Genomic DNA, 115,343 nt, shown 5'->3' with positions numbered 1-115,343 from the left:
TTCTTCAAATAAAGAATAAGAACCAATCACAAAACGAGCACGAACATAGCTTGAGAATCCTTTTGTACGAGTATTTGTCATGACTTCTTCTAAATCTTGACCTTCTTCACGCATTCCAAAACGAATACCATCTAAATTTGAATGGTTAGCAGTTGCTTCTGCATTCGCAATTGTTTTATAAACAGGCGCAATCAATTCCATGTATTCTTTTGGCATTTCCACTTCAACAATCTTAGCTCCTTTTTCTTCTAATTTAGAAACTAAGGCATTGAATTGAGCTTTTAATGCTTCATTTTCAACTTCATCTAAAACCGTTTTAAATACACCAATTGTTTTATTTGTAAGATCACTATTCAATAATTTAGAATATTCACCAACTTCTTTATAGCTTGAAGTCATATCATGATCATCACGACCTGCCAAAACTTCTAAAGCTAAAGCTGCATCTTTTACATTTGTCGTAAAATATCCAACGTGATCCAAAGAACTTGCGTAAGGAATAATTCCATAACGTGAGATACGTCCATACGTTGGTTTTACACCAACTACGCCACAATAAGCTGCAGGTTTTCGAACACTATCACCTGTATCCGTACCAATTGCCAATGGAACACATCCTGCCGCAACTAAAGCTGCACATCCTCCACTAGATCCTCCAGGAATTCGGTCTAAATCATAAGGGTTGTGCACAACACCTGTATAGGCATTTTTGTTTGTTCCACCCATACCAAGTTCATCCATACTGGCTTTACATACAAAATCAGCACCAGCCGATCTTAATTTTTTGACAATTGTCGCATCATATACTGGAACATAGTTATCTAAAATACGACTGCTTGCCGTTGTTTTAATTCCACAAGTAGAAATATTGTCTTTCAATACAACGGGTACACCAGAAAGTTTTCCTTCATTTGTGTTCGCATCTTCATCGATCATAGTTACAACCGCATTTAATTTTGGTTGTACGGCATTGATTTTTTCAATGGCCACATTTTTATTTACACAATTTGAAATTTCCATCTTACTTCACCACCTTTGGAACGTGAACATGTCCCATACGAGCATCTTTAACATTCTTTAACGCTTCTTCTTGCGTTAATACATCACTTACAACATCTTCTCTTAAGAATGTTGTAGGTGCTTCAAAAGGATAGACCATAGGTTCTACACCTTCTGTGTCCACTTTTTCAAAAAGGGATACTTGTTCTTCGACGGCGACAAAATCTTTTTTCAATTCTTCGATTTCTTCGTCACTCAAATCAAACTTTAAGTCGTTTGCTAATTTGTGAAAATATTCTGTACTGAATTTTTCCATACTCTCCTCCTATATCTTACTGATCACATTACATTCACTTGAACCAGATTTTCTTTCTATTAACGCATACACTGTATCATCATTTAAAATGGTAATCAAATAGTCACACTTCTTCGTTTCAAATGTGCTCATTTGATCTTGTGCATGTTCAATAATAGCTAAAACTTCTCCAGCTGTTTTTCCATGTGCTGTAATAGTCAAATTTAATTTTCTTAATTTTTTCGATTCGAACTTCGCTTCTCCCGTCACAAACGTATTGTCCGGAAGAACATTCGATATCTCTTCTTTAAAAGTTGTAAATTCATTGGCTGCCGTTGAATCCAATTCTGTAAAACGAGAACTTGGGACTAAAACCCATTCTTGTTTTAAAGATGTGAAATTTCCTTGTCCACCCTTATAATAACCTTCATATACATAGCCACCCTTATCTGTTGTACTTGTCTCATCCAGTTTATAGGCTGCTATATATATAGGAATGTTTTTGTTAATTTCATTAAAACGCTCATGCATATAGGAAGCAAGTTTAGAGAATGTTACTTCCAAATAATTTTGCATCTTTTCATCTGTAATTTCTACACTGGATCCGTCTGATGTATTTAAGTCTCCATTTACGACTAGACCCAATGAAATACCTTTTAATGTATCATTCGTATACCAATCTAATTCATAAATATCCACTAGAACTGTCGCATTGGTCACAATTCCATTACCCGTATCAAATTCTTCATCGGCACTTGGATTTAGACCATTGGGATTGCCATCACGAACCGTACCAAGTAATCCTCTTGATCCGTCTGTCGCATCTAATTCATCGTAATCTAAGAATTGATGTGTCTTATAACCGACAGAAGAAGTGGAAAAATATTTCTTGGAAAGCTCCATTAATCCACTTTCCATTTCAACACGCAAATCTGTATCGTTGATCAAACCTACATGTTTACTTCTTGTATCACTAGCTTCATAAGGCAAAATAGCCTGATACGAATCATCATCTAGGGCATTCGCCTGATTTTTGTTTCCGGTAGAACAAGCGCATAAACTCATTGCCAATAAACCAATCAATAATTTACTCTTTCGCATTTTCTACCTCCTGTACAAACTCTTCTTCACTCATTGTCATAACACCTAAGCTTTGTGCCTTTGTAAGCTTAGATCCTGCAGCCGTACCATAAATGACATAATCTGTCTTCTTAGATACAGAACCTGAAACATTGGCTCCTAATGATTCTAAAATTGCTTTGGCTTCATTACGTGTATAATGTTCTAAAGTTCCCGTTAAAACACATGTTTTATTTGTGAATCGACTCTCTACAACTTGTTTCTTTTCTTGTATAAAATTACATCCTGCTTGTTTTAACACATCAATTAAATGAAGATTCTTTTCTTCTTTAAAGAATGCCACAACACTTGAAGCTGTAATCAAACCAATATCATGAATCAAAACTAATTCATCCACACTCGCATGCATTAGAGTATCAATATCACCGAATTGTTCAGCCAAGATCATAGCGGCTTTTTTACCAACTTGTCGAATGCCTAAACCATATAAAATAACACCTAATGGTTGTTTCTTGCTTTTTTCAATCGATTCTAAAAGCTTATCCACCGACTTTTTTTGATAGCCTGGCTTTTCAATCAATTCATCATAATAGCGATCTAAAAAATAGATATCTTCGATTGAATTTAAATAGCCCCATTCATGAAGCTGTTCAATTTTTTTATCCCCTAAAGTATCGATATTCATCGCATCTCTTGAGGCAAAATGAATCATACTTTCAACAACACGAGCTGGACAATCCTGGTTGATGCAATAGTGTGCTGCCTCATCGGGTAGTCGCACTAAATGAGAACCACAAATTGGACAAGTTGTTGGAAATTGATATGGCATTTGGGTTCCATCTCTTCTTTCAGGTACGCTTGTTACGACTTCAGGTATAATTTCTCCAGCCTTACGAACAACCACAATATCACCAATACGAAGATCTTTATTCGCAATCATATCTTCATTATGTAACTGAGCCGCACTAACTGTAGTTCCTGCAACACGTACCGGTTCTAATACGGCATTGGGTGTAATCTTCCCAGTACGTCCTACTGTGATCACTATGTCTTTTAATCGTGTTAATACTTCTTGTGCGGGAAATTTATAGGCTGTCGCATAACGCGGAACCTTTGCAGTACTTCCAAGTCTTCTTTGATCGGCCAAATTATTTAATTTAATGACCATACCATCGATTTCATATGGTAGATCCTCACGTTGTTCTTGAATTTCTTGGATAAATTGCCAAATCTCATCTACGGTTGTACAAACCTTTCGTAATGGATTGATTCTAAAATGCATCTTAGACATTGCTTCTAATGCTTCTTCTTGTGTTTGTACCGCAAAATCTGAAGCATTCTGGAAATAATACCAATAGGCATCGAGTTTACGACTTGCACATACGCTTGAATCCAATTGTCGAATGCTTCCTGCAGCTGCATTTCTTGGATTCGCAAAAGGAGCCAAGCCTTTTTCTTCTTGTCTTTTATTCAATTGCTCAAAGCTTGCCTTAGGCATATAGACTTCACCACGAACTTCAACATGACGCATTTCAGGAATATGCATTGGTATGGAAAGAATGGTTTTTACATTGTTTGAAACATCTTCTCCTACAATTCCATCGCCTCTTGTCACGGCTCTAGTAAAATTACCATCATCATAAAGTAATGCCATCGCCAGTCCGTCGTATTTGCATTCTACGACAAATTCTGGGGTTGAAACACTTTCTGAGATTCTTTGAACAAATTCTTCAATTTCTTCTTTATTAAACACATTTCCTAAAGAAAGCATCTGCGTATCGTGTGTCACTTTTTCAAAACCCTCAAGTACAGAGCCAATGATTCTTTGGCTTGGACTTGTCGCATCCTGCATTTCTGGATGTTTTTCTTCTAATGCCATTAATTCTTGCATTAAACGATCATATTCTTGATCGGTTACACTTGGATTGTCATATACATAATATTCAATAGAATACTTTTCTAATTCTTTACGTAAATCTAAAATTCTTGCCTTTTCATCCATCATACTCACCTAGGCTTTCTTTAAAGAAGGATGTGCTGCATTTAATTTTTTCACACCAATTGTATGACCAAAGGCAATGGTTGCGACATCACCACGAATTTCAAGTACAACACCCTGACCATAGATTGTATGTTCAATGGCATCTCCTTTACGTAAACGCACTTTCTTTTTGTTCGCACCAAGCTTTGATGGTCTTCCTGTTAAGGATTGTGAAACAACAACTTTTGACTGTTTTGGTGCTTCTTCTTTTTCTTCTTGAACAATATATTCCATTGGGATTTCGGCTCTAAAACGACTTGGTGTTTTAAACGCATCCTGCATATAGCTAAAGCCTGTATTCCATGAGATATATAGTGTTTTTTTAGCACGTGTCATCGCAACATATAGAAGTCGTCTTTCTTCTTCTAACGCTTTCATGCCACCTTCATCACAAGCTCTAGAACTTGGGAACACACCATCATTAAAGTTAACTAAGAATACTGTATCAAACTCTAATCCTTTTGCGGCATGCACTGTCATCAAGCTTACTGTATTTTCACTTGTTTCTTGTGTTTTATCTGTAAATAAGGCAATGTCTTGTAAATAAGATTCTAAAGTCATTTCTGGATCTTCAATCATACTTTGGGCAATGTCTTCTTTTAATTCTTTTAAGTTATCAATGCGGTCTTGACCACTTTCGCGATCTTCTTTCAACATCGAAATATAGCCTGTTGTATCTAATACGTAGTCTAAGAAGTCTTCTAAGGCATAATGTTCTCTATTTTCGCGTAGATCTTCAATTAAGTCTACAAACATTTCACATTTTTTCGTAACCGCTGTACTTAATCCGATTGGATCTTTCATGACATCATATAGATTCATGTGTCTTTCGGCCGCTTGTTGTTGAAGATTTTCAATTGTACGCGCACCAATACCACGGCGTGGCACATTGATCACTCGAAGTACAGCTAGATCTAGTGCCATTTGGTCTGGATCTTCTTCATTGCGGTTTGTACATAATCTTAAATAACATAGGGCATCTTTGATTTCTTGTCTTTCATAGAAACGAATTCCACCATATATTACGTATGGAATGCCTACCGATTTAAAGATACGTTCAAATGCACGTGAAGAATAGTTTGAACGATACAGAATTGCCATATCTTTATATTCCAAACCTTTTTTATGTTTTTCATTGATTTGACGAGCTACAAAGATAGGTTCTTCGCTGTCTTCTTTTCCTTCAAACATTGTGATCTTTTCATCACCAGGAAGTTTTGTATATAAATCTTTATCAATACGTTCCTTATTGTATTTAATAACGGCATTACTTGCGTCTAGAATCGGTTGTGTTGAACGATAGTTCTCATTTAAAATAACGGTTTTACATGGTTCAAAATCCTTATTAAATTTCAAGATAATATCAACACTGGCTCCACGCCAAGTATAAATTGTCTGGTCTGGATCTCCTACAACACATAGGTGTGTGTTTTTACCAGTCAATAATTTAATAATTCCATATTGAATAGGGTCCACGTCCTGGAACTCATCAACATGAATGTAGTCTAAACGATTTTGCCACTTCTCACGAACGGAAGATACGCTATTTAATAAGCGATGTCCTTCTAATAATAAATCATCGAAGTCCATGGCTTTCATTTCATTACGACGTTTTTCATAGCCTGCATAAATTTTAGCTAATGTAATACTTACATCATCCATAGCCATATTACCTGCCATTTGTGGATCAATATAGTTTGTCTTATAAGCACTAATAGCACCTAATGCACGATTATAAGAAATCGTAGTTTTATCCACTTCTAATGTTTTATAAATCGGCTTTAAGATAGCCTTTTGATCTTCTGGATCCATAATTGCGAATGTTTTTGGATACCCAATCAAGTCAGCATCTTCTCTAAGCATTCTTACGCATAAAGAGTGAATTGTTGAAATGCGCACTACACTTGCCATACTGCCTAGTTGAGCAGTTAGTCGTGTTTTCATTTCATTGGCTGCTTTATTTGTGAATGTAATGGCCAAAATGCGGTTTGGTAAAATACCGCAATCTTGGACTAAATAAACAATACGTGCCATTAAGACACGCGTTTTACCACTACCTGCACCCGCAATAATACGAACGTGTTCGTTGATTGTCGTTGCGGCAGTTCTTTGATTTTCATTTAATGTATCTAATATTGAGTTACTCATAATTTTTAATCACCGTATCAATTTTACCATAAAACACAAAAAAAGTGCTCAGAAATATGAGCACTCCATTCCATTATTTATTGATCAAACTTTTCGCAATAGCTTTGACAATTTCTATCTTTTTGTGTTTTGGTGTTAATACGGTAGGAACAAATCCATAATCCATCAACAATTGATTGACAGATGCATAGCCGTTGGCTTTCGCTATCTTTTCTAACACTTTAGCTAGTCTTCCTGTGTCTTTGTGAAACCAGATTCCTTGATGCATTGTTCTAAGAAAGCTAAATCCTTTTCTTTAGCACATACATCATGGAAATATAAGAATTTTTCTTTATAACGAAGTACAGCCTCCAATACATAGATACCATCTTCTTGCCATGAATCCATCCAAATTGTTTTCTTATCATATTGAATTGGATCTTGTTCCATAATGTTATCTAAGTTTGTGACAATACCCGGTTGTTTACTAGCCTGAATCAACCAATCCCATTGTGCTTCATCCGTATATGGAGACATTAAACACAAGGCTTGATTTACTGGATCATAACTTCTTTCAGCAGCACCACTGGCAACCACTCTTGCATCTTCAAACAAGTGATACACTTCACGAATACGATATTGAATGGCTTCCTGCTCCATATTTTTGGCATCAGACAATTTATTATCTCTACCCAATTGTTCGCATAAGTCTGCATATGCATCTAATGGAAGATCTACATTATGATCTTTTTCATAAGCTGCTTCGATATATTCGCAAATATCGTTCGCATGCTTAACGGTATTTTCATTCATTAATGTATACTTTCCAACACCTTCTTTGGCAAGCAAAGTTAATGCACAATTCTTATAGAATTTGGCATCTCTTTCCCAATTATTCCATACATAGAAGGCATCCATTAAGTCACGAGTATTCATATGTTTAAATTCTTTTAAATCCAAATCACCCTGACTTGTAAGAATACGATCTTCTTTTTGTAGAGGCAAGAAATATGTTTCGTCATACATATAATTCTGTTGGCGCATCACTTCATTTTCCAAAAGAACACCACGAATATAATCCATTTCATCCTCATACATAGAACTCAATCGATCAAAATCTTCATCCTTATCAAATTCCATATCATCCATCAATTCATATTCACCAGGAACTTCTTCCTGAATATCTTTAAATATATCTACCACAAACGCATGAAATCCAGGACCTGCATGACGTGTATTGGCACGTAAAACCATATCGCCATCTTCTTCTGTCACAACAATCTTTCCTTGTGGACAAACCAAGATATCAACATGATCATAACGATCTTCAATTTGCACTTCTTCACGTTTTGCGATAAGGCCTAAAACTTCATACAATTCATTCATTTCTTTTTCATTTCGATCTTTACAAATCATTTGAACAAACATGTTAAAACCTCCTTCTAGAGTCACACTCAATTATATCATAGTTGGCAAATCTATGTTATAATTAACTGGCGAAAGCTCCATGTCAGAATATATTCATTTGAAGAAGGTAAAACAATCTATAAAAAAAAGATGTCCAGGCTATTTTCAAAGTCAAGCTAAAAGAAAGTTCAGAATCTATGTTGAAGTGCCAAAATGAAACAATAGAGTATATCCAAATGAATCAGATCAAAGTCATGAATAGTGGAATAAGAGTAAATTAAATAAATGTTTAATTGGGAGATTGACTATGCTTCCATGTAGAGATACAGAAAACAATCGCTAATGTGCTAAATGTAGTGCTTGATTGTAGAGTTCACTGCTCCAACAGAAAGACAGGAATCCAAAGTTTGAAAATAATGTACGATTGCTGCATAATGTTGTCAGTTCAGAACCCTCACTGCTCGCAGTGAGGAGTAGTCAGAATTACTGAGTTAAAGGAGAACTAAGTATGAATCAAATTGCTAAAGAATGGCAAGACTATGAAGTTATTGATACTGGAAATAAAGAAAAACTAGAAAGATGGAATCAAACGATTCTAAGAAGACCGGACCCCGTAGCTATCTGGCCAATCGAAGATGAGCGTGCATGGAATAAGGCGGATGCTGTATATTACCGTTCTAAATCTGGTGGTGGTCATTGGGAAATGAAAAAGCCTGTTAAAGAATTCTGGACAATCGGATATAAGGGATTGCGTTTTAAAATCAGTCCAACTGGATTTAAACATACAGGATTATTCCCAGAACAAGCTAGCAACTGGGATTTTATGGCCAATAAGATCAAAGAATCAAAGCGTGATGATTTAAGAATCTTAAACCTATTTGCCTATACAGGTGGTGCTACAATGGCCTGCTCAAAAGCTGGAGCGAAAGAAGTTGTGCATGTCGATGCCTCAAAAGGTATGATTCAATGGGCAAAAGAAAATATGCAGCTTTCTAATTTACAAGACCATACAATTCGTTTTATTGTGGATGATTGTATTAAATTTGTAAAAAGAGAACAAAGAAGAGGAAGAAAATATGATGGTATCGTTATGGATCCACCGAGTTATGGTAGAGGTCCAAATGGCGAACTTTGGAAACTTGAAGAAGAATTATTCCCATTGATTCAAGAATGCATGAAGATCTTAAGTGATGATGCCCTATTCTTTATTGTGAACTGTTATACAACAGGATTTAGTTGTTCAACACTAAATGAAGCTTTATCTAGATCGATTCAAAAAGAAAAAGGTGGACACATTGAATGTGGTGAAAACCTACTTCCTGTTACGACAAATGATAGTGTATTACCATGTGGAATCTTTGGAAGATGGACAAATGACTAGTCCATCTTTTTTTGTTTAGAAAAAGAAAAAAGGAAGAAAACTCTTCCTAACAAACCATCCACTCTGGATAAAATTGAATTCCATTTTTAATCATACGATGAATCAAAGGTCTTCCCAAAGTCTGGAAATAATGTTCAATCGTTGTGACTTGTAAAACCAAAAGATCGGCCATCTTACCAATTTCAATTGAACCACGATCTGATAAATCAAATTCTTTAGCTGGTAAAGACGTCATACTTTCGAGTAGTTTTCTAGAACACACGCGATGGGTTTGAAACAAGACATAACTCATAGGTGCCATACTATATACATAGGAGTTTGGAAGTCCAAATCCACAACTCATTAAAAAAGTTTCGGGAATTTCATGATTCAATTCACTTAAACGATGTAAAACTGGAAGCTTCGGCTGATTCTTTTTATAAAATACATCCTGCTCTAACTTCATTCTTTGCGAATTTGGATTGTCACAAATCAAAGTTAAGATTCCATTTTGACGCATCGCATACAACGCATTGATATCTTGTCTTAATTGATCCCCCAAACGAACATGCGTAAAACTTTTATATTGACAATCAATAAAAGCTGGCACGACACACTCGCCTTGCGCATCAATGACACGTGTTGCAGGATCTAGCCATTCTTTATAAGAACCTGTATTGATTTCTATGATCTTATCATGGTGACATGCAATAAAGGCATGATGCAAGATTGTAAAATCCTTATCACATGTATATAGATTTTCAATATTTTTAATCAATAAAGTTGCCTTCATATATACAAGTGACCTTCCTTTCATTAGATGTTATAATAATTATACAACGAGGTGATGCGAATGTCTTTATTTAATCGAAGAAAGAAACCTATAATAGTAACAATCCACGGATTTGGAAGAAATCTAAGTCATGAATTTGATCCATTAGCCCGCTATTTAAAGGCTAAAAAATATGAAGTGATTCAATTTGATATGTATGATTTAAACAATCCAAATGATGCCAACTACAAAGATTGGGTACAAAGATGTGAAGCCAAATTAAGTCTTTCCATTAAAGAAAATCCCAATGTGATTCTAATTGGATTTTCCATGGGAGGCGTGATTGCCAGTTATTTGGCAAGCATTTATAAAGTACAATCATTAATTCTTTGTGCTCCTGCCTTTGAATATCTTGACATCAAAAAAGTAACAGGATTATTTAAAAAATCCGACAAAGAAAAGAAGGGTCCAAGCTCAAAGCAGTACCAAACCTTCACAAAAATTGTTTCTCAATATAAAGAATCTATTTCACAAATCGAATGTCCAATTCTTATGTTGCACGGAACAAGCGATGAAGTCATTGCTCCATCAAGTTCTACTCGTGCCTACAAAAAGATTCCAGCGCAAAAGAAACGCCTGATTTATATTGAAGATGCCAAACATAGAATGTTGTATGATGGAAGAATGGAACAGACTGTGTTTACTATCATTGAACAAATGTTGGAGGGTAAAATATTTTAAAAGGCAGTAACGAATAAGAATCTTATAAAACCCATCTCCTTTTATAGAAAGAAAAACTTGATTATATAAAATTTTTGATTATATGAATTAAAGGAGAAATAAGATGAACGTATATAAACAAAAACTAAACATTAAAGATCAAGTGAAGTATTTGGAAGATAAAGGAATATCATTTAATCTTTTTAGCAAATCAAACGCTGAAGATTATTTAACAAACAACAATTATTACTACAAGTTAACATCTTTTCGAAAAAATTTCAGAAAACATCCTGACGGACCAAATACAAACAAGTATTCCAATCTTGATTTTGCATATCTTGTTGATTTAGCCATTATTGATAACTATTTGCGTAGCATTGTCCTTGAAATTGCTCTGGATATAGAACATTATTCAAAGCTTAAATTATTACATTGTTTAGAAAATAATAAATCTGAAGATGGCTATTCGATTGTAAAAGATTTTATGGTAAATCAAGGGCAAAATAAACAAGTTATAGAAAAAAGAATAATTGAAAAGTGTAACAACTGTTATGTAGGTGATATTATTCAGCATTACGATGGTAACTATCCAGCATGGACACTAATAGAAATTATATCTTTCGGAGATTATTTAAAATTCTATAAATTTTGTGCAGACAGGTGGAATGATAAAGATTTACTAAATGACTTTTATCTTATGAAAGACGTAAAAGCGTTAAGAAATGCAGCAGCCCATAACAACTGTATATTGAATGATATTACAATTAAAGATTCTAAACATAAAACAAATCATGCAGTTAAAATTAGTTTAAAAACAATAAAACATCAAAGAAATGATAAGCATCTTTCAAAAGAGAAAACGAGACAAATCGTTACGCTGCTTTATACATCAATTCACATAATTACTAGCGATGGTGTAAAATCAAAAATCAAGAATCAATTAATATTTTTCAAAAAAAGAGTTTATAGAGATTACAATTATGACTTTAATCCAAAATTGAAAGCTATATTTGACTATTTATTCGATACAATTGACATCTATTATTAATTTGTGATAAAATATTTTTGCTAGGAAAAACATACGTTTTGAGGAGGCAGTCTTGTTAGCGACACTGCTTCCTTTTTTTATAGTAAAACCAGTTTAAATCTAAACTGGCCTTTTTATTATCTATAATTTTTAATCAATTCCTTGTAGAATTCAACAGCTAAACTTAATTTATCTATACTAAAGTTTTCATTTTCTGAATGAACAGAAGCATATTGTTGATTATCAATATCAATTGGCGCAAAACGAATCACGGTATCACAAATATAGGTAAAGTGTCTAGCGTCCGTTCCTGCAGGAAGAATAAATGGTACGCTGCTGCATAGTTAAATACTTTTTCTACTGTTTGTTTCACAATGCATAGCCCTTACTTTCTAACGAAGAAGGCTTATAGTATTCATTTTCTTCAACTACAATTTCAACATCATACTTACTCGCAATCTGCTTCAATCAACCAATAGTCATGCCCATTTAACAACTCATCTTCTCACTCTGACAAATAGAAAAAAAAGTATGATTTGATTTAAATCAATACTCAAATGTATATTCAATTATTGCCAATCATATAATATGCTTTATCTAAAGATATTCTAGCACACTTTCTTTTCCATTTGCACCTACAAGGACTTTTTTTACCTTGTGATTTGCACCTACAAGGACTTTTTTTACTCCTTCATTTGCACCTTTAAGGGCTTTTTTTGTCTTGAGATTTGCACCTATAAAGAAAAAAGCCTGTATTTCTACAAGCTTAATCACCAATAATTGAATAGAATTGATCATAAGAAGATTTTAATACTTCATATACATCTGGCTGAATACGATATTGCGTATAATCACGCAATCTTCCATCCTCTTCTTTTTCAATGACCCTTCTTTCAATCATCTTCTTATTCTTTAATAAACCACCCTGTTTGACATCCCCCTTATATTCCAAAGGCTCATTATCATTATCTAATAGTTCTTCAAATAAAGCCTTATCCTTTTTATTTAAAGATGTCATAAAATTCCATAAATCTGGAACATTCATCTTTTTCTCTTTCTTAAAAAACATAATCATCACCTATTCTTAATTCCATTAAAACTTTTCTATTTTGCAACAATGTTCTTTTGTCTTAGGATCATAAGCAATCCCCACTAACAACAAGTTATTCGTATATTCTTGAATCGATTGAGGATATACTTTTTCCTTGATTTGATCTAATGCACTTTGCACATTATGATTCCATTTTAGTTCCACCAATAAGGCTGGATAATAATCTTTATATTCTGGTTTTGGAATATATACAAAATCCGCAAATCCTCTTCCTGTTGGTAATTCACGTATTGGTTTAAAATAATATTTCAAAGTTGATAAATATGCAAGTGTTAAAACACTACTCAAACTATTTTCATTATGATACACAATATTAGAAGCATACGTATTATGAATCTTTTCCATTTGTTTAGCTACAACTTCCGTATCCATATCCCAAGTCGCTTCTAAAATGGTATCTGATTCTTTTTCAAATTGAATCAAATCATTCCATTTATCTTCAGAAACAGAATTCACAAATTCTTGTCGAATCTCTTCATTTGGAATAAATACTGTCTTATATGTTTGGTTGTATCCAAGATATCCTAAATGAACCAATGCCGTTAACACATCATTCTTATTTTTAAATGAAACCATATCATTTTGAAAAGACGTTGTCTGCATCTTCACTTCATTTCCACTTAACATTTCTAAAACAGCTTCTTTTAAACCATCAAAATTCATTTGAATCAAACTATTTATGGATTCGTAACTACTTGTCTGTGCCCAATAACTTTGAAACACACCTAATGTAAACAAACTAACAACAGCTTTCGGATTATATACATGCTGATGATTTAAGTAATATCCATCATACCATTTTTTGATTCGATTAAAATCTATGTTGTATGTATCACTTAATCTTTTGACTTCCTCTTCTGTAAATCCTATGAAAGAAGCCAATGGACCCGGATTCAACATTGTATATTCATCAAAATTATTTAATGCCGATTGCGTCATCGTTCTTTTGATTGGTAAAATCCCCGTTAAATACGCTAATGCGATATAGCGAGAAGGTTGTGATCCTTTAAATAATCCTTTCAAAAAATCAATATATTCTTCTTGAAGTTTTTTATTATTCGCATTATCACGAATCAATACATCCCACTCGTCAATAATTACCACAAAGCGATGTCCCGTTTCATCATTAATTTTAGAAAGTGTTCCAGACAAAGAAATAATTCCAGTATAATCAATATCGGAATATTCATTCTGTAATTCATGCATACAACTCTCTTTGATATAATTGACAATTTCATTTATATTTTCAACTTGGTCTTTACACCACTGTACATCAATATGAATGACATCATATTGATTAAGATACTTTTCAAATGTAGAACATGAAGAAATCGTATATGGCTGAAATAATTCTCTAGAATCACATCCCTTTGAATAATAGGCACAAAGCATATCCGCAGTCATGGATTTTCCAAAACGTCTAGGTCTTGAATTACAAATGAATTTAGCTGTGGTTGAAATCACACTATTTGTATATTCAATCAAGCCTGTTTTATCCACATATATTTTTGAATGGACTGCTTCATTAAAATTCGCATTATTTGGATTTAGAAATATAGCCATACAAAATCCTCCTATGCCCCTATTATATCAGAAAATGGCTGTAGTATTAAAAAAAACGAGATGTTGCTTCATCTCGCCTTACTTCACACCATGACTTTTTAAATAAGAAGGTATGATTTTTATAAAACAAATGGCAGTTACAATACTCGCATAAATATCGGCTATTGGTTGTGCATAGAAAATATTAGAAACCCCTAAAAATGCAGGCAATAAACATGTACAACCTAAATACATCATCTTACGATTTAATGATAAAAACAAAGATAGTTTTACATTCGATAATCCTGTAATTCCATCCACTAAAACATATTGAATAGACATCATTAATATACCTAAACAGAAGATTTTAATGGCTCTATCTGCAATTGGCATAGTCATGACATCACTTGTAAACATAGATACAAATACATTTGAGTAGCACATTGAAATAATGAACATGACAAGACAGAATAAAAACGCAAATGAAATAATGATTTTAAAAGCTTCTTTGATTTTCTTTAAATTTTTCGCACCAAAATGATACGCATATATTGGCTGTGTTCCTGAACTAATACCTAAAAGTGGACCTGTAATCAATAAGAAATAACTTTGGGCTACAGTAATAGCTGAAATATAAACATCACCCATATTTCCACCATACTTTTGAAGCATCATATTCATCACAATTAAAATGACAGAATCCGTCGCAAGAATCAAAAATGGTGAAAATCCAAGTTTTACTATATGCTTCATCTTATCTATAGAAAGTTCTTCTTTTTTCAATTTGATCTTTGTTTTAAATCTTAAAAAACAAAGCACAAACATACAAGATAAAAACTGTGCTACAACCGTACCAATGGCAGCTCCTGCAACACCAATCTTTAGTGTTCGAATCAAAATAAAATCAAAAATAATATTTGTGATGGCACCAATACATACACTTAACATCGCAATCGTAGCATAGCCTTGTCCTGTAATAAAATAGTTCAATCCAATTGACATAAGGGCAAAGAAAGTTCCTAATGTATAGATTGTTAAATAAGTATTGGCATAAGGATATAGGGCATCACTGCCTCCAAACCAATAGATCAGATTGTGTTTTAAAAGAATGAATCCAAGTGTTAAACAAATAGAAAGAACAACCAACATCACAAAACTGTTATATAAAATTTGACTGGCCCTTTTCTCATTCTTTTGACCCAAACACATCGATAGCCAAATGGAACCACCAATTCCAACAAGAGTTCCAAAACTTGATAATAAAGTAACGATTGGCCCACATATTCCAACGGCTGCCAAGCATAAATTTCCTACTTCTTCAATTTGTCCTACAAACATACGATCGACAATGGAATATAAAATATTGACTAATTGAGCAATCATGCTCGGTATAGCTAAACCCATGACCAATTTTATCATGGGTGCATTTTCAAAATCATTTTGACGCATTTTATATCCTGTTCTCTTTAATATAATCTCTAGCTTCCATTAAATCTTTCGCAGTATAAATCGTCTGCTTCTTTTGTACATCTGTAGGTGCAATGATATCTGGCACTTGAATACAATCAATACCTGCTCTATAAGCAGCCTCAACCCCAACTACACTATCCTCTAAGACTAGAGCATTTTTTGCGTCTGTATTCATTTTCTTTAAAACACTCAAATAAATTTCTGGATCTGGCTTACGATTTATGACTTCATCCCCACATAATACATAATCAAAACGATCATATACGCCAACTCGTTTTAATCTTTCTTCAGTAAGCTCTCTTCTTGTCGTTGTTGCGACAGCCTTTTTAATATGATGTGCATCCAAAAAATCTAGTATTTCATTTAAGCCTGGCTTTACTGGCACTTCCTTTTCCAACATACCAAATCCAATACGTTCCCATTCTTTGATCACTAATTCTTGAATGTCTTGAGATAAATATCGATCTAACACTTCTTTTTCATCTCTACCACTTTTACCAATCAATTTTGGAAATAAAGTAGAACCCATATTTTGAATACCATACTTATCTCCTGCCTTGTCAAAAGCTTCTTTCCATACGCTTTCAGTATCTAACATCAACCCATCCACATCAAAAACAACTAACTCTAACATGTGCATCCTCCCCTATATACGAAAAGCCCATCTGGGCTTTCTTTTAATTATACTCTAGTATTCACAAAATCTGTATAGTCATTATTCGCATCACGATTTGGATCCAAACCATGCAGTTCAGGTACAAATACAGATATAATTTGAATTAAGTAAATGATAGAAAATATTGAATGATCCACATGATATAAATCAACAGGATAAATATAATCATCATATGCATAACTTTGATTTGTGATCAATAAGACTGGAATTTGTTTAGATTTTAGATATTCATACGTTTTATACATCAATTCCTTTTCCGTACCATCATCCAACAACAATACGTGTGAAGATGTATTTAAAGATCTATGCATCCCATGTGAAAATTCTAAGATATCATTAAACATAGTTGGCATACACATTGTTTCCATTAGTTTAAGCTGACCTTCTAAACAAGAACCAAATTGCATTCCATCACCAATCACATAGATATCTTTCATATCTTTTCCATAGCTTGCATCTTTAAGCCAAGCTACAAAACTATCCATTAATGATTCAAGATTCTTGATTTCATTCTTTAACTCTTCAAAATATTTCTCTATTTCGTTTTCAGAAACAAATCCCTTGAAATATCCTGAATATATACCAATCAACATCAACAATAATAAAGTACAACTATATCCTTTTGTCTTGGCATTACTATCTTCTTCATCACAATGATAATACAATGTATGATCTCCTAATGTATCCATTGGAGAATCTTTTACATTTGTCAGTGTTAGAAGTGTAAAGCCTTTATCTTTCATTTGTTCTAGAACTTCTAAAACACCTCGGCTCGTACCTGTTTCACTAATTCCAATCACCAATGTCTTCTCTTTATTTTCATAATGAATAGATTTAGCATTGTGCTTAAAATTACTAGGTGTATATACATATACACGAACATGAGCCATATCACTTATAAAACCAGCAACCGAAGTAGCTGCATTATAAGAACTTCCATGTGCACATATATAGATGGTATCAAAATCCTTTACTTTTTGAATAACATCTTTATTTTCTGGATTGTTTAAGATATTCAACAAATATGTAGGTTCTTCTTCTATATACTGCCACATTATGCTTCGAGTCATTTTACCACTCCTCTTCTGATGCATCATCATCAGATTCTAGTTGTTTTTCAAATTTACCAATTTGAGTTTGGCCAACTTCACAAGCCTTATTTGCGATTTCAATCGCACTTGAACCCATATTACGCATCATGATACATTCAATCAACATACCTAAATTTGTGCCATAGACAACTTGAATCTTATCATTCTCTAAAGCTTCCATAACAGCCGTATTAAATGGAGATCCACTTAGTAAATCCGCAAATACAACAATTTCATCATCAAATTTACTCAATGCGCTATGTATATTTTCTTTCAATTCCGTTGCCGTATCTCCTTGCGGAAAATCAACAACTTCTACCCCTTCTAGACTTTGCATGATCAACTCTACACTTGAAGCAATGCCACTGGCAAAATGACCATGACCTGTAATAAGAATTCCTACCATATATCTTCCTCCATAATCTGTTTTAGTGAACTTATAATTAAATTTGCGTCTGTCAAATCTTGATAAAGTTCTCTATTGTATAACCCTATAACTTTTAAGCCTGCATTTTTTGCAGCCTCGATACCATATTCAGAATCTTCTACAACCCATATTTCATCTTTAGAAACACCCAATTGTTTACTCGTATATTCATAAATTTCTGGATCTGGCTTTGTCCTTTTAAAATTTTCTCCACTCACAATATATTTAAAATAGGTTTCAATCTCACATTGTTTTAAAACATCCACAATATTTTCCATTGGAGAAGATGAAGCAAGCGCCATCGTAACATCTTTATTTTTTAAATATTCAAGCAATTCCATCACATAAGGCATACGTATTTTTAAGTAATCCACATTTTGATTTTCAAAAAAAGTTTCCTTTAAACACTTTGCCCTTTCAACACTCACATTTAATCGATTTGCGATAAACGCATCTTCCATTTTTCTAGAACTACCAACAAGAAAGAGAAGTTCTTCTTTTTCAACGAAAACTCCTCTTTCTTTAAAAAACTGCATGAATAATTCTTGATACTTCACTTCACTATTTATTAGGACACCATCCATATCAAAAATAATAGCTTTCATTAGTCTTTGTAGTGAGCTAAATTTTCGTCAAATGGGTTGATAGCTGTATCAATACCAATATCCTTTGCACCTTTTGCGGCAACAAATTGGAATGGAACTGTAAACATCAATGGAGCCAAATATTTGTTTGTCTTAACAGAGAACACACAATCTCTAGGATCGTTTCCTAAATCTTTGCATGTGATAAAGTGAACACGGTCTGTATATTTTTTAAAGGATTTACTGAAATCTACACTGTGTTCAAATTCAGCTTCATCACTTCCAATAATACAAATGGTTTGTTTTTTAGAAATCGCCATTGTAGGACCATGAGAATATTCTTCAATTTCATATCCCAATGCAGGAAGTCTTAACATTTCTCCAACTTTTAATTGAGCTTCAATAGCGGTTGCGAAATCAATACCATAACCTAAGAAATATAAACGATCACTATTTACAATAGTTGTGCGGTTACGATCGTACCAAGCTTCACTTTCTTCGACTACAGTTTGGAATTGATCTACTAATTTTTGAGTTTCATCTAAAGCTTTTTCATATTCAGCATCACTCATCTTACCAGTTACATGAGCACATTCAACAGCCCATAAGTATACAGAAATAACAGATGTTGTATATCCTTTTGTTTCTGGTGGAGTTAATTCATCTCCAACTAAAAGATGTACTTTTGTATCAACATATTTTGTGATTTCACTATTTAAATCTCCAGTGATTGCCAAAGTATGATAACCTTCTTGTTGCGCATATTTCATAACTTCGCAAGTTGAAATGGATGTTCCAGATTGAGAAATACCAACATATAGAATTTCATCCTTCTTTAATAATCCTGACCAATCTGCTTTTTCATAATTTTTAAATACAGTTGGATATTGATATTCTGCATCAATTCCTACTAGATGTTTGAAATAATAAGTTCCTAAAATAGATACATTATAAGATGTACCTGATCCAAAGAAGATCACTTTCTTAATATTATTTTTTGTGAATACATCTACAAATGGTTTCACAAAAACATCTTTATTTTCGAAAACATATTTTAATCTTTCTGGTTGTTCCTTGATATATCCTAATACTGTTGGCTCTGCCATAATCGAATCCTCCTTAAAACTCTTTTGAAATGTCATCTTTTGAGACATTTGGTGTAATTTGATAATACATTGGAATATTGTGTTCTTTGATTTTCTTGAAGGCAGCTGCCTCTTTTTCATCTACGAACATATTGTTACGAATCTGTTTAGCGCCATCTTTTGTAGACATATTACCTACAGTAACATGATCAAACGTATAGCCATAATCTAACATTTCAGCTAGTGGCTCTGGTGAACGAACTAAAATCATAACACGAATTCCTTCATCAATCTTACGAAGCAGTTTTTCTGCAGCTTTCTTTGAATCAAAAATTGACAATTTACATCTTGGTGGAGTACCAAATTTCAAAGATACTTTACGATTTTCATCGTTCACAATTTCATTATCGACAATCAAAATTCGTTGCACATCAAACTGTGGGATCCAATAACCACAAACTTGACCATGAATCAAACGATCGTCTACACGTACTTCTACTATAGCCATAACAACCTCCTATAGGGCAATAATGCCGAATACACCTAATACAAATCCAATCACTACGATTGCTGAAATAATCTTTGTGATTTTAATATTCTTTTTAATTGCTGAATAAATACCTAATGTTGCAGCTAAAGGCAATAACTTAGGCATAATTTGATCTAAATATTCTTGAATCACAATTTTGTTTCCTGAAATTGTGAATTCTAAAGGACATGAAACTGTTACCCAACTTGCGATCATACAACCAATGGCAGCCACACCAAGAATGCCAGCACAATATGTAAATAATTGCATTTTTCCTGATTTTTCTAAGTCAATCAACAATTGGTTTCCACTTGTATATCCAATCTTTAATCCATAATAACGAGTTAAGAATGTTGGAATATTAAATAGAATCAATAAAATAAATGGAGCAATTGGATTTCCTGCTTTCGCAAAACCAATAGATAATGAACAAGCCAAGATTCTAAAGATACCCCAGAAGAATGTATCACCAATACCACTTAATGGACCCATTAAACTGACTTTGATCGCATTGATTGACGCTGGATCAAAATTAGGATCACGCTTAACGCTTTCTTCCATCGCAATGGAAATTCCCATAACGAATGGTGCTGGTGCAATTGTCATATTGAAAGCTGCACTTTCACGTAGCATAGCTTGTTTTAAGCCTTCTTCATCATCTTTATAAATTTTCTTTAAAATGTGCTCAATAGCATATAGATAGCCTAGACCTTCCATCTTTTCATAGTTGAATGATCCAAGTAAAGTAAATGATCTCCAGAATACTTTTCTAAAATCTTTTTTTGTTATATTGTTTTCAACACTAATTACATCATTTTTAGCCATGTTTTAGTCCTCCCATTCATCATCCAAAGTTGAAGCACTTTGAACAACAGTTTGTTGGTTTGAGCGAATTTGATAAATGATCATTGCGATTGCGAATGCGATCAATGTGATACCAACCATAGTAATTGCCTGACCTGCATATGCTGCAAGAACAAATCCAATAATTAAGTATGGTGTTAAATCTTTTTCGAAGATAATGTTCAACAATAACGCAAATCCTAATGCAGGAAGTAATGCAGCTACACCGTTCAATCCAGCATTTGCCCATGCAGGAAGTCCATCTGCGATTGCTTGGATAACACCATGTCCAAAATACATTGCGACAAACGCAACTAATGAATATAGTGCGAATGTTGCCCAGTTACAGAAATGATGAGTCAATGCGATTGATTTAAAGTTACCTGCTTCAATATCATTATCTACTTTGTGCATCAATCCAGAATAAGAAGCAATTAGTAATGTGTTAATAAACTGCATAACAACTGCGACTGGAACACCAAATAGAATCGCTGTTTCAGCACCTTTGCCAGTCATGATTGCAACAGCTGCACCAATTGTTCCACCAGTACCGATATCAAGTTGAGCAGTAGGACCAATACCAGTTGCTCCCATCCATAAAAGTTGTAATTCAGCACCAACCTTCAATCCTTTCGTAACATCTCCTAAAGCTAAACCAACTAAGAATCCAGTAACAACGGGTTCACGGAATTTAGCTTCACCTAACCAGTTTCCATCCAAAACGGTTAAGCCGGCAATCAAGCCGATTAGTAACGCCTGAATAAATGTCATATTTCTCTCCTCCTTAATGACATTGGTATATATGTAATACCATTTTCTGATTCATTTATACCATGTATATATACCAATATCAACAATTTCTTTGGCACACATATATACCAATTCTATATTAAACGCAAAAAAAGAGATATCTATCAATCAGATACCTCAATTCTGATATACTTATATACCAATTTATTGACTTCTAAATTTCAATCCTTGCGTTTTATATTTAAAAGATGAATACTTTGGATTATGATATGAAATCGTATATTCTACCAATTCACGATTTTCATCATAGCCATGATAATCAAAAATAAATACATTTCTTTCGATATCCATATATTTTCGATACTCTACCGGTAAAGAATCAATGCGCAAATAAGAAACCATCGTTCTAGGACGATGTCCCATGTCATCCATATAGTCATATAATGAAAAGCCTTCAAAATCAAAGCGCTCGGCATCCTCAAATTTAGAACAAGGAATATATACCTTCTGCAAAGCATAAGGCTCATCATTGATATACGATAAACGAATGATTTCATATATATGATCTTCATTAGGAAAGACTTTTTCTAATTTACCTTCCGGTTTTATCTTTGTCAAAGATAGTGTTTTACGACTCGATTTCATTCCCTTTTGACGAATCTGTGCACTCAAAGAATAGACGCCAGCACGCCCTAATTCTAGTTTTTCTTCAACATATGGAACTTTCGCAACATAATTGCCACTGCCTCTTTTTGTTTCAATAACCCCTTCTTCTTGAAGTTTTTTTAATGCATTTCGCACTGTCATTCGATTGATTCCATATTGTTCGGACATCTCTCTTTCACTCACTAAGCGATCTCCCACTTTAAGTTGTCCATCCTGAATTTTCTTCTTGATACTGTCCATCAACTGTACATAGATTGGTTTTTCACTCATATTTCAGTCACACTCCTATATCTATAAAAGCTTGGTAGACTGGACATTTCAAAATATTCAAAAGGCTCATGATCTTCTATTGAAACATAAGAAGTTCCACGATTTAATAAAATCTCACATTTTCCTTCTAATCCTAATAATCTTTTTTCTTCTCTTTTTGCCTCCACCAATAATAATTCTTCTTGTGTTTCATACACCTGTACACCATATTCTCTTAATAATAGTCCATAGAATGATGTGCTCCCAAGATTATATTCTTCGATTCCTTCCACCTTTGAATATTCAATATACGTTTTTTCAATCGATTTGGCGATTCCTTCCACATATCGAACTCGACACAAGTAAAAAAGTTTTGTAGCCAATGGCACATTTAATTGTTTCGATAAATAGTAATTGGATTCAATCACTTTCTTTTCAATGATACGATTTTCTAAAGTAAGCCCTTGTTCGCGTATGGCTTCTGTGACCGACATAAAACAATCTATGTCGCGAAGTACATATATATTATCCTTATCCATGCTCTTTTCTCCCTATATAATTGGTATACCCATCATATCATGTTTTGGTATACAAAAAAAGGACCTTACTACAGTTCCACATACGGATTTTTATACTGACCATGCCTCTTTGTCTTTTTATTTCCATAGTAAATCGCAAATTTAGAGCATCGATGAAGACAACCCAAGCACATTTCACATAATAAGAAACAAATTCATCATCAGCTATTTCCAACATTTCCTCTAACCATGGATAATCCTTATGGTAAATCAAATAATCGAAATAACTTGTCCCAAGCATACTAAGCTAATATTCTTTTAGAAAGTAATAATCATGTTTTTTACAAATGTATTCAAACACTTCGATATAGGGTCTCCGTATCCGTCCATATCAAAAAACAATGCGTTAATTGCCATAATGTCTCCTATATTTTATTCTCTATCCATTTTGCTACACCATCATTGTCATTTGAATCAATCATTCCTGTAGCATACTTTTTCAATTCATCACACGCATTTTCAACTGCATAGCTTTCATCAGCAACCTGAAACATATCTATATCATTTTTGCCATTTCCAAACACAACAAGTTCATCACACTTTAAATAATTCTGTAGTTGTTTGATTGCATTTGACTTTTTTGCTTCCAACGGTAAGATTTCCAACCATGGATCATTTGTATAAAAATCTCTTTGGTAAACACAATGATATTTATCTTTATATTTTAAATAAAAAGGCTCTAATTTTTCAGCTGTATCTATACAAGCCAGGTAAAATATACTTCCATTTTTTAACTCTTCTGTAGTATTTACTTCATTAATTCTCACATCCCCTTTTCGAGTATCCAAGAATCTTTTCATTCCGTCTGTACACAGCTTAGGTATATATGAAAATTTTTCTTTATCATCAATGAAAGTGTATACAATAGGATAAATATCATTCATAAATAAATCATTTAAAACATCATAAATTTCTTTATCAAAAAAATTTGATAGTAACATTTTTCCATCAGTATTTACTAAAAAACTCCCATTATAAACAATCACTGGTATATTTGTATGAATTCCTTTAGCTACTTTACTTGCAGTAAATATAGATCGAGCGGTTGCGTATGAAAAATACCCGCCATTATCTATAAATTGATTTATCACTTTTTCCGTATATTCTGATATTGTTTCATCACTTTTTAAAAGTGTTCCATCTAAATCCGATACATATAATGTACTCATTCCATCCCTCCTTTACACAAAAGTCGCTCCATAACCAGGAGCGACTTTCACATAACTTAATACTTTAAACTAGCTATTTGTAATTGTTGTAGAAATCGTCCTAAATTATTATTTTAAACAATTCCAAAGAAAGCTAATGCAATACTAATTACAATTGTAAAAATCAAAATTGTTGTAGTTTTGATTTTTTTATTTAATAAAGCAACCATAAGTCCAAAAATTGCTAATGGCAACAAACAAGGCATGATTTGATCAATATAGCCTTGAAGTGGTTGAGCGAAATCTCCACTACCAACCATGAATGGTAATTCTAAGGCAACCATTGAAGCTGTCATACAACCAATTACCATCAAACCAATTGCGGAAGCAACATAAGTAACTGTATCCATGATTCCTGAATCAAGAACCTTTTTAAAGAAACTAGTACCTAATTCATATCCTTTAAATAAGCAAACATATCTTAAAATCATACATGGCACGTTGATAATCAATAAGAATAACAATGGTCCTAAAATACTTCCATTTTGTGAGAATGAAATTGCAATACCAGCTGCGATAATACGTAATGTTCCCCAAAGCAAGGAGTCTCCTATACCAGCAATTGGCCCCATTAATGAAGCACGAACCGCACTGATTGAACTTTCATCAAAGTCACTATTATTTGCATTTTCTTCTTCCATTGCTGCCAAGATTCCATATAACAATGTTGATAAGTGTGGTGTGATTGCCATAAAGTCAACATGTCTTTGTAAAGCACGAGCACGTTTTTCTTTATCATCTTCATATAATTTACCAACAACTCTAGACATTGTATAAGCAGAGCCTAAATTTTGTTGTCGTTCAAAGTTCCATACGGCATCTTGTCTAAATGATCTCCAAAAGATACCCATTAAATCCTTTTGAGTTAATTTTTTTTCACTAGAATTCATTGTCATCATCCATTCCTTCCTCTACTACGCAAGTTTTATTATTTTGTTTAATTGTTAGAATAAGAGCTACAATTACACATGCCATTAAGGCAACACCAAATACTGGTACCTTTAAATAAGCTGAAAGTAAGAATCCACCAAAGAAGAATGCTACAACTTCCTTATTAGCAATCATTTTAAACAACATTGCGAATCCAATTGCTGGAATAATACCTGTTGCTACGTTCAAACCATGATTTACAAATTCTGGAATAGCTTTAATAATTGCCTCGATTTGAGGAACTCCTAAATAGTATGAAACACCTACAATTAATGATAATGAAATAATTTCAAAAGCCCATCCAATTCTTTCTGTATTTTCTACACCTTTAGCATCACCTGCGGCTGCACATTTGTCAGCATGAGCACAGAATACTGGAGAAGTGATTACAACTCTTAAACCACTCTTAATCATTAAAACTAAAGTTGCTACTGGTACTGCTAATGCAATTGCCGCACCTGGATCACCACCGGTTTTAATAACGAAGCTTGTTCCAATAATAGATCCTGATACCATTTCTGGAGGACAGCTTGCTCCAACTGGGAAAGCACCTAACCAAACCAATTCTAATGTTGCACCTGTCATAATACCAAGTCTTAAATCACCTAAAACCAATCCTACTAACGGACCCATGATGATTGGTCTATTATACATAAAGCTTCCTAAACCATCATGTGCAAATCCAATAGCTGCTACCAATGTAATCAACAATGTTTCAGTTAATAAATCCATATTTTTCTCCTCCTAAACTTTAAATAAGTTTCATTACATCTTGTGTACTATCATCTGGTACCATTCGCACTTCTAATTTGATACCTTTTTCATTTAATTTTTTTAAGATTTCAATTTCTTCTTCATTTACAGAAATTGCTTTTGAAATCTGTTTTTTACCAGCTTCATTTTTAATGCCACCTAAATTAATAGCTTTGATTTTGTCATATCCTTCAACCAATCTAGCTGCATCTTTAATACTTTCACAAAGAATCATTAATTTATACTTATCTGTTACTCCTGAATTTAATGCTTTAAGTGAATCATCAATACTTTTAATAACCAATTTGACACCGTTTGGCTTAGAAACTCTTAATGCTGTCATTCTTAAGTCATCTTTAGCTACCGCATCATTTGCGATTAGAATACAGTTTGAACCCACACTTTGTGTCCAAGTAAATGCAACTTGACCATGTAACAATCTATGATCTACTCGGCATAATACAATCATCAGTTTTCCTCCTTTAAGCAACTATTTCTAGCCTCTATTAATTTTTTTACATGTTCTACATCAACAGTTCCAGTAACTTCATATGTATCTTTAAAGTAACTTCCCACGATTCCACCATCAGCTACTGCAAATTGTTTAACACAGTTTTCTGCTGTCATACCAGCTCCGACGATCAATGGGAAATCTCCAATTATATTTCTAAATTCTTGAATCTTAGCCATGCTTGTCTCTTGGCCCGTTTCATCTTGAGAAACAGCAATTGCGTCGCAACGCGTCATAGCAATTTTTAAATCTTCTTCTAAAGTTCTTCCTGATAAATACGGACAGTGTTTAAAACGTACACCACCAATTACAGCACCTGAATATCTAGAGCGATACAATTTAATAAATTCTGCATAACTAATATCTTCTCTTTCAATTACATGTCCTGAGATTGCATCAATTTGTACAAAGTCTGCATCATATTTAATAGCTAACTCAAATGTCATTGTATTCATATATAAACAGTTAACTCCATAAATATAATCTTTAAAATTTTCTTGAAGATACTCTAAAACAGGAATCATATTATGATATGTACCAAAATAATTTTCAACGATTACAGCATCAACCCCATTATTATAAAAATCATTAATTTCTTTTTTGGCAATTTCAAATACTTCCTCATCGTTAGTTCCTTTCAAATGTATCATTCCAATAACTGGTTTCTTTGTATTAAATAGATCTAAAAATTTGTTTCCCATTATTTTTCCTCCATCCTTAACATTTAATTTAAGCCAAATTTTACTCTCTCTTTAGAAGTCCTCGCCTTCTATTTGGTTTAATTCTTTCATCATAGTGATTCCATCACGGGCATTTGTTATAACATCTAACAAATCTTTATCACTTAATTGTGTATGTCTCAACACAACGTCTAATGCTAGCCCCATATTCATACCTGAAAAAACAATTACATTATCTAACACCGCTAATTTTGATAAAGCTGTATGAACACTCCCCCCTTTGATGTCACATAAGACCAATATTTGTTCATGACTCTCGTTGGCTTGTTTATAAAGCTCTTGATAGTAGTCTTCAGGATTTTCACCAGGAAGTAAGCTATATGTTTCCACATCTTTTGCCAAATCGCCAACAATCATTGAAACTGAGTCTTTCATTCCTTTTGATAATCCACCATGAGAGGCAAATATTACTCTACTCATCTATCTTTCTCCTTTCTATTTAGGTTGTTCACTTATATACAAGCAAATATTGTACCATAGACATTAAAATTTTATAATTATCATTCATTTTCTTCGATTAATTACATTTTTTATATCTCCCTGAATTTTATGAATCCACAAAAAAAGTAGCTCAAACCTTTAATGAAGATTTAAGCCACTTTATAATTCTATTCTTCTGAAATGCAATCTACATATATTTGTACCTTATCGGCATTACCTGTATATCTCAAAAACAATTTCATATCATTTAACATAAGCTTATGATCTCGAAATGCTGATTCTTTAAAACTACCTACCAAAGCATTCTTAAATTCATTCAAATCACATACCGTTTCAGGGTCTATTAATCGAGTAGGAGCAATCCATTCTAAATTGTTTTCCAAATCTATAATCGATTCAAGACTTTCTGATTCTATAAATCCAACTTGTTGTTCTGATCCAATAACTACAATGCCATTTTTAGTTCCTTCATCTAAGATACTTTTATTAACAATATCTGTAATATCTGTATACTTATCTTTTATATCAACTAATAATTTCATTTCCATCTTCTCCGTATACAACTATTTTACTATTTCTAATCGTATTAAATCCATCTGGATAAATATTTCCTCTAAATAATGGTTCATCTAACAAATCTGAAATATGATTTGCTAAAATCGTTGCAGGAATATAAGAACCTAAAGGTTGTAGAACATCATCTTCTACAGATGGCAACATGATTTTGTTTAACCCTTCAATATCTTCAATTTCTGAGTTTTCATTAATCATTAAATATGTTGGTCTTCCTACCGCAATGGATTGCTTAATTGTTTCAAGCACTCTTGACATATTTGAATTCAAGCTATTTGCAATAAAAAACACTGGGTTTGTAGATACATAATGATTAAAATAATTAATATGTCCATATTCTTCTGAATCATCACACTTTGAATGGATTCCAGTTACTTCAATCACTTTACTAACTGCAAAATTACAACTTGACTGTTCATCACTATCTCCAACAAAAGTAATTGAATTTGCATGTTTATACATTTCAGCTAATCCCATCATTTGCTCATCATAAACAGCTATTTTATCCTTATATAGCATCATATAGTCATAGATATTTTTAGACATAGTTTCCATATTCATAGTATTTCCATACATCTCGCTAAATCTTGATGCAAGTAAATATAAAGTCACCATTGCTGCAAAATAACTTCTAAGTGCTGGTCTATCATTTGTAAATTTTGGTGTATCTGTATATAAACTATATTTAGCTAATTCAATTGCCTTTGAATCGATAGAATCTGTGATTACCATACTCGTCATATTTAAAGCATTCACACGCTCTAACACTTCAATCACTCGACTACCAATTCCTGATTTACTAATAACGATCACTAATGTTTGTTTATTTAAATCTTTATCTGTAAATTCATTAAAACGCGAAATTTCCATGGCCTTTACAGCATGATAATGAACCGCATATTTGTTTGCATATTTTTCAAATGCACGTTGACCTGCCAATGCAGCCATATAAGAATCTCCACTCGCTACAATATACACATGTCTAAAATGCATAAAATCTTCTTTATGAACATTTTCTTCTATTGTTTTCTTTGAATTTTCTAACTGAATTGGCAACAAATCAAATAAACTATCTATTTGATCCTTTAAAAAACATTTATTTTCATTCATATTTTTTCCTACCTTTTTTTATTTAGTTAATATAACCATTTGAATTTTTCTTGGCCTCGGACCATCAAATTCCATGAAATAAATTCGCTTATTTTCTCCAATCAAACATTTTCCTTCATCAATCTTAAACAAAAGATATGTACCTGCTAATGATGTCTTAATATGACCGGCAGCATCTGAAGGAGTTTCTCGATGCTTAAAGTTTGCGATTTCTGGAACCATTCTATCTAGTAAAGACTTTGTTAAATCAATGAATCCTTCTGAATCTTCTGCCAACCATATACCTGATGTAGAATGCGGTACGAACAAATACGCAAAACCAGAGTCTACCTTATTTTGTTCAATGGCATGTTTAATTTCATCTGTAACATCATGCAAACCGTGCTGTTGGGTATCTACTTTAATCACATCTTTTTCAAAATGATTTGATACAACTATTTCTATTTCTAATTTCACTTTTTTAGGACCATCAAATTCAATAGCTACAATTGCTTGTGAAGAACCCAACATACATTTTCCATTTTCAATCCATAATGTTAAATGATTTCCAACCATAGAAGATTTAATTCTACCTGAAGAATCAAATGGAGAAATCTTTGTTTCGTATTGTACTAAAGTAGGACAATTTTTATCCATAACATCTACAATATCGTCATAAGTTCTATCATCAAATGTATTTGTTAGTGTAAGTATTGCGGTTGGAGAATTAACTCTTACCCACATTAAACCATTTGTGATTTTTTCCTTTTGCAATACCTTTTCTACTTCTTCTGTTAATTTTAAACCCTTTTTAGATTCAAGAAAAATTTCTGTTTCTATCAACATATAAGCATCTCCTATACTCAAAGAACAATTTCAATTTTACTACTCTTAGTAGTCGCATTTTTCAAATGTTTTTCCGTACAGAAATCTTTAGTGTTTTTCTTTTCCTGTAAATAAGCTACTACCATACTCAACGGAATATACTCATAGAAATTGTGGATCCAACTATATTTTTCACATTCTGGTAAAGCAATGATTGTTACTTTTTCACTAAAATCTTCTTTATTAACATCTCCCACAACAATAACCCTACGATTCATCATGATAGCTTGCATAGCTGTATCAACTTCTCTAGAATAACTAGTACTATATTTATTTGCGAAAATAAACGTTGGAATAGCTCGATCACTTTTTAAGTAAGCATTGATATGACACCAGTTTTCTGAATCGTCAATACTAATTAAAGACCCTAAACATTCAACAAATTTTGCAGATGCAAAATAAGCTGAAGCATAACTTGTATCATCCCCAATAAAATCAATAATTTCATCATCTTCTATTTCATCAGCAATTTTCTTTGTAATAGATTTAAATTCATCATATTTTTCAACATATTCATCAAAAAGCTGCATAACTGCATTTTTTAATTCTTCTTCATGATAAGAAGATATTGTTCCTCTAACTCTACCAAAATGCAAAATAAATGAGAATAAGTTATACAACATTGTTAAATAACTTCTTAAACCAACTGTTGCATATGGAACTTTTTCTAATTCCATTAACAACACTTTATCAGATAATTTTGCACTTCTTGAATTTGGATTATTAGTGATTGCCATAGTCAGCAATTTCATTTCTTTTGCTTTTGTAACTGTTTCAACAATTCTTGACGATTCTCCACCATTACTGATTGTAATCATCAATGTACTGTTGGGTTCTCCCTTATCAAAATTATTATTCTTTGCAAAACGCGTAAAGTGCATTGGTGTTACAACATCCACTCCGTATGTATCACTATATTTTTTAAATAGTTTTACCAATCCTAATGCACAGGCATATGAATCTCCTAATCCAGCAATATAAATTCTTCTAATATTTGATATTTCAGTAAACGTCATAACTTGCTGCGCATTAGAAAACGCTGTATTAAATTGTGTATGCGCTAATTCTTTTAAACTATCTACTTGTTGCATTAAAGCATTTGTCATTTTTTTCTCCTCTTCTTTCGTAAATAATTTCTAATTCACAAGGTTTCCATTACCTTTTCATGTCAAATGGGTATATTATCCTCCTCTCCATCAATTACCTTTATTCATTTATATACCAGCAAATTTTGTGCCATAGAAATCATCCGTAAAAAAGATGGATTATTTAAAAATCCACCTAATTATTCTCTACATAATTAAAAATATAAATTATTTCCTCTGTAGGAATTTCAACCCCATAGAAATCTTCAACTGGTTTGAATGCCTTTTTAACATATTCTACAAAATCTTTATGTTCTCTTAAAAAATCCAGGCTTGGTTTATATTCACCCATACGAGAAACAACTAATCTTTCAATCAAACAACAAATATGCACATACAATCCAAAACTAGTACGATTACTAAATCGAATACCCAAATACTTTTGTAGAACATCCAGTGCATTGGCAACTTGCTCTAATAATTTTGTTGGATTCAATATAATAAGCGTGTTCATAAGATTTGACAAAGAAAAATTATGTAATATATTCTTATCAAATTGATTTAATTGTTCTTCATCCATATAGTCTTTAAAATATTGATTAAAGTCACCAAATGTATCTTCAATAATCAAATCTTCAATACCCACAAATGGAATATCCTCCATATTTGGATCTAACGTTCCAACTACACACAAAACATCATATTCTTCAAACACATTGTTCTTTTTACCTAATTCAATCAATTCCGAATAATTCAATGTCTTCACATCCAAATTGATTCCATCTGGAAATGATTGTTCTAACATCAATTTTAATTTTTGGGCAGTTCCTAAACCACTAGCACAAGAACATAAAATTACCGGCTGTTTTAATTTATTCTTTTCAAGATGGTACGTAAAACTAATATTGAATGCATCAATTGTATTTTTTAATAAATCTTCCATCTCCACATGATTACGAATTCCATTGCCAATCTCTAGAGCAATCGGCGTACTCACATTGTTAAGAATCCCTATATTCGCATTTTCAATATTCAGTCCCTTATAAATATCCTCTAGGCTTCCCATATCTACTAATAAATATAATTCTTTTACCTTGCCAATACGATCCAAATAGAGATTCAACTTCTCAATCATTGCATTTGTATCTACATATAAAGGCATATCTAACGCATCAAATATATACTGTCCTAAAAAACGATTGGCTGCATCTGCAATACTTGAAGCAGTAGAAAAGCCATGAGCTAGAATAACAGCTGCTTTTTGCGTTAATCTTGAATCTTTTTTATCATTGTAAACATAGAAAATAAAAACACATACAATTATAGAATATATATCCATTTCTAAATATGACTTTAAATATGTACAGATTTCTAAAGATACCTTTGTCGCTCTAAAAAACTCTTCCTGCAACAATTGATATAAATCTTCACATTCTTCTTCGTGTTTTAAAAACCAGCTTCTTAAATCATGATACTCATGATGGATCTCATCCAAATAAGATGCGATAGCTAATGTTTCATTATTTGTAATTTTCAACCCATATCTTGACTCAATCAAATCAAAAATATGTTGAATACCACGATTATAATAATCAATCTGACTCGATTCTTTCTTTCTAAAAATCAAGCTATCAAAATACTTCTGAACATAATTCTTTTCAGCTTTCATAAAACTAGACAATGTCATATGTTCATCTCTGTATTTTCTATAGGATTCTAGTAGATTTTCATTCAGCTGAATAATCTCTTTAGTCCCATTATAATAACCCTGTAAGTCATCTATAAAAATATATTCATCATCATCCAAAACTGCTTTTTTACTTTTATATACTTGTTGTAACAGTTCTTGTGGCAAATGATTTAAATGAATCACAAGCTCATCATCCACCTTATCAAATAAGGAATTGATGCAGCAAGATTGTACACTACTTTTTAATTGACCAATATTACCGGGCATTTTACTTTGTAATAAAACATTATATACTTTATTGCTCATTTTAATCTGACAATTTAGCCTTTCCTCTTCCTGATGGAAAAGATAATAAAGCAACTCGATACGTTCCTGTGTACCTCTTTCTTCAAGACTTGGAATCATAATCGTCATCGGGATACGACGCATCAATGTTTTCAATAATACTTTACCAGGATCTTCCGTTGTCGCAAACACAATACGAACATTAGATTTATACCACTTTTCATTATCCCCTACACGATGATAAATACCTTGATCCATAAACAAGAATAACTTTTCCTGGCATTCCGCCTTTAATTCATGCACCTCATCCAAAAATAAGACGCCATTATCAGCTAACGCAATCAAACCCTCATTATCTTTTTCGGCTCCCGTAAAAGCCCCTTTGACATGGCCAAATAAATTGGCTGTTAATAATTCAGGGTTGTTGGCATATTCACTACAATTGACCTGCACAAACTGTCCATCTTTGGCAATAATCGCATGATTTCTAGCCCACTCATACGTTAGCTTTGCAATCAAAGACTTACCTGTTCCTGTTGGACCATAAAGCAACATTGGCAATCCACTTGGCGGATATGAAATCGTAGCCTTACATTGCTTAACTGTTTGTAATAAAGAGTGATTGACACCTACTAACTTTTCAAAATCTTTTTTTTCTTGATTTGACAATAATTCATCAAGACTTTCATAAACATACGCTTTAAAAGAAATTCCTTTTTTTTCAAATATTCAACTGAAATAAAACAAAAAGGCTTAGATTCGATACGAACAAGCTTATTTTCCTTCACCAATTTATTTAATACAACAGACACCTGTGAACGACTAACCTTTAGATTTTCACTCAAGTTTGTAACCGTTGTCTGATCAAATTCATTATTATTGCAGCATGCTAAAATGTACACCAATACTTTATCTATCATGTTTATCCCGTTATGAAATATTTATTATCAAAATACTTCTTTTTCTCCTTTCATTTTAATTATCTGCTCGCTATTATTGGAATAATATATATAGTTCCTTTGTTTAATTCTCAATTTATTATTTATTATAACACTTATATGTTAACATATATACATGAAACAAGACTTAATCTATACGCAAACATACAAACAAACATTACATATGACAACTGGACTAAAGTCACATCTTGAAATATTAAGTAAAGATAGACAAAGCCTTTCTGATTTACTTCATGAAGTTAGTCAAAATAATCCTTTCTTAGAATACACACCCAGTCAAGATATCCAACAATATTTAGAAGCCGGTATTTCAAATAAGCCAAGTCTAAAGGATGAGTTATATCTACAGCTACACACAACAAAAGAAAAGTATCATGAAACCATTGCGAATTATATTATTGAATCCTTGGATAGTCATGGCTTCTTTAACTATGACTTAAGTGTTGTTCTAGAAGATTTAAAATGTACTAAAGAAGAGTTTACAGATACATTACACTTCATTCAAACCTTTGAACCCATTGGTGTGGCTGCCAAGAGCAGTGTGGACGCATTAATGATTCAATTAAAAGAAAAAGGCTATACAATCGCCTATACGATTCTAAAAGATTATTCAAAGGAACTTGAAGAAAAAGATTTCTATACGATTTCTGAATCCTTAGATATACCTTATGAATCTGTATTCGATGAATTAGCTCACATGCAAGAGTGCAATCCCTTTCCATGCAGTGAATATGACACAGAAAGTACGACAAATTTAGCTTTACCTGAATTCACAATTGAAATTGTAGAGGATCAATTAAAAATCATCCCTAAAGAAATGGGCAATCTATCCCTTCATTGTGAAGAAGTAAAATTGTCAAAAGAAGCTAAAAAATATTTAAATGAAGCTAAGTTTTATATTGATAGTATCAACCGCCGAAATAAAACGATCCTTCTACTCGCAAATATACTGATTACGCATCAAAAGAATTATTTTCTATTTCAAGATGATTTAAAAGAATGTACACTTAAAGAAATCGCGCAAGAATCTGGCTACTCGATTTCAACCGTTTCTAGAACTTTGAGTGATAAATATTATGAATTTAATGATCATATGTATCCAATCAAAGATCTATTCATTTCAAAGACACACAAAGGAAGTAGTAAAGACTCAATTCAAAAAGCCATTCAATTATTGATTGAAGTGGAAGATAAAGAAAATCCTCTACAAGATGAAGAAATCGTAGAGGAATTAGAGAATATGGAACTCTACGCATCCAGAAGAACCATATCTAAATATAGAAAAGAATTAAACATTCCAAATTCGAAACAAAGAAAAAAACAAGCTATACACATGGGTTAGTACATTGCCCATGTTTTTTGTTCAACAATAGTCCATCCCTATAAACTCTTTAAATAATCTTCAACATTTAAATACTGAATACTCTCCATTTCTGTATTTTCTCCACGATAAATCACATAACGTCCAGTTATACTTCCATATCGATGTGTAGTCATTGCACATTTTTCTTCATCATTTATATGTCGATATTGTTCTCGAACTCGTTGGTTACTGTATTTGATTTCGTAAATCTCACAAGATAATGTTTTTGGATCTTGCACAACCATATCAAACTCACCAATTGGAAATTGCAATTTAAAAACATGTTTATCTTTTTTCGCAAGTTTTGTTTCCAATAGAATAATATCCTCCATCATTCTGCCACGAATTTCATTAAGTAAACGTTCTAAAATACGTGTCCTTTTTTGGACATCTAACTCTTGGAATTTTTCATCTAAAAGAAGTTTTTCAACAATGGCCTCGGCTTGCGCATATCTTAAACCAGGTTGTGTAACCACTACAATTTTTCTCTTTTGGTTTACTTCCGGCAAATATTCTAAATCAATTTCTTTTATCAAATCTAATATCGCTAGATACTCTTTAATTTGAGTCATATGCGCATCACTAATATCAATACTTTGTTCTTCCTTATTTAAAATATCAAGCATTTCCTTAATGCCAGAAGTCACCTTATCTAGTTCCATATGTTTTCGAATATTTATTGGATCCACTCTATCTCTCAATAAATTATTGGCAGTGACTCCTATATCGTGAGACTTAAATGTACTTTCTACAACACTTTTTGTAAATCTATGATTCATATCTTCAACTACTCGATTAATCACATTCGTAAGCTCTCCTTTTTCATATAGATCTAAGAGTTGACGAAAATGACCGCCATATTGATATATCTTTAAAGAATGTTGGATATTCTTCGCAATCGAAGTATTAATATACTCTTCTGTATCCTTAATGTTTGAAAATGGTGTGCTCGCATTATAATTGATTCCACCAAGACTCATTGTTCCACCATAACGTATATACTCATCAATCCCATATATACCAAGTACATTCTCAAATTCTCTGTATGGTATAAATGTAGTATGTAGCATAATACATCGATCATATAATTGTTCTTCTTTAGAAAACGCAAAACCAAGCGAATCCGTACCAGAAAGAACAATCTTCATTCCGCTACTGGCATAAATATCCGAAAACAAAGCAGCTCCTTCAATGAAATCTTCCATCAATGTAACTTCATCTAAAAACACATATTTATATCCATTTTTTTCTAACAATCTTAAATCTTCATCAATATCGGATAAAGAATCTCTTGATGTAACTTGAATAAATGCAGCTTTTTCAAAATCAGATTCAGACAATTCTAAGATAATCTGACGAATCAATGTTGTTTTTCCAGTTCGTCTTAATCCATACAATATGAACACTTTATCAGCTATATCTTTGAAAATATAATCTCTAAGCATTTGAATACATTCTCTTTTTTTATAGTTTCGTGTAATTGAAACTAAAGATTTTAATCTATCCCCAACAATCACCTTTGTCTTAAAATCAAGATTTTTTTCTTTAGGCATACACTGTTTTAATTTTTTTAATTCCTTTTCTAATTTTTTTCTTTTCTCAATATTCGATTTAAGTTCATCAACATCTTCGGCTTTTACATATTTTTCTGTTCGCTTACCATTCTGAGTGATTCTATGATAATAATAAACTTTACCATGTACATTCTTTTTAGAAACACCACCAGCCGGTAAAACGGCAATCTCACGCTCTATTTGGGCAATACGAGCTATTATTTCTTCATGATTCATATATAATCACCTACCATCTGTTATACCCATTATACCCATTTATCATTTTAGCTTCAAGGGTATAAAAAAGGAGACGATTAATAAATATCGCCTCTTACTAATTTCTTTGAATATATATGATAATACCCCATTAATAGTGCTGCATTTACGATCCATGTTAGTGGCCAACCTAAGAATACAGTAATTAATTCTGAACTAAACTTTGTTGCCACAAATAAATAGACTTGTCTTAAAATAACAAAACATAAAATCATTGAATACATTGGTACTTTCGATAGGCCAACACCCCTTAGTGCACCTGCTGTAATATGGGATAAAGGAAGGAAGATATAGCCTGGCGCAAAGACAGAAATCATAGTTACACCAGCTATAATCACATCCTTATCTTGTGAGAATAGACCAACTAAGAATTCTCCATTTGTATAAATCAAGAAAGCTCCTAATGCGATAATAACTTCGCACATCAATAGTGTTGTATATAAACCTTTTCTTACACGCTTATAATTTTGAGCCCCATAGTTCTGTCCCACAAATGTCGTAATGGCCATAGAGAAACTTTGAATTGGAAGCTGCAAGAAACCATCTAATTTCGTTGTTGTACTATATCCTGCAACAGCGGCTGAACCAAATCTAGAAATATACGATTGTACGATCACATTGGAAAAGGAAACAATACTATTTTGTAATGCTGCCGGAATACCAATCGAAATAATTCTTGATAGAATTGGTTTTGAAAAACGAATCTTAGAAATATATACCTTATAATCTTTATCTGTATGCATCAATTCATACATGACAAGAATGGCAGATACAAGTTGTGCTAATGTTGTCGCAATACCAACGCCGGCAACACCTAAGTGAAAGTAAATCACAAACACAAAGTCTAATACAATATTAACTAAACTCGATACTACTAAGTAGATCAATGGATTTTTACTATCACCCAAAGCCCTTAATATTCCAGCTCCCATATTATAAATAAGAGAAAAGGAGACGCCCGCAAAATAGATTTGAAGATAGATTACAGCCAAAGGTAAAACTTCTTTAGGTGAGCCAATCATAACTAAGATGGGTTTTGCCAATAAAATTCCTAAAAAAGTAAACAATACACATAAAACTAAAGTTAAAGCTAAAGATGTATGAATCGAATCCTGCATCTTTTTTATTTCTTTTGCCCCAAAATATTGTGCAATCACAACACCAGCACCGGTTGATAATCCCATAAAGAATCCAACTAACATGTTGATGATCGAAGTAGATTGTCCTACGGCTGCAAGGGCATGTGAACTGACAAAGTTTCCTACCACATACGAATCGACCGTATTATATAATTGTTGAAATAAATTTCCTACAAGTAATGGTAAAGAAAAAATCAAAATCGACTTCCATATACTTCCCTTTAATAAATCTGTACTTTCCAACGCCTTCACCCTTCCCAAAAGAAAATGCAGAATTCCGATTGGTCTTCTACATTATGTAAAATAATTGTAACTCTTTTCTGAAAAAAATGAAAGCTTATCCTAAAATTACATCCAACACCATCATGATACAAAAGCCAAATAAGAAAGAAAGTGTTGGTATATTTGAATGTTTTCCTTGTGCCATTTCAGGAACCAGTTCTTCAATCACCACAAACAACATTGCACCTGCCGCAAAACTTAAACACAAAGGTAGACATTGTAAGATCCAATTTGAAAATAGAATTGTGACATAGCCAAATATAGGCTCGACAATACCTGAAAGACTACCAACTAAAAATGCCTTATGCTTCGAATATCCATTACTCTTTAAGGGTAAAGATAAAATAGCACCTTCCGGAAAGTTTTGTATCGCAATCCCTATGGATAAAGCTAAAGCCGGATATATACTTCCTGTTTGAATAGCTTGTGCTAGTACCACACCAACAGCCATACCTTCTGGAATATTATGTAAAGTAACCGCAAATACTAGCTTTGTCGTCTTCTTTAGATGCGATTCTTTTCCCTCTTCATCATTTGTTCCAGGATGCATATGAGGAACAATACAATCCAATCCTAGAAGCAACACAGCACCTAAGAATATACCAAGTACAATAATCAAAATATTCTTTTCTTGTTCCATCGCTGGAATCAATAAAGACCAAATACTTGCGGCCACCATAACACCGGATGCAATACCAGAAAAACATCTAGATAAAAGTTCATTATTTTTATTTTTTAAAAAGTATACACAAGCAGCACCTAAAGTAGTACCAAAAAAAGGAATTAGTAATCCTAACCACATAATTATCACCTGTAGTTAGTTTAAACTAATTCCTTTATATTCGTCAATTTAAACGCAAATTGTAACTAAATCCATGATGTTCAATATAATCCTCTAAGATCCATCCTTTATCATGAATTTCTTTAGCTGCTTCTTTTCCTACATATCTAAAGTGCCATGGCTCATTTGTAGCACCTGTTTTATCACCTGCATTTTCTGGGAAACGCAAAATAAAACCATATTTATAGGCATTTTCTTCAACCCAATCATAGTCTGGTGATTCTCCAAACGTTCCATATTCTCCATCCATTACACTTTGACTTGTTAAATCCACACTCAATCCACATTGGTGTTCACTTGATCCTGGAATCGAAACTAAGCTTGCCGCATAAGCCGCATCATACATCGCAAAATAATCATTATAAACTTCAAGTTGTGTTTCATAAGAACGATACGAACTCTTGATTGCGATACTATAACCATGTTTTAATCCATCATTATACATATTTTCAAGTGCAGTTGCCGCCTCATCTCTTAATTGTCCAACTTCACTTTCATATGGAATATTCACATCTCTTAAATCACTTGGAACATAATCACTTGGAACACTGAAACCATTTTTAATTAGAACCAATAGATTTGCGGGATCCTCAATTGTATATGTACGATCATCGCGCTTACTTGAATCAATGCCTGGATAAGAAACGGATAATACAGCCTTTAATGGTTTTAATCCAGAATCCACATAATCCTTGATATCCTTAATTTGTGCGCCTTTAATAGCCAAATATTTCTTCGCCTTTTTATAAGGTACGCTTGCCGAAATTAAAGTATCCAAATTTGAAATGGTATATACATCTGAGTTTTTAAATAATACATCTTTTGTATATCCCAAATAATTTAAATCTTCCATTCTTTCATAGTAAGAATCAATATAATACACAACTTTCTTTACACTCTTTTTAGAAGCCCTGTAATACTCATCATACAATAAGTAGTGCGAATCATTTTTCACCTTATCCCACTTTGAAATATCAATAATTTGATCATAGTCCAAGATATCTTTGATGTCATCTTTCTCTAAATTTAATACAACCTTTTTATCCTCTTTATGATATCCCTTAATACTCAATCGAATACTTGTAAAATTCGCAATCAATAATGCGATACAAAGTATGGGAATCAATACGACAATAACAATTCTTTTTCTATTCACTTTTCTTTTAACTTTTTTCATAAACTCACCAAGAATCATTATATAGAATAAGGAGTTGAAAAACAAAAGATTTTCATTTACAAATAATTTTCATCTTGTATGTAATATTTTTCATAACGTGATACAATAGATTCTAGAGGTGATTATATGTTATTCAAAAACGCAACCATTTACACAATGGAACAAGACCCTTTTGTAGGTGATTTTAAAATCGATAAAGGTGTATTTACAGAAGTAGGAACAAATTTAACAACCAATGAAGGAGAAGATGTACAAGATCTAAATGGTCTTTATGTATTCCCTGGTTTAGTTGAAAGCCATTGCCACTTAGGTATGGAAGAAACAGCCATTCGCTTTGAAGGGAATGATGTCAATGAAATCACAGATCCAATCACACCAAACATGCGAGGTATTGATGGATGTAATCCAATGGATGAAACTGTAGAACTCGCATTAAAAGGTGGTGTTACTACTGTAGCTGCAGGTCCTGGAAGTGCTAACGTTCTTGGTGGTACTTTCTTTGCGTATAAGACAAAAGGAAGTTGTATTGATGAAATGACAATTCAAAATCCAATTGCGATGAAGGCAGCCTTTGGTGAAAATCCTAAGCGTTGTTATCAAGGAAAAAGCATTGATACGCGTATGCAGATTAGTGCATTATTAAGGGAAACATTGGAAAAGACAAAGGAATACATTCAGAAAAAAGAATCTGGTAAAGATGTAGCTTATGATCAAAAACTAGAGGCTATGATTCCTGTTGTTAAAAGAGAACTTCCATTAAAGTGTCATGCCCACAGAGCGGATGATATCTTGACTGTCATTCGTATTGCGAAAGAATATGATATTGAAGTCACTTTAGATCATGCGACAGACGCAAGATGTATTGTGGAACAAATCAAAGAAAGTGGATTCCCATGTATTTGTGGACCAAGCTTTGGTCATAAGACAAAATTTGAATTGAAATCCAAATCCTTTAAAACGCCAGGCGTACTAAATAAAGCTGGAATCCTAGTTTCCATCACAACCGATTCTCCAGTTATTCCAGAACAGTATTTGTCTTTATGTGCAGCTCTTGCCGCAAAAGAAGGTATGGATGAACTAGAAGCTATTAAAGCCATCACAATCAATCCAGCTAAGATCTTAAAATTAGATGATCGAATTGGTTCAATTAAATCTGGTAAAGATGCTGACTTTATCATTTGTACAAAGAATATTCTTGATACGACAAATGAAATCAAAGCCGTTTATGTCGATGGAAAGAAGGCTGTGTAATGTTATTTAAAAACGCCACTATTTATACTATGGAACAAGAACCATTCGTTGGTGATTTTAGAATCGATAGAGGTGTATTTACTGAAATTGGAAAAGATTTAAGTCCAAAAGATGAAGAAGTACAAGATTTAAAAGGTCTTTACGTATTTCCAGGCCTTATTGATGCCCACAGCCATTTAGGTATGGTATGTTCTTCCATTGGTTTTGAAGGTGAAGATGGAAATGAAGTCACAGATCCAGTCACACCAAACATTCGTGGAATTGATGGTTGTAATCCAATGGATGAGACGATTGAAGAAGCTTTAAAATCAGGCGTTACAACCGTAGCTGCAGGACCTGGTAGTGCAAATGTCATTGGTGGAACTTTCTTTGCGTATAAAACTGCAGGTCATTGTATTGATGAAATGACCATTCAAAATCCTTTAGCTATGAAGGCAGCATTCGGAGAAAATCCTAAGCGTTGTTATAAGGGAAAGAAAATTGATACGCGTATGCAGATCAGTGCCTTACTTAGAGAAACTCTAGCTAAAACTAAAGAATACATTCAGAAAAAAGAATCTGGTAAAGATGTAGACTATGATCAAAAGCTAGAAGCTATGATTCCAGTCATAAAAAAACAAATGCCATTAAAATGTCATTGTCATAGAGCTGACGATATTTTGACTGTCATTCGTATTGCGAAAGAATATGATATTGAAGTCACATTAGATCATGTGACAGATGGAAGAAGCATTATTCCACAAATCAAAGAAAGTGGTTTTCCATGTATTCTAGGACCTTGTTTAGGACATAAATCAAAGTATGAAGTAAAAAATATGTCTTTTGAAACGGCCAATGAATTCTATAAAGCTGGTATTCCATTCTGTATTATCACAGACTCTCCTGTTGTACCCGAACAATACTTATCCTTAAGTGCTGCTCTAGCTCATAAGGCAGGACTACCAGAATATGAAGCCATTAAGGCCATCACAATCAATCCAGCTAAGATTTTAAAACTAGATGATCGTATTGGATCTATTAAAGTTGGTAAAGATGCAGACTTTGTCGTTTGCACAAAAAATATATTAGACACACAAAATGAAATTAAGACAGTATATGTCAATGGAAAGAAGGAAGCATAATGTTATTTAAAAACGCAACGATTTACACAATGGAACAAGACCCTTTTGTAGGTGATTTTAAAATCGATAAAGGTGTATTTACAGAAGTAGGAACAAATTTATCAGCAAGTGAAGGAGAAGATGTACAAGATTTAAATGGTCTTTATGTATTTCCAGGTTTAGTGGAAAGTCATTGCCACTTGGGTATGGAAGAAACAGCCATTCGCTTTGAAGGGGATGATGTAAATGAGATCACAGATCCAATCACACCAAACATGCGTGGTATTGATGGATGTAATCCAATGGATGAAACCATTCATGAAGCTTTAAAAGGTGGTGTTACTACAGTTGCTGCTGGTCCTGGTAGTGCTAACGTACTTGGTGGTACTTTCTTTGCGTATAAAACTGTAGGTAACTGTATTGATGAAATGACAATTGAAAATCCTTTGGCTATGAAGGCAGCATTCGGAGAAAATCCTAAGCGTTGTTATCAGGGAAAGAAAATTGATACGCGTATGCAGATCAGTGCATTATTAAGAGAAACATTGGAAAAGACAAAGGAATACATGAAGAAAAAAGAATCTGGTAAAGATGTCGCTTATGACCAAAAATTAGAGGCTATGATTCCTGTTGTCAAAAGAGAGCTTCCATTAAAGTGTCATGCTCATAGAGCTGATGATATCTTAACAGCCATTCGTATCGCAAAAGAAGAAAATATCAAGATTACATTAGATCATGTTACGGATGCAAGATGTATTCTTCCTCAAATCAAAGAAAGTGGATTCCCATGTATTTGTGGACCTGCATTGACTCACAAATCAAAATTTGAACTTGCGAATATGTCTTTTGAAACACCAAATGAACTATATAAAGCAGGTATCTTATTCTCTATCATTACCGACTCTCCAGTAATTCCTCAACAATACCTATCTTTAAGTGCAGCCCTAGCCGCTAAAGCAGGACTTCCAGAATATGAAGCCATTAAAGCCATCACAATCAATCCAGCTAAGATTTTAGGTTTAGATAATCGTGTTGGTTCCATTAAAGTTGGTAAAGATGCTGACTTTGTCGTTTGTACAAAGAACATTCTTGATACACAAAATGAAATCACGGCAGTATATGTAGATGGAAAGAAGGCAGCTTAATGCTTTTTAAAAACGCCACTATTTATACCATGGAACAAGATCCATTCGTTGGTGATTTTCGAGTCGATAAAGGTGTATTCACAGAGATTGGAAAGAATTTAAGTCCTAAAAACAATGAAGATACACAAGACCTTACTGGATTCAATGTATATCCAGGCATGGTAGAAGCCCATTGTCATTTGGGCATGGAAGAAACGGCTATTGGTTTTGAAGGCAATGATTTAAATGAAATCACAAATCCAATTACACCAAACATGCGTGGTATTGATGGATGCAATCCAATGGATGAAACGGTCCAAACTGCATTAGAAGCCGGTATCACAACAGTAGCTGCAGGTCCTGGTAGTGCCAATGTGATTGGTGGAACTTTCTTTGCGTATAAGACAAAGGGAAATTGTATTGATGAAATGACCATTCAAAATCCAATTGCGATGAAGGCAGCATTCGGTGAAAACCCAAAGAATTGTTACAAAGGAAAAAACATTGATACACGTATGCAGATCAGTGCATTACTTAGAGAAACATTGGAAAAGACAAAGGAATACATGATGAAGAAAGATTCAGGTAAAGATGTAGATTATGATCAAAAACTCGAAGCCATGATTCCAGTCATCAAAAAAGAAATCCCATTAAAGTGTCATGCCCACAGAGCTGATGATATGTTGACGGCCATTCGTATCGCAAAAGAATATGATATTGAAATCACTCTAGATCATGCGACCGATTCAAGAGTGATTCTAGACCAAATCAAAGAAAGTGGTTTTCCATGTATTTGTGGACCAAGTCTTTGTCACAAAGATAAATTTGAATGTGCCAACGATTCATTTGAAACACCAAATAAAATGTATGAAAAAGGCATCTTATTTGCGATCACAACCGATTCCCCATTCAATCCCCAACAATATCTTCCAATCAATGCAGCCCTAGCCCATAAAGCAGGACTACCTGAAGAAGAAGCCATCAAGGCCATCACAATCAATCCAGCTAAGATCTTACATTTAGATAATAGACTAGGTTCAATCAAAGAAGGCAAAGATGCTGACTTTATTATTTGTACTAAAAGTTTGATTGATTTGAATAATACAATAAAAAATGTATATATTAATGGAACAAAAGCTGTCTAAAATTATGGCAGAAACGCACTTTTGACGTTTCTGCTTTTTATTTGTTTGAAATAATATATAAAAAAGACAATTTTATTTCTAAATTTGCCCATATACTGTCTCATATATAACATTTTTTTGTCAAGAAATTGAGTCACCCCTCATCGTTCTTGATGAGGGGTGACCTTCCCTTTTTCTTTTTATTCTACTATTCCTTTTACCAGCAAACTTTCATTTTCCTTTAATTTAAAGTTCAATTCATCTGAACGATAAATGGAAGATTCAATAAATTTAATGAAATTATAAGACATAAACATTGTCCAAGACATCGCATTCATTTCAATAATTCGCCATGTTGGATAAAGATCATATCCCGTTTTATAGTTTCGTGTACATGGTACATAATCATTCGTTAAATCGAATAAACTATTTAAAACAACTTTATATACCCCATGATTCATTTCTTCTTTACGTTTATTTAATCTTTCTCTTAAAGCTCTACTTGAACTAAACTCTCTTTGTTTATCCTTAATATATTCTTCAATACAATCAATTAATGGTTGAATTTCATATACACTACATTCAAAGGTACCATCCTCATAAAAGATTGCTTTTTGTTGCTTCATAACTTTTATAAATCCAATTGGTACTTCATTATCAGGAAAGATTTGATACCAGTCACCACGATTATTTTGTATTTTTATTTTAAATGACATATTTAACCTCATAAAACAAGGAGAGACTTTCATCTCTCCTATAATTCACTAGTCTTCTTTACGAGCGTGTTTACCTGTAAATGCAACACCAGCAAGTCCTAATACACCACTGAGTGCATAGAAGCCTAATGCAGTTTGAGTAGCTGTATTTACACCATTTGATTTTTTAGTATCGACACTATTTCCAACATTAGCTGATTTATTTGTTTTGGTTTTATCGTTTTTATCTGATTTATTCAAGTAATCACTTAATGCTTTCATAGCTTTGTCATGATCTTCTTCAGCTTGTGATAAGAATCTTTGAGCCAATACATATCTGTTGTACTTAGCCTGGTAATCTGCGTTTTTAACTTCCAAGTCTGCTTTCAAAGTTTGAGCTTTATCGACTTCTACCTGTAAAGCACTTAACTTAGCTGTCAGAATATCGTTTCCAACTGTTGAGATGTCGGCTTTAGAGCCGTTAAGCAATACGTCTTTCAATACAACTTTAACATTTTTCAATGGAGCAGCTTCAGCGTCTACTTTAGCCTTTTCGTTTGCAGTTGCTTCAATATCAGCTGATAAAGCTTCAATGTTTTCGTCTGCTTTTGCTTTTTCAGTTTCTTTAGCAGTGATTGTATCTGCTAATTTTGTGATGTCTGCTTCTAATGATTCGACTTGTGCAGAAGCTGTATTGTATGTGTCAACAGCTTTCTTAGCAGCATTTCTCAATGCGTCTTTCTTGCTCAAGTTTTCTTTAGCTGTCGCCAAACGTGCGTTTGCATCATCTGAAGTAGCTTTTGCATCATTGAACACATCAGATGCTTTCTGGTGTTCATCTACAGCTGTATCGAATGTGTCCTTCATCTGAGCTTTTCTAGTTTTAGCTTTTGCCAAAGCATCTTTTGCATCTGCTAAATTCTTTTCAGCTTTTTCTGTATTTGCTGTCCAGTTGCTGATTCTATCATTCAAAGTATTCACTTTGTTTTGAGTTTCTTCAGTCTTAGCCTTTGCTGTATTCACGTTGACAGAAGCTGTTTGACGTGCATTTTCTTTAGCTGTCAATTCTGCTTTTGCACTGTTCAAAGCATTTTCTGCGTTTGCTTTAGCCGCTTTTGCTTCTTCAACTTTTTGATCAGCTGCTTTTGTGTTTTGTACAGCTTGGTTATAAGAAGCTGTTGCCTGATTTACACGATTCTGTAATCCAGCACGTGCATTTTCTTTTGCAGTTTTCTGGTTCTGTAAAGAAGTTAACGCGTTTTTCTTAGCATTCAATAAGTTGAGAGCGTTTGTTACAACCGTATTGTCTTTAGAGCCTGAACCAGACGCATTGTTGACAGCGTTCTGTAAAGTTTTGTGCTGAGAATCTACAGATTTCAAATTGTTGTAGTAGTTATTGAATGATTGTTCAAATTCAGATACAGTCATTTGAACTTCGTGATTTACATCAGTTACCTCATCCAAAAACTCCTGACAATGAGCTGTAGAAAACTGTCCATTTGTTCCAACTGCGAAGCCTGTCACAGTATATCGCTTTTCAACAATATTTTTATAGTGACCAACATCTGAGAATTTATGATTTCCAGCCAAAAATTCAGCTTTTTCCTGGTCGTACCAGCCACGGAATGGGCTTCCTGCTGTATTAGCGTTTCCATATCCCCACGCAAGATTTTCTCCTGTAGCATATACACCAGCGTGCTCCATATTTGATTTTGCATGATTTGCATTTACTTGAGCGACAGCCATCAGCCATGTACTAACCTTTAGCTCAGAAAGCCCTTCCTTTTTACGAATCTCATTACATTCTTTTAAATACGCAATAGAAGCCTGCATGTTTTCTAAACTAGTTGCATCATCTTTTTGCCCCATATTTGTATAAGATGCCAAATTCGCTTTTGCCATACTTGAACTATTTTTATCAAAAATACGATCTGTTGACGCTCCAACGCCGATAGAATCAAAATATCCTTTACTTCCCTGATTCAATCGAGCCAGTTCCGTAGCATATTTCGCTTCAAAATCAGCTAAATTCTTTTTAGCTTGTTCCAATGGAGACATTGTCGAGTTAAAATCGTTTAAAGCCTTGTCATAAGCTGTTTGAGCTTGATTTACTTCATTCTGAGCTGTCGCAATCTTAGCATTTAATTCTTTGATTGCTGCTTCATTCTTTTCCTTTTCAGCATTTGCCGCATCCAAAGAAGATTTTGTTGATTGTTCTTTAGCTTTTGCATCATTCAACTTGTTTTGAGCGTCTGTTACAGCCTGCTGAGCATTCGCTAAATTTGTCTCAGCAGTTTCCTTTGTGGTTTTTGCCGTTTCATAAGCTAAATTTGCAGAAGCCAATGCGTTTTCAGCATCTGTCTGTTTTTGCTGTGCAGTCTGTAAATCTGCTTTTGCGGTTTCTAATTCAGCTTTTGCAGTTTCCATTCCGTCTGGATCTGTCATAGAATCTAATAAAGTCTGAGCAGAATCCACAGCTGTTTGTTTTTCTGTTACTTCAGCTGTTGCACTTTCGTAATCGGTACGAGCCTGATTCAAAGCATCTTCTTTAGCTGTCAAATCACTTTGAGCAGTATCTAAAGCTGTTTGAGCTTCATCAACTTCCTTTTGTGCTGTATCTGTTGCTTCCTGAGCCTTTGTGGCATCTTCAGTTGCCTGATTGTATTCTGTCTCAAGTTCTTCAGGAGTCTTCATAGCTGCCAATTGATTTTGCAAGTCTTTTAATTCAGATTTTTTGTTGACTAATTCTTTCTCAGCTTCTTGTTTTGCCTTTTCTGCTTCTTGAGAAGTTTTTTGTTCTGTGTTCAAATTGACTGTCATTTGAGCAATCTTAGCTTCTAAATCCGCAATTTCATTCAATAAAGACTGTAAGCTTTCATCAATATAGCCATTTAAAGCATCATAGCCTGTTTGTACTACCGTGTTTTGAGACGTATAAGCATTGTTTGCTTTTTCAGCTTCTAATTTTGCGGCGTCTGCTTCAGCTTTTTTTGCATCTACATCTTTTTTTGCAGCATCTACTTTTTCTTGTGCTTCTTTGATTTTTTCTTCTAATAATTCTTTCTGTGTTTTTTCAACTTTGACTTCTTCTTTTTCGGCTGGAGTTTCTGGATCTGCTGTAACACCCTTTGCGAATACACTCATTTGTCCAGCTTGCGTAATCACCATACTGGCTGTTGCCAAACTTGTTAATGTTTTCTTGTTGTTCATTTTTTTCCTTCCCATTCCCTGTTATAATCTTTACTTTTGGAATATTTCATTTTTCTTAATTCTTCAGAAAAATCTATAACTTCTTCTAAATCTTTTTTGTGAAGTTCTCGCAAGCTTTTTCGCAGGCTCTCAAGGACCTTCAACTCTTCTAAAGTTAGTTTTTCCATATAATATACTCCCTAAGTATCTACAAGAAACATTATAGTATCTTCAATACATTAGGTCAATTCCCAATGTTGATTTAAGATACTTTTATTATATATAATTAATAAACAGTGAGGCATATTACAATGAATTATGAAATTGGCAAAAGAGTTAGGAAAATACGATTACAAAAAGGAATTAGCCAAGAACAGTTTGGTGAGCTAATTGGAATCAAAAAAGCAGCAGTATCAAAAATAGAAAATGGCGATAACAGTTTATCAAGAAGCAATCTAATTTCTATATGTAAACAATTCAATATTAATGAAGAATGGTTGTTATATGGTAAAGGTGAGATGTTTATTCCTGAATCTAGAGAAAATGAAATTCGAAGATTCTTTGAAAATGCCATGTCGTCTGATACTGATTTAGCAAGGATTCAACGCAAATTCATTAATACACTCATTTCCTTGGATAAAGAAGAATGGATCGTGCTCGATCGATTTATGAAAAAATATAATTTTAACCAAAAATAATATCTATAAGCTGTCTAAGACAGCTTTTTATATGTTAAAATGGTATGGTTGGAGAAAATAGTTTATGAATATAGTAGAAAAATATGGTGGAACCAGCGTTGGAACCATTGAACAGATTCAGGCCATTGCACTTCATGCCAAACACATGAAGGAACAAGGCCACAATCTAGTCATTGTTGCGAGTGCTATGGGAAAAACCACAAATAAATTAATAGAATTAGCTCATAGTGTCACAAACAATCCAAACAAGCGAGAATTGGATAGTTTATTATCTACGGGTGAGCAACAAACAATTACACTTCTTGCGATTGCGATGAATGCACTAGGTGTGGATGCAATCAGTTTAACTGGCTATCAAGCAGGTTTTCTGACAAGTAAACACCATTCTCGTGCTTTGATCAAAGATATTGATACAACCACAATTCAATCTCATTTAGACCAAGGAAAAGTTGTTGTCGTAGCCGGCTTTCAAGGGGCTACTGAATATGGTGATATCACTACTTTAGGTCGTGGTGGAAGTGATACAACAGCCGTTGCGATTGCCGCAAAACTTGGATATCAATGCCACATCTTTACCGATGTAGATGGTGTGTATACAATTGATCCACGATTATATACGCGTGCTAAAAAACTAAAATCAATTTCTTATGAAGAAATGATGCAGATGGCATGTTTAGGTGCTGGTGTACTTGAAACGCGAAGTGTCGAACTTGCTAGTAAATATAATGTTCCCCTTTTCTTAGGAAAAGCTTTGGAAACAGATTTAGAGAAAGGAACTTGGATTATGCATAAAGAATTAGAAGATATGCCAATTACGGGTTTAAGTGTAAAAGATGACTATGCGATCATGCGCTTTATGCACTTACCTAACGATGGTGTTTATTTAGGAAAACTATTTAAGATGATTTCCGATTTAAATATCAACCTTGATACAATTTCACAACAATTAGACGATGAAGGCCTTGCCAACTTTACTTTATATTGTTCAGAAGAACAAAGTAATCAAATTATGGAAAATGCTTCAAAAGAATATCCAGTACATCAAATGCTTGGATATATCAAATTGTCTTTAGTAGGACTTGGAATTTCTACACATTCTGGTATTGCGAGTAAAGTATTAAATATCTTAAGTGAAAACAATATTAAATATTATATGATCACTTCAAGTGAAATTTCCATCTCACTAACAATTGAAAAGAAAGATAAAGTTAAAGCCGTTCAAACTTTAGGAAAGGCATTTGATCTATAATGGAACTTCCAATTAAATTTAAGGAACAAATGAAAGAACTTCTTCAAGATGAATATGAAGACTATCTACATAGTTTTGATCATGAAAGATATTATGGGTTAAGAATCAATACACTAAAGATTTCGGTTGAAGAATTTTTAAAAATTTCTCCCTTTAAACTTGAACCTATCCCATGGACAAATGATGGCTTTTATTATTCAAACGAAGATAAACCCAGTAAGCACCCCTACTATTATGCAGGACTTTACTATCTTCAAGAACCCAGTGCCATGCTTCCAGCGCAAGTACTTCCTGTAAATGAAAATGACATTGTATTAGATACGTGTGCAGCTCCTGGAGGAAAAAGCACAAAGCTTGCGACAAAACTAAATCATACAGGACTCTTGATTTCAAATGATATCAGTTCTTCAAGATGTCAAGGACTTTTAAAAAACATTGAACTATTCGGATGTGACAATGCTTGGGTGACCAGTGAAGATTTGACAAATATGGAAGAACACTATCCTGAAACATTTGATAAGATTCTAGTGGATGCTCCATGTAGTGGTGAGGGCATGTTTCGTAAAGAACCCGACTTAATTAAAAGCTGGATTGAAAAAGATGATACATTCTATCCACCTATTCAAAAAAACATTTTGAATGCGGCCGTATCCATGTTAAAGCCGGGAGGATCCATTGTATATTCCACTTGTACTTTTTCGATTCATGAAAATGAAGAGGTCATTCAAGACGTATTAGACAAGCATCCAGAGCTACATCTTGTTCCCATTAAAAAAATAGATGGAATGATGCCAGGCATCAATATGAATGAGTGTGTTCGTTTATATCCCCATAAAATCAAGGGAGAAGGTCACTTTGTGGCTTTACTTGTCAAAGATGGAGAAACAAAGCGCAAAAAAACAAGGCTTGAACCAAGTGATAAATTGGATGATTGTGTAACAGATTTTTTAAGATTGGTTAAATTAAATAAAGGCACAATCAAAGTCAAAAAAGATAAGGTTATTTGGTTAAATACAGATTTTCAAGCCTATAAAGGCTATCGCGTACTTAGATCAGGCTTATTATTAGGTCAATTAAAAGGTAAACATTTTGAGCCAGCTCAAAGCCTTGCCCTTGTCCTTTGTCCTGAACAATTTAAAAATGTATTAAACTTCTCAATCGAAGATGAGCGTGTTATTAAATATTTAAAAGGTGAAACTCTTGATGTAAAGGATTTAGATGCGAAGACATCAGGATGGAGTCTTGTTTGTGTAAATCACTTCTCTTTAGGTTTTGCAAAACTCTCTAAAGGATCATTAAAAAATAAATATGCGAAAGGATGGCGTTATCAATGAGACTTGACAAATATTTATCTCATATGGGATTTGGCACAAGAAACGACGTAAAAAAATTAATAAAAAATGGCTGGGTTACCATCAATGATGAAATAATCAAAAAAGCAGACTACAACGTAAAAGGCGATGATAGAGTCTGCGTAGATGATGAGCCTGTAAGCTATGTAGAATTCGAATATTACATTTTAAATAAACCACAAGGCTATGTAAGTGCTACAGAAGACATGGTCTATCCTACAGTTATGGAACTTGTTCAAAGTCAAAGACACGATCTATATCCAGTTGGAAGATTGGATGTAGATACAGAAGGCTTATTACTCATCAGCAATGATGGTAAATTAACGCATGAAGTCTTATCTCCTAAAAAACATGTAGATAAAAAATATTATGTTGAATTTGACGGAACGCTACCAGAAAATGCCGTAGACTTTTTTAATCAACCTATGGAATTTGAAGAATTTACTTCAGCCCCTTCTAAATTAGAAATATTAGATACAAACAAAGCGTATCTAACGATTCATGAAGGAAAATTCCACCAAGTCAAAAGAATGTTTGAAAAAGCCAATTGTACAGTTACCTATCTTCAACGTATTGAGTTTGGTCCTTTAAAACTAAATGATTTACCATTAGGTGAATTTAGAGCTTTAACCCAAGAAGAGCTAAATGCATTAAAAAGCTAAGAAAGGGGCTGTAACGAGTAAGTGATTTTTATCGCTTATGGAGTTCAGCTCCTCTCTTTTTTGTAACAATAAAATGCCCATTTTTCGTACACGGGAACATGTTCTAAAAACGAAATCGGGCTGATTCTTATTTTAATCTAATATAAAATGTAGATTTCCCTCTGCCTTCCCTGCGAAGTTCTCCTTCTGCTACAAGCTTACGAAGTGAACCTTCTATCGAACTCACACTGAGTGCCGGGCATAGTTCTCGAATATCTTGTTTATTGAATTTTCCAATCCTTTGCTGTGTAGCTTTACGAACCATCTCAATTGCCGGAAGTTTTTCTTCTACAATTTCAAATCGGTCTTCAAAATCTTTGTAAGCAGCAAGAATTGTTCCAAGCAAATATTTGATAAAAGGAACTGCGTCCTCTTCTCCTTCATGCCAGCCATCCTGTGAATGACCCAAAGCCTCATAATACAAATCCTTATTCTTTGCAATTTTGGCTTCAAGCGAGATGTACTTACCAACATAAAATCCACTACGATAAAGTAGCAGAGTTGTAAGCAATCTGCTCATTCTGCCGTTACCATCATTAAATGGATGGATACACAGAAAATCATGTATAAAAATAGGAATAGCCAATAATGGCTCCACCTCATAATTTCCAATTACCCTGTTGTATTCTTCACAGATTCTATCAAGAGCTTCTGGTGTTTCAAATGGTGCCAATGGTGTAAACAGCACCTCCGTACGTCCGTCTGGATATGTGGCACTAATATAATTCTGTACATTCTTGGTTCGCCCAGCGAGTGGATTATTCATATGGCTGCATAGTATTTTATGCAACTGTAAAATATAGTTTTGTGTAATAGGAATCGTATCAAAACTCTCATGGATGATATTTAATACATCACGGTATCCTGCGATTTCCTCTTCATCTCTATTCTTTGGTGTGGTCTTCTCCTCCACCAACTGCTTAATTCTTGTATTGGTTGTTACAATACCCTCTATCGCATTTGAAGCCTCGGTACTCTGAATCTTTGCTATCTCCACAAGTTTCTCCAACTCGTCTGGTCTTTGCTTTAGATATAGTTCTTGTTTCCCTGCGAACTTGTATATTGCTGCTATGAGACCAAGAATTTCTGAATCCCACTTATCTTCTTTGATTTTTGAATAGTTAAACGGTCTCATTATTTAAACACCTGTCTTTCATTTTTCCCTTAAAGCGTCTTGTTTCCCTTAAATCATAATCAAAAATAAGGGAAAGTCAATATGTTTAAGGTCATTTCCCCTTAAACTCGTTCGCTTTTTACGAGATAAATAATATTTTATGCGATTCACAGGGATATATCCACACTTTACAAGAAATATAAATAATCCTTGTGAATAGAACATGAAAGATAAAGACAACCGATACTATCACATTGTCACAATTAGTATGGAATGGGAAGATAAATTATCTTACGCTCACTTCATTCATGATATTACACAATCAACAAGCTAGAATTGATACATCAACGCAAGATGGTAATCGCTATTATTTTAAGGATGAAATACAGAAAATTTTAGATTATAAAATATCCGAAACTTTGTGTTATCGTGACTTAGATCACTTAAAATATGTAAATGATCATTTTGGACATGATGTGGGTGATCAATATATATGTGAATTTGTGAAAATGATATTATAGCTCGTTTATTGGAACTTTTCATATTAATAAATCTGAAAAGACTTCATTATCAAGAATCCTGCAAATCACCGATCAAAGAATGTATGCACAAAAGCGAAAACACAAAATGACAACCATTTAGGCTGTCACTTTTTAATTTCTTACATATGCCTTTAATACTTTCACTTCATCACAATCATAAGGCTTGATTGTATATTCCTTGATACTTGCAGGAATAATGAAGGTTTCTGCATAATGCACAATGAACGGTTCAAAATCACCTTCAATTACTGCACTCTTTCCATCAATTAGATTCAACATATTGACTGTACCATGTGTTTTATGGAATGAATTCTCTTTGATTGTATATCTTCTTGTTTCAATGAATTCTAGTTCATGTAAACCCGTATGCTCAATCTTACAATCATTTCCATCTTCTTTTACTTCATAAATCGCATTCACTAAGTGTTCTTTGACCCATTTTGTAGTACGATCCCATTGAATGACATGTTTACCATGTTCAATATTAATAGGTCGAGGAAGTCCATCTAAACCTAGTCTTTGCCAGTCCCACAATTTAAAAGTAAAGATATATGGTGTTGCACTAATTTCTAGAACCATCGCATTCTTTCCGGAACAATGACAAGTTCCTGCTGGAATCAAGAAGTGATCATGTTTCTTTGCCGGAAACTTATTAATATACTTATTGGCATCAAATACAATTTCACCACGTTGCGCAGACTCTAAATCAGAAATCATTTCATTGGGTTGAATATCTTCTTTTAGACCTAAATAAACATGGGCATCTTCCTTGGCATCTAAAATATAATAACTCTCATCTTGTGTATAGCTCATACCAAAACTCTTTTTAATATATTCCGTTAATGGATGCACCTGCAAAGATAAGTTTTGTCCTTCCATCGTATCTAGAAAATCAAAACGAATAGGAAATTCAGCTCCAAAACGAGAATAGACTTGTTCTCCCAATAATTCTTTTGGTTGATACAATACTAGATCCATAGCCGGAAGTTCTACAGTAATTCCATCATAGTCAAATAGAATACTATTTTCTTCTGGCACACCATCAAAGCTCCATGCATAATTTGGCTGATCCTTGTCTAAGTTACAAACTTCCTTCATCCATTGACCACCCCATACACCTGGATCAAAGTATGGTACAGTACGAAATGGTTGTTTTGATAATTGATGCAAACTTATCTTAAATGTATCACTCGAAATCATCTTTGGATCGTTTGATTTATTTGTATCCACCACATAATCAAAACAATTAAACCGTTCAGCCTTATGTTTATCGGCAATACGCCATTCAATAAAATAGCCACGCTTATATTTCTTTAAAATATCTTCACCAAAATTATCACAATTATAATTTGCCATCCCTTTACGATAACGAAGTTGAATTTCCCAACGTGCCATATCAAAGTAGACATACACATCACCATGACTTACTAAACCAGCACCAACTCCATAAATGATAGTAGAACCATGATGTTCTTTCACCTTATTTTTAGCTTCTTCTAATTTATCTTCATCCATAAAATCCACAAGATTGCCATAATACATCTTGCCAAACACACGATCATCCGTTAGATTGTATTTCATTTGTTCGGTCATAGTTTTGCCATCTTTAAAAAGATCATGCATATTGATTTCTAAAGAAAAATTGAAGCGTTTGATTAGTTCATATACTTCATCTTCATCTACACCTGGATAATAATCAAAAACTACAACACTCCTATTATTAATTTTCTTATTTAACTCCTGATAGATTGCATCACATCCATGAAACGCTCTATGATTCTTTATTGTCGTCTTAGGAAAACGATCATATTCCGATTTAAAATTTAGATAACTCATTCTTCCTCCACTTTCAATTCACCATTTTGCTTAAACACTCTTACAGTAAAAGGATGCTCTTCTACACGCTTATAATCATGACCCGCATGACTTGGCCACATACATTGTACTTTCAACTCACTATTTCCCGTATTCACAAGTCGATGTGCCAAATGACCATCAATATAGTGTACACTACCACAATACACTTTCTCTGCATGACAATGATAGTCTTCATCCATCAATAAAAGAAGACCTTCTCCACCCATACCACAATAGATTTCGTCACAATCTAAATCTTCATGGAAATGGCCACGCGTTACATTACATTCCCCATTTACACATACTGGCTGCATCACCGTCAAACCATAACACAAACCATCATGTTCATAAGAATATACTTCATACATAATTTGATCATCTGAAATACTTGAATCTACATCCTTATAGAATGTCTTAGCATCTGCATATAGTTTTGTACTCTTCTTAACATCTTCACCTTCAATCACACCATTTAAATAATCATGAACTACTTTAGGATCTTTAATTTCCATAATTGCCTCCCATTAAAATGTTATATCATTTAATTTTATTATAGAACTATTGTTATAACATTTCAATATAAAGACAACCTCAATATTTATACATCTATACAATAAAAGTCCAAACTAGCTTTATTTAAAACCATTTTGGACTCTTTTTATTCATTTGAAAAATAGATGTATAAATCAAAAAAAATAATTTATCACATCTACAAATATCACTGATTACCATTATATTTTCACTCAACTCCAGTTGATCTTCTTTAGTTCATTCCCTTTTTTTGTGCAAATGCACACTTTTTAGTAATGCTATTTTATGTGCATATAGGCATTTTCACACTTTATGTTCTAACACATAAATTTTTCTAATATTTATACATCTATACAAAAAGCCAAAATCAGCTTTATTTAAAACTCTTATGGACTCTTTTTAATCATTTAATAAATAGATGTATAAATCAAAAAAAATTTATCAAATCCACAAATATTCCATTATATTTTCACTCAATTATTGTTAATTCCATTTAATCCATTCCCATTTTCCGTGCAAATCACGATTTTTAGTAATGCTTTTTATCAAAATACAAGTCAACTGACAATCTCTGTTTCTTTTTTATGATTTAAGTTTTAGTACATCAATTCCCACTTATTTTTATACATCTACACAAAAAGTCCAAAACAGCTTTATTTAAAACTGTTTTAAAACCTTTTTAATCATTTGAAAAATAGATGTATAAATCAAAAAATATTTTATCGAATCCACAAATATCCCATTATATTTTCACTCAATTACAATTAATCCATTCCCTTTTTTTGTGCAAATGCACACTTTTTAGTAATGGCAAAAAAAGGAATCCATTACAGACTCCTTAACGCATCCTCTAACTTTGTCTTTTGTGTAGCTTTTTCATCCTTCATCTTAATGACTCTTGCAGGACATCCTGCAACTACGGCATTTTCAGGCACATCATCAATGACAACTGCACCTGCTGCTACAACGGCATTTTTTCCGACATGAACCCCTTCAATCACTACGGCATTGGCACCAACTAAAACATCATCCTCAATGATAACGGGTGTGGCACTTGCTGGTTCAATAACACCTGCTAAAACGGCTCCAGCTCCAATATGACAATGTTTTCCGACGGTAGCTCTTCCACCTAATACAGCACCCATATCAATCATTGTACCTTCACCAATCACAGCACCAATATTAATAATAGCACCCATCATAATAACGGCATTATCCCCAATTTCAACTTGTTCACGAATAAATGCACCGGGTTCAATACGTGCATGAATATCTTTTAGATCCAACATAGGAACGGCACTATTACGACAATTATTTTCTACTTCATATTCCACTTCTGGATTCATTGAAAGAACGGGTTCAATATCTTTCCAATCTCCAAATACAACATTGCCAAAGACTTTACAATTTGGGAAAGAAATTTCTCTTTCTGAATTAAAATATACTTTTACCGGCGTTTTCTTTTCTGCCGTTTGAATATAACGAATAATTTGTTCTGCTTCCATATATACCTCCTACATCATATCTTCCATACTATATAAACCCGGGTTTCGATTTGTGACAAATTGTGCAGCTTTTAAGGCCCCATTCACAAAGATCTGGCGTGAATTGGCACTATGCTTGATTTCTAAAGTCTCATTATCCCCAAAGAAATACACCGTATGCTCTCCTGCAACAGTACCTCCACGAAGCGAATGAATTCCAATTTCATGTTGGCGTTTCCCTGTAAAACCACTTCTTCCATATACCTTAGTATACTCATCTTCAGGATCTAAGGCATTCACCAACATCTTTGCTGTACCACTTGGTGCATCCTGCTTTTGATTATGATGAATCTCTTGAACTTCCATATCAAAATCATTCTTTAATAATGGTGCAAATTGTTTTAGAATCTGTTCAAATACGGCAATCCCATATGAAAAGTTTGCCGAATAAAATAAAGGTATTTCATCTGAAACTTGTTTTAAGCTATTGATTTGATTCTCATTTAATCCCGTTGTTCCATAGACTAAAGCACACTTTTTCGTTTTCACAAAATCAAGTACACTCGCTAAATTATCTGGATGCGAAAAATCAATTACGACATCTACATCTATACAATAATCGTCTATCCCTTTCTCAAAACATTGAACCACTTCCATACCTTGTTTTTGAGCCGTTTCCTTTAAAAGCGAACCCATCTTTCCAGTACCTACAATCGCAATTTTTAACATAAGCCCAAATCCTCCATTTTACCTTTTAAAATCTTGGCATTCTTTTCATCCATTTCACACAAAGGCAAACGATATCCACCAACATCTTTACCCATATAATTCAATGCTTGTTTTACTGGAATTGGATTGACTTCAATAAATAAGGCATGAATGAAATCTAAATATTTCAATTGTTTTTCTAGACTTGCCTTCACATTTCCATCCAAATAATCCTGTACAATTTCATGTGTTTCTTTCGGTAAACAATTTGCCAAAACACTAATGACACCACTAGCACCTAGTGCCATCATCGAAGTAATCATGTCATCATTTCCTGAATACATCACAAAATCATCACTTAAATAACGCGCAATATTTGTGGCATAACTAATATTTCCACTTGCCTCTTTAATTCCACAAATATTTAGATGTTGACTCAATACTTTGACTGCTTCTTCATCAATGTGACAACCCGTACGACCTGGCACATTATATAAAATAATTGGAATATGTACGGCATCGGCAACCGTAGTAAAGTGACGAATCATACCTTGTGTATTTGCCTTATTATAATAAGGACTAATCAACAATAAGGCATCGGCTCCCATATTTTGATATTTTAAACTCTTTTCCATCGCTGTCTGCGTACAGTTTGAACCAGCTCCTACAATCACAGGCACACGATGATTGACTCTTTCAATCGTATAGAGAGCAACCGCATCATCTTCTTCATGACTCATCGTACTACTTTCTCCAGATGTTCCTAAAATCAAAATTCCATCCGTTGAATTTTCAATATGCCAATCCAACAATTCACCTAACTTTTCAAAATTTACTGTTCCATCCTCATGAAAGGGTGTAACCAAAGCTACAATTGATCCTTTTACCATACAAATTCTCCTTCACATATCTTTTTTGCAGGACCCGTCATATATACATGGTCCTTTACTTCAATCTTTAAACTTCCTAATTTTAATTGAACTTCACATTTATTTTGAACAAATCCCAACTTATTTGCGACCACAACACTTGCACATGCTCCTGTTCCACAAGCTAATGTAATACCACAGCCTCTTTCATACGTCATAACCGTAATATGTGTATCATCGATCACTTGCACAAAATTTACATTGGTCTGTTTTTTAAATAAGGGATCATGACAAATCTTTCTTCCTAGTTCAATATTCTTTTCATCAAACGCATTATCTACAAAGACAACTGTATGCGTTGTGGCCATAAATAAACTATATGTATCAACCCCACAAACTTCTCTTTTCCATACATTTTCATCTTCAGATACATCAATCAAACGATTGTCATACAAGGGTTGTTCCATATCTACACATACCTCAAATGGAGAAGTCGATATACGATGCACGATCTTTTCACCAGCCAAAGTTTGTACTGGAACCACTTCATCTGTATTGATACCTTCATCAAAACAATAGGCCGCAAAACAACGAATGCCATTACCACACATCGGAGCTCTTGAACCATCTTGATTGTAGTAAACCATTTCAAGTGGATCTTCCTTCACAAAAATCATTCCATCTGCTCCAATACCTGTATGTCTATCACAACAGGCTTGAACAAGTTTTGGAATATCGATATTTTCCATATATCTTGTAAGAATAAAATCATTTCCTAAGCCATGATACTTACTAAATTTTATGCGCATAAATCATTCTCCAATCGAATCAAATCCTCATAATTCTCACCACGAATCACACACTGACTCTTTCCATCTTTACAAAAGATGACAGGTAGTCCAAGTGCTTTATTGTAGTGACTTGCCATAGAATAGCCATATGCTCCTGTAGTCTTCACAATTAATAAATCATTCGGTTTTGCTTCAGGTAAAAATGCATCTTCAATGATCACATCCCCAGATTCACAACACTTTCCGGCAACTTTGTAGTGTTTACTCGCCATTTCATTTTCTTTTCCATCAATCACACAACTATATTTAGCCTGATATAATGCAGGACGAATATTATCACTCATCCCACCATCCACAAAAATATAATTCTTATGTGGTGTTTCCTTCATAAAACCAACCGTATAAATTGTGCTTCCAGCTTCCGCCACAATACTTCGTCCTGGTTCAATACAAATCTTATTGATATTGAGTGCATATTTTTCTTTATTGCATTTCATCGCTTCAATCAAAGTATCACACACTACATCTACAGGAATCGGTGTATCTTCACTTGTATAAACAGCACCAAAGCCTCCACCAAAATTCAATGTAGATACTTCAACACCTAAATTTGAAACAAACTCACACATCTTATTGACTTCTTGTACAAAAGCTTCCTTATCAAAGATCTGTGAACCAATATGTGCATGGAATCCATCAAAAGATAAGTTTGGACAAGAATTGATAATTTGAATCAATTCTAAAATATCTGATTTTTTCTCAATTGAAATTCCAAACTTACTATCAATATTAGCTGTCACAATATATTCATGCGTATGTGCTTCAATTCCTGGGTTGACTCGAAGTAAAATAGATACTGTATAATCTAAATTTTTAGCCAATTCACTCAACAATCGAGCTTCCATAAGATTATCAACAATAATCGTTCCAACTTTATACTTCAAAGCCAATTTTAATTCATCCATCGATTTATTATTGCCATGAAAATAAACACGATTCATATCAAAACCAGCTACATATGCTGTAAACAATTCGCCACCACTGACAACATCCAAAGAACAATCCATCTTTGAAACCAATTGAATCATAGCTTTACAATTAAAAGCTTTCGACGCATAGATCACATCACAATCAATTTCAGAACTTTTTAAACAAGTTTTAAACGCATTCAATTTATCTTCAATCATTCTTTGATCATATACATACAAAGGACTTCCATATGTATTTACTAAATCTTTTACTTCCACATTTGAAATCTTCATAATTCACCTCTTAAAACTAAAAAAACATGCCAGCTAACAAACTGACATGTATAAAACACAATCATTTGATAGCACTCCTACTCACGTAGACAGTCCAACAGATATTCTCCGTTGGCCCACATATTTTTTATGCCTAAAAAACATGTTCGGCAAACTCGCTTCATAAATACATCAAACGCTCGCCAGCTCTGTATTTACTTGTCTTATTTGCGCCTCTATCTTTAAGATGGGAAAATTATAACACTTCTTACATATTGTTTCAAGTTTAATTGTAAATTATTACATTTTTATGTAAAATAGACAAAAAAGGAGATTATTATGTTAGAAACCATTAAAAAATATAGACGAGATCTACACCAGATTCCCGAATTAGAACTCGATTTACCAGAAACCACAAACTACATTTTAAGTGTATTAGAAGAATTCGATTGTATAGTTTCTGTTCCTCTACAAAGTACAGTACTCGCTTACTTTGACAACCACAAAGAACACACCCTAGCCTTTCGTAGTGATATGGATGCTCTTCCAGTAACCGAACAAACCAATCTTGAATTTCAAAGTAAAAACCTAGGTAAAATGCATGCCTGTGGACACGATGGACATATGGCCATGCTTCTAGGATTTGCGAAAGAATTAAATGAGTACTACAAAACTTTAGATAAAAATATCCTTTTAATTTTTCAACCCGGAGAAGAAAGTCCAGGCGGTGCACATTTAATTTGCGAAGCTAACATTCTAAAAAAATATCATGTTCAATATATCTTTGGAACGCATTTATGGCCTGGCCTTGAAAAAGGTGTTGTCGCTACTCGAAAAAATGAATTTATGGCTCGTGCTAGTGAAATCAATATTGATATTTATGGCAAAGAAAGCCATGCCGCCAAATATAAAGAAGGAATCGATGCCTTAGAAATTGGTGCTGAAATCCTTTTAGAAATTTATGCGATGGAAAAAGAGATTCCCAATGAATATTATCGCTTACTACGTTTTGGAAAAATGGAAAGTGGTACTGTACGAAATGTTGTCAGCGGACATACTCGCCTTGAAGGAACATTACGTGCTTTTCAAGATTATATCTTTGATTCTATGAAAGAAGAAATCTATCGTATTTGTGCAGATAAGGAAAAGAAGTACAATTGTAAAGTCAATATTTCAATCAATACAGGCTATCCAGCTGTTATGAACGATGAGAAATTAGTGAATGATTTGATCTCTAAAATTCCAGAAATTAGACAATTAAGAAACCCTGAAATGATTGCCGAAGACTTTGCGTATTACCAAAAAGAAGTGCCTGGCGTATTCTTCTTTTTAGGAACACAAACTCCATATGCACTTCATAATGCCAAATTTGATTTTGATGAAGAAGTCTTATTAAATGGTATTGAATTATATAAGAAAATCACAAAAAGCATTTAAAAACAAAAAGACAGGAGTTCATTATCATGTGAACTCCTATTTTGTATTCGTATTAATCCTTTGCGTCATTCATTCTAGCTATGACATCTTCTACATCTTTATTTTGTATATATTCTACATTCACACACGTACCCGCTCTATCATATGTCGGCATGAATGTGAAACAGTCCATATATTCTTTTTGATTTTGTGCATCTAATTCAATACCATAGAAATCTCTTAAGTCATGTTTAATTTCCTGTAGAGCTTTTTCTTTGACAGTTTCATCCAATTCTTCAAATGCAAGTTCCTTTTTGACATTCACAAAAGCTTCTTGATTCATATCTAATGAATTATCCAATATTGCCTTTGCCCTATCTTGTAAAACTTTATTGAAAGAATTTAATTCAACTTCACTAAGATTATATTTATCGTGTTTTACGATCGTATAATCAAGAATGTGTCTTAATTCTTTTTTTTGACGATTTTGTAAAAAGTTCTTTGCGTTTTCTGCAAAAGATCGACCAAAAACAGGATCTAGAGTCTTTATATATTCTTTTAGTTTTTCTGGTGTCTGGTAGATGTATTCTCTTGGCTCATCAAACATGCAATAGCCATGATCAAATAGAGGAGCCATACATTTTATCTCGTTAGTCGTATTATCTACTAATACACCAAAATTATTCAGATGTCTGTCTGTATTACAAATCAACGCATCAAAAACCATCATGGAACAAAAATCTTGGTAAAACTCATCCCCTAAATTTTTGTAAAAATCTACAATGGCTTTTACCGTTTTCTTCCCTTTTATAAACCTTGCGACAGGAACAAAAGAAGTATCTATGTCTGTAAACAATTTACATGTACTTGATAATTCGTCTTGCCATATATCCAAATCATACGGTATCGCATTTAATCCCATTCGATGAGCCACTTGATAAGCATAATACTCAGCATAAGCCTCATTTCCGTGGTTTGTATACAAATTACCATGCACATTTCCCTTATACAGTATGACATCACCATTGATTCTTCTCCACGCTTTTTTTAAAGAACCATTCGTTGTCAATTCTGCAACTGTACCAATACTATTCGTATGTCCATGTCCTGTATATGCGATCAATGCGACAGATTTATTAAAATCATTTTCATACAAATTATAATCTTTATATAATCCTTTAAAATCTGGCTCAACAATCCAATATGGATCATTCAATGAAAGCCCTTTTCCAACAATCAAGATTCCAATTAAATCATTTCCATGAAGGCCAAGACTTGCCAAAATCTCATTTACAAATGCTCGATTTTTAGGAATATTTCTTTCCTGTATCCATTCTAAAAGTTCATTTGCATCATCCATTTTCAAAGTGATGGGATAAAACAATTTATTTGTATTATATTTTTCAAGAATTGTTAATTCATAATCACCATATAGTGAATCTTCAATTCTAAATTTTAGTATATCTACATCTTTGTTTTTCAATACAAAATCCTTAAACATTCTGCATCACCTCATCCTCCATTTTAACAACAAATCAAATTTAAAGCAAAAAACAAAAGATGAATCCTACAATCAGATTCATCCTTTTAAACTAATCCTCTTTTTCTTTCATCAATTGAACCATGACAGCCTTTTGTGCATGAAGACGATTCTCTGCTTCTTCAAAGATTTCATCCGCATGTGCCTCAAAGACTTCTTCCGTGATTTCTTGACCACGATAAGCCGGTAAACAATGTTGTACCATCGCATCATTCTTGGCATACTTCATCAATTCGGCATTGACCTGGAAACCCGCAAAATCTTTAGCACGCTTTTCTTTTTCAGCTTCCATACCCATACTTGCCCAAGTATCTGTAATGACGACATCCGCATCTTGAATAGCCTTGATACAATCATTTGTGAGTTCAAAGTCCTTGAAATCTTTCGCAAACTCTAAAACATGCTTATCCGGCTCATATCCTTTTGGAGTGGCTACACTTACCTTCATACCTACCTTTAATCCACCTACGATCAAGGAATTAGCCATATTATCCCCATCTCCGATATAACACATCTTCAAACCTTTTAATAATCCATACTTTTCACGAATCGTCATAAGATCTGCCAACACCTGGCATGGATGACAATAATCTGTTAACCCATTAATAACAGGAATGGATCCAAAGTTTGCCAAATCTTCCACTTCTTTTTGTTCATACGTACGAATCATAATACAGTCTAAATAACGCGATAATACACGAGCCGTATCTTGTACAGGCTCTCCTCTTCCTATCTGTAGATCTCTACTTGATAAAAATAAGGGTTGTGCCCCTAATTGATAAGCACCCGTTTCAAAGGAAACACGCGTTCTTGTACTCGACTTTTGAAAGATCAAGCCAATACTTTTTCCCTTTAATAAAGGATGGTCAATATTATGTTTTCTTTCATACTTTAACTGGTCTGCCAAGTCTAAAATCGAAAGAATCTCTTTTTCACTCAATTGTTCCATTGTTAATAAGTGTTTCATTCAAACACCTCCTTCATAATTTCAAGCGCCTTATCCACCTCTTCTAAACTCAAAGTCAATGGTGGAAGTAAACGAATCGCATCTTTACCTGCCGTAAGAGTTAATAAACCTTTATCCATCATTGCCTGTACATAACCAGCACGTTTTTCTGGATCTACCACGATTCCAAGCATCAAGCCAATTCCACGAACACACTTGATTTTATCCGATTGAATATTTTCAATACCCAATTTTAGAGCTGCTCCTACAACTTTTACATGATTCAAAAATCCAGGTTCTGTTACAATTGAAAGCACAGTATCCGCAGCTTTACAACTTAATGGATTGCCTCCAAATGTACTACCATGATCACCAGGTCCAAATGTGTCTTTACACTTAGCTCCTGTAATCACAGCACCAATTGGTACACCTCCACCAAGAGCTTTTGCGGTTGTGACAACATCTGGTAAAACATTATATTGTTCAAAACAAAATAAGGTTCCCGTATGTCCAATCCCAGTTTGAACTTCATCGACCAAGAATAAAATATCATTGAAATGACAGAATTCTTCAACAGCTTTGACATACTCTTTATCTAAAGGAACAACTCCACTTTCCCCTTGAATCAATTCCACCATAACGGCACACGTTTTTTCATTGGCTACCCTTTTTAAATCTTCTATATCATTTGCGGCTGCATAGTCAAAGCCTTCTGTAAATGGAAAATAGTATTGATGAAATTTATCTTGTCCAGTCGCCTTTAATGTAGTGATAGTACGACCATGGAAAGATTGTTTTAAGGTGATGATCACATCTCTTCCTTCACCATATTTATCATAAGAATACTTTCTAGCCAGTTTGATCATTCCTTCATTGGCTTCGGCTCCCGAATTTGAAAAGAACACCTTACTAAGTCCAGTATATTCAACTAACTTTTTAGCAGCATCCACCATAGGTTTACTATAATACAAGTTGGAACATTCCATTAAGGTTGCGACTTGTTTTTGAATGGCTTCTACAAGTACAGGATGATTATGACCTAAACAATTGACACCTATTCCACTTGTCAAATCTAGATATTCTTTTCCATTTGTATCTTTTAAATAGCACCCATTACCACTTTCCATTTCAATATTGAAACGATTATAGGTATGCATCAAATATTTTGATTCTTCCATAACTTTCCTCCTATTCAATCAAGGTTCCTACACCTTGATTACTTAATAACTCAACTAGTAAAGAGTGCATCACTCTTCCATCTTGAATATTGACACTTTCTACTCCTTCACGAACAGCTTTGATACAACATTCAATTTTTGGAATCATGCCACCCGTAATTACTTTCTCCTTCTTTAATAAAGGAATCTGCGACACTTTGACTCTTTCCATCAAAGTCGATTCATCCTTAGGATCTTTCATCAATCCCTTTACATCCGTTAATAAAATCAATTTCTTCGCATGTAAGGCAATCGCAAGCTCACTTGCCGCTAAATCGGCATTGATGTTGTAGGTGCCTTGTTTATCTATCGCTTTGGCAACACTGGAAACAACAGGAATATATCCTTTTTCAAAAGTATCTAAAATAATTTGAGGATTCACTTTTTCAATTTTTCCTACATTCACCAAATCTGAATCTAAACAACTTGCCTCAAATAAACTTCCATCTACACCACTTAAACCAATACCCCGATCTAATAGATTGACTAGATTCTTGTTTACTTTTCCACAAAGAACCATTTGAACAATATCCATCGTTTCATCATCTGTAATCCTCAATCCATTCAAAAATTTCGATTCTTTATTTGTCTTTTCTAACATTTCATTAATTTCAGGACCACCACCATGCACTAATACAACGTGTACACCTAACAAATTTAAAAGTGTAACATCCTTTATGACGGCAGCCTTTAATTGTTCATCGATCATGGCATTTCCACCATATTTCACAACAACAATTTGATTTGTATATTCCTTAACGTAGGGCAAAGCCTCTACAAGTACATTGGCATCGATCATGTTCTGTAATCTCCATTGATTTTGACATAGTCATACGTTAAATCGCATCCCCAACAAGTACATGACTCATTTCCACTATGCATGTCGCAAATGATTTCAATTTCTTCCTGTAAAAGAATGGATTTCGCCTTTTCTTCATCAAAATCCAAACCTTTACCACCTTTGCAACAAAAAATCTCTTCATTGGATTTAAATGAAATATCCACTTGTTCAGGATCAAATTCCACACCTGAATAGCCCAAAGCACAAATGACTCTTCCCCAGTTGGCATCCGCACCAAACAAAGCTGCCTTCACTAATGAGGATGAACATACGGACATGGCCAAAGTCTCGGCATTCTCTAAAGTATCTACACCATTTACGGTTACTGTCATTAATTTACCAGCACCCTCGCCATCGGCCGCAATCTTTTTAGCCAATTCTTCCATCACAAAATGTAAAGCTTCATCAAATACTTCTTCATCAAATACTTCATTTTCTGCCATACCATTGGCCATCACAATACACATATCATTGGTCGATGTATCACCATCCACACTAACACGGTTAAATGTTTTATTTGTGTTATCTAATAAACAAGCTTGAAGAACACTTTGTTCTACTTTACAGTCTGTTGTGATAAAAGCTAACATTGTACCCATATTTGGATGAATCATGCCACTTCCCTTACAGATGCCACCCATATGACAGATTGTATTACCCATTTTAAATTCAACCGCTACACTCTTTTCTTTTGTGTCTGTTGTCATTATGGCTTTGGCAACAGACAAATTATTCAATACGGATAAATCAATATCACTTACTTTTTCTTGAATCTTTTCAATCGGTAAAACCTGTCCAATCACTCCTGTTGAAGCAACTAACACATTCTCTACATCCAAATTTAAAGAATCCGCTGCACATTGCGCTTCTAATTTCGCATTTTCAATTTCTTTTGGATTACACGCATTCGCATTTCCTGAATTGACAATAACAGCTTGACTTAAACCATTTGACAAATGTTCTTTTGTAACTAGAATAGGCGCTGCCTTTACTTTATTTTTTGTATATACGGCTGCCGTTTGACAAATCACATCGGATACAATCAAAGCCAAATCATCTTTCGTCTGATTTTTACGAATTCCACAATGTATAGAACCCGCTTTAAAGCCTATGGCGGCACATACACCGTTTTCTATAACTTTCATTCTAAATTCAATCCTTCCTCTTCCTTAAAACCTAACATAATATTCATATTCTGAATGGCCGCTCCACAAGCGCCTTTTCCTAAATTGTCAAATAAACTTGTGATCGTACATCTTTTACTATTACCCGATACAACAAGTTTCATACAATCAAGTCCTGCTAGTGTATTGGCACTAATCATGCCTGAATCAACCTTCTCAACTCGAATCAATTTTGTATCTGAATACCAATCTTTCAATGCATTAAAAGCCACTTCATAATCCACCTTAATATTTAAGCTCACCGCCATACCACGATAATAATCACAAACAATTGGATTTAAAAAGACATCGTTTTCTAATCCACACACCTTTTTAATTTCCGGCAAATGTTTATGATTTTGATTCAAGCCATAAATTCTAGGTGCTTCTAAATCTATCGTCTTTTCATTTTCATATTGATGGATCATCTTCTTTCCTCCACCAGAATATCCAGTTAAAGAGAAGAAAGAAAACGAATCTGTTTTATTAACAATCTCCTTTTGAATCAATGGATACAAAATCGATATACATCCTGAGGCATGACATCCTGGATTGGCCACATATTGACTTGAAGCAATTTTATCTTTAAAGCCCAATTCACTAAAGCCATATGTCCACTGAGTACGATGAGCTGTGGATGCATCAATGACTTTGACATCTGGATTTGTGATCAAACTTACAGCTTCAACACTTGCTGTGTCTGGTAAACAAAGGAAAACTAAATCGGCAGAGTTTAAATATTTTTTTCTTGTTTCTACATCTTTTCTTTTCTCTTCAGAAATCATTAATAGTTCAATGTCTTTACGATCTTGTAGTCTTTTCACAATTTCAAGCCCTGTTGTACCAGCCTGTCCATCAATATATACTTTAATCATGAGTTTTCTCCAAATTTATAAATTCTTCAATATTTTGAATCTGAATCAATACACTATCTGCGCTTGGACCACCAAACACGTTTCGATTGTTTACACACGCTTCAATATCAATATATTGATACACATCTTCTTCAAAAGAAGTATGAAATTTTTTATATTCATCTAAAGACATCTCGTTCAAAGATTTCTTATTTTCAATACCATATCCTACGATTTGGCCCACAATATGATAGGCATCTCTAAATGGCAATCCTTTCTTCGTTAAATAATCCGCAAGATCAGTCGCATTGATAAATCCATGTAAGCAGGCGTGCATCATATTTTCTTTACAGATTTTCATCGTTTGAAACATAGGAATAAAGACATCTAAACATTCTTTAACTGTATCAATACAATCAAAGACGGCTTCCTTATCTTCCTGCATATCTTTGTTGTAGGCTAACGGAAGACCTTTCAACATTACTAACAATGTATTTAAGTCTCCAATGGCTCTACCACTCTTTCCACGAATCAACTCACAAATATCAGGATTTTTCTTTTGTGGCATAATACTGGATCCTGTACTAAACGCATCATCGAGTTCAACAAAATGAAATTCTAAAGAACACCATTGAATAATTTCTTCACTCATTCTAGATAGATGCACCATAATAAGTGATAAATCTGAACATAGTTCTACACAATAATCTCGATCACTAACTCCATCAAGTGAATTATCAATAGGTTTATAAAAGCCTAAATGAGAAGAAGTATACTCTCTATCAATTGGATAGGTTGTAGTAGCTAAAGCTGCACAGCCTAAGGGACATTCGTTCATTAAGGAATATGTATTTTGAAGTCTTATAATATCTCTTTTAAACATATTCGCATATGCCATACACCAATGCGCAAAAGTGATGGGTTGTGCTCTTTGAAGATGGGTGTAGCCAGGCATATATGTTTGTAAATGAGATTTGGCAACTTCACATAAAATATTCAATAATTGAAATAATAATTTTTGTATCTCAATGATTTCTTCCTTTACATATAAACGCATATCCAAGGCAACCTGATCATTTCTTGAACGTGCCGTATGTAATTTTTTACCGGCATCACCAATTTCATTTGTCAACTTTTCTTCAATAAACATATGAATGTCTTCCGCATGAGAGAATTCAATTTTATTAGATTCAATCTGATCCAAGATGGAATATAATCCTTCTTGAATCAAATCAACATCATTTTTAGATAAAATCCCTTGTTTCTCTAACATTTTTGAATGGACTAAAGAACCCTGAATATCTTGTTTATATAGGCGACAATCAAAAGGTAAAGAAGTATTAAAAGAGTCGAGTTTGGCATTGGCATCCTTTTTAAATCTGCCGGCCCACATCTTCGCCATAAAACACCTACTCTACTGATGGAAAGTGTTTCTGAGTCTTTCCAAATAATTCTTGATCATTCAAGGCACGTACCTTTAATGGTAAACCAAATAAATGAATGAATCCTGCACTGTCTGCCTGGTCATAACAATCATCTTCATCAAATGTTGCCATACCACTTGAATATAAACTGTAAGGACTTGTTACACTACAAGGAATGATATTTCCCTTATACAATTGAAGTTTGACATCGCCAGTCACTGTCTTTTGGGTTTCATCCACAAAGCTAGACAAGGCTTTTCTTAATGGCGTATACCATTTTCCATCATATACAAGTTCACCAAATTTTAAGGTTACTTGTTTTTTATAATGAGCTGTATCTTTATCTAAAGTGATTTCTTCTAGTTTTTCATGAGCGGCATATAAAATAGTTCCACCTGGCGTTTCATATACACCTCTTGATTTCATACCCACTAAACGATTTTCTACAATATCTAAAATACCAATGCCGTTTTTACCACCTAAATCATTTAGTGTTTCAATAATATCTAGACATGACATTTCTTTACCATCAATACTTGTTGGTGTTCCTTGTTCAAAATGAATCGTTACATAATCTGGTTCGTCCTTTGCCTGCATTGGACTTACACCAAGTTCTAAGAAGCCTTCTTTTTCTAATGGTGCTGCATTGCTAGGATCTTCTAAGTCCAAGCCTTCATGAGATAAATGCCATAAGTTTTTATCTTTTGAATAATTTGTTTCCGCTGTGATTTTTAATGGAATATTGTGTGCCTTGGCATACTCAATTTCTTTTTCACGCGAATTCAATTCCCAGAATCTCCAAGGTGCAATGATATCCATGCCTGGGGCAAAAGCCTGAATGGCTAGTTCAAAACGAACTTGATCATTCCCCTTTCCCGTACAGCCGTGACAAATCGCATTGGCTCCTTCTTGTTTGGCAATTTCAACTAATTTTTTTGCGATAATTGGACGTGCAAAGCTTGTTCCTAATAAATAGTTTTCATAGCTAGCCCCTGCCTTCATACTTGGGATAATATAGTCTTCGACAAATTCTTTTTTTAGATCAGCAATATATAATTTACTAGCTCCTGTAGCTAGAGCTTTTTCTTCAAGACCATCCAATTCACTTTTTTGACCAACATCACCACTTACGGCAATGACTTCACATCCATAATTTTCTTTTAACCAAGGAATCAATACCGATGTATCTAATCCTCCAGAATATGCTAAAACGACTTTATTGTATTGTTTTTTCATGATAAGTTCCTCCTTGTTAATGTATATGAAAAAATTGTTCTATAAATCCATCGTCGATCGCATTCCATATTCATCATCTCCTTACCATAAAAAAAACGTCCAAACAAATTGGACGTAATAAGCGCGGTACCACCAAAATTCCATCTGCCCTATGCAGATGACACCTCATTCTTAACGCGAATTCACGTTCTAGCCTCAAACCTTCGACTAGACCACTCCGGAACACGTTCCAAGAATATTCAACGATAACTTTCACCAAAATGTTATCTCTCTAAAGAAGAAATCTTCTTGTACTTCTTTCCTTCAAAGTATTTATGAGACTATTATAATTATTTTCTGAAACTTTTCAAGCATTAATTTACATTATTTTACAATTAATTTCATTTCTTTCATGATATCATTAAATAAAGGAGATGATCATTATGAGTTTTAAAATTAAAAATTTCTGGGACAACGATGACGTTAAAGTCATCAGTCAAGAAAAAGGATTTACGGTCATTGAGTACCAAAAAGATTTAAGTGTGACACCTGACAGTGCACAAATGGCCTATTTTTCTGGGCTCATGGATATTCGAAGAAAAACATTAATGTGTGATCTAAAAGTTTCGGATGTCACAATTCAACCAGGAGCTATGCAGTTTATGGTAGGCGATGTGCAGGCTACAACAGGAATCAAAGGTGCTGGTGATTTTCTAAAGAAATCATTCATGGCAAAGGCAAGTGGAGAATCCACAATTAAACCAGAATACACGGGTACGGGTGTATTAGTTCTAGAGCCAACTTTTAAACACATTATTCTTACGGATCTAGTAAATTGGAATGGTGGCATGGTTATTGACGATGGCTTATTCATGGCTTGTGAATCGCACATTAAACAAAGTATTGTCGCAAGAACAAATCTAAGTAGTGCCATTGCAGGACAGGAAGGTTTCTTTAACCTATCGTTCAGTGCACCTGGTGGTGTCGTAGCTTTAGAATGTGATGTACCACAAAAAGAATTGATTGAAGTAGAGTTAAATAATGATGTTATTAAGATTGATGGAAACATGGCGATTGCTTGGTCTAAATCATTAGAATTCACGGTTGAAAGAAGTGGCAAAACTTTGATTGGTTCAGCTGCAAGTGGTGAAGGTTTAGTCAATGTCTACAGAGGTACAGGTAGAATCTTATTAAAACCAGTCGGCGGTATTACAGGTATATCGGATGTTGTATTTCCAAAATCACAAAAATAAAATGGATTGGGTCTAATGACCAAATCCATTTTTTGCCTTTTGAATACGCAATGTTTTTCCTTTAATTGTTTTTAGATTTTTTAATACGAGTTTTCCCTTGTCATTTAAAATATCCACATACGATTGATGATCCTGCACTTGAATGACTCCAATATCATCGACTGTAACACCATCAATTTCACAGATAGCTCCTACAATATCGCCTGGACGAATCTTCTTATTCTTTCCTCCATTTAGATAAATTTTAGTAATCCCTTTTCTTAAGTCTTTGGATTTATCTACCACAACGCGATTGGATTCTTTTAATGAATCTAAGACATCTAAATCACTTAAATAGACTTCGCCCTCTTCTTTAAATGGCAAGTTATAGCCAAGATATTCCTCTAGTTTTTCTTTTCGAATACCATCATATTCATTGACTAAACTTATAGCTAAACCTTGTTCATCAACTCTACCACTACGACCAATACGATGTGTATATGTTTCTACGGGACTAGGCATATCGTAGTTAATGATCATTTCTACTTTAAAAACATCAATACCACGACTTGCGACATCGGTACATACTAAAATGCGCACCTTTCCTTTCTTAAAGCGTCGCATATGCGATAATCTTTCTTCTTGCATCATACCACCGTGAATTTTATCTACGCTAACTTGATTCTTTTCTAAACATTCATAGACTTCATCCACTCTTGCCTGCGTCTTACAAAAGATCATGCAGGATTCTGGTTTCTTTAAGGCCAATAAATGAAGAAGGAACAATTCTTTATGTTCTTCATTGACATGATAAGCTTCTTCTAGAATATTTGGTTTATTTGTACTCGTTAGATCAATTTTAGTTGGTTTATACAAATATTTCTTACTCATTCTTTGAATGACTTCAGGATACGTTGCACTAAATAAACAAGTCACATGTTTTTTAGGCATATATTTTAAAATAGCCTGCACCTCATCTAAGAAATTCATATTCAACATTTCATCCGCTTCATCCAAGACTACATATTTTATTTTAGAAGGATCTAGTGTTTCTTGTTGAAGATGATCTAAAACTCTTCCAGGAGTACCAATCACAACGTGGCATCTTTGTTTCAAATCTTCCTTTTGAAACTTAAATGGCTGCTTACCAAAAATAGGTAGAGTTTTGATTTTTTTAAATGTTCCAATACGATCAAAATCCAGTTGAATCTGTAAAGCTAGTTCTCGAGTTGGCGTTAATACCAATGCTTGTGGACTTCTTTCATCAATTTCTAGATTTTGAATAATCGGAATCGCAAAAGAAGCTGTTTTTCCACTTCCCGTTCTTGATTTGACAATACAGTCTTTTCCCGAAAGAATATTCGGAATAACTTGTTCTTGTACGGGCAATGGTTTTTCATAGCCTAATGTATGTAAGGCTTGTATAATATTTTGATCTAAATTCATTTGTTCAAATGTCATATTTTATCACCTATAGAATTATACCATGTTAATAATATTTAACAGAAACAAAAACTTTTATGCGCTACAATAAGAACATGAAATATAAAACGTTAGTGATGAAACAAATCGATGGACATACATATCAATATAGTATGAATGCGCCTTTAGATAACTTGAGTCCTATTCTTTCTTTTGATGAAGAAATATTAAGAGTGAATTTTGGCAATGAATTGGAATACTCCTTAAACTGTGCAAAGCGAAAAGAAGTCTTAAAAGATGGATTTTTACTAGAACCCAAAGACAATATGACACTTAGTGAATGGGCTCCTTTTTTCACGTTATCTTTAATTTTACAATATTATAAATCATACAGAAACCTACCCCCTATCTTAATGAGTGTAGATAAGGAAATGCAGGAAAAATACTCTCAGGAAGAATTAATTCGAAACTTATTTCAATAAGTTTCATTTTTTTATGTAATATTTTTCATAATAGGATATAATCAAAATGAGGTGAACTATTATGAACATGACAACATTAAACACGCCACTTCCAGAAGATTTGATGAAATTAAAATGGAACGGGCAATTTAAATTAATGCAGGAGATGATTGATTTGCGTCTTCAAAAAGATATTCCTGCCAAATTGAAGGAGCGTTTAGAACTTGAAAAAGAATTGATTTCTCGACTTCCAGAAGATTTTACGTATTCTAAAGAAGATGCCATCGCATTATTAAAATCCAACATTGAAGATTTTAAAGATGAAGAATTCGATGAATTATTCAAGGACAATGCGTTTGAATGGATCTTCATTGAAGGAAAATTGTATTTGAAAGACAATTTCTTCGAAAATCTAATTAAAGTGCGTAAAGCGTATAAGGATCGTTTAATTGAAAAAGATGGGGCTGCAAGTACTTTATTAGATGATGTAATGCACAAGATGAAGGAAGAAAAAGATGTTTACTGCAAGATTCATGTCAAAACAAGTTTGAAGGTGGATCCAGCCTTTCAAAAGCCAGGAAAAACCATTCGTGTTTGGCTTCCTATCCCAAAAGAATATGCGCAAGTTGAAGATTTTAAATTATTAAATATGTCTCATGAAGGTCTAGTCAATGATAACAGTGTAGATCAAAGATGTGTATATATTGAAAAGCCATATGAAAAAGATGAAGAATTCAGCGTGGAATATGAATTCATCAATCACATGCACTATGAAGAATTAGATCCAAGTATCGTAACGGATGAACATCCGGACACTTGTCTTGAAGAATATGCACCACATGTTGTATTTACAGATTACTTAAAGGATCTAGTTAAAGAAATTATTGGTGAAGAAACAAACCCATTATTAAAGGCAAAATTGATCTATAACTATATCACAACTCATGTGACATATTCCTATGTACGTGCTTATGCGACTTTACCATGCATTCCAGAATATATCACAACAGGATTAAAAGGCGATTGTGGTTTACAAGCATTGACATTTATCACTCTATGTCGTATTGCCGGTATTCCTGCCACTTGGCAAGCCGGACTTTATACAACACCTGAAACGATTGGTAATCATGACTGGGCAAGATTTTATGTAGCTCCTTATGGATGGTTATATGCCGATTGTTCATTTGGTGGCGGATCATATCGTGCTGGAAACTTGGAAAGACAAGACTTCTATTTTGGTTATTTAGATCCATTTAGAACGCCATGCTCATCTAAATTCCAAGGTGATTTTGTACCTGCTAAAAACTTCTTGCCAAATGATCCATATGACAATCAAAATGGTGAAATGGAATATGTAGATGAAGCGATTCCTGCAAAATATATTATGAAAGAGACAGAAAAAATTGAAATCACTCTTTTAGAGGATAAAAATGCATAGGCCTATTATCGGTCTAACTTGTAATGAATTAGATAAAGAAAATCTTCCTAAACAATTTATCAATGAAGCTTATATCAACAGCGTTATTCGTGCTGGTGGCTGCCCGGTCATTCTTCCCATCACAAATGACTATGATACAATTCAAGCTCAAGTCAATGTATTAGATGGATTGATTGTGACGGGTGGAATTGATGTAAATCCTATGATTTATAATGAAGATCCTGAACCACTACAAAAAGATTCAAGCTTAGATCGAGATTACTATGAAATGCGAGTATTAAAATATGCCAATGAAAAACAGATTCCTATCTTTGGAATCTGTCGTGGCATTCAAATATTAAATGTTTATTTTAAAGGATCTTTATATCAAGATCTATCGTATTGTAAAAGAAGCGTAATCAAGCATGCGCAACAAGAAAAAAGAGAAAATCCAAGTCATAAGATCCATATTGAAAAGGATAGTTTCTTATATCCAAGCTTAAGTGATGAAGCTTATGTGAATAGTTTCCATCATCAAGCCATTAAAGATTTAGCTCCAAATTTTAAAGTGGCAGCTAAAGCAAGCGATGGCATCATTGAAGCCATTGAACATGAATCTTTACCAATTTATGCCGTACAGTTTCATCCAGAAGCCATGTCCCATAAATATGGTGAGATGCAAGATATATTCAATGTCTTTATTAAGAAGTGTGAGGTAAAATAATGCGTATTCAAGAAAACTTAGAAAAATCAAAATATGAAGCCGATGGTAAAATCAATATCCAAGGAGTCTCAATTCCTTATCATACAATTTGCGAAGATAATTTCTTTGTAGATGAAGAAAACAATCCAGTCGCATCCATCTTTAGTTATGCCTATTTTAGAAGTGATGTTCAAGACAATTCTAAACGACCTATTCTATTTATCTATAATGGTGGTCCAGGATGTGCCAGTCTTTGGCTTCACATGGGATTGTTTGGTCCTAGAATTGTAAAATTAGATGATGAACTCAATCTTCCTACCGTTCCTCCATTTGAACTAGAAGACAATCCACACTGTTTATTAGACATATGTGATTTAGTCTTTATTGATCCAGTAGGAACTGGACTAGGTCGTTTGATTCAAGAAAAGGCAAGAAAAGAATTTTATGAAACACATGGCGATGTTCGTAGTGTTTCTAAATTCATTGAACAATTCTTAGCACGTTATAATCGTAGAAATTCACCAGTCTTACTTGCAGGTGAAAGCTATGGTACCGCAAGAAGCGCCTTACTTGCAGGTGAACTTATGGGTGCAGGTCCTGAAAAAGCGGATACGATGGGTATTAGTGTTAGTGGTATCTTCTTACTTGGTAGTTACTTTATTGAAAAGCTTCCTGTTGAAGCAAGTGCTACCGACTTAATCACAATGGCTGCCACAAATTATTTCCATAATCCTAAAGATGATATTTCACAAAAAGACTTTATTGAAGAAGCCTTTAAATTCGCATCTACTGAATATGTTACAGCCTTATTTTTAGGAGATGCTTGCACAAATAAAGAAGAGATTGCTGATAAATTAGCATACTATTCTGGTATTGATAAAACGTATTGGCTAAGACACCATCTACATATGGATATGCAGAAAGGTTTTGCACATAAACTATTAGAAGATAAAGGTTTAGCTTTAGGATTCTATGACGGTCGTTATACATGGAATGATGATCCAGAAATCATGGAAGCAAACGTCATTGCGGATGATCCTGCCATGGGACAATATACACCTGCATTCCAAACGGCATATGGATTGATGCGTCAAGAATTAAATATCACAAGTGATCGTATCTCAAAAGGCCTAGTCTTTGATGTAAATATGACATGGAATCGTGAATTTAAAACAAGTCCTGCCCAATCCTTAGCTGGATGTATGCGAAGAAACAAACAAATGAAAGTCTTCTTTGCCTCTGGTTTGTACGATTTATGTACAACGGCAGGAAATGCAAGATATTTAGCTACGCACTCTAACTTAGATCCAAATCGAGTTACTATTGGTGAATATCCAAGTGGACACATGGCTTATCTTGGTAAGGAAAGCTTTGACCTATTAGCCAAAGATATGCGTGCTTTCTTTGAAAGCTGTATTTAACACAAGAAACCGTCAAATTAAAATGACGGTTTCTTTTTTTATTTATACTTCTTCAACATTTCTAGCTTAAGATTCAATAGCTTTTCACTTAAGTCAACATAATATTCTTGTGGATATACAAAACGTTTGATTTCATCCCAAATTGTAGCCAATTCATTTTCACTATATGCACGAATTTCTTCTAGACTTGGTAAATCATAAACCAATTTACCATCTTTAAAGATTGGCACTAACATATCACGTACTGTATATGTGTTGGCAGGAATCACTTTATATTTCCAACGTGACATTGGATGATAAATGGTTAAATCTTTCGTTGTATCAATGACTTCATCTTCTAATGTCAATAAATCGGCAATGGCCATACCTGTTTCTTTATCCATAATACGATTTAAATTCTTCATACCTGGATTTGTCACTTTTTCAACATTGTCACTGATTTTGATTTTAGGAATCACTTGACCATCTTTTTCAATCGCCACCATTTTATAAACACCACCAAAGACTGGCGAATTCTTTGAACAAATCAAGTTTTCACCAACGCCAAACGAATCAATTTTAGCACCTTGTTGGTGAATCAAAGATTCAATGACATATTCATCTAAGGAATTGGATACAACGATCTTACAATCTTCCATACCCGCTTCATCTAACATTTTACGAACTTTTTTAGAAAGATATGCCATATCTCCACTATCGATACGAACACCTTTTAAACGATATCCATTTGGTTCTAGATAATCCTTAGCTACTTTAATGGCATTCACAATACCTGATTTTAAAGTTGAATATGTATCAATCAATAAAGTACATGCGTTTGGATATGTTTTGGCATAAAACATAAACGCATCATATTCTGTATCGAAACTTTGAATGAATGAGTGAGCCATTGTTCCTAATACGGGTACACCAAATTCTTTACCAGAATATGTAGTAGCACTTCCTGCACACCCTGCAATATAGGCAGCTCTAGCTCCTAGAATAGCTGCATCAAAGTTATGTGCTCGACGTGCACCAAATTCCATAACAGCTCTTCCTTCACTGGCTTGTACAATACGACGTGACTTTGTCGCAATTAAAGTTTGGTGGTTGATTGCCAAAAGTAATGCCGTCTCAACTAATTGTGCTTCAATAATTGGTGCTTTGACACGAACCAATGGTTCATGAGGAAATACCGGTGTACCTTCTGGAATTGCATAGATATCTCCTGTAAAACGTACAGTCGATAAATATTCTAAAAATTCTTCACTAAATTGATTTAATGAGCGTAAATAATCAATATCTTCTTTTTCAAAGTGCAAGTTAGAAACATAGTCTACAACTTGTTCTAAACCTGCAAATACACAATATCCCCCGTCATCCGGATTTTTACGATAGAATAAGTCAAATACGACTTCTTTGTCTTTATTGTCATTAAAGTAACATTGACTCATTGTGAGTTCATAAAAGTCCATGACTAAACTTAAATTTCTCTTATCTTTCATTTTTTAAATCTTACTCCCTTACTTCAGAAACAACTTGAATACCATTCATTTCCATCATTCTAAATGCGACATCATTAAAGAATGTAGCTTCATGTATTTCTGGTATATGATAGGTTTCTGTACAGTTTTCAACTACGATAATACGATATTCATTCATATTGTGTTCATTGAACCAAGTGTTTAAACTCAATACAAAATGAAGCACACAAAGATCTGTACAACAACCTGTCACAATTATATCACGATAATATTTCAAATCTGAATTTAGAAACTCTTCAAATTCAGGTGCCATAAACGTATTCGTACTATTCTTTTTAATGACATGTTTCACAAATGGCTTTAAAGAATCTACTACTTCAGATTCTTCACTACCAATTACGCAATGAGCTGGAAACGAATTGAATTCACGCGTCTTTGGTGGATGTGAATCACGCACAAAAACATTGTTGCAGTCTAAAGTTGTTAATAGAGTTTCAATATTTTTTTCAATACTACCAATGGCTTCATCGTGAAGTGGACCTATATTCACAAATCCCTTTATCATATCCACCACAAACACAACAGGATCCTTTAATTCATTTTTTTGAATTGATTTATAATTATTATTTTCTAAACGTGCCATATATATACCTCTAGATGAAAATAAGAGTTCTACACAGAACTCTTATTCTTCAACATCTTTGTTTGTTCTAAACTCCTTTAATTTCTCTTCAAGCATTGATTTGAATTCTGGATTTGCCTTGATGTAAGCTTTGGCAGCCTCTTTTCCCTGCCCAATCTTTTCGCCTTCATAACTGAACCATGCACCTGCTTTTTTTACAATATTGGCATCTACGCATAAATCTAAAAGTTCACTTATATAGGAGATTCCTTCACCATACATAATTTCTAATACAGCCGATTTAAATGGAGGAGCTACCTTATTCTTAACAATTTTTACTTTAACTTTATTACCTACAATATCCGTACCATTTTTAATGGCATCTGCCTTACGAATGTCTACACGAACAGATGAGTAGAATTTTAAAGCTCGACCACCCGGTGTTGTTTCTGGATTTCCATAGATAACACCAACTTTTTCACGAAGCTGGTTAATAAAGATGGCCGTACAATCATTTTGGTTCATTGCCCCGGCAAGCTTACGCATCGCCTTAGACATCATACGAGCTTGTAAGCCAACCTGATTATCACCCATTTCTCCATCTAATTCAGCTTGTGGAACTAAAGCTGCAACACTATCTACAACAACCAAATCAACAGCTCCACTTTCTACAAGCATCAACATAATGTCTAATCCTTGTTCACCTGAATCTGGTTGGGACAAAATCAACTCATCAATATTGACACCTAGATTTTTGGCATATACAGGATCAATCGCATTTTCTGCATCAATAAATGCAGCACGACCACCCTTTTTTTGAACTTCAGCTACGGCATGTAACGCAAGTGTTGTTTTACCACTGGATTCCGGACCGAAGATCTCAATAATTCTTCCCTTTGGATATCCACCAATACCCAAGGCATCATCTAAAAGTAAACTTCCTGAAGGAATCGGTTCAATATCAACGGCCGCTCTATCACCTAATTTCATGACAGAACCTTTACCATATTCTCTTTCGATTTCATTTAAAACATCACTTAAAAGTTTATCTTTATTTGTTTCTACTTTTTCTTTTGGCATATATTCTCCTTTTGAATTGTTTGAATCAATATATCTATCATCTGCATAACAACATGTTCTCTAACATCATTTCTAGATAAGCCTGTACATTGAAAACCATACACTTGAATAGCTTTTTTTGATGCGATTGCACAATATACTCTTCCCGCTGGTTTTTCTTCCCAAGCATCCGGTCCAGCATTTCCTGTAAAAGAAATACAATAATCCACATCCATAATTTGTCTTGTATTTTTAGCCATCGCATACGCACACTCTTCACTGATTACACCATGTTTTTGAATTAAGTCCACATCCACATGAGCCAATACACTTTTCATGGGTGTAAAATAAGTCACTAAGCCACCCTTTAACATGGCGCTTGCTCCAGGAATAGAAGCAATCGTACTTGTAAATAAGCCTGCCGTTAAACTTTCACAGCTAGAAATAGTCAAATGATTTTCTGTACATAAAGAAACTAGTTGTTTTGCATCATTCATTACATCGTCTCCAAAACGTATTTTTTTAATTGATTGAAATAAATCCATCCACTATATAAAGAAGCCGCTGTTGCTGCCCACAACAAAATTTGATCCATACAAATACCCATATAGACAAATGGCCAATCTTTCAACAATAAGAACACAAGCGCAAACATTTGTAGTACAGTTTTTAGTTTTCCAAAAATCCCTGCACTTACAACTTCACCAGAATTGGCAGCACTCATTCTTAAACCATCAACAATCAAGTCTCTTGCGATCATTAATAATACGGCAATCACATTGGCCTGATGAAAATAAACCATCAAGATCAATACGGTGTTGACTAACATCTTATCTGCGATTGGATCGGCAAATTTTCCAAATGAAGTGATCCAATTGTTCTTTCTCGCCAACATTCCATCAAAGAAATCCGTAATACTAGCCACCGCAAAGATCACAAACGCAATCACATCTCGCAAGGCTAAGCCACTTGTTTCATCAATCACACAAATAGTAGGATCCATACATAAATATACGGCTACGACCACCGGTACTAATAAAATTCTAATAATCGTTAGTCTGTTCGGTATATTCATTTTGGTCATATGTATAATCCCCCTCTTGTCCATAATATTCATCTGAGTAACCATAATCATAGTCACTATCATATTCCGAATATTCTTCAGTCTCCTTTTGATTTCCTTTACCAACCTGTAAAGTTATGACAGCAGGCTCACCCTCTTGCCAATCTGTTTTATCAAAAGAAATCTCTTTTCCATCAATCGTGATCGAGTTATCTGAATATGTTTCAATACTAATTTCAAAAGTACAATTCTCGGATAATTCTAAAGAATGTGTAAATGTACCTGTATATACTTTTGTGTCATCATTGATTGTTTCACCATCTTTTGTCAAAGTAATCTTTGACTTTGTTGGTAATGTAATACTTAAATCTAATTTTTTAACATCCGATTGTATATTTGAAAGCTGATATGCATTGGTTTCACCATCCATTTTTTCAACAACTAAAGCCTCTGCTTCCTTTGCCTTTTGACGTTGATTTGCCAATTTATTGGTTTCTTGCTCCTTTTTTGAAAGCTGTTCTTGACGCAATGCTTCTTGCGTAGCCAATTTCTGATTTGAAATGGCACGAAGCCCAAAATTAATAACAGATAAAACGCATAAACCCACGATTCCAATCAGGACAAGCACTTTGATCAATTGCGATTGATTTGTACTCAAAGAAGAACTAGTATGGCTTACATGTTTTTGAAACCACGATTTTTTCTTTTTAGTCGATGACTTCTTTTTCTTTTGAACACTCGCCATCTGCTGCACCATTCGTCTTTGTGCCATGGTCAAAGCCATATCTTTTTGATGAGCCACTTCATTAATATCCATGTCAACTTCATCAGCTATAGCTTGCCAATTTACACCAATGGCATCGCAATAGGCATGTACAAAATAACGAACAAAAGAAAAATCATCCGAAAAAACATCTAAGTTATGTTCTTCGATAGCTTGTATATATTGAGGCGCTAAACGCGTCTGATTCGAAACATCCTGAATGGAAAGTTTTAGGTTTGTACGACGTTCTTTTAAGATGTGATAATAAGCCACTAAAACTCCCCCTTTGAAGTTTATTATAACAAATAAAAGGAAAGAATACCATGTTGTGCTATAATTATTTGCGAAAGGATGAATGAAATGTCACAACTTAATTTTTCAATTGGAACATTTTCTCAATGCATGAGTTTTTCACCTCAAAATATAAAAATCGATAATTTTGAAGACTATACACTCTATTGTATTGACTGTGAAAATGTCCAGCAATTCGATATTAATACACTAAATGCCACAAGTCCTAGCGTATTCTTTTTCTTTGGAAACTTTGAAAAAATAGGACAAAAAGCATGGCAACAAATTTTTGCGATTGCCAAAGATTTTCCTAATTCCTATTGTTTCAATACACACCAAAGTCAAAAGAATTTTGCGGACATCTATTGTGCGACACTACTCGGTCAAATTGTTGCCAACGTCATACCTAAAAAAATTCTTCTTGTCACAAACGACCAAGGATTTCATGGCATTAAACAAGCTTTAATGTTTCAAGGCAAAGACATCGATATCGAAATCTTACAAACAAGAGATCCATTTTTATTGCCATTAAAAGAAGAACAGCCCAAACAAGTTCAAAAGCCAAAAAAACAACAACCATCAAACCAAAAGCCAAATGAGGCAAGTGATGAAGAGGTTTTAGAAGCCTTAAAAAAATATCCTAAAATCAAAACGCGCTATGCATCGATTGATGATTTAAGCAAATATTTAATGCCCATCTTAGCCAACAAACAAAAGAAGTGTAAACTTTCAAAATGGATTGAAAGTGATTACGCAAAAAAAGTGGGTCGATATAAAAAGGATTCGAAAGGAAAATATTATAAATTAAAATGATGAAAACAATTTATTTAGCAGGTGGCTGTTTCTGGGGTGTCCAACACTATTTTGATCAATTTGATGGCATCTTAAAAACAATCGTAGGATATGCGAATGGTAAAACTCAAAATCCTGAATATAAAGATGTGAAGGCAGGACTTACAGGTCATGCAGAAACTTTAGAAATTCAATATGACGACAAAACAATTTCACTATCTAAAATTTTAGATTTATACTTTGACATCATTGATCCAGTATCCATCAATCAACAAGGTGAAGATATTGGTATCTCGTATCGCACGGGTATTTATTATGTGGATGAAACAGATTTAGAAACGATTCAAGCCAAATATGATGAAATCCAAAAGAAATATGATTCAAAATTAGCTGTTGAACTTGAACCACTACAAAACTTTTTTAATGCCGAAGAATATCATCAAAAATACCTGGATAAAAATCCAGGTGCCTATTGTCATATTCCTGCATCAAAATTTAAGAAGGGACTTTAATTAGCCCCTTCTTTTATTGTGCTTCCTGCAACATATCCAGTTGTCCATGCGATTTGTAGATTGTATCCACCTGTTTGTGCATCCAAATCTAAAACTTCGCCTACAAACTTTAAACCCTTGATTTTCTTAGTCTCCATTGTCTGAGGCTGAATTTGATTTGTCTTGATTCCACCCACAGTAATCATAGCTTGTTCAAATCCGGCAAAATTAGAAATTTCAAAACTTAAACACTTCAACAATTCACTAATACTTCTTCTTTGGCTCTTTGTTGTTTCATTAGCTTTTAAATTCAAATCTATATGTAAACGTTCCATCACATATTGAACCAATCGCTTAGGAATCATTGTTTCTAAGATATGATTCAATTGTTTATTGGAAGCATGATTCATTCTCTCTAATAATAATGCATCTACTTCATCAATTGATTTATCACAAATTAAATCTAACAGTATTCTTTTGGCATCTTTATTGATCACATAACTCGACATCGCCAAAATTGCTGGGCCACTTAATCCTTCATGGGTAAATAAAATATCACCACATTCTTTATAAAGAACTTTTTTATCTTTCTTTATTTGAATGCCAACATTCGATAAAGATAACCCTGCCAAATCAAAGCCTTCTTTTGTTTGTAACGAAACCAATCCAGGATATAGATTACTCACTTTTATATCCAGTGCTTCTGCCCATTTATATCCATCTCCCCTACTTCCTGTGGATACAAATGATTTTCCTCCCGTTGCGACAATGACCACATCAAATGAATATGTTCCCTTGTGTGTTTTGATTCCAACAACTCTATCGTCTTCAACTATTAAATCTGTACACGCTTCATCCATATGAAGAATGACATTATTTTTGCGTAATAATTCAACAAACAATAAGACAACGTCTTGACTTGAATTTGATCCTGGAAACATACGTCCATGATCTTCTTCAATGGTAGGTAGTCCATGGGATTTCAAAAATTTGATCATATCTACATTAGAAAATTGCGAAAAAGAACTATATAAGAATTTTTCGTTGTGCACAACATGCTTAAAAAATTCATCCTTTGAACAATTGTTTGTCACATTACAACGCCCGTGACCTGTGAGTTGTAATTTCTTACCCAATTGTTTATTTTTTTCAAATAATTCTACTTGATGACCTTCTAGACTTGCCGTATAGGCAGCCATCAATCCAGATGGACCTCCTCCAATTACGCATACTTTTAGCATAGGATTCCACTTTCTTCTAAATAAATAGCTAAGCCATCATGCTCATTATCGTATTTTGTGATGGCATTGGCACAAGCCTTTGTATCATCTGTACCATTGATCATACAAACACCACAACCAGCTACTTTTAACATGTCATTATCGTTGGATGTATCTCCAAAGGCCATAACATCCTTTATATCTAAATCATTTAGTTCACATATTTTTTGTAGTCCATATCCCTTATTGATTCTTTTATCACAAAATTCAAGCAATGTAGATTGTGTTTTAAAACCATGATAATAAGGATTTGGATGTGCTTTTACCCAAGCCTCTGCCTTAGGCATATCTTCTTCTTTCATACGGAACATGATTTTTGCGTTTTCATGCGCATAGAAATCTTCTAATTTTACAACTTCCAATTCTTTATGTGATGTCGAAGCCGAATGAATCATCATATCATCAATATGAACACAACGAATCTTTCCATCCCAATATATCATTGGATTACATTCAACAACATTCATGATTTCCATGGTTTCTTTTAACCATTCCTTTTTCATCATGAAATAACTATAGAATTTTTGATGCACACCATCCCAAAGTTCTGCGCCATTCATTCCTACCACAAAATCAAAGTCAAAAGGTAGATTCCAATACTCTTTATTGCGCTTTAATTCATCAGCCGGACGACCTGAGGCAATCCCAAAATAAATTCCTTTTTCATGAAGCTGAATTAAATCGGCCTTTGTCCTTGGTGTCAATTCTTTCTTTTCATTAACTAACGTCGCGTCAATGTCACAAATTACTAGTTTTGTCGTCACTTTAAATCCTCCAATTCATATGTAAATCCTTCGCCATCCACTTCATGGACACTATTTACAATAATAAACGCTCTTGGATCCACCTGCATGATTTCATGTTCTAAATTCGAATACATTTTTTGTGGAATAACGATCATCAATACAGGTTTGGATTCATTTGTATATCCACCCTTACCTTCTAAAACAGTTACTCCACGTTGCATGTTGTCTAATACATGATTTTTAATTTCAACCCATTGATCTGAAATAACCATACAATTGATAGCTGTACTTGAACCAATTAAAATTGTTTTATCAATCGCAAAACCAGATGTGAATACGGATAAAACTCCAATCAAGGCAGGTTCTACACCATATGTAGACATTCCTAAAAGTACAGTTAACGCATCAATGATCATCACAGAATTTCCTGAAGAAATATGTGTATATTTATGAATCAATAATGCAGGAATATCCATTCCTCCAGTACTTGCGTTTACTCTAAAACATAGTCCTAAGCCAATACCTGAAATCAACCCACAATAAATACTTGCCAACATGGGTTGCATCACAAATGTATCTTTTGGAAATAAAGTTGTCACATAAGTCAACAAAGAAACGAAAAACGAATAACTAAATGTTGAAATCAATGATTTCAATGCGAATGCCTTTCCTAAAAAAATGGCTCCCACAATATAAAGTCCAATCATTAATATGTTGATCAACCATACCGATGGAATAAATGGCAACAATGGTTTTAATGCCACTGCCACACCGGCTACGCCTCCTGTTAATGTATTATTTGGTAAAACAAAAAAAGCAACGGATACTGCCACCATAAAATTACCTAATAATACAACCAATACATCTTTTACATAATTTGTTTTTTTCATAAAAACCTCCCCAAACGCCATCTATATTCTACCAAAAAAGAAGGCTTTATGAAACAAAAGAAAAAGCTGGATGTCCAGCTTATCTTTACAACATTTCTTTGGCGGTTTGTGTAATCAAATCAAACAATTCAATCACTTCGGGTTGTCTTTCATAACCAATCTTTTCAAACAACTGATCTACGATTCCTAATATTTTCTCATGTTGAGCTTTATAAATCTTAAGCATCGAATCATTTAATGTAATATAGATTTTACGCGTATCCTCTTCACTACGAATACGTGTAATCAAATTCTTTTTTTCCATACTTGTAAGCGTACGATTCATCTGCGATTTTTGCATGCGCATATAGTTACATAAATCGGTTGCCGTTACATTCGAATCTTGATTTTGATATAAATACCGACAAATCATCGATTCGTTGTAAGGAAGATCTGGTGTAATTCTCTCATTATTAATAACGGTTGTCATTTGAAGCCATGCTTCTAATACTTGTTCATTCTTTTTCATAGCACTATTCTAGCACAGAAATTGTGTATTTCGTATCATAATTTTGATTTACACAAATCGTGACCTTCTTATTCTTCAAATCATAAACACAAGACCATTGTGTTTTAGAAATTTCACCCTTTTTATTCTTATGCGCATCTTGCGAGCAATCCGATAAAAGCTGCATAGCCTCTTCCTTCGACAATACTCCATTTGTAGAATTTAGTTTCTCGTCAATAATTTGATAGCGGTCTTGACCAAAATTAAATTCTGCATCTGGATTTGTCAGTAAGAAGTTCGTAGCACATTGATAATTCTTATCTGGATATACTACTTTCATTTCATCATCCACATATTCTACGACAACACTCTTTCCAGAGGCATCACAAATTTGGAAGTGGTAACAACTATTGGCACTTGAATGCATATCATAAGAAGATAATAATTCTAATGCTTCATCGACATTTTTTGCCTTATCTAACATTAAACGAATAGCTGTTGTCGTTGTGATATCTACCTTTTTAGTATTCTGATTTGTAGGCTTTGTATCAATCAATAATACTCCTACCGCAAGACCTTTTTCATTCATTCCATCTAGTGGTGCATATGGTGCTGCCAAAGTTACCAATGAATCCTTTAATGTATCTGGTAAATGTTTTTCATCGTATCCCACAAACCCTAAATTCACCATTGAAACAGATGCATAACCATTTTTAGGCTTTGTCTTTACTAATACACTCGGTGAATAGTCCATGTCAAAGTTACGTCCAAACAAATATCCTGAATCTTTATTTTGGGCAATAAAAGTAGAACAACCTAAATCTGGAATCTTAATACTTAAAGGTAAGCCTTTCATTACGTGATTCACCACAAATTCCACAAGCTCTTTATCATTGCTGGCACCTTTTTCTAGAAATTCATCCAATCCATAATCTGCACTATACTCCATTGTATACATCGGATAAGCATCCACTTTCTTTAATGATTTTAACGAACTATATTCCTTATGAAATAGACAAACAATGCCAATTCCACATATCAATACTAAACATACTATTGTGATTCCTATTTTCTTTAATAATTTCATACATACTCCTTTAGTTCATTTTGTGAACTATTAAAGTATACAATATTAGTTTACATTGTCAACCATAAAAATAGAGATGAAATTAATCATCTCTACGTCCTAACAATCTTAAAATGTATAAGAAGATATTCAAGAAATCTAAATACAGCTGCAACGCCATATATAACGATATTTTTTCATCTTCATAGCCATTCAACATATAATTCATTTTTTGAATGTCCCAAGCCGTAAGTCCAGTGAACAACAATAGTCCTATCACGCTCCATAGACGTACGTCCATACTGACTCTAAAAAGCATAAAGAAGAATTGACTAAAGATCATCGCAATCAAACCAATCAAACAAATGTTTCCGACTTTACTAAGATCCATTTTAGTCGTCTTTCCAATAATAGCTAAACACGCAAAGTAGATAGCACTAATACCAAAGGCGGCTGCAATCTGTCCTGCACTATAAACATAAGCCAATGATGTCATATTGATTCCCATAGTGAGTGAATAAATAATAAACATCGTCTTCATACTAGAAGCGGGTGTATTGCGTGATAATTGACGTCCCATTGAAATCGTTAATGAAATTTGTACGATGAACAACAATAATGAAATCATTGGAATCTGAATAATAAACATGAATATTCCAGAAGCATACAATAATGCTGAAGTGATTGCCGTAATGCCAAGGCCTACCATCATCCAACTGTATACTTTGTATAATGAATTTGTACTTACTGAATTTGAATAGTTATTTGTATACATATGTAAATTTACCTCCTATTTGTAGAGTATTTTATGTTTTTTTCATATGCATTACAATGTACAACTCGATCAAATTGACTATTATATCCATCGATCTGTCAATAAAAAATCTTGTAAATGTACGATTTTAATTCCCTCATCATTTCCAACATCCAAATCATTTAAAGTTACAACATACTTAGGATAATTATCAGGAATATCCTTCAAATTCTCAGTTTCACGATCTGAATTTTCCGGTAATTGAACACAGACTTGTACATAGATCTTTTCATCTCTTAAAATAGCAACAAAATCGATTTCCTTAGTCCCTAATTTTCCAACATATACATCATAGCCTCGTCGTTTTAGCTCTAAATATACAATATTTTCCATTACGGCATCTAACATATTTCGATTATATCCAAACAGAGCATATTTCAATGAAACATCTGCCAAATAATATTTTTCTTGTGTTTTCAAAATGTTTTTGCCCTGTAAATCATATCGCCTACATGGATAAATGATAAAGGCTTGTTCTAACCATCTTAAATAATTATAGATACTTTCATTTGAAAGTTGTCGATTCTCACTCTTTAAAAATTTAGAAATTGAATTTGCCGAAAATGTTTTCCCTGTATTTTCTACTACATATCTAACAACACGATCAAATAATTCTTGTTTATGAATACGATGACGATTTACGATATCCCTAGAAACAACGGTATAATATATACCATTCACAATTTGATATGCCATATTGGATTCATACTCATTTAATGCGACAACAGGAAAACCACCAAAACGTATATACTCATTCAACAACTCTCTTTTTGACAATTGACTCTTAGATTTAAATTGTAAATACTCACTAAACGATAATGTGTATACAGGTATTTGTACATATCTTCCGGTTAGATAAGTTGAGATCTCACTTGACATTAATTTTGAATTTGAACCAGTCACATAAATATCGAAATTTCCTTTTTCCAACAAAGAATTTACAACCTTTTCCCATCCCGATATTTCTTGAATCTCATCCAAAATCAAATATGAATATACATTATCCTTTGTTACACAAACGAGTTCATCATACATTTGTTTAGCCGTAATATTCTGTGCAATATCCATATCTGTATATGTTTTAGTGATAATACATTTTTTGTCAATCCCAGAAGAAAGCAATTCTTCCTTCAACATATCAAATATTGTTGATTTTCCACAACGTCTTACACCAGATAAAATTTTCACTAAAGGTTGACCAATAAATGGAGTTATAGCTTCTATATATTTAGGTCGTTTAATTATCACAGTATCACCTTCTTTATTATCAGTATACCAAAATAAAGTTCATTATTTAATATGTTTTTAAGGTTTATCCTGTAAAACTTATGACTTTTATATACTTTTTCAAGTTAAAAAGAGAATGTATCTCTACACTCTCTTACTTGATATCCAATTCAATTGGCTCATCCATCGTATCACTGACATATTTGCCATTCTTTTTTCTTTGTTTCACGCACTCCGTCAACAAATATTCAATTTGTCCGTTGACACTGCGAAAATCATCTTCTGCCCATGAAGCGATTTGATCATATAATTTCTTTGAAAGACGCAAAGGAATCTGTTTCTTTTCCATTAATACAAGCTGCCAGAATTAACGACTGGCTGCGCATCATGGTTTCCACAAAGTACGACTAATAAGTTCGAAACCATAGCCGCTTTCCTTTCTTCATCTAATTCTACAACCCCATTTTCATTCAAACGATCCAATGCCATTTCAACCATGCCAACAGCTCCATCCACAATCATCTTACGCGCATCAATAATCGCACTTGCCTGTTGTCTTTGTAGCATAACTGCAGCGATTTCTGGTGCATAAGCCAAGTATGTAATTCTTGCCTCAATAATTTCAAGACCTGCATCTTTTACTTTACTTTGAATTTCATCACGAATTCTAGACGCAACCACTTCACTAGAACCTCTAAGACTTCCTTCATCAGCAATACCATCACCTGTTGTATCTACATTTTCAGCTACATCATAAGGATAAATACGAACAATATTACGTAATGCACTATCGCATTGTAAAGATAAATATTCCTTATAGTTATCCACATTAAATACAGCCTTTGCGGTATCTGTAACACGCCACATAACGGCAATTCCAATCTCAACAGGATTTCCTAAACAATCATTGATCTTTTGGCGATTGTTGTTTAAAGTCATGATCTTCAAAGATACTTTTTTAGAAACTATATCTTTAATGTCTTGTGCTTGGGCAATACTCTTCTTAGAACCATCATCCACATCTCCACTCTGATTTAATTTTGTCTTTGCGGCAGGATTCACAGCCTGACAAAATGGGTTCACATAATAGAAACCCGCATCCTTTAAAGTACCTACATATTTACCAAATAATGTTAAGACTAAGGCTTCTTGTGGCTTCAATACTTTTAAACCAAGAAATGGAATCCAACCAATACATAGCCAAACAACACCAATAATAAATAGTGGCCAAATTAATGCAGCACCAAGTATTGTCATTAATAATGCGACAATATATAAAACGATCCATAATATCATCATGGCCATGCCATTCTTTTTGTTGCTTAAAACTTTTTCTGTCATGATAAGCACCTCCTGATACACTTATGATATCATTTTGATATCTATTGTCAATAATAAAAAGGATGAGTTTCCTCACCCCTTAAAAATTATAAACTTTTGTGTAAAGTTTCAAGAACAGTTTTAAGTTCATTGACACCCATTTGACCTGGAGCACTCGCCTTTTTAGCTGCACCAAATGTCAAACAAGAACCAAATACTTCACCAGCTAAACGAGAAATAACACCTGTAGCTGCCATAGACATTGTGATGATTGGACGATCTGCATGTTCTTCAGCCATTTCATTTGTAGCTGATAATAATGTCAATACATCCTTTTTAGATTGAGGCATCACCGCAATTTTAGGAATGTCTGCACCTTTTTCTTGCATAGCACACAAACGAGAAATGATTTCTTCTTTTGAAGGAGTCTTGAAGAAGTCATGGTTAGACATAATGACTTTTACTCCATTTTCATGCGCTGTCGTTACAATCGTTTCAACTTCCTTATCTCCTGTATATAATTCAACATCTACTGCATCTACATAACCACTTTTGGCAACTGCACAATTTAATTCTACATAATATTCAGTAGACACTTCTAATTCTCCACCTTCTTTTTTAGAACGGAAAGTAACTAAGACTGGAGTTTCTTTAAATACTTCACGTAATTCTTTAGCCATTTCTACTACAGATGCAGTATTTTCAACTTGTTCAAACCAATCCATACGCCATTCAATAATATCAGCTGGTGTATCAAGAATGATTTTAGCTTGTTCTAAAACATCTTCTTTACTCTTTCCACAAATAGGAACACAAATCTTTGGTACGCCTGCACCAAATTCAACATTTTTCATTGTTACTGTATTCATTTTTTATTCTCCTTTATTCATATTTTTTGTATACGCATCAACTGACTACTCCTCACCACAAGCAGTGAGGATTCTTAACTGACAACATTATGCAGCAATCTTACATTATTTTCAAACTTTGGATTCCTGTCTTTCTGTTAGAGCAGTGAGCTCTACAAACAAGCACTACATTTAGCACATTAAATTGAATAAGATCCACTTCTTCTTTCCTTTTTTGATAGTCCCATCCTCATTATAGTTGTCTGGATTCATAGCTCTACGACTTCTGTCCATTTTCATTTAAAGAAACGTATCATTTATAATGCAACCATGAAAAACAGATATATACCTCCTGCTGTATATTCTTTCTGTAATTTCATTGTCCAAAACTCCAATATTGATTAAAGAAGAGATCAAAAATCGATCTCTTCTTTAATTTTCATATTGAATATAATTTCTTAAGAAAGTAACACCCGCTAAAGCTAATGCACAACCTAATCCTGAATAAAAGAAGGCGATAAAGATGTCTGGGAAAATTCCAGCTGCTCTAAATCCAATTCCTCCACCCCCATACAAGCCATGATCATATAGGCTTTTAAATCAAAGAAATGCCAGAGTGGACGTGTTGCTTCATATCCCATTATTCGTTTTGTGTGTTTCTTGCTCATTTTGAAAAACATCATTCCAAATATAGAGAACACAACAACTGTTAAAACATATAAATACCATTTAGATTCGATTACACGATAGGAAAGCACACCTAATCGTGCTACATTAAATCCGGCAATCAACCATACAATTCCAGCTATCAACAAAAGAGTTCTTTTCTTTACATGAAACATAAGCAGTTCCTCATAATCGTTCAATTTAGAACGTTTATATATATTATCTAACTTTCTGTCAATACTTATACCCAATCCTTTTAACTTAGAAATTTTCAATTTAACTTGGAAAAGTTAAAAGTAAAGTTTTTGCGTTAAATTACTTGATTAGATACTTTTCAAACGACTTTTCAGCATCCAAATGTACAGATTTAAAGAAAAGAATACCCCATATTATATAGATTGGTATTGCGATATAATCGGATATGAAACAAGAAAGAATAGCTCCTAGAAACAGAATCAATGCATATGTAAAACATTGATTTCGCATATCTAAAGAAATATATGCCTTATCATACTTTTCTGGATGATTTAATGTACTAAAACCAGAAACATACTTAGCTCCTTTTTCTTTTAATAGTGCAAACATTATTCCTATAATTAGAAACAAAACAGATAGTACAATACAAGCCATAAATCCAATATTCATAATTAGCTCCTTTCGGATAAATTGTATCACATCTTTTTTTGAAACAACTTTCTGCTTTTTACATTCATTTTCATTTTAGAGTTGCCAGTTTCAATGAAATGGTGTATTCTATGCGTATGAACACATCAAGACATTATTACTTTTACTTTAAATAGCCCTGAAAAAAAGCCATACGTATATGATGGTTATTTTTAAGTTTCAGGGCGTTACACAAAAGCATTTCTAATTCGAAATGCTTTTTTTAACATTTAAAGGGATGTTCTAGAAAAGAGGAAATGATATGAAATACGGATTGATAGGTGAGCACTTGGGGCATAGTTTCTCCAAACAAATTCAGACAAGAATCGCAAAAATAGAGAACGTAAAAGATTATGACTACCAATTGGTAGAATTAAATAAAGAAGAGTTCAAAGAATTTATGGAAAAGAAAGATTTCAAAGGAATCAACGTAACTATTCCATATAAAAAGGATGTCATTCCTTACTTAGATGAAATGGATGAAAGTGCCAAAGCCATTGGTGCAGTCAATACCATCATCAATGTGGATGGCAAATTAAAAGGATTCAACACAGATTTTGGTGGATTCTTATATATGGTTAAAGCACACAACGTACATATGGAAGGCAAGAAAGTATTGATCATCGGAAACGGTGGTGCTTGTGCTGCTGTTAAAGCCGTTTGCGAACACGAAAACGCAAAAGACATTGTGATCGTATCAAGAAGTGCTGATCATGGTGCCATTAGCTATGATGAAATGTATACATCGCATCTAGATGCGGACATTGTTGTAAACACAAGTCCAGTAGGTATGTATCCTAATATTGCGAATGCACCAATTGATGTTAGTTGGTTCCATAAATTAGAATGTGTATTAGATGTTGTATACAATCCAATTCTTACGCGTTTATGTTTTGAAGCCCAAGAAGCTGACATCAAGCGTGTGATTGGTTTGGAAATGTTGATTGCGCAAGCCAAATATACATTTGAGATTTTCGAGAACATGTCTTTTGATGATTCCATCATTGATGAAATCAAAAAGGAAATGCTGAAAGATCGTTGTAACATTGTATTGATTGGTATGCCTAGTGCTGGAAAAACCACAATTGGTAAAATGCTTGAAGAAAAGCTTGGAAAAGAATTCTTTGACTTAGATGACATGATCATTGCCAAAGCTGGAAAAAGCATTCCAGAAATCTTCCAGGAATCTGGAGAAGCTGGATTTAGAGCCATTGAAACCGAAGTTGCGATTGAAGCTAGTAAGATGAACAATAAAATCATCGCAACAGGTGGTGGTGCCATTAAACATAAAGTCAATATGGACTTCTTACGTTTAAACGGAATTACGATCTTCATTGATCGAGACGTTGATAAATTAATTAGTTCCGATCCAAATAGACCTTTATCAAGTTCTAAACTAGCCCTTCAACAAATGCATAAAGAAAGATACCCATTGTACCAAAAATATGCAGCTTATGTAGCTGTCAACAATGCGAATATTGAAGAAACGGTAGATGATATTGTGAATGCCTATCACAGCATTCTAATTGATGCCATTGCAGACTAACTACTCGTTTTCTTTTAAAGGAGAAATCATATGGAAAATCAAGTTACTCAATTATTAAAAGCTATGGTAAAACCAGACTATACAGCTTGCAGCTATGCATTCATGCAGGATGGAAAAATTGTATGTGCCGATGCGATTGGTGTTATTGATAAAATCAACAATCAACCCATCACGACGGATTGTACATTTAATGTTTGTTCGATATCTAAAATCTATTGCACTGTATGTGTCATGCAGTTAGTGGATGAAGGATTGATTCAACTCGAAGATAAAGTTGCCGATATTCTTCCTGAATTCACAATGAAAGATGAAAGATATAAAGATATTACAGTACGCATGTGCTTAGACCATTCAAGTGGACTTCCAGGTACGCAATGGAAACATTTTAGTGTAAATACAACTTTTAAGTTTGACTACTATTCTGAAGTATTAAACTATTTATCAAAAAGCACTCTAAAAGCAGATCCAGGAACCTATAGTACATATTGTAATGATGGCTTCACATTAGCAGAAATGGTCGTTTCAAAAGTTCGAAATATGAATTATGAAGATGTCTTAAAGAAATATATTACAGAAAAGATTGGCGCAAAAAGCACTAACACAAGCTATACAATCAATTCCAATTATCCTTTAGTTTCTGAAGGTAAGAAGCCAAAAGAATACTTCCCTATTCAAGGAGCTGGTGGCATTACCACTTCTATGATCGATCTATGTAAGTTTGGACAATTATTTCTAGAACCCAATTCAATTATTAGTGAAGAATCCAAAGCTTTAATGGCCAAATCCTGGGGTACTACGTTTCTAGAATCGGATCTAGGTGCCATTGATTTTGGCTTAGGCTGGGATCTAGTCAGACACCACGATCCAGATTATGATTTTGGTGATGGAGTTCTGGCAAAAGGTGGAAACAGCATGTTCTTTAGTTCAAGACTCATCATTGTTCCAAAATACAATGCCGTATTGGCATTGAGTGAAACACATGATTGTGGACTTGAAGTACCAATAACTTTAATGCGCCTATTCAATACGTATTTAGAACAAAATACATATCCAGACTATTCAGGCATTTATGCCCATGCCTTTGGCTTACAAAAAATCACAACCATCAAATCAAGTATGGTTGTGCAAGATAAAACAGAAAAAGGCTGGATGATGAGTGATTTGTTGGATTATAAATCTGGTAAATGGATCAATGAAAAAGGCAATCAAATCTTCTTTGAGAATGATTATCTTTTAAAGACAACGAGAAATCGTACAGTTGCGTTTAGTCAAAAAGCCAAGAAACAAGAATTAAATACGGTTTGGAAATCTCGATTAAATAAGAAATATATTGTGTGTGATACAACTTATTATGATATTGTCACAAACCAAATGTTATGCAGCGTAGAATTTAATAGGACAGAAGATACACTATCATTGATTGTACATGGCAATAAATCCGAACCGGTAGTATCTGAATTTCCAATTGAAGTCGTTGATGATGCACATGCTAAAAGCTATTTAAATACGCCTTGTAATGGTTCTAGAGATCGTATTGAACCTTATTTTGTAGATGGTAAGCTATATTGTGCTAGCTATACCTATATTTGTGAAGATGATATAGACTCCTATAATTCTCAATTGTTTGAAAACGAAAATAAGGTTTATAGAATCAACAACACATTAGAGACTCTACCAACTCTTTGTGAGAATCATCGAATTCTAGTATTAGACTCAAATGGAGATCTATACTATGATTCAATGGATGTCGAAGAATATAAACCGATTGAATCTGGATTTATCATCTTGGTTTAACCTTAACGTGGATGGAGGTAATATACTCCTCCACTTTTTTTGTTTCATGAATATCAATCAATAAAAATTCTAAGAAAGGACCTTCTATTGTATAATCGTGTTCTTGGATCCAATCTTTCATTTTATAAAACAATTGATTCGTTCGATCATAATCCCCTGTGTATGTATACGTACAATACAGACCTGAATCGAGAATAAAATCATACTTTTCTTCTTGTGTTAATACAAACACACTTGTATAGACATATTCATCATTTTTATATTCTACAATACTACCTGAATCCATGTTTCCTAATACAGAAATATCTTCTTCCATCGACTCAGTCAGCTTCGTCAATAAGAAATCGATTTTTTCATCTTGATCAATTTTTTCTTTTAAATACCGACAATATCTTTTGGGATAAGATTGAATTTCACATGTATTAAACTCAATATGTTTTGTATAATCTAAAGATTCAATGCGTGTTTGAATCGAATGAAGTGTTTTATTTAATTCTTGAATCTGTTTTTGGATCAATCTTTCTTCTTCCTTTAAAAACGCAATCGTATTATTTACACTGCGATTATCCAAATATTCCTTTATTTGAGAAGTATCATATCCAAGTTTTAAACAGTCACGAATAATATTTAAAATATAAATATCATTCAGTGTATATAATCGATAATTTGATTTCGAACGAAGAGGATGAATTAAGCCTACTTCTTCATAATATCTAAGTGAATCTGTCTTAATATTGTATAATTTTGCGATTTCATTGATTTTATAATATTTTTTCATACGACCACCCTTGACCTTAGTATTATACCAAGGTTTACACTAACATTGGTGATTTTATGTTGAAACAATATCTTAAGTTTGTCATACCCTCTATATGTTCGATGGTGATCTTCAATCTATATACATTAGTGGACGGTATATTTGTGGCTCACTATGAAGGCGATACGGCATTAGCTTCTATAAACGTGGCAAGTCCATATGTCACAACGATTTTCTCGATTGGAGTCTTATTTGCGATTGGATCAAGTACGGTAATGTCCATCTATCGTGGTGCAAGTGAAGAAAGAAATATGCATGAAGTATTCACAATGAACACTATAACGATTTCTTGTGTAGCTCTATGTATTGCGGTTTTGTCTTTTATAAATTCGCATCATATTACAGAATTTCTAGGTGCAAACTCAGATGTATTTGATTATGCAGATACCTACATCAAAGTATTATCGTGCTTCTCCTTCTTCTATATTGTATCTTATTGCTTTGAAGTTTTATTAAAGGCCGATGGCTTTCCTCAAAAATCCATTATGGGTATTTGTCTAGGTGCTGGCACAAACTTACTTCTTGACCCTTTATTTATGGGACCTTTGAATATGGGAATTGCAGGTGCTGCCTTAGCGACTGGTTTATCACAACTTGTGACTTTCTGCTTCTTCTTTTATCATTTTGCGTTTAGTCATAAATCGCATTTCCATTTTGTGAAGGCAAGCTATCCTTGGCATGAATATTCCCGTATTCTTGCATTAGGATTGCCAGATTGTATTTCTGAAATTTCTCCTGGCATTATGATTACAGTATTTAACTATCGTATCAATCAATTACTTGGAACAAATGGACTCGTGACTTTTACCGTACTTATGTATATCTATAACTTAGTGTTGATGGTGATGGTTGGAACAAGTCAGGGAACACAGCCATTAGTGAGTTACTATTATGGTCGAAAAGATAAAAAAGCTGTTTCTACCTTGCATAAATATGCACGTGTATTAGTATCTTGTGCTGGTGTTTTATTGTTCTTAGTTGTCGAAATTTTTGCGCCAGCTATTACTTCGTCCTTTATCCCAAAAGATACAGCCAATTACTTTAGTACGATTACAGCTCTACGTCAATTTAGCTTTGTCTTTTTGATTATGGGACATGTCGTCATCACAAGTGGTTATATGGTTGCTTTAGAAGAGCCAAGAAAAGCTTTTGTACTATCCATTTCTCGTGGTATTCTTCTTGTCTTATTGTCTCTATTTATTTGTACAACACTATTTAAAGAAAATGGGATCTGGATCAGTTGTACTATTTCAGAAACATTCTGTTTAGCTATTGCGCTATATGATTTAAAAACACAAAAGAAAATATAAAATAAGACAGATATTCAGTTGAATACCTGTCTTTTCTAATATTAAATACCTAAAAATAAATGGCAGAATAAAGCTGCAAGTAATGCACCTACAAAAGGAGCAATTCCAGGAACTAATAGTCCATATTGCCAATCATTATTGGCTTTATTTTTAATTGGTAATAATTGGAATGCCAAACGAGGCCCTAAATCACGAGCTTGATTCATCGCAAAACCTGTTGTTCCACCAAGACCCATACCAACAGCCCAAACAATTAGTCCAACACCAATTGGTAATTGTGTTTCATATTTTGTGGCAACTGCTAAAATAGCACTCAAGAAAATTGTAGTGGCAATGGTTTCGACCAAAAAGTTTCGTGGTAGATTTCTACAATTTGGATTCGTAGAGAAAATATTACGAATGGCAATTGGATTTACATTTCCTTCGCTTTCTGTGAAATGATCTTTATACATGACGTAACAAATCATAGCTGCTACGACTGCGCCTAAAAATTCGGCAATGCTGTATGGAATAAAGCATGTCCATGAAAGCATACCTAAAGCACATTGGGCAAGCACCATGGCAGGATTCATACAAACTCCACCAAAAATATATAGACATACACTGATGCCAAAGGCCCATGTCGTAATCGCAAAGATGTGTCCACTTCCGTGATATTTTGTGTTCGTCAAAACTTCATCGCAATGTACTCCCACACCAAATAAAATCATTAATCCTGTTGATAAAAATTCCGCAATTAAATTGTGTAACATAAATTCAAATTTCCTTCCTTACATATTTACAACGACACCCAAGCCATCAGGAATGACGGCAACTTTGGCATCTTTACCTTTTATTTCAAATGCTTTTTCTAAAGCTTCATCTACAGTTGTAGCTAGATCCATATGCATATCTTTTACTAGTTGAGGATCTACTAAATCCGAAACCAAAATCACTTTGTGATGAGCTAGAATACGTGCACAGATTTGCGATGTCCATTGATCTGGCACTGTTTCTAAGCGAGGTGTATGAATGGCTTTTTGTTCAAATTCTTCTGGATCTTTTACATCCGCAATATTGTGGTAGAATCCAATTCCTCCATGTCCATCACGACATCCTGCAATCATAATGATAATGCCATCTGGATTTAATGTAGCTTCAGCAGCTGTCATACCTTTAATGGCTTGATAAATATTTTGATCCAAAGGATATCCACCATTCGTACTGATTGCGATATCGCAATTGACTTTATTTACACTTGCCAAAGAACGAACAAAATCACAACCTTTTTCATGAGCTTTTTCCATATCTCCTGCAAATGAGCCAATAATTTCATGATTTCCATTTAATACAACATTGACAATGAAGGCTAGTTTTGCCGTTCTTGCTGCATATACCATATCTTCATGAACTAGATTGTGCTGCAAATTTCCTGGACGAGACATTTTATCATTGATAAATTCACCACTGTGATTTGCCATGATCGTTTTATAAGATGCGATACCAGGCAACACAGATTTTCTTCCTCCAGAGAATCCTGCAAAGAAGTGGGCTTCAATAAATCCTTCAGAAATCAATAGATCAGCTTCGGCAGCTACTTTATTAATAATGCAGTCGCCTCCGCTTGGTAATTGTCCAATTTTTACCATAGAAGAATCATCTGTTGATACGTGCATAACGATTTCTTCATTTTTAACGATTTCTTCTCCATATTTAGCTACAAGCTCTTCATGTGTACTTTCTCTATGGAATCCAGTCGCAACTAAAATACGAATACGTGCATCGGGTGATACACTGCGAATTCTTCTTAAAAGAATGGGTGTAATAATTTTTGAAGGTACAGGACGCGTATGGTCTGAGCTAATAATGACAATATTTTTCTTTCCCTTAGCAAGCTCTTCTAAACTTTTAGATCCAATTGGATTGTTTAACGATTGTTCCACAATTTCATTTTCAGAAAGTGTAGTTTTATAATCACTTTGTCTTCCTTCAAGAACACCTGCTAGATTTTTATCTTCTAATTTGATTTTCATTTGACCTTTATCATAAGGCACATTCATTTCAAACATTTTTATCTCTCCTTTTTTTTCCAAATTAATATAATCCGAATTAAAAAATTGCGGAACCTCATTTAATGTTAACATTTGTTGTTTCGCAAATTTTGGAGTATTGTTATAATTCGGAACTGGTAAAGGAGAATTGAATATGGACAATGCGTATTTACTCAATTTTTTAGAAGAAAAAAATGTGCCTACCATTCAGAAAAAGAGGCACACTTATTTGGCATATTATGGGCTTGAACAACAAGATACCTATGTGTTAAAAGAAGGTGTAATTAAGACAAGTATCATTCTGCATGATGGTCGTGAATTTAACATTTCTTATATCAATACACCAGATATTATTTCTTTATTAAAAGATGAAGTAAGTCAATATACATCCGCTCCATTTAATGTTCGTGTTGAAAGCGATGTGGCCACATTCTATAGAATTCCTAGAGTATTATTTTGGAGGTATGTCAATCAAGATCAAAAACTACAAGACTATGTCAATGCATATTATCGAGAAAAATTAACGGAAGCTATTTTTCGCCAACAAATTATGATGATGAATGGAAAAACAGGTGCGATATGCTCCTTCTTATATCAGTTAATTCCATTGTTTGGTCGTAAAGTAGAAGCAGGTATGCTTATTGATTTTCAAATCACAAATGACGATATTGCAGGATTTTGTGGAATTTCCACTCGAAACAGTGTGAGTCGAATTCTTTGTAAGTTAAAAGAGGAAGGCGTCATTAAGATTGTGAATCAAAAAATATTAATTCTTGATATCGATTATTTCAAACAATATATACAATGTTAAATCTTGATATGTCCATATATCTTTACCAAATATTTTTTAGAAGAAGAGGTATTTAATGATGAATAGTATCACCAAAAAATTAGTATCTTGTGCTTTATGCATTGCCTTAGGCGTATTACTTCCTATGGCATTTCATGTGATTCCAAATGCTGGAAGCATATTTTTACCAATGCACATTCCTGTGTTGATTTGCGGATTATTTTGTGGATGGCCATATGGTTTGGCATGTGGAATCATCACACCCTTCATTTCAAGTGTAATGACAGGTATGCCTCCTGCAATGATGTTACCTAAAATGATTATTGAACTTGGTGTTTATGGCCTTGCAGCTGGTTTATGTACACAATATATTTCAATGAAGAATGAAATGTCTAAACTATATGTAAGCTTAATTATTGCGATGCTTGCAGGAAGAATTATGAATGGTCTAGTTAACACATTTATTCTTAGTACACAAGGCTATACATTATCTGTATTTATGAGTGCAAGCTTTATTACTTGCCTTCCAGGAATCATTATTCAATTGATTATCATTCCTGTTTTAGTGCGTATTTTAAATAAGAGTATCTATAAACAGCCAGAAAAAGTTTTAGCTTAATGAATCAAAAAGACCGAATATTCAGATTTTAATCTGACATTCGGTCTTTTCTTATTGCCGATCAAAATATTTCTTACCCGCATCCGGATTGAAATACGTACGAATATATCCATCGTTGGATACAACCACAAATTCATTGGTATCCTCTTTATAATATACATCATCTCCATCTTCCTTTTCCGTTTTGTACAAGGATTCTGGATCATTCACTACATCACTGGCACTCGATTCATATTCTTCACTGGATGAAAATCCCATTTCTATACCATGTTTTTCATAGTGAGACTCTAATAAGTTCTCATTTCGGAAATGATATTCTTGATAATCAACGACAACTTGTTTATCGCATCCTGTTGGAAGCACAAGTGAGAATATACAAAGGAATAAAAGTAGATATTTATTGATGATTCTTTTCATATTGTTCTTTGTACTCCTTTAAGCTTAATTTATTCGCTCCACCAGTTAGTGTAGGATCATGATATTGACTTTTATCATCTTCCCATCCACAGATTGGACATATTTCATAGCTTCCTGGACCCGATTTAAACGTATATTTTCCACAAACTGGACATTTAAATACTAAAACTTTAGATAGTGTTATAAGTACATTATCCATATCAATTGGTTTTGCGATATAGCCATTCATTCCTATGGATAAAGCTTTTTGTTTATCCTCTTCAAAGGCATTGGCACTCATCGCAACAATTGGAATGTCGCTAAATTTACGGATTTCTTGAGTGGCTTGATAACCATCCATATTTGGCATCTGAATATCCATTAAAATAAGATCATACTTATTTTCTTTAACTTTTTTAACACACGCAATCCCATCATTTACGTGATCTAATATAAAACCATAGTCAGATAAGAGTGTCATGGCAATTTCTGCGTTTAAATCATTATCTTCTGCAAGTAAGACGTGTTTTCCTTTAAAGTCTATAATATTCGTTTCTTGTTTATTCTCTAATTCATTTTCACTAGCTATTTCAAAATGAAATTCTATTCGAGTTGTTGTTCCTTGATTAACTTGACTTGAAATTTCAATTGTACCATGCATTAATTCAACCAAAGATTTCACAATTGATAAACCAAGTCCTGTACCTTTTACACTCGTTTGTGCACCTGATTTTTCTCTTGAAAAATCTTCAAAGGCATGTGGAAGATATTCTTCACTCATTCCAATACCTGTATCTTGAATCATGCATTGAAAAGCTCCGGATTCTACTTCTTCCAAACGAATCAAAACCATACCTTTATCCGTATATTTAATGGAGTTTCCTACAATGTTCAACAATATTTCTTCAAGCTTAATTGAATCACAATAAATATATGGATGTTGAATATTTGTCGTACATTGATACTCTAATCCTTTTTCATGAGCTAATTTTTCAAATACAGAATTCAAAGATTCAATAATCTCAAATATATTACATGCTTTTATATTCAATGTTTCTTTACCACTTTCAATGCGAGCCATTTCTAAAATGGAGTTAATTAAATCCAAAAGGAATTTATTCGAAGAACGAATCTTGGATAGATAGTCTTTTTCTTTTTCTGTATTTCCAATATTCTTTTCCATTAATTCTGTATATCCCATGATCGCATTCATGGGTGTACGAATGTCGTGTGACATACTAAATAAGAAACGAGATTTAGATGCACTTGCTTCTTGAGCTTTTTTTGCCTGTAATTCAATTTGACTTGCATATTCTAAATCTTTTCGATGTCGAATCTCAAATTGAGCAATGGCTGCCGTCACAAGAAAATCGATTAAGATACTTGCGACAACTAAACTTATCATTAGATATTGATTGATCCAGCCTTGTTTTGGAACAATTTCAAAATTCCACTTATTATTTGGAAGTTTACACTTTATCAATAATGTATTTGAATCTATGTCGTTTGTACTTTTTGAAACAATGATCTTTTCATTTGTATTACGATCCTTTTTCCAAACCACAAAATCATAGGATGCTTTTTCTAAATCACTTAAGTGAATTTCATCTAAGAAAACATCCCAGTCAATAACTAGAATGGAAAATCCCCAAAATTCATCATTCACATAGATAGGATCATATAATAGGGCACCTTTTCCACCTTGTTTAAGATTATAAGGACCTTCTAGAGTATATTTCTTTGTATCTTTTGCCAAAGTAGCTGCCTGTTTACGATCACGCTCCCTCAACATATTCATGCCAATTACTTTTTCATTTTCCTTAAGTGGATATACATTTTGAATCACACCATTTGGAGCTAGTTCAATTGTTTTAATGGCAGGATCATCTCCATATAATCTAGATGCGATTGATTGAAAATAGGCATCGTTTAATTCAATGCCCGATTCGATTGTTTTCTTTAAAAATTGCACTTTTTCAATATATGTCTCTAATTTTGTTTCAACACGATCAATGGTTGATTTTACTGTATATTCAGCCTTTAATTTTTCTTGCGTAATTACACTATTTCGGATAAATAAACACGCCATATTTGTCACGAGTGATACCAACACAAAAAGAATTAGGATTCGATAAACTATATTTTTATTATTCATGATCCTATTATAAACCATCACGCATCTTTTTCGTCAAATTTTGTACCATAATGCTCCTGCATAGCTTGACAATCCATGAATAAAACGTAGAACACTCGGCCGAAATGTTCGCTTTCCACAATTCTTCCTTGATCAAGTACTAAAATATAGGTTCCATCGGCTTTACGTAAACTGTAATGGATATAATCATCACTACTTCCACTTTCAATTTGATGCCAAATACTAGTTTCTACCAATTCTTGTTGATCTTCACGAATCAAATTGCGGAAACTTTTATTTGTGCCTTTAAATAATGCATCTAAATTTTCATATCCAGCCATATCCAAGAATTCTTTATTGGCATAGAAGATTTCATCATCCGATTTATCAGCCTTATATATCATAAAGGCTCCAGGTAAATTTTCAGATATGTCATTTAATACAAATCCAAGTTGTTTACGAACTCCATATTGAAATCCTTCTTTATAGGCCATACATCCATTTTTACCATGAAGTTTTACTTCATAAAGAGCTGCATCGGCACAACGCATGAGTTGAGAGCGTTCTGAAGCATTATCTGGATATTCTGCATATCCAAGTGATATACAAAAGGAATATATTTGTCCATGGTAAGTGAATGTTTTCGGTAGTTTTGTGAATTCAATCAACAATTCCTTATATTCATTCGGTAAAAGAATACAGAATTCATCTCCACCATTTCTTCCTAGAAGAGCAGTGGTTGGAAAGAATTCCTGCATACTTTTGGCTAGACTTATTAAAGCTCTATCTCCATAGGCATGTCCATACATATCATTCACAATCTTAAAATCATCCACATCTAACATAGCAGCTACATAATGTGCTTGAGGATTTTTTGAAATCATTTTATCTGCCAACTCATCAAATCCATACCGATTATAAAGTTTAGTCAGTCCATCTTTATGGGCTAGTTCTTTTAATTCGATTCTTCTTTCATCTAGAAGTAATAAAACTTTTGTAAGAATAGTAAGAAGTAGAACAATAATCATTCCACAAACTAAAACTAAGGATACTTCTTTCGTATGATTCCATCCATCTTTTGGCATTACTTCTAATTTCCATTTTTCTTGACCCACAATAAAGTCATACGATTCTGGTTGAATCATTTTGTCCGTAGAGGCATAGACTTCTTTATATTTTTTATTCCAAGGACTTTCTTGTTTTGAAAGTCTATACGTATACCTAAATTTAGATAAGGCATTTGTAGAATCCTCAAACACTTTTGGCACACGAATAACCACAATTGTAAAGCCCCAAAAATATTCTTGTCCATTTTCATCTTCTAAATAAACTGGATTTCGAACCGCAATGCCGGAACCACCTTGTTTCAACTCAAAAGGACCTTGGATAATGGTTGTATGATATTTTTTTGCGTAATTTGAAATTTCACTTCGATTTGAATCATTTAATAAATCAATTTTACCCGCTTCATTTCCTTTATCCGGATAAATTTCTGAGACAACTCCATTGGGTGCAAGTTGCACACTGTGTATAGAACTTGTCATCATGTATTTTGCGATTTTAGAAAAATCATGAATCTGTCCATCTGAATTGATTAAAACTTGTTCTAAAGAATTTGTGATGCCAACTCCATTTTCTAAATCATCCTCTATTTGTTGCCCATACGTTTTCGCATTCATAAGTGCAAGTGTGCGCTGATTATTTTGAATTTGACTATTTATATTATATGTAAATAAGCCCAAAAGACATATTCCTACAAGAAATACAGTTAATGGGACTATTGTTTTCTTCTTCACTTTTTTGTACCTCGGTTATATTTCCAACTCAAGATTATAACACAAACTATAAGTTTAAATGTTAATTTTTGTTGTTGTATAATACGTATGGTGATCGTATGTTAAACAAATTAGAATGTATACAATTATTAAAACAAGATGTAATACCAGCACTCGGTTGTACAGAACCTGTATGTGTTGCCTTATGTTTGGCACATGCTTCAAAAGTATTGGATGAAGAAATCCTTTCTATTGAATGTGATGTGAATATTGGAATCTTTAAAAATGGAATGTCAGCCGGTATACCTAATTTTGAGGATGTGGGATTAAAGTATGCAGCAACACTTGGTGCTTTTTTAAAGAATCCAGAGAAGGGTTTAAAACTGTTTGAAGATATTGATGATGAAATTAAAAATAAAGTGTACAAATTTAAAGATACACAAATACATGTAGATTCAAGTCAAACAGGACTTTTTGTGAAGGGTACAATTCATACTCAAAATCAAACGAGTACTTGTATCATCAAGGATGAACATACAAACGTAATCTATCTTTCTAAGAATAATGAAAACACTTTAAATACACAATCCAGTTTAATTCAAAGTCTTAAACAGATGAAAATTTCTGATATTGTTGATTTAGTCAATGAACTTGATGTTGATGATATTGAATTTCTTTATGATGGAGTCAAGATGAATTTAGAACTTGCTGACTATGCCAAAGATCATAACTTGCCTTTATCAAGTTCCTTTTCATCAAATCTTATATCCATACTAACTTCGGCCATAGAAGCTAGACTTTCTGGATGTCCATTAAGTACGATGTCCAGTTCAGGTGCAGGTACTAAGGGTATTGCCCTCATTCTTCCAATTCATATTGTTGCTGAAGAGGAACATATCGCAAAAGAAAAAGAATTAAAGGCTTTAGCTTTAGGACACTTATTAAATCGCTATATCAATTCTTATATTAGTAAATTATCCCCTATGTGTACTTGTGTCATGGCAAGTAGTACAGCTTGTAGTGCAGCCCTAGTCTATATGTTTGGTGGAAATAAAGATCAGATTGGATATACGATCAAAAATATGACGGGTACAGTTACAGGTATGATTTGTGATGGCGGAAAAGTGGGATGTAGCCTAAAAGTATCTACTGGAACAGTTGCAGCTTTAATTTGTGCAAAAGCCGCATTAAACAACGCTCCAGTAAAGGATAGTGATGGTATTGTGGCAAGCAGTCCAGAAAAGTGTATTCAAAATATGGCTTATCTTTCTAAACATGGAATGAAAGATGTAGATACGACAATCGTAGAAATCATGAAGAAATAAACAAAGCGTAGGATTTCCTGCGCTTTTACTGTAGTATATACATATTTTCTTCAATCAATTGAATGACTTTTCGTACAAACTGTAAGCTTACCAAATCATTGACCTTATGGCCCGTCGTTTCTAACTCACTAATTTCTATAATCGGTAAAGAATACTTTTCTAAATCCTCTTCTTTAATAGGTGTATGAAAAGTATGCCCACATTCTAAATCATAGAACAAGTAATAGTGATATATTGGTTAATCCTTAAGTTCAACATCTCCAAAGTGCACAATGGAATAATCATCATCCATATACTGCCCTTCATAATAGAATTGTTTCTTATACTTTTTGTACTCCTCTACTTCATAACTATAGATTCTTTCAGTCTCATAGCCAATGAATTCTTTGTGGATACAAATGGGTGTCAAAATTTGCAACAACATATCTTTCATGCGATACATCCCTAGTTTCTTTTTTCTAGCTCCATCAATGAATGCTGAATTATCAACATAGCGATGACATCTAGAATACGCTCTTTGTTCTCTTTCTTTATCACGATAGTTTTTGGCTCGTTTATTCACACTATACAAACAATCCACTAACATTTGTTTGGTGATAATTTGATTTGAAAGATTATCACTATATTCTTTTGGTGTTTTCATATTTGTCCTCCGTTTTCTTATAATATTCAAATCTATAATCTGTATTTGAGAACAAATATTTGTACATTTATTATATCATTAAAAATTACTTTTTAGAGAGAAATAAGTCTATTGACAATTTTGCACGATTTTTAACATTATTTTCACTACTATTGACATTTCTGCACAATATTGACATTATTTTCAGTAGCATTGACATTTTTGTACAATTTTGAATATAATTTCAATAGGAGGATATGCATATGATAATTAGAGAGAAATATTTATCAGAAATTCGCCCGTTTTACGATAGTGATTTAATTAAAATCATTACGGGTGTAAGAAGATGTGGAAAATCCATCATATTGGAACAAATCAATACTGAAATTTCAAAAAATTCAACAAATATAATTTATCTTGATTTTGAAGATCGTGCCGTTACATCTAATTTATCTACATGGCAAGACATTGTAGACTATATTGACAACAATCGTGATACAAACGAATTGTGCTATGTTTTCTTAGATGAAATCCAAACAATTGATAATTGGTCTGTCGCATGTAAAACACTTAGAAAACATAATTGTTCGTTATTTATTACTGGATCCAATTCAAAATTATTATCTCGAGAATTCACCAAAGAATTATCGGGTCGCTATGTCGCATTTCATATTCGTCCTTTTGTATATAGAGAATTATATGAATATGGAAAAGAATTAAATAAAGATATTTCTCTAACGGATTATTTAGTATGGGGTGGCTTTCCTAAACGAATTGAATTTGATTCTTTGGAAGCTCAAAAAAGATACTTGAATGATTTAGATGAAACCATTGTTTCAAATGATATAATCAATCGCTACAAAATTCGAAAATCTGAGGATTTTAAAAAGGTTGTTAATTTCATTTTAATATCAAACGCAAGAAATTATTCCGTAAAATCCATATGTGATTATATGAATACGCATGGCACAAAATGCAGTATAAATACTGTCAAGAAATGGATTGGCTATTTAGAAGAAGCTTATATTATTGAACCCATCAAACAATATTCTTCTAGAACAAAAACAGAATTGGAATATCCTACAAAAATTTATAATTGTGATGTTTCGTTAAATTCGATTCGTAAATTAAACAATCGTTATGATTTAACGCATAATCTAGAAAATATAATATACAATGAGCTTATATATATGGGATATAGTCTTACCGTCTATGACAATAAGGGAAAGGAAATTGATTTTCTAGCTCAAAAAGACAATCTAAAGTATTATATCCAAGTGGCATATAGTGTTGCAGAAGATAAAGCGTATGAGCGTGAATTTAAAGCTTTTAATGGTGTTAGTCAAATTGATAAAAAAATCATCATCACAATGGATGATATTGATTATTCGACAAGTAATGTACAACACATCAAATTTAAAGACTTCTTATTCTTAGAAAATTTAAAATAGCGACAATTGCCGCTATTTTTTTAGTACAGATTCAATTGTTTGTAGTAAAGATTGGATTTCAATCGGTTTTGCGACATGTTCACTCATACCTGCATCTAAACAATCTTTACGATCTTCTTCAAAGGCATTGGCCGTAAGGGCAATGATAGGAAGTTGGCTTCGATTATTTGGCAAAGAACGTATAACTTTGCAGGCTTCAAAGCCATTCATTCTTGGCATTTGAATATCCATTAATATGCAGTCGAAACAATCCACCGCATTTTCTTTCACTATCGTTATAGCTTCTAATCCATCTTTAGCACGCATAACTTTAAGACCTTTATCTTCAAGTAGTGTTTGGGCAATTTCAGCATTCAAATCATTGTCTTCTACAAGAAGAATGTGTTTTCCTGTAAGATCAATTTCTTTGTCATCCACCTCTTTGACTTCTTGTTCCTCTACGATATAGCGATGAGGAAGATTTACAACAACGGTTGTTCCTTTACCTTCTTCACTCTCTATACTTATAGTTCCATGCATGAGATCCACCAATTTTTTAACGATTGGCATACCCAAGCCTGTACCGATTACACCAGATTCACTGGATGTTTTTTCTCTTGTGAAGTTTTCAAAGATATGTGGTAAATATTCTTTAGAAATACCGATACCCGTATCTTGAACAACTGCTTTATAGTCGGATAAACCTTCTTCTCTTTCAATTTCTTCTAAAGAAAAAGAAATCGTGCCACCTACATTGGTATATTTAATCGCATTACTCATTAAATTCACATAGATTTCTCTGATTTTTAAAGAGTCCGTTAAAATCATATTGTGTTTAATATTCACCGCATAGTTCAATGTCTGATTCTTTTGACGAATATCGGGTTCAAAAAATTGTAGAAGATTATCACAAGAAGTATAAATATCCCATGGTTTTTCTTTCAATTCTTCTTTTCCACTTTCTATTTTAGACATTTCTAAAATATTATTGATCAAAGAAAGTAAGTATTGACTGGATTCATCAATCTTTTCTAGATAGTTTCTAGAAACTTTTGAATCCTCCCAATGACTTTTCATCAATTCACTAAAGCCAATAATCGCATTTAATGGTGTTCTTAAATCGTGCGACATATTAAATAAGAATGCACTTTTAGCGGCACTTCCTTCTTTGGCTTGTTCTAAAGATTGTTTCAACATTACAAGGTTTGAAATATCGACAAATATTGTAATAATAATACGTTCTCCATTTGGATATTTAAATACTTTTGACTTTGCGAGTGCATGTACTTCATAAGATTCTTTAGGATTGATAATCACTTCAAAGTCAACTGAGCCATCATTTGTTCTTAATGCGATCAAGCAATCATTTGTGGCTGGATCTGGATATTCAAACTTTTTAAAGATTGAACGCATCTTACTTTGCACATCTTCTAAATCGTCTATATGAAATATCTTTAAAGCTCTTTTATTTAAATGAACAATTCTATGTTCCTTTACTGTATATGCGAATACTCCACATGGTAACTCATCTAGAATCTCTTTATAGTAATCATTTTGAGCAACATTTTGATTACGTAATTTCTCATTTGTTTCAGATAGATACGTTTCTACAATCTTATCCTTTTCTAAACGTACAATGTCACTTATATCTTGATGAATACCGGCAATCGAACCATCTTCCATTTTCTTACCTGAACAGCGAATCATCATAACCCCCTTTTCAGGATGTAGAAAACGATACACAATTTCCGTTCTTTCTTCGCTTAATTTTCTAACATATTCACTAAATTGTTCTTGATCTTCAGGATGTACATGTGATAAATGGAATTTTAAGCATTCTTGCGCATCCAGTTTCTTTGATGCGCCAATCAAATCGAAGAAACAATCATCCCCATATAATTGATCATCTACTAATTTCCATGTTCCTATTGAGTTCTCTTGAAGAACTTGATTCATTATTGTGTTCATAAGTCAATTATAATAGCGTTTTCAATGAAAGAGAAGAAAAAAACGTATGAATTCAAAAAAAGCTCCTCTTTTGCAAATGAATGGTAATTATTCGCTTATTTACTGTGCTTAGAGCTCATTGCATCTCGATACCGC

General features: G+C 33.5%; 114 protein-coding genes, 1 riboswitch and 1 other annotated feature (1 of these 116 running past the window's edge). Of the genes, 28 read left to right on the top strand and 86 right to left on the bottom strand.

Going from position 1 to position 115,343, the window contains the following annotated elements; translation table 11 throughout:
• The 7 genes from Q0E86_RS00565 to Q0E86_RS00535 form a co-directional block, all read right to left on the bottom strand.
• Nucleotides 1-1,020: the 5' portion of an amidase family protein gene (locus Q0E86_RS00565; RefSeq protein WP_295754041.1), read on the bottom strand. 354 nt of this gene lie to the left of the window's left edge; 1,020 of the gene's 1,374 nt are visible here — the first part of the coding sequence; its start codon is at nucleotides 1,018-1,020; its stop codon lies off the left edge, out of view.
• Nucleotide 1,021: 1 nt separating this feature from the next.
• Nucleotides 1,022-1,315: an Asp-tRNA(Asn)/Glu-tRNA(Gln) amidotransferase subunit GatC gene (gene gatC / locus Q0E86_RS00560; RefSeq protein WP_117923679.1), complete on the bottom strand. Its 294-nt coding sequence runs from the start codon at nucleotides 1,313-1,315 to the stop codon at nucleotides 1,022-1,024.
• A gap of 9 nt (nucleotides 1,316-1,324) precedes the next feature.
• Nucleotides 1,325-2,395 carry a CamS family sex pheromone protein gene (locus Q0E86_RS00555; RefSeq protein ID WP_295754040.1) on the bottom strand — a complete coding sequence of 357 codons (1,071 nt, stop codon included), beginning with the start codon at nucleotides 2,393-2,395 and terminating at the stop codon, nucleotides 1,325-1,327.
• Nucleotides 2,382-4,376, bottom strand: a complete 1,995-nt coding sequence (gene ligA / locus Q0E86_RS00550) for an NAD-dependent DNA ligase LigA (RefSeq protein WP_295754039.1) — start codon at nucleotides 4,374-4,376, stop codon at nucleotides 2,382-2,384. The genes Q0E86_RS00555 and ligA overlap by 14 nt, the downstream gene beginning before the upstream one ends.
• A 9-nt stretch (nucleotides 4,377-4,385) precedes the next feature.
• Entirely contained in the window at nucleotides 4,386-6,563 is a 2,178-nt protein-coding gene (locus Q0E86_RS00545) for an ATP-dependent helicase (RefSeq protein WP_295754038.1), read from the bottom strand.
• Nucleotides 6,564-6,636: 73 nt separating this feature from the next.
• Entirely contained in the window at nucleotides 6,637-6,783 is a 147-nt protein-coding gene (locus Q0E86_RS00540; protein WP_295754037.1) for a hypothetical protein, read from the bottom strand.
• Nucleotides 6,784-6,788: 5 nt separating this feature from the next.
• The gene (locus tag Q0E86_RS00535) at nucleotides 6,789-7,970 is read right to left on the bottom strand and encodes a hypothetical protein (RefSeq protein ID WP_295754036.1); all 1,182 of its coding nucleotides are present in this window, start codon (nucleotides 7,968-7,970) and stop codon (nucleotides 6,789-6,791) included.
• A 487-nt stretch (nucleotides 7,971-8,457) separates the two neighbouring features.
• Here Q0E86_RS00535 and Q0E86_RS00530 point away from each other — a divergent pair, with 487 nt between their 5' ends.
• The gene (locus Q0E86_RS00530) at nucleotides 8,458-9,330 is read left to right on the top strand and encodes a class I SAM-dependent methyltransferase (protein WP_295754035.1); all 873 of its coding nucleotides are present in this window, start codon (nucleotides 8,458-8,460) and stop codon (nucleotides 9,328-9,330) included.
• Between the two features lie 46 nt (nucleotides 9,331-9,376).
• On the opposite strand, the gene Q0E86_RS00525 is transcribed toward Q0E86_RS00530, so the two are convergent.
• Complete coding sequence (locus tag Q0E86_RS00525) at nucleotides 9,377-10,102, bottom strand: hypothetical protein (RefSeq protein WP_295754034.1); 726 nt, start codon at nucleotides 10,100-10,102, stop codon at nucleotides 9,377-9,379.
• Nucleotides 10,103-10,162: 60 nt separating this feature from the next.
• Here Q0E86_RS00525 and Q0E86_RS00520 point away from each other — a divergent pair, with 60 nt between their 5' ends.
• Together Q0E86_RS00520 and Q0E86_RS00515 are read left to right on the top strand one after the other, a co-directional pair.
• The gene (locus Q0E86_RS00520; RefSeq protein ID WP_295754033.1) at nucleotides 10,163-10,822 is read left to right on the top strand and encodes a carboxylesterase; all 660 of its coding nucleotides are present in this window, start codon (nucleotides 10,163-10,165) and stop codon (nucleotides 10,820-10,822) included.
• A 103-nt stretch (nucleotides 10,823-10,925) separates the two neighbouring features.
• On the top strand, nucleotides 10,926-11,849 hold the full coding sequence (locus Q0E86_RS00515; RefSeq protein ID WP_295754032.1) for an Abi family protein: 924 nt from the start codon (nucleotides 10,926-10,928) through the stop codon (nucleotides 11,847-11,849).
• 116 nt (nucleotides 11,850-11,965) lie between these two features.
• Here the strand turns inward: Q0E86_RS00515 and Q0E86_RS00510 are convergent, their stop codons facing one another.
• From Q0E86_RS00510 to Q0E86_RS00380, 27 genes are all read right to left on the bottom strand, one after another.
• Nucleotides 11,966-12,100, bottom strand: coding sequence for a hypothetical protein (locus Q0E86_RS00510; RefSeq protein ID WP_367117366.1), 135 nt, complete (start codon nucleotides 12,098-12,100; stop codon nucleotides 11,966-11,968).
• A gap of 325 nt (nucleotides 12,101-12,425) precedes the next feature.
• Nucleotides 12,426-12,626 carry a hypothetical protein gene (locus Q0E86_RS00505; protein ID WP_295754031.1) on the bottom strand — a complete coding sequence of 67 codons (201 nt, stop codon included), beginning with the start codon at nucleotides 12,624-12,626 and terminating at the stop codon, nucleotides 12,426-12,428.
• On the bottom strand, nucleotides 12,595-12,897 hold the full coding sequence (locus Q0E86_RS00500; RefSeq protein ID WP_295754030.1) for a hypothetical protein: 303 nt from the start codon (nucleotides 12,895-12,897) through the stop codon (nucleotides 12,595-12,597). The genes Q0E86_RS00505 and Q0E86_RS00500 overlap by 32 nt, the downstream gene beginning before the upstream one ends.
• A gap of 24 nt (nucleotides 12,898-12,921) precedes the next feature.
• Complete coding sequence (locus Q0E86_RS00495) at nucleotides 12,922-14,502, bottom strand: AAA family ATPase (RefSeq protein WP_295754029.1); 1,581 nt, start codon at nucleotides 14,500-14,502, stop codon at nucleotides 12,922-12,924.
• 78 nt (nucleotides 14,503-14,580) lie between these two features.
• Complete coding sequence (locus tag Q0E86_RS00490) at nucleotides 14,581-15,930, bottom strand: MATE family efflux transporter (protein ID WP_295754028.1); 1,350 nt, start codon at nucleotides 15,928-15,930, stop codon at nucleotides 14,581-14,583.
• A 1-nt stretch (nucleotide 15,931) separates the two neighbouring features.
• On the bottom strand, nucleotides 15,932-16,585 hold the full coding sequence (locus Q0E86_RS00485; protein ID WP_295754027.1) for an HAD family phosphatase: 654 nt from the start codon (nucleotides 16,583-16,585) through the stop codon (nucleotides 15,932-15,934).
• Between the two features lie 47 nt (nucleotides 16,586-16,632).
• Complete coding sequence (locus tag Q0E86_RS00480; protein ID WP_295754025.1) at nucleotides 16,633-17,697, bottom strand: SIS domain-containing protein; 1,065 nt, start codon at nucleotides 17,695-17,697, stop codon at nucleotides 16,633-16,635.
• A 1-nt stretch (nucleotide 17,698) separates the two neighbouring features.
• A complete protein-coding gene (locus Q0E86_RS00475) occupies nucleotides 17,699-18,124 on the bottom strand; it encodes a PTS sugar transporter subunit IIA (protein WP_295754024.1) in 426 nt (141 codons plus the stop codon).
• Complete coding sequence (locus Q0E86_RS00470; protein WP_295754023.1) at nucleotides 18,118-18,750, bottom strand: HAD family phosphatase; 633 nt, start codon at nucleotides 18,748-18,750, stop codon at nucleotides 18,118-18,120. The genes Q0E86_RS00475 and Q0E86_RS00470 overlap by 7 nt, the downstream gene beginning before the upstream one ends.
• A complete protein-coding gene (locus tag Q0E86_RS00465; RefSeq protein ID WP_295754022.1) occupies nucleotides 18,750-19,835 on the bottom strand; it encodes an SIS domain-containing protein in 1,086 nt (361 codons plus the stop codon). The genes Q0E86_RS00470 and Q0E86_RS00465 overlap by 1 nt, the downstream gene beginning before the upstream one ends.
• 13 nt (nucleotides 19,836-19,848) lie before the next feature.
• Nucleotides 19,849-20,322, bottom strand: a complete 474-nt coding sequence (locus Q0E86_RS00460; protein ID WP_295754021.1) for a PTS sugar transporter subunit IIB — start codon at nucleotides 20,320-20,322, stop codon at nucleotides 19,849-19,851.
• A gap of 9 nt (nucleotides 20,323-20,331) precedes the next feature.
• The gene (locus Q0E86_RS00455) at nucleotides 20,332-21,168 is read right to left on the bottom strand and encodes a PTS system mannose/fructose/sorbose family transporter subunit IID (RefSeq protein ID WP_295754020.1); all 837 of its coding nucleotides are present in this window, start codon (nucleotides 21,166-21,168) and stop codon (nucleotides 20,332-20,334) included.
• A 3-nt stretch (nucleotides 21,169-21,171) separates the two neighbouring features.
• Nucleotides 21,172-21,957, bottom strand: coding sequence for a PTS sugar transporter subunit IIC (locus tag Q0E86_RS00450; RefSeq protein WP_295754019.1), 786 nt, complete (start codon nucleotides 21,955-21,957; stop codon nucleotides 21,172-21,174).
• A 183-nt stretch (nucleotides 21,958-22,140) separates the two neighbouring features.
• Nucleotides 22,141-22,872: a GntR family transcriptional regulator gene (locus Q0E86_RS00445; protein WP_295754018.1), complete on the bottom strand. Its 732-nt coding sequence runs from the start codon at nucleotides 22,870-22,872 to the stop codon at nucleotides 22,141-22,143.
• The gene (locus tag Q0E86_RS00440) at nucleotides 22,869-23,390 is read right to left on the bottom strand and encodes a UTRA domain-containing protein (RefSeq protein WP_295754017.1); all 522 of its coding nucleotides are present in this window, start codon (nucleotides 23,388-23,390) and stop codon (nucleotides 22,869-22,871) included. Before Q0E86_RS00440 ends, Q0E86_RS00445 begins: the two co-directional genes overlap by 4 nt.
• A gap of 404 nt (nucleotides 23,391-23,794) precedes the next feature.
• The gene (locus Q0E86_RS00435; RefSeq protein WP_295754016.1) at nucleotides 23,795-24,598 is read right to left on the bottom strand and encodes an HAD family hydrolase; all 804 of its coding nucleotides are present in this window, start codon (nucleotides 24,596-24,598) and stop codon (nucleotides 23,795-23,797) included.
• Between the two features lie 113 nt (nucleotides 24,599-24,711).
• Entirely contained in the window at nucleotides 24,712-25,536 is an 825-nt protein-coding gene (locus Q0E86_RS00430) for a PTS system mannose/fructose/sorbose family transporter subunit IID (protein ID WP_295754015.1), read from the bottom strand.
• Nucleotides 25,517-26,299, bottom strand: a complete 783-nt coding sequence (locus Q0E86_RS00425; protein WP_295754014.1) for a PTS sugar transporter subunit IIC — start codon at nucleotides 26,297-26,299, stop codon at nucleotides 25,517-25,519. The genes Q0E86_RS00430 and Q0E86_RS00425 overlap by 20 nt, the downstream gene beginning before the upstream one ends.
• A 19-nt stretch (nucleotides 26,300-26,318) precedes the next feature.
• Nucleotides 26,319-26,789 carry a PTS sugar transporter subunit IIB gene (locus Q0E86_RS00420; protein ID WP_295754013.1) on the bottom strand — a complete coding sequence of 157 codons (471 nt, stop codon included), beginning with the start codon at nucleotides 26,787-26,789 and terminating at the stop codon, nucleotides 26,319-26,321.
• Nucleotides 26,789-27,532, bottom strand: a complete 744-nt coding sequence (locus tag Q0E86_RS00415; protein ID WP_295754012.1) for a BtpA/SgcQ family protein — start codon at nucleotides 27,530-27,532, stop codon at nucleotides 26,789-26,791. The genes Q0E86_RS00420 and Q0E86_RS00415 overlap by 1 nt, the downstream gene beginning before the upstream one ends.
• Before the next feature lie 51 nt (nucleotides 27,533-27,583).
• Nucleotides 27,584-27,991 (bottom strand): PTS sugar transporter subunit IIA, encoded by a 408-nt coding sequence (locus tag Q0E86_RS00410; protein ID WP_295754011.1) that lies wholly within the window; start codon nucleotides 27,989-27,991, stop codon nucleotides 27,584-27,586.
• Nucleotides 27,992-28,179: 188 nt separating this feature from the next.
• Nucleotides 28,180-28,554, bottom strand: a complete 375-nt coding sequence (locus tag Q0E86_RS00405; RefSeq protein WP_295754010.1) for a hypothetical protein — start codon at nucleotides 28,552-28,554, stop codon at nucleotides 28,180-28,182.
• Complete coding sequence (locus Q0E86_RS00400; RefSeq protein ID WP_295754009.1) at nucleotides 28,538-29,695, bottom strand: SIS domain-containing protein; 1,158 nt, start codon at nucleotides 29,693-29,695, stop codon at nucleotides 28,538-28,540. The genes Q0E86_RS00405 and Q0E86_RS00400 overlap by 17 nt, the downstream gene beginning before the upstream one ends.
• An 18-nt stretch (nucleotides 29,696-29,713) precedes the next feature.
• Nucleotides 29,714-30,520: a secondary thiamine-phosphate synthase enzyme YjbQ gene (locus tag Q0E86_RS00395; RefSeq protein WP_295754008.1), complete on the bottom strand. Its 807-nt coding sequence runs from the start codon at nucleotides 30,518-30,520 to the stop codon at nucleotides 29,714-29,716.
• A gap of 17 nt (nucleotides 30,521-30,537) precedes the next feature.
• Complete coding sequence (locus tag Q0E86_RS00390) at nucleotides 30,538-31,665, bottom strand: SIS domain-containing protein (RefSeq protein ID WP_295754007.1); 1,128 nt, start codon at nucleotides 31,663-31,665, stop codon at nucleotides 30,538-30,540.
• A 175-nt stretch (nucleotides 31,666-31,840) separates the two neighbouring features.
• Nucleotides 31,841-34,288, bottom strand: a complete 2,448-nt coding sequence (locus Q0E86_RS00385; protein WP_295754006.1) for a sigma 54-interacting transcriptional regulator — start codon at nucleotides 34,286-34,288, stop codon at nucleotides 31,841-31,843.
• Nucleotides 34,252-34,539, bottom strand: a complete 288-nt coding sequence (locus Q0E86_RS00380; protein WP_295754005.1) for a hypothetical protein — start codon at nucleotides 34,537-34,539, stop codon at nucleotides 34,252-34,254. The genes Q0E86_RS00385 and Q0E86_RS00380 overlap by 37 nt, the downstream gene beginning before the upstream one ends.
• A gap of 154 nt (nucleotides 34,540-34,693) precedes the next feature.
• On the opposite strand from Q0E86_RS00380, the gene Q0E86_RS00375 reads away from it, so the two are divergent.
• A complete protein-coding gene (locus tag Q0E86_RS00375; protein ID WP_295754004.1) occupies nucleotides 34,694-35,920 on the top strand; it encodes a LacI family DNA-binding transcriptional regulator in 1,227 nt (408 codons plus the stop codon).
• A gap of 38 nt (nucleotides 35,921-35,958) precedes the next feature.
• Here Q0E86_RS00375 and Q0E86_RS00370 read toward each other — a convergent pair whose 3' ends face one another.
• The 4 genes from Q0E86_RS00370 to Q0E86_RS00355 form a co-directional block, all read right to left on the bottom strand.
• Nucleotides 35,959-37,731: an AAA family ATPase gene (locus tag Q0E86_RS00370; RefSeq protein ID WP_295754003.1), complete on the bottom strand. Its 1,773-nt coding sequence runs from the start codon at nucleotides 37,729-37,731 to the stop codon at nucleotides 35,959-35,961.
• 77 nt (nucleotides 37,732-37,808) lie between these two features.
• The gene (locus Q0E86_RS00365) at nucleotides 37,809-39,161 is read right to left on the bottom strand and encodes an MATE family efflux transporter (RefSeq protein ID WP_295754002.1); all 1,353 of its coding nucleotides are present in this window, start codon (nucleotides 39,159-39,161) and stop codon (nucleotides 37,809-37,811) included.
• 85 nt (nucleotides 39,162-39,246) lie between these two features.
• Nucleotides 39,247-39,993: a ZIP family metal transporter gene (locus Q0E86_RS00360; protein WP_295754001.1), complete on the bottom strand. Its 747-nt coding sequence runs from the start codon at nucleotides 39,991-39,993 to the stop codon at nucleotides 39,247-39,249.
• 43 nt (nucleotides 39,994-40,036) lie between these two features.
• Entirely contained in the window at nucleotides 40,037-41,209 is a 1,173-nt protein-coding gene (locus tag Q0E86_RS00355) for a M15 family metallopeptidase (RefSeq protein ID WP_295754000.1), read from the bottom strand.
• Nucleotides 41,210-41,335: 126 nt separating this feature from the next.
• On the opposite strand from Q0E86_RS00355, the gene Q0E86_RS00350 reads away from it, so the two are divergent.
• The 4 genes from Q0E86_RS00350 to Q0E86_RS00335 are packed head-to-tail and all read left to right on the top strand — an operon-like array spanning nucleotide 41,336 to nucleotide 45,829.
• Nucleotides 41,336-42,460, top strand: coding sequence for an amidohydrolase (locus tag Q0E86_RS00350; RefSeq protein WP_295753999.1), 1,125 nt, complete (start codon nucleotides 41,336-41,338; stop codon nucleotides 42,458-42,460).
• Complete coding sequence (locus Q0E86_RS00345) at nucleotides 42,460-43,581, top strand: amidohydrolase (RefSeq protein WP_295753998.1); 1,122 nt, start codon at nucleotides 42,460-42,462, stop codon at nucleotides 43,579-43,581. The genes Q0E86_RS00350 and Q0E86_RS00345 overlap by 1 nt, the downstream gene beginning before the upstream one ends.
• Complete coding sequence (locus tag Q0E86_RS00340; RefSeq protein ID WP_295753997.1) at nucleotides 43,581-44,705, top strand: amidohydrolase; 1,125 nt, start codon at nucleotides 43,581-43,583, stop codon at nucleotides 44,703-44,705. Before Q0E86_RS00345 ends, Q0E86_RS00340 begins: the two co-directional genes overlap by 1 nt.
• On the top strand, nucleotides 44,705-45,829 hold the full coding sequence (locus Q0E86_RS00335) for an amidohydrolase (RefSeq protein WP_295753996.1): 1,125 nt from the start codon (nucleotides 44,705-44,707) through the stop codon (nucleotides 45,827-45,829). Before Q0E86_RS00340 ends, Q0E86_RS00335 begins: the two co-directional genes overlap by 1 nt.
• Nucleotides 45,830-46,008: 179 nt before the next feature.
• On the opposite strand, the gene Q0E86_RS00330 is transcribed toward Q0E86_RS00335, so the two are convergent.
• From Q0E86_RS00330 to Q0E86_RS00320, 3 genes are read right to left on the bottom strand one after another with little or no spacing between them, the layout of a single operon-like run.
• Nucleotides 46,009-46,524, bottom strand: coding sequence for a hypothetical protein (locus tag Q0E86_RS00330; protein WP_295753995.1), 516 nt, complete (start codon nucleotides 46,522-46,524; stop codon nucleotides 46,009-46,011).
• A gap of 48 nt (nucleotides 46,525-46,572) precedes the next feature.
• Nucleotides 46,573-49,713 carry a CAP domain-containing protein gene (locus Q0E86_RS00325; protein ID WP_295753994.1) on the bottom strand — a complete coding sequence of 1,047 codons (3,141 nt, stop codon included), beginning with the start codon at nucleotides 49,711-49,713 and terminating at the stop codon, nucleotides 46,573-46,575.
• Nucleotides 49,710-49,880 (bottom strand): hypothetical protein, encoded by a 171-nt coding sequence (locus tag Q0E86_RS00320; RefSeq protein WP_295753993.1) that lies wholly within the window; start codon nucleotides 49,878-49,880, stop codon nucleotides 49,710-49,712. Before Q0E86_RS00320 ends, Q0E86_RS00325 begins: the two co-directional genes overlap by 4 nt.
• Nucleotides 49,881-50,003: 123 nt before the next feature.
• Between Q0E86_RS00320 and Q0E86_RS00315 the strand changes: the two genes are divergently transcribed.
• The 4 genes from Q0E86_RS00315 to Q0E86_RS00300 all read left to right on the top strand — a co-directional run bounded on the left by Q0E86_RS00315 (nucleotide 50,004) and on the right by Q0E86_RS00300 (nucleotide 53,653).
• Nucleotides 50,004-50,390: a helix-turn-helix domain-containing protein gene (locus tag Q0E86_RS00315; RefSeq protein ID WP_295753992.1), complete on the top strand. Its 387-nt coding sequence runs from the start codon at nucleotides 50,004-50,006 to the stop codon at nucleotides 50,388-50,390.
• A gap of 64 nt (nucleotides 50,391-50,454) precedes the next feature.
• Nucleotides 50,455-51,639: an aspartate kinase gene (locus Q0E86_RS00310; protein ID WP_295753991.1), complete on the top strand. Its 1,185-nt coding sequence runs from the start codon at nucleotides 50,455-50,457 to the stop codon at nucleotides 51,637-51,639.
• The gene (locus Q0E86_RS00305) at nucleotides 51,639-52,973 is read left to right on the top strand and encodes an RsmB/NOP family class I SAM-dependent RNA methyltransferase (RefSeq protein ID WP_295753990.1); all 1,335 of its coding nucleotides are present in this window, start codon (nucleotides 51,639-51,641) and stop codon (nucleotides 52,971-52,973) included. The genes Q0E86_RS00310 and Q0E86_RS00305 overlap by 1 nt, the downstream gene beginning before the upstream one ends.
• Nucleotides 52,970-53,653, top strand: coding sequence for a pseudouridine synthase (locus Q0E86_RS00300; RefSeq protein ID WP_295753989.1), 684 nt, complete (start codon nucleotides 52,970-52,972; stop codon nucleotides 53,651-53,653). The genes Q0E86_RS00305 and Q0E86_RS00300 overlap by 4 nt, the downstream gene beginning before the upstream one ends.
• A 127-nt stretch (nucleotides 53,654-53,780) precedes the next feature.
• On the opposite strand, the gene Q0E86_RS00295 is transcribed toward Q0E86_RS00300, so the two are convergent.
• Nucleotides 53,781-54,827 carry a Fic family protein gene (locus tag Q0E86_RS00295; RefSeq protein ID WP_295753988.1) on the bottom strand — a complete coding sequence of 349 codons (1,047 nt, stop codon included), beginning with the start codon at nucleotides 54,825-54,827 and terminating at the stop codon, nucleotides 53,781-53,783.
• A 287-nt stretch (nucleotides 54,828-55,114) separates the two neighbouring features.
• On the opposite strand from Q0E86_RS00295, the gene Q0E86_RS11135 reads away from it, so the two are divergent.
• Entirely contained in the window at nucleotides 55,115-55,327 is a 213-nt protein-coding gene (locus tag Q0E86_RS11135; protein ID WP_367117365.1) for a diguanylate cyclase domain-containing protein, read from the top strand.
• Between the two features lie 132 nt (nucleotides 55,328-55,459).
• Here Q0E86_RS11135 and Q0E86_RS00290 read toward each other — a convergent pair whose 3' ends face one another.
• From Q0E86_RS00290 to lysA, 7 genes are all read right to left on the bottom strand, one after another.
• Nucleotides 55,460-57,184 carry a class I mannose-6-phosphate isomerase gene (locus tag Q0E86_RS00290; RefSeq protein WP_295753987.1) on the bottom strand — a complete coding sequence of 575 codons (1,725 nt, stop codon included), beginning with the start codon at nucleotides 57,182-57,184 and terminating at the stop codon, nucleotides 55,460-55,462.
• The gene (locus Q0E86_RS00285; RefSeq protein ID WP_295753986.1) at nucleotides 57,181-57,717 is read right to left on the bottom strand and encodes a glucose-6-phosphate isomerase family protein; all 537 of its coding nucleotides are present in this window, start codon (nucleotides 57,715-57,717) and stop codon (nucleotides 57,181-57,183) included. The genes Q0E86_RS00290 and Q0E86_RS00285 overlap by 4 nt, the downstream gene beginning before the upstream one ends.
• Before the next feature lie 846 nt (nucleotides 57,718-58,563).
• The gene (dapD, locus tag Q0E86_RS00280; protein WP_295753985.1) at nucleotides 58,564-59,241 is read right to left on the bottom strand and encodes a 2,3,4,5-tetrahydropyridine-2,6-dicarboxylate N-acetyltransferase; all 678 of its coding nucleotides are present in this window, start codon (nucleotides 59,239-59,241) and stop codon (nucleotides 58,564-58,566) included.
• 9 nt (nucleotides 59,242-59,250) lie between these two features.
• A complete protein-coding gene (dapB, locus tag Q0E86_RS00275; protein WP_295753984.1) occupies nucleotides 59,251-59,949 on the bottom strand; it encodes a 4-hydroxy-tetrahydrodipicolinate reductase in 699 nt (232 codons plus the stop codon).
• Nucleotides 59,943-60,824, bottom strand: a complete 882-nt coding sequence (dapA, locus tag Q0E86_RS00270) for a 4-hydroxy-tetrahydrodipicolinate synthase (protein WP_295754061.1) — start codon at nucleotides 60,822-60,824, stop codon at nucleotides 59,943-59,945. The genes dapB and dapA overlap by 7 nt, the downstream gene beginning before the upstream one ends.
• Nucleotides 60,812-61,606, bottom strand: coding sequence for a diaminopimelate epimerase (dapF, locus tag Q0E86_RS00265; RefSeq protein ID WP_295753983.1), 795 nt, complete (start codon nucleotides 61,604-61,606; stop codon nucleotides 60,812-60,814). The genes dapA and dapF overlap by 13 nt, the downstream gene beginning before the upstream one ends.
• A complete protein-coding gene (gene lysA / locus Q0E86_RS00260) occupies nucleotides 61,597-62,850 on the bottom strand; it encodes a diaminopimelate decarboxylase (RefSeq protein ID WP_295753982.1) in 1,254 nt (417 codons plus the stop codon). Before lysA ends, dapF begins: the two co-directional genes overlap by 10 nt.
• Nucleotides 62,851-62,911: 61 nt before the next feature.
• Nucleotides 62,912-63,076, bottom strand: a riboswitch (Lysine riboswitch).
• 92 nt (nucleotides 63,077-63,168) lie between these two features.
• Between lysA and Q0E86_RS00255 the strand changes: the two genes are divergently transcribed.
• Nucleotides 63,169-64,266: an amidohydrolase gene (locus tag Q0E86_RS00255; protein WP_295753981.1), complete on the top strand. Its 1,098-nt coding sequence runs from the start codon at nucleotides 63,169-63,171 to the stop codon at nucleotides 64,264-64,266.
• Nucleotides 64,267-64,318: 52 nt separating this feature from the next.
• Here Q0E86_RS00255 and Q0E86_RS00250 read toward each other — a convergent pair whose 3' ends face one another.
• From Q0E86_RS00250 to Q0E86_RS00215, 8 genes are all read right to left on the bottom strand, one after another.
• Nucleotides 64,319-65,746, bottom strand: coding sequence for a HipA domain-containing protein (locus tag Q0E86_RS00250; protein WP_295753980.1), 1,428 nt, complete (start codon nucleotides 65,744-65,746; stop codon nucleotides 64,319-64,321).
• A 91-nt stretch (nucleotides 65,747-65,837) separates the two neighbouring features.
• Complete coding sequence (argF, locus tag Q0E86_RS00245) at nucleotides 65,838-66,752, bottom strand: ornithine carbamoyltransferase (protein ID WP_295753979.1); 915 nt, start codon at nucleotides 66,750-66,752, stop codon at nucleotides 65,838-65,840.
• Nucleotides 66,749-67,909, bottom strand: coding sequence for an aspartate aminotransferase family protein (locus tag Q0E86_RS00240; RefSeq protein WP_295753978.1), 1,161 nt, complete (start codon nucleotides 67,907-67,909; stop codon nucleotides 66,749-66,751). Before Q0E86_RS00240 ends, argF begins: the two co-directional genes overlap by 4 nt.
• A gap of 10 nt (nucleotides 67,910-67,919) precedes the next feature.
• The gene (gene argB, locus Q0E86_RS00235) at nucleotides 67,920-68,747 is read right to left on the bottom strand and encodes an acetylglutamate kinase (protein ID WP_295753977.1); all 828 of its coding nucleotides are present in this window, start codon (nucleotides 68,745-68,747) and stop codon (nucleotides 67,920-67,922) included.
• Nucleotides 68,744-69,934, bottom strand: a complete 1,191-nt coding sequence (gene argJ / locus Q0E86_RS00230; protein WP_295753976.1) for a bifunctional glutamate N-acetyltransferase/amino-acid acetyltransferase ArgJ — start codon at nucleotides 69,932-69,934, stop codon at nucleotides 68,744-68,746. Before argJ ends, argB begins: the two co-directional genes overlap by 4 nt.
• Entirely contained in the window at nucleotides 69,931-70,827 is an 897-nt protein-coding gene (gene argC / locus Q0E86_RS00225) for an N-acetyl-gamma-glutamyl-phosphate reductase (RefSeq protein ID WP_295753975.1), read from the bottom strand. The genes argJ and argC overlap by 4 nt, the downstream gene beginning before the upstream one ends.
• Nucleotides 70,820-72,208 (bottom strand): argininosuccinate lyase, encoded by a 1,389-nt coding sequence (gene argH, locus Q0E86_RS00220; protein WP_295753974.1) that lies wholly within the window; start codon nucleotides 72,206-72,208, stop codon nucleotides 70,820-70,822. The genes argC and argH overlap by 8 nt, the downstream gene beginning before the upstream one ends.
• Nucleotides 72,209-72,215: 7 nt before the next feature.
• Entirely contained in the window at nucleotides 72,216-73,466 is a 1,251-nt protein-coding gene (locus Q0E86_RS00215; RefSeq protein ID WP_295753973.1) for an argininosuccinate synthase, read from the bottom strand.
• A 105-nt stretch (nucleotides 73,467-73,571) separates the two neighbouring features.
• Nucleotides 73,572-73,782: a binding site (T-box leader), on the bottom strand.
• Between the two features lie 106 nt (nucleotides 73,783-73,888).
• On the opposite strand from Q0E86_RS00215, the gene Q0E86_RS00210 reads away from it, so the two are divergent.
• Nucleotides 73,889-74,698, top strand: a complete 810-nt coding sequence (locus tag Q0E86_RS00210) for an AIM24 family protein (RefSeq protein ID WP_295753972.1) — start codon at nucleotides 73,889-73,891, stop codon at nucleotides 74,696-74,698.
• Nucleotides 74,699-74,710: 12 nt separating this feature from the next.
• On the opposite strand, the gene Q0E86_RS00205 is transcribed toward Q0E86_RS00210, so the two are convergent.
• Complete coding sequence (locus tag Q0E86_RS00205) at nucleotides 74,711-76,138, bottom strand: DEAD/DEAH box helicase (protein ID WP_295753971.1); 1,428 nt, start codon at nucleotides 76,136-76,138, stop codon at nucleotides 74,711-74,713.
• Nucleotides 76,139-76,197: 59 nt separating this feature from the next.
• On the opposite strand from Q0E86_RS00205, the gene Q0E86_RS00200 reads away from it, so the two are divergent.
• The 4 genes from Q0E86_RS00200 to Q0E86_RS00185 all read left to right on the top strand — a co-directional run bounded on the left by Q0E86_RS00200 (nucleotide 76,198) and on the right by Q0E86_RS00185 (nucleotide 80,101).
• Nucleotides 76,198-76,581, top strand: coding sequence for a hypothetical protein (locus tag Q0E86_RS00200; RefSeq protein ID WP_295753969.1), 384 nt, complete (start codon nucleotides 76,198-76,200; stop codon nucleotides 76,579-76,581).
• A 61-nt stretch (nucleotides 76,582-76,642) separates the two neighbouring features.
• Nucleotides 76,643-77,998 (top strand): transglutaminase-like domain-containing protein, encoded by a 1,356-nt coding sequence (locus tag Q0E86_RS00195; RefSeq protein WP_295753968.1) that lies wholly within the window; start codon nucleotides 76,643-76,645, stop codon nucleotides 77,996-77,998.
• Complete coding sequence (locus tag Q0E86_RS00190; protein WP_295753967.1) at nucleotides 77,991-78,701, top strand: gamma-glutamyl-gamma-aminobutyrate hydrolase family protein; 711 nt, start codon at nucleotides 77,991-77,993, stop codon at nucleotides 78,699-78,701. The genes Q0E86_RS00195 and Q0E86_RS00190 overlap by 8 nt, the downstream gene beginning before the upstream one ends.
• Nucleotides 78,701-80,101, top strand: coding sequence for a S10 family peptidase (locus Q0E86_RS00185; RefSeq protein WP_295753966.1), 1,401 nt, complete (start codon nucleotides 78,701-78,703; stop codon nucleotides 80,099-80,101). The genes Q0E86_RS00190 and Q0E86_RS00185 overlap by 1 nt, the downstream gene beginning before the upstream one ends.
• 38 nt (nucleotides 80,102-80,139) lie before the next feature.
• Here Q0E86_RS00185 and Q0E86_RS00180 read toward each other — a convergent pair whose 3' ends face one another.
• From Q0E86_RS00180 to Q0E86_RS00155, 6 genes are read right to left on the bottom strand one after another with little or no spacing between them, the layout of a single operon-like run.
• Nucleotides 80,140-81,585 (bottom strand): nicotinate phosphoribosyltransferase, encoded by a 1,446-nt coding sequence (locus tag Q0E86_RS00180; RefSeq protein WP_295753965.1) that lies wholly within the window; start codon nucleotides 81,583-81,585, stop codon nucleotides 80,140-80,142.
• A gap of 10 nt (nucleotides 81,586-81,595) precedes the next feature.
• Nucleotides 81,596-82,207 carry a cysteine hydrolase family protein gene (locus Q0E86_RS00175; protein WP_295753964.1) on the bottom strand — a complete coding sequence of 204 codons (612 nt, stop codon included), beginning with the start codon at nucleotides 82,205-82,207 and terminating at the stop codon, nucleotides 81,596-81,598.
• Nucleotides 82,208-82,249: 42 nt separating this feature from the next.
• Entirely contained in the window at nucleotides 82,250-83,266 is a 1,017-nt protein-coding gene (gene recA, locus Q0E86_RS00170; protein ID WP_003864270.1) for a recombinase RecA, read from the bottom strand.
• Nucleotides 83,248-83,742: a CinA family protein gene (locus Q0E86_RS00165; RefSeq protein ID WP_295753962.1), complete on the bottom strand. Its 495-nt coding sequence runs from the start codon at nucleotides 83,740-83,742 to the stop codon at nucleotides 83,248-83,250. The genes recA and Q0E86_RS00165 overlap by 19 nt, the downstream gene beginning before the upstream one ends.
• Nucleotides 83,742-84,329, bottom strand: coding sequence for a CDP-diacylglycerol--glycerol-3-phosphate 3-phosphatidyltransferase (gene pgsA, locus Q0E86_RS00160; protein WP_365914402.1), 588 nt, complete (start codon nucleotides 84,327-84,329; stop codon nucleotides 83,742-83,744). The genes Q0E86_RS00165 and pgsA overlap by 1 nt, the downstream gene beginning before the upstream one ends.
• Nucleotides 84,289-85,344 (bottom strand): RodZ family helix-turn-helix domain-containing protein, encoded by a 1,056-nt coding sequence (locus tag Q0E86_RS00155; protein WP_295753961.1) that lies wholly within the window; start codon nucleotides 85,342-85,344, stop codon nucleotides 84,289-84,291. The genes pgsA and Q0E86_RS00155 overlap by 41 nt, the downstream gene beginning before the upstream one ends.
• Nucleotides 85,345-85,431: 87 nt before the next feature.
• Between Q0E86_RS00155 and Q0E86_RS00150 the strand changes: the two genes are divergently transcribed.
• Nucleotides 85,432-86,175 carry a hypothetical protein gene (locus Q0E86_RS00150; protein WP_295753960.1) on the top strand — a complete coding sequence of 248 codons (744 nt, stop codon included), beginning with the start codon at nucleotides 85,432-85,434 and terminating at the stop codon, nucleotides 86,173-86,175.
• Nucleotides 86,172-86,666 (top strand): peptide-methionine (S)-S-oxide reductase MsrA, encoded by a 495-nt coding sequence (msrA, locus tag Q0E86_RS00145; RefSeq protein WP_295753959.1) that lies wholly within the window; start codon nucleotides 86,172-86,174, stop codon nucleotides 86,664-86,666. Before Q0E86_RS00150 ends, msrA begins: the two co-directional genes overlap by 4 nt.
• Here msrA and Q0E86_RS00140 read toward each other — a convergent pair.
• From Q0E86_RS00140 to Q0E86_RS00085, 12 genes are all read right to left on the bottom strand, one after another.
• The gene (locus Q0E86_RS00140) at nucleotides 86,663-87,886 is read right to left on the bottom strand and encodes an NAD(P)/FAD-dependent oxidoreductase (RefSeq protein ID WP_295753958.1); all 1,224 of its coding nucleotides are present in this window, start codon (nucleotides 87,884-87,886) and stop codon (nucleotides 86,663-86,665) included. The two genes, msrA and Q0E86_RS00140, sit on opposite strands and share 4 nt — an antisense overlap.
• Nucleotides 87,880-88,689: a Cof-type HAD-IIB family hydrolase gene (locus tag Q0E86_RS00135; RefSeq protein WP_295753957.1), complete on the bottom strand. Its 810-nt coding sequence runs from the start codon at nucleotides 88,687-88,689 to the stop codon at nucleotides 87,880-87,882. Before Q0E86_RS00135 ends, Q0E86_RS00140 begins: the two co-directional genes overlap by 7 nt.
• Nucleotides 88,686-89,561: a YitT family protein gene (locus tag Q0E86_RS00130; protein WP_295753955.1), complete on the bottom strand. Its 876-nt coding sequence runs from the start codon at nucleotides 89,559-89,561 to the stop codon at nucleotides 88,686-88,688. Before Q0E86_RS00130 ends, Q0E86_RS00135 begins: the two co-directional genes overlap by 4 nt.
• An 85-nt stretch (nucleotides 89,562-89,646) precedes the next feature.
• Complete coding sequence (locus Q0E86_RS00125) at nucleotides 89,647-90,069, bottom strand: MarR family winged helix-turn-helix transcriptional regulator (RefSeq protein ID WP_295753954.1); 423 nt, start codon at nucleotides 90,067-90,069, stop codon at nucleotides 89,647-89,649.
• Between the two features lie 4 nt (nucleotides 90,070-90,073).
• Nucleotides 90,074-91,135, bottom strand: coding sequence for a C45 family peptidase (locus tag Q0E86_RS00120; protein WP_295753953.1), 1,062 nt, complete (start codon nucleotides 91,133-91,135; stop codon nucleotides 90,074-90,076).
• 82 nt (nucleotides 91,136-91,217) lie between these two features.
• A complete protein-coding gene (locus Q0E86_RS00115; protein WP_295753952.1) occupies nucleotides 91,218-91,889 on the bottom strand; it encodes a Bax inhibitor-1/YccA family protein in 672 nt (223 codons plus the stop codon).
• A gap of 81 nt (nucleotides 91,890-91,970) precedes the next feature.
• On the bottom strand, nucleotides 91,971-93,176 hold the full coding sequence (locus tag Q0E86_RS00110; RefSeq protein WP_295753951.1) for an ATP-binding protein: 1,206 nt from the start codon (nucleotides 93,174-93,176) through the stop codon (nucleotides 91,971-91,973).
• A gap of 133 nt (nucleotides 93,177-93,309) precedes the next feature.
• Entirely contained in the window at nucleotides 93,310-93,504 is a 195-nt protein-coding gene (locus Q0E86_RS00105; RefSeq protein ID WP_117573687.1) for a PTS ascorbate transporter subunit IIC, read from the bottom strand.
• Nucleotides 93,504-94,496 carry an SPFH domain-containing protein gene (locus Q0E86_RS00100; protein WP_295753950.1) on the bottom strand — a complete coding sequence of 331 codons (993 nt, stop codon included), beginning with the start codon at nucleotides 94,494-94,496 and terminating at the stop codon, nucleotides 93,504-93,506. Before Q0E86_RS00100 ends, Q0E86_RS00105 begins: the two co-directional genes overlap by 1 nt.
• Before the next feature lie 86 nt (nucleotides 94,497-94,582).
• On the bottom strand, nucleotides 94,583-95,344 hold the full coding sequence (aroD, locus tag Q0E86_RS00095; RefSeq protein WP_295753948.1) for a type I 3-dehydroquinate dehydratase: 762 nt from the start codon (nucleotides 95,342-95,344) through the stop codon (nucleotides 94,583-94,585).
• Between the two features lie 473 nt (nucleotides 95,345-95,817).
• Complete coding sequence (locus Q0E86_RS00090; protein ID WP_295753947.1) at nucleotides 95,818-96,165, bottom strand: hypothetical protein; 348 nt, start codon at nucleotides 96,163-96,165, stop codon at nucleotides 95,818-95,820.
• A gap of 139 nt (nucleotides 96,166-96,304) precedes the next feature.
• Nucleotides 96,305-96,634, bottom strand: a complete 330-nt coding sequence (locus Q0E86_RS00085; protein WP_295753946.1) for a DUF3784 domain-containing protein — start codon at nucleotides 96,632-96,634, stop codon at nucleotides 96,305-96,307.
• Nucleotides 96,635-96,914: 280 nt separating this feature from the next.
• Between Q0E86_RS00085 and Q0E86_RS00080 the strand changes: the two genes are divergently transcribed.
• Nucleotides 96,915-98,198, top strand: coding sequence for a shikimate kinase (locus tag Q0E86_RS00080; protein ID WP_295753945.1), 1,284 nt, complete (start codon nucleotides 96,915-96,917; stop codon nucleotides 98,196-98,198).
• A 30-nt stretch (nucleotides 98,199-98,228) separates the two neighbouring features.
• Nucleotides 98,229-99,992, top strand: coding sequence for a serine hydrolase (locus Q0E86_RS00075; protein ID WP_295753944.1), 1,764 nt, complete (start codon nucleotides 98,229-98,231; stop codon nucleotides 99,990-99,992).
• Here Q0E86_RS00075 and Q0E86_RS00070 read toward each other — a convergent pair.
• On the bottom strand, nucleotides 99,979-100,770 hold the full coding sequence (locus Q0E86_RS00070) for a MerR family transcriptional regulator (protein ID WP_295753943.1): 792 nt from the start codon (nucleotides 100,768-100,770) through the stop codon (nucleotides 99,979-99,981). The two genes, Q0E86_RS00075 and Q0E86_RS00070, sit on opposite strands and share 14 nt — an antisense overlap.
• 56 nt (nucleotides 100,771-100,826) lie before the next feature.
• Between Q0E86_RS00070 and Q0E86_RS00065 the strand changes: the two genes are divergently transcribed.
• The gene (locus tag Q0E86_RS00065; protein ID WP_295753941.1) at nucleotides 100,827-102,119 is read left to right on the top strand and encodes an MATE family efflux transporter; all 1,293 of its coding nucleotides are present in this window, start codon (nucleotides 100,827-100,829) and stop codon (nucleotides 102,117-102,119) included.
• 41 nt (nucleotides 102,120-102,160) lie between these two features.
• On the opposite strand, the gene larD is transcribed toward Q0E86_RS00065, so the two are convergent.
• Together larD and larA are read right to left on the bottom strand one after the other, a co-directional pair.
• Nucleotides 102,161-102,871, bottom strand: a complete 711-nt coding sequence (gene larD / locus Q0E86_RS00060) for a D/L-lactic acid transporter LarD (RefSeq protein WP_295753940.1) — start codon at nucleotides 102,869-102,871, stop codon at nucleotides 102,161-102,163.
• A gap of 18 nt (nucleotides 102,872-102,889) precedes the next feature.
• Nucleotides 102,890-104,167 carry a nickel-dependent lactate racemase gene (gene larA, locus Q0E86_RS00055; protein ID WP_295753939.1) on the bottom strand — a complete coding sequence of 426 codons (1,278 nt, stop codon included), beginning with the start codon at nucleotides 104,165-104,167 and terminating at the stop codon, nucleotides 102,890-102,892.
• A gap of 136 nt (nucleotides 104,168-104,303) precedes the next feature.
• On the opposite strand from larA, the gene Q0E86_RS00050 reads away from it, so the two are divergent.
• Nucleotides 104,304-104,960 (top strand): Crp/Fnr family transcriptional regulator, encoded by a 657-nt coding sequence (locus Q0E86_RS00050; protein ID WP_295753938.1) that lies wholly within the window; start codon nucleotides 104,304-104,306, stop codon nucleotides 104,958-104,960.
• 55 nt (nucleotides 104,961-105,015) lie between these two features.
• Nucleotides 105,016-105,558 (top strand): ECF transporter S component, encoded by a 543-nt coding sequence (locus tag Q0E86_RS00045; RefSeq protein ID WP_295753937.1) that lies wholly within the window; start codon nucleotides 105,016-105,018, stop codon nucleotides 105,556-105,558.
• Nucleotides 105,559-105,609: 51 nt separating this feature from the next.
• On the opposite strand, the gene Q0E86_RS00040 is transcribed toward Q0E86_RS00045, so the two are convergent.
• The 3 genes from Q0E86_RS00040 to Q0E86_RS00030 form a co-directional block, all read right to left on the bottom strand.
• Nucleotides 105,610-105,975, bottom strand: a complete 366-nt coding sequence (locus Q0E86_RS00040) for a hypothetical protein (protein ID WP_295753936.1) — start codon at nucleotides 105,973-105,975, stop codon at nucleotides 105,610-105,612.
• Complete coding sequence (locus Q0E86_RS00035; protein ID WP_295754059.1) at nucleotides 105,956-108,043, bottom strand: response regulator; 2,088 nt, start codon at nucleotides 108,041-108,043, stop codon at nucleotides 105,956-105,958. The genes Q0E86_RS00040 and Q0E86_RS00035 overlap by 20 nt, the downstream gene beginning before the upstream one ends.
• Nucleotides 108,044-108,126: 83 nt before the next feature.
• A complete protein-coding gene (locus tag Q0E86_RS00030) occupies nucleotides 108,127-109,884 on the bottom strand; it encodes a diguanylate cyclase domain-containing protein (RefSeq protein ID WP_295753935.1) in 1,758 nt (585 codons plus the stop codon).
• A 98-nt stretch (nucleotides 109,885-109,982) separates the two neighbouring features.
• Here Q0E86_RS00030 and Q0E86_RS00025 point away from each other — a divergent pair, with 98 nt between their 5' ends.
• Nucleotides 109,983-111,188 carry a serine dehydratase subunit alpha family protein gene (locus Q0E86_RS00025; RefSeq protein ID WP_295753934.1) on the top strand — a complete coding sequence of 402 codons (1,206 nt, stop codon included), beginning with the start codon at nucleotides 109,983-109,985 and terminating at the stop codon, nucleotides 111,186-111,188.
• Between the two features lie 25 nt (nucleotides 111,189-111,213).
• Here Q0E86_RS00025 and Q0E86_RS00020 read toward each other — a convergent pair whose 3' ends face one another.
• Both Q0E86_RS00020 and Q0E86_RS00015 read right to left on the bottom strand, forming a co-directional pair.
• The gene (locus Q0E86_RS00020) at nucleotides 111,214-111,408 is read right to left on the bottom strand and encodes a hypothetical protein (RefSeq protein WP_295753933.1); all 195 of its coding nucleotides are present in this window, start codon (nucleotides 111,406-111,408) and stop codon (nucleotides 111,214-111,216) included.
• Between the two features lie 18 nt (nucleotides 111,409-111,426).
• A complete protein-coding gene (locus tag Q0E86_RS00015) occupies nucleotides 111,427-111,831 on the bottom strand; it encodes a hypothetical protein (protein ID WP_295753932.1) in 405 nt (134 codons plus the stop codon).
• Between the two features lie 242 nt (nucleotides 111,832-112,073).
• Between Q0E86_RS00015 and Q0E86_RS00010 the strand changes: the two genes are divergently transcribed.
• Nucleotides 112,074-113,261, top strand: a complete 1,188-nt coding sequence (locus Q0E86_RS00010) for an ATP-binding protein (RefSeq protein ID WP_295753931.1) — start codon at nucleotides 112,074-112,076, stop codon at nucleotides 113,259-113,261.
• 12 nt (nucleotides 113,262-113,273) lie between these two features.
• Here the strand turns inward: Q0E86_RS00010 and Q0E86_RS00005 are convergent, their stop codons facing one another.
• Entirely contained in the window at nucleotides 113,274-115,196 is a 1,923-nt protein-coding gene (locus tag Q0E86_RS00005) for a response regulator (protein WP_295753930.1), read from the bottom strand.
• Nucleotides 115,197-115,343: the final 147 nt, after the last annotated feature.

This window comes from uncultured Holdemanella sp. (genome assembly GCF_934754935.1).
Classification (GTDB): domain Bacteria; phylum Bacillota_I; class Bacilli_A; order Erysipelotrichales; family Erysipelotrichaceae; genus Holdemanella.
The sequence above is the reverse complement of the archived record's forward strand: the minus strand, read 5'-3'. Positions and strand labels throughout refer to the sequence as shown.

Coding starts and splice junctions, on each gene's coding strand:
- gatC (WP_117923679.1), bottom strand. CDS start 1,315: ATGGAAAAATTCAGTACAGAATATTTTCACAAATTAGCAAACGACTTA.
- Q0E86_RS00555 (WP_295754040.1), bottom strand. CDS start 2,395: ATGCGAAAGAGTAAATTATTGATTGGTTTATTGGCAATGAGTTTATGC.
- ligA (WP_295754039.1), bottom strand. CDS start 4,376: ATGGATGAAAAGGCAAGAATTTTAGATTTACGTAAAGAATTAGAAAAG.
- Q0E86_RS00545 (WP_295754038.1), bottom strand. CDS start 6,563: ATGAGTAACTCAATATTAGATACATTAAATGAAAATCAAAGAACTGCC.
- Q0E86_RS00535 (WP_295754036.1), bottom strand. CDS start 7,970: ATGTTTGTTCAAATGATTTGTAAAGATCGAAATGAAAAAGAAATGAAT.
- Q0E86_RS00530 (WP_295754035.1), top strand. CDS start 8,458: ATGAATCAAATTGCTAAAGAATGGCAAGACTATGAAGTTATTGATACT.
- Q0E86_RS00525 (WP_295754034.1), bottom strand. CDS start 10,102: ATGAAGGCAACTTTATTGATTAAAAATATTGAAAATCTATATACATGT.
- Q0E86_RS00520 (WP_295754033.1), top strand. CDS start 10,163: ATGTCTTTATTTAATCGAAGAAAGAAACCTATAATAGTAACAATCCAC.
- Q0E86_RS00515 (WP_295754032.1), top strand. CDS start 10,926: ATGAACGTATATAAACAAAAACTAAACATTAAAGATCAAGTGAAGTAT.
- Q0E86_RS00505 (WP_295754031.1), bottom strand. CDS start 12,626: ATGATCAATTCTATTCAATTATTGGTGATTAAGCTTGTAGAAATACAG.
- Q0E86_RS00500 (WP_295754030.1), bottom strand. CDS start 12,897: ATGTTTTTTAAGAAAGAGAAAAAGATGAATGTTCCAGATTTATGGAAT.
- Q0E86_RS00495 (WP_295754029.1), bottom strand. CDS start 14,502: ATGGCTATATTTCTAAATCCAAATAATGCGAATTTTAATGAAGCAGTC.
- Q0E86_RS00490 (WP_295754028.1), bottom strand. CDS start 15,930: ATGCGTCAAAATGATTTTGAAAATGCACCCATGATAAAATTGGTCATG.
- Q0E86_RS00485 (WP_295754027.1), bottom strand. CDS start 16,585: ATGTTAGAGTTAGTTGTTTTTGATGTGGATGGGTTGATGTTAGATACT.
- Q0E86_RS00480 (WP_295754025.1), bottom strand. CDS start 17,697: ATGACTCGAAGCATAATGTGGCAGTATATAGAAGAAGAACCTACATAT.
- Q0E86_RS00475 (WP_295754024.1), bottom strand. CDS start 18,124: ATGGTAGGAATTCTTATTACAGGTCATGGTCATTTTGCCAGTGGCATT.
- Q0E86_RS00470 (WP_295754023.1), bottom strand. CDS start 18,750: ATGAAAGCTATTATTTTTGATATGGATGGTGTCCTAATAAATAGTGAA.
- Q0E86_RS00465 (WP_295754022.1), bottom strand. CDS start 19,835: ATGGCAGAGCCAACAGTATTAGGATATATCAAGGAACAACCAGAAAGA.
- Q0E86_RS00460 (WP_295754021.1), bottom strand. CDS start 20,322: ATGGCTATAGTAGAAGTACGTGTAGACGATCGTTTGATTCATGGTCAA.
- Q0E86_RS00455 (WP_295754020.1), bottom strand. CDS start 21,168: ATGGCTAAAAATGATGTAATTAGTGTTGAAAACAATATAACAAAAAAA.
- Q0E86_RS00450 (WP_295754019.1), bottom strand. CDS start 21,957: ATGACATTTATTCAGGCGTTACTAATCGGCTTGATTGCCGGCTTAACC.
- Q0E86_RS00445 (WP_295754018.1), bottom strand. CDS start 22,872: ATGAGTGAAAAACCAATCTATGTACAGTTGATGGACAGTATCAAGAAG.
- Q0E86_RS00440 (WP_295754017.1), bottom strand. CDS start 23,390: ATGGATAAGGATAATATATATGTACTTCGCGACATAGATTGTTTTATG.
- Q0E86_RS00435 (WP_295754016.1), bottom strand. CDS start 24,598: ATGAGTACATTATATGTATCGGATTTAGATGGAACACTTTTAAAAAGT.
- Q0E86_RS00430 (WP_295754015.1), bottom strand. CDS start 25,536: ATGATGACAATGAATTCTAGTGAAAAAAAATTAACTCAAAAGGATTTA.
- Q0E86_RS00425 (WP_295754014.1), bottom strand. CDS start 26,299: ATGGATTTATTAACTGAAACATTGTTGATTACATTGGTAGCAGCTATT.
- Q0E86_RS00420 (WP_295754013.1), bottom strand. CDS start 26,789: ATGATTGTATTATGCCGAGTAGATCATAGATTGTTACATGGTCAAGTT.
- Q0E86_RS00415 (WP_295754012.1), bottom strand. CDS start 27,532: ATGGGAAACAAATTTTTAGATCTATTTAATACAAAGAAACCAGTTATT.
- Q0E86_RS00410 (WP_295754011.1), bottom strand. CDS start 27,991: ATGAGTAGAGTAATATTTGCCTCTCATGGTGGATTATCAAAAGGAATG.
- Q0E86_RS00405 (WP_295754010.1), bottom strand. CDS start 28,554: ATGAAATTATTAGTTGATATAAAAGATAAGTATACAGATATTACAGAT.
- Q0E86_RS00400 (WP_295754009.1), bottom strand. CDS start 29,695: ATGAATGAAAATAAATGTTTTTTAAAGGATCAAATAGATAGTTTATTT.
- Q0E86_RS00395 (WP_295754008.1), bottom strand. CDS start 30,520: ATGTTGATAGAAACAGAAATTTTTCTTGAATCTAAAAAGGGTTTAAAA.
- Q0E86_RS00390 (WP_295754007.1), bottom strand. CDS start 31,665: ATGACAAATGCTTTAATGCAACAAGTAGATAGTTTAAAAGAATTAGCG.
- Q0E86_RS00380 (WP_295754005.1), bottom strand. CDS start 34,539: ATGATAGATAAAGTATTGGTGTACATTTTAGCATGCTGCAATAATAAT.
- Q0E86_RS00375 (WP_295754004.1), top strand. CDS start 34,694: ATGAAACAAGACTTAATCTATACGCAAACATACAAACAAACATTACAT.
- Q0E86_RS00370 (WP_295754003.1), bottom strand. CDS start 37,731: ATGAATCATGAAGAAATAATAGCTCGTATTGCCCAAATAGAGCGTGAG.
- Q0E86_RS00360 (WP_295754001.1), bottom strand. CDS start 39,993: ATGTGGTTAGGATTACTAATTCCTTTTTTTGGTACTACTTTAGGTGCT.
- Q0E86_RS00355 (WP_295754000.1), bottom strand. CDS start 41,209: ATGAAAAAAGTTAAAAGAAAAGTGAATAGAAAAAGAATTGTTATTGTC.
- Q0E86_RS00350 (WP_295753999.1), top strand. CDS start 41,336: ATGTTATTCAAAAACGCAACCATTTACACAATGGAACAAGACCCTTTT.
- Q0E86_RS00345 (WP_295753998.1), top strand. CDS start 42,460: ATGTTATTTAAAAACGCCACTATTTATACTATGGAACAAGAACCATTC.
- Q0E86_RS00340 (WP_295753997.1), top strand. CDS start 43,581: ATGTTATTTAAAAACGCAACGATTTACACAATGGAACAAGACCCTTTT.
- Q0E86_RS00335 (WP_295753996.1), top strand. CDS start 44,705: ATGCTTTTTAAAAACGCCACTATTTATACCATGGAACAAGATCCATTC.
- Q0E86_RS00330 (WP_295753995.1), bottom strand. CDS start 46,524: ATGTCATTTAAAATAAAAATACAAAATAATCGTGGTGACTGGTATCAA.
- Q0E86_RS00325 (WP_295753994.1), bottom strand. CDS start 49,713: ATGAACAACAAGAAAACATTAACAAGTTTGGCAACAGCCAGTATGGTG.
- Q0E86_RS00320 (WP_295753993.1), bottom strand. CDS start 49,880: ATGGAAAAACTAACTTTAGAAGAGTTGAAGGTCCTTGAGAGCCTGCGA.
- Q0E86_RS00315 (WP_295753992.1), top strand. CDS start 50,004: ATGAATTATGAAATTGGCAAAAGAGTTAGGAAAATACGATTACAAAAA.
- Q0E86_RS00310 (WP_295753991.1), top strand. CDS start 50,455: ATGAATATAGTAGAAAAATATGGTGGAACCAGCGTTGGAACCATTGAA.
- Q0E86_RS00305 (WP_295753990.1), top strand. CDS start 51,639: ATGGAACTTCCAATTAAATTTAAGGAACAAATGAAAGAACTTCTTCAA.
- Q0E86_RS00300 (WP_295753989.1), top strand. CDS start 52,970: ATGAGACTTGACAAATATTTATCTCATATGGGATTTGGCACAAGAAAC.
- Q0E86_RS00295 (WP_295753988.1), bottom strand. CDS start 54,827: ATGAGACCGTTTAACTATTCAAAAATCAAAGAAGATAAGTGGGATTCA.
- Q0E86_RS11135 (WP_367117365.1), top strand. CDS start 55,115: ATGATATTACACAATCAACAAGCTAGAATTGATACATCAACGCAAGAT.
- Q0E86_RS00290 (WP_295753987.1), bottom strand. CDS start 57,184: ATGAGTTATCTAAATTTTAAATCGGAATATGATCGTTTTCCTAAGACG.
- Q0E86_RS00285 (WP_295753986.1), bottom strand. CDS start 57,717: ATGGAAATTAAAGATCCTAAAGTAGTTCATGATTATTTAAATGGTGTG.
- dapD (WP_295753985.1), bottom strand. CDS start 59,241: ATGGAAGCAGAACAAATTATTCGTTATATTCAAACGGCAGAAAAGAAA.
- dapB (WP_295753984.1), bottom strand. CDS start 59,949: ATGTTAAAAATTGCGATTGTAGGTACTGGAAAGATGGGTTCGCTTTTA.
- dapF (WP_295753983.1), bottom strand. CDS start 61,606: ATGCGCATAAAATTTAGTAAGTATCATGGCTTAGGAAATGATTTTATT.
- lysA (WP_295753982.1), bottom strand. CDS start 62,850: ATGAAGATTTCAAATGTGGAAGTAAAAGATTTAGTAAATACATATGGA.
- Q0E86_RS00255 (WP_295753981.1), top strand. CDS start 63,169: ATGTTAGAAACCATTAAAAAATATAGACGAGATCTACACCAGATTCCC.
- Q0E86_RS00250 (WP_295753980.1), bottom strand. CDS start 65,746: ATGTTTAAGGATTTTGTATTGAAAAACAAAGATGTAGATATACTAAAA.
- argF (WP_295753979.1), bottom strand. CDS start 66,752: ATGAAACACTTATTAACAATGGAACAATTGAGTGAAAAAGAGATTCTT.
- Q0E86_RS00240 (WP_295753978.1), bottom strand. CDS start 67,909: ATGGAAGAATCAAAATATTTGATGCATACCTATAATCGTTTCAATATT.
- argB (WP_295753977.1), bottom strand. CDS start 68,747: ATGATCGATGCCAATGTACTTGTAGAGGCTTTGCCCTACGTTAAGGAA.
- argJ (WP_295753976.1), bottom strand. CDS start 69,934: ATGAAAGTTATAGAAAACGGTGTATGTGCCGCCATAGGCTTTAAAGCG.
- argC (WP_295753975.1), bottom strand. CDS start 70,827: ATGATTAAAGTATATATTGATGGACAGGCTGGTACAACAGGGCTTGAA.
- argH (WP_295753974.1), bottom strand. CDS start 72,208: ATGGCGAAGATGTGGGCCGGCAGATTTAAAAAGGATGCCAATGCCAAA.
- Q0E86_RS00215 (WP_295753973.1), bottom strand. CDS start 73,466: ATGAAAAAACAATACAATAAAGTCGTTTTAGCATATTCTGGAGGATTA.
- Q0E86_RS00210 (WP_295753972.1), top strand. CDS start 73,889: ATGAGTTTTAAAATTAAAAATTTCTGGGACAACGATGACGTTAAAGTC.
- Q0E86_RS00205 (WP_295753971.1), bottom strand. CDS start 76,138: ATGACATTTGAACAAATGAATTTAGATCAAAATATTATACAAGCCTTA.
- Q0E86_RS00200 (WP_295753969.1), top strand. CDS start 76,198: ATGCGCTACAATAAGAACATGAAATATAAAACGTTAGTGATGAAACAA.
- Q0E86_RS00195 (WP_295753968.1), top strand. CDS start 76,643: ATGAACATGACAACATTAAACACGCCACTTCCAGAAGATTTGATGAAA.
- Q0E86_RS00190 (WP_295753967.1), top strand. CDS start 77,991: ATGCATAGGCCTATTATCGGTCTAACTTGTAATGAATTAGATAAAGAA.
- Q0E86_RS00185 (WP_295753966.1), top strand. CDS start 78,701: ATGCGTATTCAAGAAAACTTAGAAAAATCAAAATATGAAGCCGATGGT.
- Q0E86_RS00180 (WP_295753965.1), bottom strand. CDS start 81,585: ATGAAAGATAAGAGAAATTTAAGTTTAGTCATGGACTTTTATGAACTC.
- Q0E86_RS00175 (WP_295753964.1), bottom strand. CDS start 82,207: ATGGCACGTTTAGAAAATAATAATTATAAATCAATTCAAAAAAATGAA.
- recA (WP_003864270.1), bottom strand. CDS start 83,266: ATGCCAAAAGAAAAAGTAGAAACAAATAAAGATAAACTTTTAAGTGAT.
- Q0E86_RS00165 (WP_295753962.1), bottom strand. CDS start 83,742: ATGAATGATGCAAAACAACTAGTTTCTTTATGTACAGAAAATCATTTG.
- pgsA (WP_365914402.1), bottom strand. CDS start 84,329: ATGACCAAAATGAATATACCGAACAGACTAACGATTATTAGAATTTTA.
- Q0E86_RS00150 (WP_295753960.1), top strand. CDS start 85,432: ATGTCACAACTTAATTTTTCAATTGGAACATTTTCTCAATGCATGAGT.
- msrA (WP_295753959.1), top strand. CDS start 86,172: ATGATGAAAACAATTTATTTAGCAGGTGGCTGTTTCTGGGGTGTCCAA.
- Q0E86_RS00140 (WP_295753958.1), bottom strand. CDS start 87,886: ATGCTAAAAGTATGCGTAATTGGAGGAGGTCCATCTGGATTGATGGCT.
- Q0E86_RS00130 (WP_295753955.1), bottom strand. CDS start 89,561: ATGAAAAAAACAAATTATGTAAAAGATGTATTGGTTGTATTATTAGGT.
- Q0E86_RS00125 (WP_295753954.1), bottom strand. CDS start 90,069: ATGAAAAAGAATGAACAAGTATTAGAAGCATGGCTTCAAATGACAACC.
- Q0E86_RS00120 (WP_295753953.1), bottom strand. CDS start 91,135: ATGAAATTATTAAAGAAAATAGGAATCACAATAGTATGTTTAGTATTG.
- Q0E86_RS00115 (WP_295753952.1), bottom strand. CDS start 91,889: ATGTATACAAATAACTATTCAAATTCAGTAAGTACAAATTCATTATAC.
- Q0E86_RS00105 (WP_117573687.1), bottom strand. CDS start 93,504: ATGGAAAAGAAACAGATTCCTTTGCGTCTTTCAAAGAAATTATATGAT.
- Q0E86_RS00100 (WP_295753950.1), bottom strand. CDS start 94,496: ATGACAGAAAAAGTTTTAAGCAACAAAAAGAATGGCATGGCCATGATG.
- aroD (WP_295753948.1), bottom strand. CDS start 95,344: ATGAATACAGTAACAATGAAAAATGTTGAATTTGGTGCAGGCGTACCA.
- Q0E86_RS00090 (WP_295753947.1), bottom strand. CDS start 96,165: ATGTTTCATGTAAAGAAAAGAACTCTTTTGTTGATAGCTGGAATTGTA.
- Q0E86_RS00085 (WP_295753946.1), bottom strand. CDS start 96,634: ATGAATATTGGATTTATGGCTTGTATTGTACTATCTGTTTTGTTTCTA.
- Q0E86_RS00080 (WP_295753945.1), top strand. CDS start 96,915: ATGAAATACGGATTGATAGGTGAGCACTTGGGGCATAGTTTCTCCAAA.
- Q0E86_RS00075 (WP_295753944.1), top strand. CDS start 98,229: ATGGAAAATCAAGTTACTCAATTATTAAAAGCTATGGTAAAACCAGAC.
- Q0E86_RS00070 (WP_295753943.1), bottom strand. CDS start 100,770: ATGAAAAAATATTATAAAATCAATGAAATCGCAAAATTATACAATATT.
- Q0E86_RS00065 (WP_295753941.1), top strand. CDS start 100,827: ATGTTGAAACAATATCTTAAGTTTGTCATACCCTCTATATGTTCGATG.
- larD (WP_295753940.1), bottom strand. CDS start 102,871: ATGTTACACAATTTAATTGCGGAATTTTTATCAACAGGATTAATGATT.
- larA (WP_295753939.1), bottom strand. CDS start 104,167: ATGTTTGAAATGAATGTGCCTTATGATAAAGGTCAAATGAAAATCAAA.
- Q0E86_RS00050 (WP_295753938.1), top strand. CDS start 104,304: ATGGACAATGCGTATTTACTCAATTTTTTAGAAGAAAAAAATGTGCCT.
- Q0E86_RS00045 (WP_295753937.1), top strand. CDS start 105,016: ATGATGAATAGTATCACCAAAAAATTAGTATCTTGTGCTTTATGCATT.
- Q0E86_RS00040 (WP_295753936.1), bottom strand. CDS start 105,975: ATGAAAAGAATCATCAATAAATATCTACTTTTATTCCTTTGTATATTC.
- Q0E86_RS00035 (WP_295754059.1), bottom strand. CDS start 108,043: ATGGCGTGTTTATTTATCCGAAATAGTGTAATTACGCAAGAAAAATTA.
- Q0E86_RS00025 (WP_295753934.1), top strand. CDS start 109,983: ATGTTAAACAAATTAGAATGTATACAATTATTAAAACAAGATGTAATA.
- Q0E86_RS00015 (WP_295753932.1), bottom strand. CDS start 111,831: ATGAAAACACCAAAAGAATATAGTGATAATCTTTCAAATCAAATTATC.
- Q0E86_RS00010 (WP_295753931.1), top strand. CDS start 112,074: ATGATAATTAGAGAGAAATATTTATCAGAAATTCGCCCGTTTTACGAT.
- Q0E86_RS00005 (WP_295753930.1), bottom strand. CDS start 115,196: ATGAATCAAGTTCTTCAAGAGAACTCAATAGGAACATGGAAATTAGTA.